Raw genomic sequence first — 112360 nt, forward strand, 5'->3', positions numbered from 1 at the left:
GCCTCCGAGATGAACCGACGACCCCGCAAACGCCACCAGTGGGCCACCCCGGCCGAAGTCCTCGACCGGCTACTCTCCGAGCACGACATCAACGGTGTTGCACCCACCGCCTGAATCCGCCAGGTCGGAAAGTGAGCACTCGACGTGACGGGAGCGCGGCAAAGTGCCCACTCGACGGTGGGGGCGGCCGTCGCGCCTTAGGGTGTCGGCATGAGCTCGTGGGGCGCGCTGTGGCGTCGCGGTCACCTCGGCACCGAGGCCGACCGCGCCACCTACCGCACCCTGCACACCGCCCTGCTCGCGTCGCCGCCGCTGCGGATGGGCCTGACGCCCACGGCAGCCGAGCGCTCGCTCAAGCACCTGCGTTCGCTGCTCGGCGCGCCGGCCGTGGCGATGACCGACACGAACGGACTGCTCGCCTGGGACGGCGGCCGCTCGCACCACTCGCACCAGCCGGCCGTGATCTCCGCGGGCACGCTCGGTCACGGCCGCACGACGGTCGTCGACGGCGCCGACGTGGCCTGCGCCGAACCGTCGTGCGTGGTGCGCCAGGCGATCGTCGCGCCGCTGGACGTCGACGAGAAGGTCGTCGGGACCCTGCAGGTCTTCACGGGCAACGCCTCCGCCGGCCTCGTGCGCGCGACCACCGAGGTGGCGCGCTGGGTCTCGGGTCAGCTCGAGCTGGCCGAGCTCGACGCGTCGCGCACCCGTCTCATGGAGGCAGAGGTGCGGGCCCTGCGCGCGCAGATCAGCCCGCACTTCATCTACAACTCGCTCACCGCGATCGCCTCGTTCACCCGCACCGACCCCGAGCGCGCGCGTGAGCTGCTCGTGGACCTCGCCGAGTTCACCCGCTACTCGTTCCGTCGGCACGGCGAGTTCACGACGCTCGCCGAGGAGCTGCGCTCGATCGAGGCGTACCTCGTCATCGAGAAGGCCCGCTTCGGCGACCGGCTCACGGTGACGGTCCGCGTCGCGCCCGAGGTGCTGCCCGTCGTCGTGCCCTTCCTCTGCCTGCAGCCGCTCGTCGAGAACGCCGTCCAGCACGGCATCGAGGGCCGGGCCGGCGAGGGCCAGATCAGCATCCTCGCGCAGGACGTCGACCACGAGTGCGTCGTGACGATCGAGGACAACGGTGTCGGGGAGGACCCCGAACGCGTACGCCGGGTGCTCGCGGGCGACCCGGGCAGCGACTCCGTGGGGCTGGCGAACGTCGACGAGCGGCTGCGCACGGCCTTCGGCGACGACTACGGGCTCGTCGTCGAGACGGCGCCCGGCGCGGGCACGAAGGTCGTCGTGCGCCTGCCGAAGTTCCGACCGGGGGTGCACGTGTGAGCAGCACAGCCACCTCGTCCGCGCCGAACGGCAACCAGCTGCTGCGGGTGCTCGCCGTCGACGACGAGGCTCCCGCGCTCGACGAGCTCGTCTGGATGCTCGGCCGGCACGAGTGCGTGCGCCAGGTCGTGCCCGCCAGCTCGGGCGAGGCGGCCCTGCGGGTGCTGCACGAGGAGCAGGTCGACGCGATCTTCATGGACGTGCAGATGCCCGGGCTCAGCGGCCTCGACCTCGCTCGCGTGCTCTCACGCTTCACGACGCAGCCGCCTGTCGTCTTCGTCACCGCCCACGAGCAGCACGCGGTCGACGCGTTCGAGCTGAACGTCGTCGACTACGTGCTCAAGCCCGTGCGCGACGAGCGGCTCGACCAGGCGGTGCGGCGCGTCGTGCGCCAGGTGCACGGCCGTGGGACGACGGCCGAGCCCGACGACGACGAGCAGATCGTCGTCGAGCTGGGCGGGGTGAGCCGTCTCGTGCCGCGCTCGGAGGTGCTGTTCGTCGAGGCCCAGGGCGACTACGCGCGCCTGCACACGGCCGGTGAGAGCCACCTCGTGCGCGTGCCGCTGTCGACGCTCGCCGACCAGTGGCGCGAGGCGGGCTTCGTGCGCATCCACCGGTCCTCGCTCGTCGCCCTCGGGCACATCAGCGAGTGGCGCACCGAGGCGGGCCGCACCACCGTCGTCGTCGGTGGCCACGAGCTCGTCGTGAGCCGTCGCCACACGCGTGCCCTGCGCGACCTGCTCGTGCGTCGCGCGCAGCCGCTCGGGCGGGGCGGGTCGTGAGCGCAAGCGACGACACCACCCCCGGCCGTATGCCGCCGGGCGGGGGAGAGCGGCCGGCCGCCGACCCCGCCCCGGCCCCCGCCGGGGCAGCGCGTGCCAGGGTGCGGGTGACGAGCCCGCGCACGTCGGCCGCCCGCACGCGTACGGTCTCGATCGCCTCCGAGATCGACGAGCAGACGCGGCTCGGTGAGGTCTACATCACCTCGCTCATGCGCAGCCAGCTGCGCCTGGCCCTCGGCGTGCTGCTCGTCATCGCCTCGACGCTGGGGCTGCTCCCGCTCGCGTTCCACCTCTTCCCCGAGATCGGGCGGGTCGACGTGCTGGGGGTGCCCCTGCCGTGGCTGCTGCTCACCGTCGTGGCGTTCGCCGAGATCATCACGCTCGGATGGCTCTACGTGCGGCGGGCCGAGCGCAACGAGGCGACCTTCAGCGACCTGCTCGAGGGTCGGTGAGCGGCGTGGCCGCGCCGACACGGGGGAGCGGGCCGTGACCAACACGGCCAGCATCGTCGCCGTCATCCTCGTGTCGATCGCCTCGCTCGCCGTCGGGGCGTTCGGGCTGCGGTTGTCGCGCACCATGAGCGACTTCTACGTCGCCTCGCGTGGCGTCAGCCCGGTGCTCAACGCGTCGGCCATCAGCGGCGAGTACCTCTCCGCCGCATCGTTCCTCGGCGTCGCTGGCCTCATCCTGGCGCGTGGCGTCGACATGCTGTGGCTGCCGATCGGCTGGACCGCCGGCTACCTGCTGCTGCTCGTCTTCGTCGCGGCTCCACTGCGTCGCTCGGGTGCCTACACGCTGCCCGACTTCGCCCAGCTGCGGCTCGAGTCCGTCGTCGCGCGCCGCGTCTCGAGCCTGCTCGTCGTCGCCATCGGGCTGCTCTACCTCATCCCGCAGTTCCAGGGCGCCGGCCTGACCCTGCGCACCCTGACCGGGGCGCCGTCCTGGGCCGGCCAGCTCGTCGTCGCCCTCGTGGTCTGTCTCAACGTGCTGCCCGGTGGCATGCGCAGCGTCACGCTCGTGCAGGCGTTCCACTACTGGCTCAAGCTGTTCGCGCTGCTGACGCCGCTCTTCTTCTTCCTCGGGGCGGTCGGCTCGCGCACCGGCGGCCCCGACGTCGGCACGGTGTTCGTCGCCGACTGGGTCGAGCCCCTCGGGGGACAGAACGCCCTCTACCTCACCTACTCGCTCGTGCTCGCCACCTTCTTCGGCACGATGGGGCTGCCCCACGTCGTCGTGCGCTTCTACACCAACCCCGACGGCCGGGCGTCGCGCCGCACGACGCTCGCGGTGCTGGTGATCCTCTCGGGCTTCTACCTGCTGCCCGTCGCCTACGGCGCCCTCGGGCGCTGGTTCGCCTCCGACCTCGTGGCCGCCGGGCGTGCTGACTCCGTCGTGCTCGAGCTGCCGAGCCGCGTCTTCGACGGACCCCTCGCAGAGGGGCTCACCGCCCTGCTCGCAGCCGGTGCCTTCGCCGCCTTCCTGTCCACGTCGACCGGCCTCGTCGTCTCCGTCGCAGGCGTGCTGAGCCAGGACCTCGTGCGATGGGGAAGCGGGCACCGACAGGGAATTCGCGCGTTCCGCATCTCGACCGTGGTCGTCGTCGCCGTGTCGCTCGGGCTCACCTTCGTCGCGGCCGGGGTGCCCGTGGCCCGGGCCGTGGAGCTGACCTTCGCCGTGGCCGCGTCGACCTTCTGCCCGATGCTCCTGCTCGGCATCTGGTGGCGCGGCCTGACCGCGACCGGCGCGATCGCCGGCCTGCTCGTCGGCGGCGGGCTCTCCATGGGGGCGGTGCTGTCGACGACCTTCGGCCACGGCAGCGACGGGTGGTTCGGCGTCGTCATGACGCAGCCGGCGGCCGTCAGCGTGCCGCTGTCGTTCGCGACGATGGTCCTCGTCTCGCTCGCGACGCGGTCGCGCACCCCCGAGCACGTGTCGCAGACGATGGTCCGGCTCCACGCGCCCGAGCACATCGACCTCAACCGCGGCTCGTTCCACCCGGAACGCTGGAACCGCAGCAGCGCCCGCACCGGCACGACCTCCGCCGAGGTGTCCGGTCCGCACGGTCCGAGCGACGCGCGAGAGCCTGCCGACCCGGGAACTGCGGCGTCGTCCGGGGCGCCGCACACGGCATACGGGAGCGGGGAGCCGACCGCTCGTCGCCGGGGAACGACCGTTCGTCGCGGCTGAGCCCGCGCACGGCGAGTCGTCGCCGCCACTGGGCGATGCCGCCGGTGCTGCGGCTGCCGGTGGGCCTCCTGCGCTCCTACCTTGGGTGTCGCCGGCCGCGTGGCCGTCACGACAAACCGCCCCGGAGGTGGCCAAGTGAGCAAAGAAGCTCCAGAGCGCGTGGTGGACGACGCCAATGTCGCCATGCAGAACTCCGCCGAGTTCGCCCAGCTGCGGACCAAGTTCCGCAAGTTCGTCTTCCCGCTGACCGCGCTGTTCCTCGCGTGGTACTTCCTCTACGTCCTGCTGTCCGTGTTCGCCAGGGACTTCATGGGCACCCGCGTCGTCGGCAACGTCACGTGGGGCCTGATCCTCGGGCTCCTGCAGTTCGTGTCGACGTTCGTGATCACGATGGTCTACGCCCGCTGGGCCGACCGCGTCTTCGACCCCGAGGCCGAGGCCCTCGCCCGCAAGATGGGAGAGCACCAGTGAGCGCGCTCGTCACGTCCGTCCCCTCGATCGCGCCCGCGGCGACGACCGTGGGCAACCCCGCGATCAACATCGGCATCTTCGCGCTGTTCGTCGTCGTCACTCTGGCGATCGTCATCCGGGCGTCGCGCAACAACCGCAGCGCCGCCGAGTACTACGCCGGGGGCCGCGCCTTCACCGGACGGCAGAACGGCATCGCCATCGCAGGCGACTACCTCTCAGCCGCGTCGTTCCTCGGCATCGCGGGGGCCATCGCGCTCAACGGCTACGACGGCTTCCTCTACTCGATCGGCTTCCTCGTCGCCTGGCTCGTCGCGCTCCTGCTCGTCGCCGAGCTGCTGCGCAACGTCGGCAAGTACACGATGGCCGACGTGCTCAGCTTCCGGCTGCGCCAGCGGCCCGTCCGCATCGCCGCCGCCATCTCGACGCTCGTCGTCTCGTTCTTCTACCTGCTCGCCCAGATGGCCGGTGCCGGTGGTCTCGTGGCCCTGCTCCTCGGCATCGACGGTGCGGTCGGCCAGCGCCTCGTCATCGCCGTCGTCGGCGTCATCATGATCTTCTACGTCATCTACGGCGGCATGAAGGGCACGACCTGGGTGCAGATCATCAAGGCCGTGCTGCTCATCATCGGCGCCGGCGTCATGACCGTCTGGGTGCTCGGCAAGTTCGGGCTCAACCTCTCGAGCCTGCTCGGCGACGCGTCGACGGCGTCACAGTCGGCCGGTGGCAAGGACCTGCTCCAGCCCGGGCTGCAGTACAAGAACCCGATCGACTTCATCTCGCTGTCGATGGCGCTCGTCCTCGGCACCGCGGGCCTGCCCCACGTGCTGATGCGCTTCTACACCGTGCCGACCTCCCGCGAGGCGCGCCGCTCGGTGGTCTGGGCGATCTGGCTCATCGGCATCTTCTACCTCTTCACCCTCGTGCTCGGGTTCGGGGCCGCTGACCTCGTCGGTGCCGCCGAGATCAAGAACGCGCCCGGTGCCGTGAACTCCGCAGCCCCGCTGCTCGCCTTCAAGCTCGGTGGCGAGATCCTGCTCGGCATCATCTCCGCGGTGGCGTTCGCGACGATCCTCGCCGTGGTCGCCGGCCTCACCATCACGGCGAGTGCCTCCCTGTCGCACGACATCTACAACACGGTCGTCAAGCAGGGCCGGGCCACCCCGGAGGAGGAGGTCAAGGTCGCCCGCATCGCCGCCCTGGTGCTCGGCGCCATCGCGATCGTCGGCGGCATCTTCGCCCTCGGCCAGAACATCGCGTTCCTCGTCGCCCTCGCCTTCGCCATCGCGGCGAGCGCGAACCTCCCGACGATCCTCTACTCGCTGTTCTGGAAGCGGTTCAACACCCGGGGCGCGCTGTGGTCGATCTACGGCGGCCTGGTCAGCGCGATCACGCTGATCATCTTCAGCCCGGTCGTCTCCGGCAAGGCGATCGACCCGGTCACGAAGAAGAGCCCCTCGATGCTCCAGGGCGTCGACTTCCACTGGTTCCCGCTCGACAACCCGGGAATCATCTCGATCCCGCTCGGCTTCCTGCTCGGCTACATCGGCACCGTGACGAGCAAGGAGTACAACGCGGCGAAGTACGCCGAGATGGAGGTCCGCTCGCTCACCGGCCACGGCGCCGAGGCGGCGACCCACCACTGAGGTCGCGTCGACATTGAGCGACCCACCGTTCGAGTGGCCGTGCACCGTGAGGTGCACGGCCACTCGGCTTCTCGGCGGACAGGCGCGTCAGAGGATGACGAGGTCGTCGCGGTGGATGACCTCGCGCTCGTACTCCGGACCGAGATCCTTCGCAAGCTCGCGGGTGGAGCGGCCGAGCAGCGACGGCAGCTCGTTCGAGTCGTAGTTCACCAGGCCACGGGCGACGGGGGTGCCGTCGGGTGCGCAGACGTCGACGGGGTCACCGTCGTGGAAGCTGCCCTCGACAGCGGTGATGCCGGCGGGGAGCAGCGACTTCTTGCGGTGGACCAAGGCGGTGACGGCGCCGTCGTCGATGACGAGTCGACCGCGGGCCGTGGTGGCGTGCTCGAGCCACAGCCGGCGGGAGCGGCCGCGCACCCCGATGGGCAGGAAGACGGTGCCGACGTCCTCGCCGGCGAGCACCTCGGTGACCCGGTCGGCGGCGGTGACCGAGGTGATGACCCCGGCAGCGGTGGCGATGCGAGCGGCCTCGATCTTCGTCGTCATGCCGCCGGTGCCGACCTTCGAGCCGGTGCCGCCGATCTCGACGTCGACGAGGTCATGGGGGCCGCGGACGACCGGGATGCGCTGTGCCCCGGGCCGGCTCGGCGGTCCGTCGTAGAGCGCGTCGACGTCGGAGAGCAGCACGAGGGCGTCGGCGTCGATGAGGTGGGCGACGAGCGCGGCGAGCCGGTCGTTGTCGCCGAAGCGGATCTCGCTCGTGGCGACCGTGTCGTTCTCGTTGACGATCGGCAGGACGCCGAGGTCGAGGAGCCGCTCGAGGGTGCGGCGGGCGTTCGCGTAGTGGGTGCGCCGGGTGACGTCGTCTGCCGTGAGCAGCACCTGTCCGACCGTGATGTCGTGGCCGGCGAAGGCGAGCGTGTAGGCCGCGAGCAGCGCACCCTGCCCGACCGAGGCCGCCGCCTGCTGCGTCGCGAGGTCGCGCGGCCGGGTGGCGAGGCCGAGCGGGTGGATGCCCGCCGCGATGGCACCCGAGCTGACGAGCACGATCTGCGTGCCGTCGAGGTGCTTGCGGGCCAGGGCGTTGGCCAGGGCGACGAGCCGGGCGTGGTCGAGGCCACCGTCGACACCGGTCAGCGAGCTCGAGCCGACCTTGACGACGAGGCGGCGGGCGCTGCTGATGACCGACCGAGGAGACACGTGGTCAGCCTAGTGACGGCCGGGCGCCGTCAGCCGGGCTGACCACATGTCGTCGTCGGGTCAGGGGGCCACGTAGACGGTCGAGCCGAGCTCGACGAACTCCCGGCTCTTCTCCTCCATGCCGGCCCGTGAGGCCACGTCGTGCGTGAGACCCCGCTCGGCGGCATACCTCCTCACGTCCTGGCTGATCCGCATGGAGCAGAACTTCGGGCCGCACATCGAGCAGAAGTGCGCCGTCTTGGCCGGCTCGGCCGGCAGCGTCTCGTCGTGGAAGGCGCGCGCGGTGTCGGGGTCGAGCGAGAGGTTGAACTGGTCCTCCCAGCGGAACTCGAACCGGGCCCGCGACAGGGCGTCGTCCCAGTCACGCGCGTACGGGTGCCGCTTGGCGACGTCGGCGGCGTGGGCGGCGAGCTTGTAGGTGATGACGCCGGTCTTGACGTCGTCGCGGTTCGGGAGGCCGAGGTGCTCCTTCGGCGTGACGTAGCAGAGCATCGCGGTGCCGTGCCAGGCGATGTGGGTGGCGCCGATCGCCGAGGTGATGTGGTCGTAGCCGGGGGCGACGTCGGTGGCGAGCGGCCCGAGCGTGTAGAAGGGCGCTCCGTGGCACCACTCCTGCTGCAGTGCGACGTTCTCCTTGACGAGGTCGAGCGGCACGTGGCCGGGACCCTCGACCATGACCTGGACGTCGAACTCCCAGGCGCGAGAGGTGAGCTCGGCCAGCGTGCGGAGCTCGGACAGCTGGGCCTCGTCGTTCGCGTCGGCCGTGCAGCCCGGCCGCAGGCCGTCGCCGAGGCTGAACGCGACGTCGTAGCGGGCGAAGATCTCGCAGAGCTCGTCGAAGTGCGTGTAGAGGAAGTTCTCCTCATGGTGGGCGAGGCACCAGCCCGCCATGATCGAGCCTCCGCGGCTGACGATGCCGGTGATCCGCTGCGCGGTCAGCGGCACGTAGCGCAGCAGCACGCCGGCGTGGACGGTCATGTAGTCGACGCCCTGCTCGCACTGCTCGATGACGGTGTCGCGGAAGACCTCCCAGGAGAGGCGGCTCGCGTCGCCGTCGACCTTCTCGAGGGCCTGGTAGATCGGGACGGTGCCGATCGGGACGGGGGAGTTGCGCACGATCCACTCGCGGGTCGTGTGGATGTCGTCGCCGGTCGAGAGGTCCATGACGGTGTCGGCGCCCCAGCGCGTGGCCCAGGTCAGCTTCTCAACCTCCTCCGCGATCGAGCTCGTCACGGCGGAGTTGCCGATGTTGGCGTTGACCTTCACGAGGAAGGCGCGCCCGATGACCATGGGCTCGCTCTCCGGGTGGTTGACGTTGCTCGGGATGATGGCACGCCCGGCTGCGACCTCCGACCGCACGAGCTCGACGTCGCAGCGCTCCCGCGTCGCGACGAACTCCATCTCCTTCGTCACGATGCCTGCGCGGGCGTACGCCATCTGGGTGACGCGTCGGGACCCCTTGGCGCGCAGAGGCTCCCGGCGTTCGCCGCGCCACTCGCGTGACGCCTCACCGCGGCGCACGGCCGACCGTCCGTCGTCGGCGAGCGACCGCTCGCGGCCGGCGTACGCCTCGACGTCGGCCCGCTCGGACACCCAGTCCGCGCGCAGCGGCGGTAGCCCCACCTCCGGCTCGCTGCCGGGACCCGACGTGTCGTAGAGGTGGAAGGGTGCGTGGCCCCCCGAGAGGGTGACCTCGGTCGACGGCACGGGTATGCCGTGTGGCCGGCTCGGCGTGTGGACCTTGCGTCTGGCGGCGGGCCGGGTCTCGGGCTCGGTGTCGGGCTCGGTGTCGGGCTGCCTGTCGGTCATGCGGAGTCTCCTCTGGTGTCGGTGGTGGTCGGTGCGAGGTGGCTGACGGGTCCGCGGCCACGGCCCAGCTGCCAGCCGGCTGCTGCGCTGAGGCAGCTCCGGACGAACGCCCCGGCGTCGCCCACGGCCCTCTCGACAGGGCGTCCGTGTGCCAGTCCGGCGGCGACCGCGGCGGCGAAGGTGCAGCCGGTGCCGTGGTCGTTCGAGGTGACGAGGTCCGGGCCGGTCAGAACGTGGATGCCGGTTCGTGTCGCGAGCACGTCGTGCCGGGTTCCCTCGGTCAGGCCTCCCGTGATGACGGCGGCTGCGCACCCGAGTTCGAGCAGCCGCAGGGCCTGGTCGGTCTGGTCCTCGAGAGAGCCCGCCCGTGAGCAGCCGAGCAGGGCTGCCGCCTCGTCGGTGTTGGGCGTGACGACGTCTGCGTGCGGGATCAGGTCGTCGCACATCACGGCGAGGACGTCGTCCGTGGCGAGGGCGTGGCCGCTCGTCGAGACGAGAACGGGGTCGACGACCAGGCGGGGCAGGCGCCCGTCGGCGGCGAGGGCGGCAACGGCTCGGGCCGTCTCCGCGTCCCCGAACATCCCGCTCTTCGTCGCGTGGGGCGCCAGGTCGCGCAGGAGCACCCGGACCTGGTCGACGACGACGGCGGTCGGAACCCGGTGGACGGCATGGACGCCGGTCGTGTCCTGCACGGTGACGGCGGTGACCGCACTGGTGCCGTGGACGCGGAGGGAGGCGAACGTCGCCAGGTCGGCCTGGATGCCGGCGCCACCCCCGCAGTCGGAGCCGGCGATGGTGAGCACGACGGGGGGCGTGCTCATCTGCGGCGCCGTCCATCGACACCCGCGCCGAGGTGGGCGAGGGGGGCGGGTTCGGGACGGGTCCTGCGCCCGTGCAGCGCGGCCGAGACGGCGCGGACGACGGCCCTCGTCGTGCCGAGCGGGTCGTCGGAGCGCATGACTGAGCCCATGACCGCGACGCCGTCGGCTCCGGCGGTGACCCAGCGCCCGGCGTCGTGTGGGCCGATGCCGCCGAGTGCCAGCAGTCGCGGCAGCGACGTGCGGCTGCGGTGAGCGGCCGTGATGGAGGCCCTCAGTCCGGCGATCCCGAGCGCAGGGCCGTAGCCGGGCTTCGACGCCGTCGCCGACACCGGCGAGAGCGTCACGTAGTCGAGCCCGTCGTCTGCCGCCCGCAGCAGGTCGGCGGCGCCGTGGCACGAACGGCCGACGATCGGCGCCGGCGCCCGTCCCAGGTCGGTGCCGCGCTGGTGCAGCCCGACGGCTGAGGTGAGGCCCGGGGGCGCCGGTGCAGCGACGACGAGGAGCGCAGCGGCGTCCGCGCAGAGGGAAGCCACGTCGCGGACGAACTCCGCGCGTACGTCGTCGGCGAGATCTCGCTCGCGCACGAGCACGGTGTCCGCGCCGCCCTCGAGCGCTGCCTCGACGACGTCGAGCAGCCGACTGCCCGTGCGCACCTGGGCCCGATCCGTCAGCACGAGCACCCGCGGGGCACCGAGAGCCCGGCGCGTCATGGCTCGACCAGGCCTTCGCTGGGGGAGGAAGCGAGAGCGAGCCGGCGCATGGGCACCCGCCCGGCGAGGCGGGCGAGTCGACCGGCGACCACCGCGTGACGCATGGCGGCCGCCATCGCGGCCGGGTCCTCCGCGCGCGTTACCGCGGTGGCGAGGAGCACGGCGTCGCAGCCGAGCTCCATGGCCAGGGCGGCGTCGGAGGCCGTGCCGATGCCGGCGTCCAGCACGACCGGCACGTCCACCGCGTCGCGGACGAGCTCGATGGCGTGCGGGTTGCGGATGCCGAGCCCGCTACCGATCGGCGAACCGAGCGGCATGACCGCCGCGCACCCGGCGTCGACGAGCCGCCGGGCCACGACCGGGTCGTCCGTCGTGTAGGGAAGCACGACGAAGCCGTCGCGCACGAGCTGGTCGGCGGCGTCGACGAGCTCGACGACGTCCGGCAGCAGGGTGCGGTCGTCGGCGACGATCTCGAGCTTGACCCAGTCGGTGCCGAGCGCCTCGCGTGCCAGGCGGGCGGTGAGCAGCGCCTCGCGGGCTGTGCGGCAGCCTGCCGTGTTGGGCAGCAGCGAGACGTCGCAGCGCGCGAGCACGTCGAGCAGCCCGCCGGCGCCACCCCGGGGGACGCGACGCATCGCGACGGTGACGAGCTCGGTCCCGGAGGCGCGAACAGCGGCCTCGAGGGAGGTGTGGCTCGTCGCGCCACCGGTGCCGAGGATGAGCCGCGACCCGAACGAGCGGCCCGCCACCACAAGGGGATCCGGTGATACGGAGGACGCGGGACTCAGCTCCGCCATCGTCAGCCGCCCTGCATCGCGGTCACGACATCGACGCGCGCGCCGACGGTCACGACGGTCGCGGCCCAGGCCGAGCGGGGGACGATGACGTGGTCGAGCGCCACGGCGATGCCTCGCGGGGTGAGCCCCAGGTCGGCGAGAAGGTCGCTCACGGTCGTCCCGGGTCGCACGATGCGTTCGGCGCCGTTGAGGTGGATGGTCATGCATGCTCCTTGTGGCAGAGGCGTCGGGCGGCAAGGGGTTCCATGGCCCGGGGAGGCGGCCGTTCCTCGACGTGGGCGACGACGGCGTCGGCGGTGATGGGTGCGAGCAGCACGCCGTCACGCCCGTGGCCGCTCGCGAGGACGAGTCCTTCGACGCACGTGGGACCGACGAGCGGCAGGTTGTCGGCGGTCGCCGGCCGGAGCCGGGCGGTGGTTTCGAGAAGTCCAGCCTCCGCGAGCTCGGGCACGACCTCGATCGCGTCGTGCAGCAGGTCGTGGACGGCGCCGGCGGTCACGGTCGGGTCTTCGCCGACGTCCTCACTCGTCGCGCCGACGACGACCTCGCCGCCGGGCCTGGGCACGATGTAGACCTCCCGACCGCGAACGGTGGCGCGAACGGTGTGGGTGAGCGCACCGGGCGTGGCGCCGAGCCGCAGGACCTGTCCCTTCAGGGGACGGATCGGCACGGGGTGAGCGAGCGCTGAGGCCAACGGCCCTGACGCCCAGCCCGCGGCCACGACGACGACGTCCGCCTTGTAGGTGCGGCCCTCGTCGGCGAGCCCGGCTGCACCCGTGGGCTGCCCATCGCGTACGCCACCGGTCCCTCGAGCACGTACGCCGGTGGCCCGCCCCGCGCGTACGTCGGGTTCGACGTCGAGCGGGACGACGACGCCCCCACTCGCCACGACGGCATGTGCCAGTGCCCGTGCGACGACCCTCGGGTCGACGGCGGTCTCGTTGAGCCGCAGCGCAGCCCGGACCCTGGGCGACAGCGCCGCCTCCAGCCGCCGGGCCGAGCGGGCGGCGAGCCTCTCGACGGGGCAGTGCCGGCGCTCGACGTGTCGGGCGTGCCGCGCGAGGGCGGCCTCGTCGTCCGCGTCGAGGGCGACGAGCAGGGTCGCGTGGGGGCGCAGCTCGATGTCCTCACTCCCCACTCGCGTCAGGTCGGCAGCGAAGCCTGACCACTCGCGTGCACCAGCCAACCCCGCCGCGAGCAGGGCGTCCTGGCCGAAGACGGCTTCGCTCGCCGGAGCCAGCATCCCGGCAGCCGCGTGCGTCGCTCCGCCCGCGACATCCGGGTCGAAGACGGTGACCGCGTGCCCGCGCTCGGCAAGGCGCCAGGCACAGGCGAGCCCGATGATCCCGCCGCCGATGACGGCGACGCGCTGCCAGCCGGACGGTCGCGCCCCTCGAGGAGCGGTCGCCCGGCTCAACGGCGGATGGTGGTCGCCCCGGACTCGGACCGCGGCGCCGAGGGCGCCGCCGGTGGTGTCGGTGGGCTCCCGAGCGCAGCGGCCAGGGCGGCTGCCGCGACTGGCGGGTGGGCGGCCTCGCTCACGGCTGTGACGACCGCGACGCCGTACGCACCGGCCGCGCGTAGCGCCGGCACGTGGGCCACCCTCACACCACCGACGGCGATGACCGGCAGGTCCGTGGCCGCGGCGACGGCAGCGACTCCGTCGGGCCCGATCGGGTCGGGAAGCCCCGGCTTCGTCCTCGTCGCGTACGCCGGGCCGACGCCGAGATAGCTGGCGCCTGCGGCCTCGGCCGCTCGGGCCGCTGCGGCGTCCCGGGCGGTGGCGCCGATGACGAAGCCCGGCGGGGTGATGGCGCGCACGAGGTCGACCGGGAGGTCGGAGGCGCCGAGGTGCACGCCGTCGGCGTCCGCGGCGATCGCCACGTCGACCCGGTCGTCCACGAGGACGAGGCAGCCGGCCGGGCGGGCCACCGCGACGACGGCGGCGGTGAGGGCGAGGTGGTCGCGGTCGGAGAGGTCCTTGGCCCTGACCTGGATCGCGCACGGCCCGCTCGAGACGACGGCTCGTACGTCGGGCAGCGGATCCCGCCCGCCTCGGGTATCGGTGAGCACGTGCAGGACGGGGACGAGGCCCCCGGTGGTTCGTGGCATGGACGCGACTCCTTGGTCCCTGCGCCGGCATGATCCGGATCAGGTGTGGACGGTCGGGGCCGCGTCAGCCCCCTCTCAGCCCGGTGCGCCGGACTCCCGTGAAGGACGCCGCAACCATAACCACACCGCGATGCCCACCGCATCCGGGGACCACGGTCAGCCCGCTCGCCGGCCAGACCGTCACGAGCGGCACGAGCGTCACGAGCGTCACGAGCGGCACGAGCGCAGCGCCGCAAGCACGGGCGACGTTGTTGGTGGCGGTCCGTCGGTCCACGGCGCGGAAGCCCGGGCCAGTGCCTCGCAGCACGAATTACGCTGGTCGCATGTCCCAGACGATCGACCCCACCGTCGTCGAGCAGGTCAACGCCCTGGCCGACGGTGCGCGGGTGGCCTCGCGCCGCCTCGCCCTGATGTCCCGTGCCGAGAAGGACGCCACGCTGCTGCGCCTGGCCGACGCCGTCGAGGCCGCCACCCCGTCGATCGTCCAGGCCAACGCCGAGGACATCGAGCGCGGCCGTGCCGGCGGCATGAGCGAGAGCCTGCAGGACCGGCTCCGCCTCGACGAGGCCCGCGTCGCGGCGGTGGCCCAGGCCCTGCGCGACGTCGCGGCCCTGCCCGACCCCGTCGGTGAGATCGTCCGGGGCTCGACGCTCGCGAACGGCCTGCAGATCCGTCAGGTGCGCGTACCCATGGGTGTCATCGGGATGATCTACGAGGCCCGCCCGAACGTCACGGTCGACGCCGCCGGCCTCTGCCTGAAGTCGGGAAACGCGGTGCTGCTGCGCGGCGGTTCGGCCGCGGCGTGCAGCAACCACGCGCTCGTTCAGGCGATGCGCGACTCCCTTGCGGCACAAGGGCTTCCGGTCGAGGCCATCACTCTGCTCGAGGAGGGCGGGCGCGACGCCGCCCGTGCCCTGATGACCGCACGCGGCCACGTCGACCTCGTGATCCCGCGGGGGGGCGCCGACCTCATCCAGACCGTGGTGCGCGAGTCAACCGTGCCCGTGATCGAGACCGGCGTCGGCGTCTGCCACGTCTACGTCGACCGCGCCGCCGACCTCGACAAGGCGCAGGCGATCACCCTCAACGCCAAGACCCACCGGCCCAGCGTCTGCAACGCGGCCGAGTCGCTGCTCGTGCACCGCGACGTCGCTGCCGACTTCCTGCCCAAGGCCCTCACCGACCTCGCCGGGGCAGGCGTGCGACTGCACGTGGCGCCCGAGGTCACGCAGTACGCCGAGGCCGCCGGTGCGGCATACGACCTCGCGAGCGAGACCGACTTCGGCACCGAGTGGCACGGCCTCGAGATGAGCGTGGCCGTCGTCGACGACGTCGACGAGGCCATGGACCGCATCCGCCGCTACGGCACGGGGCACACCGAGGCGATCGTCACGGAGGACCGCGCCGCCGCCCGCCGCTTCACGGCCGAGGTCGACGCGGCGGCCGTCATGGTCAACGCAAGTACTCGCTTCACCGACGGCGGAGAGTTCGGTTTCGGCGCCGAGATCGGCATCTCGACGCAGAAGCTCCACGCCCGCGGACCGATGGCGCTGCCCGAGCTGACCACGACGAAATGGGTCGTGGAGGGCGACGGCCACACGCGCTGACGGGCGCCGGAACGCCCGCCCCGGCTGGGTGGCATGATGTCCGTCCATGGAAGGCACCGAGGTCCGCAAGCTCGCCGAGCTGGAGGACGACCACTGGTGGTACCGCGAGCGGCGCCACCTCCTGGCCAAGGCCATCTCGGGGCTGACCCCCGGACGCGCCCTCGACATCGGCGCGGCGGGCGGGGGCAACACCCGCGTCCTGCGTGAGCACGGCTGGGACGCCGTCGCCCTCGAGTACGGCGCCGACGGGGCCGAGGTCGCCAAGGGCCGAGGGCTCCCGACCCTGCGAAGCGACGCCACGAAGCTGCCGCTGGCTGACGCCTCCCTCGACCTCGTCATGGCGTTCGACCTGCTCGAGCACCTCCACGACGACGACGCAGCTGTCGCCGAGGTGCACCGTGTGCTCAAGCCCGGTGGCACCTACCTCGTGGCGGTGCCGGCCGACCCCAAGCTGTGGTCGAGCCACGACGAGGCCGTCGACCACGTGCGTCGCTACACCCGCGACGGACTGCTCTCGCTGCTCGAGCGCGGTGGTTTCGAGATCAAGGACGTGCGCTCGTGGAACGTGCTGCTGCGCCCGGTCGTCGCCATGCGCCGCAAGGTCAGCTCGGGCTCCGACCTCGACGACCTGCACCCGATCGTGAACTTCGGGCTGCGCACGATCATCACCGCGGAGCGCTACCTCCCGGTGAAGCAGCTGCCGGGCGTCAGCCTGCTCGTGCGGGCTCAGCCGCGCAGCTGAGTCCGCTCGGGCTCGGCCACCGTCGCCGACCCGTTGGTCGGGGCACCCGTTGGCCCCGCGACACCCGCCGCACCCGTGGTGCCAGCGGCGCCCGTGGTGCCAGCTGCGGCGGCGCTGCCGGGCGTGTGGCCGGCGACCGGAGCGACCGCGGGCGCTGACGTGGTCGTCCCGTGGATGTGGGCCTCGCTCGGCTGGGCAGGCAGGGGCGTGTCGGTCGGACCGTGCGCACCGGTGTCGGCGGTCAGGGAGTCGTAGGCGATGAAGTACGTGGGCCGACCCTGCATGTGGGAGTACATCCGTCCGATGTACTCGCCGAGGATGCCCACGCAGACCAGCTGCACGGCACCGACGCCGGAGACGATGGCGACGGTCGAGGTCCAGCCCGCGACGGTGTGGCCCTGGGCCCGCGCAACGAGCGTGTAGAGGAAGAGCAGCACCGCGAGGACGGCTCCGGCGAAGCCCGCGAACGTCGCCACCCGCAGCGGCGCCGTCGAGAAGCCGGTGAGCGAGTCGAGCGAGAGCTTGACCATCTTGAGGAGCGGGTACTTCGAGTCGCCGGCCGCGCGCTCCTCGCGCTTGTACTCGACCGTGTCGGAGGGGAAGTTCAGGGCCGGCACGATGAAGCGCAGCACCCGGTTGTGCTCAGGGAGGCTGTTGATGGCGTCCACGGTGGCACGCGACATGAGGCGGTAGTCGCCGGCGTCGGCGTGCGCCGAGGTCTGCGACATGAGGCCGATCAGCCGGTAGAAGGCCTGGGCCGAGACGCGCTTGAACCACGTGTCGGTCGAGCGGTCGTTGCGCACGCCGTAGACGACGTCGACGCCGTCGTCCTTCGCGGCGGAGAGCATCTGCGGGATGATCTCGGGCGGGTCCTGCAGGTCGGCGTCGAGCGTGACGACGTAGTCGCCGAGGGCGCTGACCAGCCCCGCCGAGATGGCGGCCTGGTGCCCGGCGTTGGCGCGCAGTCGCACGACCCGCAGCTGCGGCCACTCCCGGTGGTAGCGCTGGAGCAGCGCGGCAGTGAGGTCCTTGCTGCCGTCGTCGACCGCGACGACCTCGTAGGTCGTGCCCATGCCGTCGAGGAGCGGGCGGAGCCGCTCGACGAGGAGGGGGAGCACCTCCTCCTCGTTGTACATCGGGATGACCACGGACAACTCAGGAACCATGCGAACAAGGGTACGGCCGCTGGTGGGGCGCCGCTGTCACCGTGCTGTGGCCGGGCTGTGTCGGGCGGGTCGACGCCGCTGCGGGTAGCGTGCCGCGCGTGACCGAGCCCGACGACGCCCCTCTCGTGCCACGTGCCACCGACAGCCGAGGTATGCCGCCGGGTGGGCTCGCACCCGGGACCCCGGTCGCGGGGCGGTGCACGAAGTGGGGCGGTGGCCCGCACTGGGAGTGGACGGGCAGCTACCTGGGCGCCGACGAGCACGGCCACTGGTGGTTCTCCCCGGCGGGCACGTGGTGCTCGCGGCCGGGTGCCGCGTTCGTCGAGGAGCACGACTGGGTGTCGTTCGTCCCGCACGAGGGGGCGTATGCCGCCGGTTTCTATCCCGAGTCGAAGCACGTCAGCGTCTACGTCGACATGACCGACGAGCCGGTGTGGCAGCCCCGTGACGACACGGACGGCGGCCCCGCGTGGGAGGTCACGATGGTCGACCTGGACCTCGACGTGGTGCTGACGCGCGAGGGGCACCTCTACGTCGACGACGAGGACGAGTTCGCGCAGCACCAGGTCGAGCTCGGCTACCCCGAGGAGGTGGTGGCCCTGGCCGAGCAGTGGCGCGACCTCGTCTTCGCGGCGGTCGCCGCCGGGGACGAGCCGTTCGCGTCCGTGGGCCACGCCTGGCTGCGGCGGGCCTCGGCAGCCAGGGGGACGGCTGGTGAGTCGGGGCGCGGGTCCGGGCGCTAGGCTGGCCGCATGTCTGATCGTGTCCTCGCACTCGTCACCGAGGGGGAGGAAGCCGCCCGCGAGCTTCCCATGCCGGTGATCGCCTACTTCTTCATCACCTTCGCGCTCTTCCTCGTGGCCCTGGCCGTGACGTGGAGCTTCCGCAACACCGCCTACAAGGTGCAGGCGCCGCGACGCGGCGAGGGCACGCACGGCACGGCGAGCGGACCTGACGGAGCCCACCACTGACCATGCGCCTCGGCGTCATGGGTGGGACGTTCGACCCGATCCACCACGGCCACCTCGTGGCCGCCAGCGAGGTCCAGTCGCTCTTCGACCTCGACGAGGTCGTCTTCGTGCCCACGGGCCAGCCGTGGCAGAAGGCCGACCGGCACGTCTCTCCCGCCGAGCACCGCTATCTCATGACCGTCATCGCGACGGCCTCCAACCCGCGCTTCACGGTCAGCCGGGTCGACATCGACCGGCCCGGCCCGACCTACACGATCGACACGTTGCGCGACATCAAGGCCGAGCGTCCCGACGACGAGCTGTTCTTCATCACCGGCGCCGACGCCCTGGCCGAGATCCTGTCGTGGAAGGACGCCGAGCAGCTCTTCGAGCTGGCCCACTTCGTCGGGGTGACCCGGCCGGGCCACGAGCTGTCCGACAAGGGTCTCCCGGAGCACCGGGTCACCCTCCAGGTCGTGCCCGCCATGGCGATCAGCTCGACAGACTGCCGCGAGCGCGTGGCCGACGCCGAGCCCGTCTGGTACCTCGTGCCCGACGGGGTCGTCCAGTACATCAACAAGTACCGCCTGTATGCCGCCGACCTGGCGAGCGCAGGCACCGTGCCGGCTCCGTCGTCGGCAGCGCCCCTAGGAGATCCGTGACCGCAGCAGACCGTTCGCTCCAGCTCGCCAAGGCCGCAGGCCTAGCCGCCGAGGAGAAGCTCGCCGAGAAGGTGCTCGCGATCGACGTCAGTGAGCAGATGCCGCTGACCGACGTCTTCGTCATCGCGTCGGCACCGTCGGAGCGGCAGGTCGGCGCCATCGTCGACGAGGTCGAGGACCGGCTGCGCGACCTCGGCAGCAAGCCCGTGCGACGCGAGGGCGAGCGCGAGGGCCGCTGGGTGCTCATCGACTTCGGCGACATCATCGTGCACGTGCAGCACGAGGAGGAGCGCGAGTACTACGCCCTCGAGCGGCTCTGGAAGGACTGCCCGGAGATCGACCTGTCGACCGTCGACGCGCCTGCCGGCGCGGGTGTCGGGACCGACGACGAGGTCGAGCAGGCGTGACCACCGGCTCGCCGGGCCCGCGGCGGATCGTCGTCGTGCGGCATGCCGAGACCGTCGACAACGCAGCCCGCATCTGGCAGGGCCACAAGGACACCGCCCTGTCGGACCTCGGCCGTCAGCAGGTCGCTGCCGCGGCCCCGCACCTGGCGGCGTACGCGCCGGCACTCATCGTGTCGAGCGACCTCCAGCGGGCCGCGTCGACGGCCGATGCCATCGCCGGCCTGACCGATGTCGAGGTGCGCCTCGACGCTCGCCTGCGCGAGGTCCACGTGGGGGAGTGGCAGGGCATGCACGCGGACGACGTGCGCGAGCAGTACCCCGACCTCGTCGCCGCGCTCGACCGTGGCGAGGACCCGCCGCGTGGCGTCACGGGTGAGACCCGGGCCGAGGTCGCCGTGCGAGCCGGGGCCGTCCTGCGCGAGGTCGCGCGCGAGCTGCTGCCCGGTGAGACGGCCGTCGTCGTCGCGCACGGGGTCTCCGCGCGCGTGGCCGCGAGCGACCTCGTGGGGCTCGACCAGGACGTCTCCGACGCCGTCTTCCGTGGCCTCGACAACTGTCACTGGATCGAGCTCGTCGAGGTCGGCAAGAGCTTCTCCGCGCTCACCCGTTGGCGCATCAGCGGGTGGAACCTCGGGCCCTGGAACGTCTGAGACCCAGGGGCGCCCCCGATTTTGGCGAAGGGCTGACCATTCGCTATGGTTACGCAGTCGCTTCACGGAGCGGCCACCCGCAAGGGGCTGTGGCGCAGCTGGTAGCGCACCTGCATGGCATGCAGGGGGTCAGGGGTTCGAGTCCCCTCAGCTCCACACATGCGAAGAAGGGCCGGACGATCTCGTCCGGTCCTTCTTCGTTCTCGCGCCCTCTGCACGCACCTTGTCAGCGCGGTCGTTTGGTGACGACGAAGACCGAGTCGGTGCGCCAGTCGGCGACGGCGGCGGCGCGTGCACTGGGGCCGAGGCGCCGGGTCCGCGTCCCCTGGAGCGCTCGCTCGAGGTTGGAGGCCGCCTCCGGGAGGTCGGCACCCCGGTTCGGGCCCGGCCGCGAGGTGGGCGCGGCGCTGACGTCGAGCTCGTCCTGCTCGAGGCTGCGGGGGTCGAACTCGATGGTGCTCGCGACGACCATGAGCTGGTCGCGGAGCGAGACCGTTCCCGCTCGCCAGAGCTCGTCGGCAACCTGTCCGACGAGGTCCACGGCGGTCGACTCGCCCGGGCCCAGGGCGATCGACCCGGCGGGGAAGGCGTCGGTGAAGATGCCGTACGTCTCCGTCAGGTCGATGAGCGCGGCCCACAGGGGGTGTCGGGTGGTGTTGGCGAGACGGACGGTGAAACGGGGAGGCTCGCTGCCGGCATACGCGATGGTGGCGGTGCCGCCCGCCCTGACCGGGCCGGTGCCGGCGTCGACCTCGACCTGCACGGCGTCGTCGGGGAGGCGGGTGGCCGGGTTGCGCAGGGCGCTGAGGCGCAGCCAGCGGGCCACGCGCTCGAGCGCGCCGACGGTGCGTTCCTCGCGGGCCTCGCCCTCGACGACGGGCACGAGCGGTCGCGTCACGCCGGGGCGGGTGATGACGAAGCCACCTGGGTTGGCCCGGACGACGAGGTCGGCGTCGACCACCTCGTTGCCCTCCACGAGGTCGACGAGCGTCTGATCGGCATGGTCGGCGGCCCGCCTGAGGGCGGCCGCCCCCGCGCTGTCGCCGACGACCGCCACCCGGACCGGCTCGAGCGGGATCGAGGTCACGACGGCGCGGTAGACGAAGGCCGGGTCGAGGTCGGGGGTGAGGGTGACGATGCTGCGATCGGTCAGCACGCGGGTCACCGCCGCCGTGGCGAGCGGCGAACCCGACGTCTCGCCGCCGAGCGGGTAGACGGCGAGCTCGGTCGTGTCGTCGCCGATCGGGGATGGCACGCCGTGGACGGCGCCCGCGTCGATGGACCAGCCGTCGGGCAGGTGGCTGAGGGTGAGCGGGCGGGGCGGGGACGGCAGCGCGCCGCCGAGGAAGGGCCGGTCGAGCTCGGTCGCGTCGGCGGTCTCGACCTGCGGGTGCTGGTCGCGGACGCGACTCGCGATGTCGGCGGTCACCATGCGCAGGACGTCGCGGTAGGACGGGCGCCCGTCGGTGTCGAGGACCGCGGCCTCGAGCGCCGCCGACAGGGCTCCCCGCTGGCGCCCCTGCACGGTGACCTCCTTGGCGGTCTCGGAGGAGCGGCAGGCAGCCAGCAGCACGTGACGTCCGGCCGGCGTCCACCGTCCGGAGCGGGTGGCGAGGCCGAGGAAGCTCGCTGCGGGACGTGGCCGCGGGTCGGGTGGGGCCAGGCGCACGACGTCGTCGGCGTCGCGCGTTCCGTCCCCGGCGTGACAGCAGTCGAGGACGACCAGCGTGTGGCAGCCCGTCGCGGCGATGCCCTCCAGCAGCCCGGCGAGCTCCTTGTCGGCGAGGTCCCAGCTGCCCTCGGTGCGGCTGTCGACACAGACGAGGGTCTCGTTGCGGTGGTCCGGCTCACGGTCCCACAGCTCCTCCGGCGCCGCCTGCTGGGACCCGTGGCCGCTGTAGTAGAAGAGCGCCACGTCCTCGGGTCCGGCCCGGCCGAGGTGCCGGGCGCAGCCGTCGGACACGGCAGCCCTCGTTGCCTCGGCGTCGGTGAGGACGACGAGGTCGAGCGCCGTGTCCCCGACCCGCTCGCGCAGCAGCGCCGCGATGCCCGCGACGTCGTTGACGCAGCCCGAGAGCGGCGGGATCGGGGCGGGATAGGCGTCGATCCCGACGAGCAGGGCGTAGAGCCGGCCGGACATCGGTCAACCCGAGTCCCCGAGCGCGACGCTCTGCCAGCGAGCGGGCAGGTTCTGGTTCGGTCCCGTGCGCTGGGGGTTGCTGCTGAGCATCGTCCGGAGCATCCAGTCGGCGCCCGACCCCTTGGCGTCGCTGATGTTGACGTTCATCGCCAGCACGTCGCCGCGCTGGGGGGCGACCGTGCGGCCGACCGCCGACCACGGGACGCGTGCCTCGAGCTCGTAGCCGCCGTCGCGCAGGCGCGCGACGACCGAGATGGCCGGCTGCGCGGCGCCGTTCGCGAAGACGGGCCTGCCCTTCGAGCTGGGTCCGACCGTGTTGACGTCGGCTGCGGCCCGGCGGTCGGTGCCGTCGCGCAGGGCGAGGATGACGTGGAAGTCCTGCCCCTTGCGCACCGGCACGGTGCGGCCGAGCTTGCGCGCGTCGGGCCCGATCTCGAAGGAGACGGCGTCGCCGTTCCACCACTGCGGGGCGGCCCCCTCCGCGGTGGTGACGACCGGGTCGGCCACGATGGCGTGGAGGTAGAGGGCTTCGCCGTCCCACAGCGCCTGCCACGTGCCCGTGAGGCCCGCGCGACGGTTCGCGCCACCGAAGACGGCTGCGTCGACGTCGTGCTCGGGCACGGAGCGCCAGTCGTCGAACGAACCGTCGGCCGTCGGCGCGATGGGGGCACACCCGATGACGAGGTCGGTCGTGCCGGGGGCCGCGGCGCTCGACCCGCACGCCGCCGACACCAGCGGGTCGGCCTTCTGCAGCAGCGTCGGGAGGACCCGCCACGCGAACCAGCCGCCGGCGAGCACGGCGACGAGGACGACGGCCCGGACCCAGGTGCCGACCGGTCGCTTGCGGTGCCGCCGGTCCGGCCCCTCGGGCGTGGGGGAGGGGCGTGGGCTGGTCTCAGGTCTGGGGCCGGTCTCGAGGGGTCGGGGGTCGGTCCGGTGGGGTCGGGGGCCCGTCTCGACGGGTGGGGTCACGGTCTCGGGGTGAACGGGTTCCTGCTGGACGGTCGGTCGCACGCGCTCGAGCAGCTGGGTGACGTCCTGGTAGTCGGGGCGCACACGGGCGATCTGCTCGAGCAGCGGCAGCGCCATCCTCGGGGCGTTGGCCTTGATGGCACCCTGCGCGGCGTCGTAGAGGGACTCGAGCCGGCTCTCCGGACGGTCGGCCGCGTCGGTGGCGCTCGCGGTGAAGCTGAAGGGCTGGTCGACGCCCGACCGCAGCAGCACCGCAGTGCCCCACTCCGACGCCTCGTCCGAGACCGCCATCGCCTTGCGCACCTCGCAGATCGCGGCGTCGATGCCGAGCCCGCGGGTGAGGAACCAGTAGAACTCGTGGCTGAAGACGAGTGCGGCGCGGTCGGAGATCTCGGTCTGCATCGCGACGACCGCGGGCAGCCCCTGTCGGGCGAGCGCCTGCCCGACCCCCGAGAAGGCGTCGCGGCCCGAGGTGCGGGCCCCCTCGCACGCGTTGAGCACCGCCAGCTGCATCGTCCGCGCGTCGTGCAGCAGCGTGCCGAGGCGGGCGCCCGAGACCCGGTGCGCGGTGCCGTCCTCGCGCTCGAGCACGAGCACGCCCTCCTGCGCCTCCTGGTCGAAGCCGCCGTGCCCGATGAAGTGGAGCACGTGGTAGTCGTCGAGCAGGGCACGCTGCAAACCGGTCAGGGTCGCGTCGTCGAGCACCGTGACGGTGAGCCGGCCGCTTGCGACGAGGTCGCCGGTGGTGGCCCTCAGCAGCTGCTCCTCGCGGTCGACGGCGAGCGGAGGCATGTCGCTGGGGCTCGACACCATGACGAGGACGCGCAACGGCGCGTCGACGGTCACGACCGGGGGCCGCTCCAGCGAGTCGATGAGCCGGACCACGGGGGTCTCCTGCGACAGGGTGAGGAAGCGACCGAGCGCGGAGTCGTAGAGGTACTCCCACGGCACCGGGTCGAGGTCGGGCACGGCGTCGAGCCGGAGCCTGAGGCGGAGGTCCCGGCCCTGGGCGCCGGCAGCGGACAGGCTGTCGCGGAACGCCCGCCCGACGTCACCACCGAGCAGGGCGTCACCGAGCCGGCGGCCGTACTCCTTGACGTCGACGACGCGGGCCTCGGCCGGCGCCAGCCGGCGCGAGGAGACCCGGGGTGGCCCGACCGCGAGCATGAACTGGGCGAGGTCGGTCGCCGAGAACGGGAGCGTGAACGGCGCCGACGCCTCGCCGACGGGCGACGCGAGGACGCGAACGGCATACCCCTGGCCCTCACGGGTGACGGCGACGTCGAAGTCGAGGTATTCACGACCCATGGCGGTCCTCTGTCCGCAGGTACGCGCTTGCGAAAGACAGTACGCCGGGCGGGCCGGTCTGATACGTCGTTTCGACCCGAAGGCGACGTCTCGGTAGAATCGTCCGCGAGCGCGCCAGCCGCGCTCGCGGACGAGGGAGCCGTACCCGCCCAGCGACAAGACGGCCAGATCGGAACGCCATGCACTGGCTCGTCCTCATCCTCTCCGGCGCGCTCGAGGCGGTCTGGGCCACGGCGCTCGCCGCCTCCGACGGCTTCCGCCGCCGCCGCCCGACGCTGCTGTTCGCCGTCTCCCTCGTGCTGAGCATGGTCGGGCTCGCGTGGGCCATGACGGGCCTGCCCACCGGCACCGCGTATGCCGTGTGGGTCGGGATCGGTGCCCTCGGCACCGTGCTGCTCGCCGTCGCCCGGCGCGAGGAACGTCTCGGCGCGGCCCGCGCGGTGCTGCTCGTCGTGCTCGTCGGCTGCGTCGCCGGCCTCAAGGCGGTGGCGTGATGCCGTGGCTCGTCCTGCTCGCCAGCGCGGTGCTCGAGGCGGTCTGGGCCTCGGCTCTGGGGGCCTCCGACGGCCTCAGCCGTCCGGTCCCCTCCGTCGTCTTCCTCGTCGCGGGCGCGCTCAGCATGGTCGGGCTCGCGCGCGCCGTGCGCACCATCCCCATCGGCACCGCGTATGCCGTCTGGACCGGTGTGGGTGCCGCCCTCACCGTCACATGGGCCATGGCCACCGGCGGCGAGGAGCCGTCGCTCGTCAGGGTGCTGCTGCTCACCGGCATCGTGGGGGCGGTCATCGGACTCAAGCTCGTCGGTCATGAGGATGGCGCGGGGTCGCAGGCGCCGCCCGGCTGACGAGTCTGCTCGGGTCGTGGTCCGAAGTGCGTTGTTTGGGCCGTTCCGTGGTGCGTGTCGCCGCTGCCGGTGATGATGGTCGCGTCGCCCACGGCAGTCGGCCGGGGCACGACACGAAGGGACTCTCACGTGCGCAGGACCACGACCTGGTCGATCGCTCTCGTCACGTCGCTGGCCATCTCGGGGGCCACCGGAGCAACGGTCGCGTCGGCGGCCACCACCATCGCGCCCACTGCTGCAGCGGCACCGTCGGCGACCGGCGCCACCACCCACGACCCGACGACCGCACGGCTGCTGGCGACCATCGAGGCCAACCGGCCGGCCGACTGGGAGGCGCGCCAGGCTGCCGCCCTCGACCGGTTCGGCGTCGAGCGGTCCGCAGCGCAGGAGGTCGTCGAGCGCGTCATCGACCCGACGCAGCACCAGTGCGCGCCCACCCGGCTCAACGCGTACGTGGGCGGCGTCCTGGCGAAGGTCGACCCGGAGGTCTTCGCGGCGCTCGCCGGCGTGGGTGCGCTCGACTACGCCACCTACGACGCGATCCTGTTCGGGGCGCAGGGTGCCCCCGGCTACGCGCTGCCCAAGGCCTACGCCAACGAGCTGTCCCAGTCGTTCCGGGCCGCCCAGAGGTTCTGGGACACCGATGGGTCCGACATCCAGCTCATGGCGATGCACGGCGACGTCATGACCGACCCTGCCCGCGTCAGCCAGGTCCTCCAGGTCGCCTTCGGCGTGCCCCGCTCCCCGGCGGACGCGATCGCCGGGGCCGTGGTCGAGCTCGTCGCCACCGACCCGGGTCTCGAGGGCGGCCAGAGCCCGATCTTCACGCTCAACGCCTTCGCCTTCACCGCGGCGGGCGAGACCGACCCGGTCCTGCGCCGCCTCCCCGACAAGCTCGTCTTCGGCGACGGCATGCTCGCCGCGCTGCAGGCCATCGGGGTCGGCGACGTCGGCCCGCGAGCAGTGCTCGGCCACGAGTACGCCCACCACGTGCAGTACGACGCCGGCCTCACGGCCTCGCCCCTCACCGGCGCCGAGGCGACCCGCCGCACCGAGCTGATGGCCGACGCGTTCGGCACGTACTTCGTGACGCACAAGCGCGGTCTCGCCCTCAACGCGGCCCGCGTGCTCGAGGCGGAGCAGTCGTTCTTCCAGGTCGGCGACTGCAACTTCGACAAGCCCGGGCACCACGGCACGCCGAACCAGCGCCTCGCGGCGTCCACGTGGGGCTGGTCGGTCGCCAAGGCCGCTCAGAACCAGGGCCACGTCCTGCCGTCGCTGACCCTCGACGCGCAGTTCGAGGCGATGCTGCCCGAGCTCGTCGCGCCCGACGCCTGAGCCGGCTCCACGCCTTCGTGCCGGCGAGTGCCCCGCCGACCTCCGGGTCCGGGGCACTCGCCGCCGTTCTCGCGTCGCACTAGTGTCGCGGCATGGGTTCGTGGTGGCTCGAGGTCATCGGCTGGATCGGGTCTGCGGTGCTCGTCTGGTCGCTGCTGCAGACGCAGCTGCACCGGCTGCGCGTCATCAACCTCGTCGGCTGCATCGTCCTCATCGGCTACAACACGGTCAACCACGTCTGGCCGATGGTGGGGCTCAACGTCGTCCTCGCCGCCATCAACGTCTTCTACCTCGCCCGGATGTCGCGCGAGAAGCACGACGCCGGCGCCTTCGAGGTGCTCCAGGTCGCAGGCGACGACACCTACCTGCGCCACGTCCTGCGGGTCCACGAGGCTGACATCCGCCGCTTCAACCCCGAGTTCGTCTACGACCCCTTCTCCGGCGACGTCAGCTACCTCGTGCTCAAGGGCGACGAGACCGTCGGTGTCGTCATCGGCCGCGACGCGGGCAACGGCACCGCGCAGCTGCTCCTCGACTGGGTGACCCCGCGCTACCGCGACCTGTCGCCGGGTGAGTTCATCCTCGGCAAGGAGGGACTGCTGCGGCAGCGCGGCTACCGGCGCTTCCTGCCGCCCCGGGGGATGGTCGAGCCCTACTACTCCGGCCTCGGCCTGCGACGCGACGGCGACGCGTACGTGCTCTGACGGCCCGCGCCCGGCAGCGGGGTGATCCGCCGCACGACCGGCAGCCGGGCGGGTTCGCCGTGCCTACGCTGGAGGGAGGGAGCCGCGTGGAACGCGCGCGGCGGCCCGAGAAGGACTGGTGACGACCATGACCGCGAACCAGCTTCCGGTCGAACCCACCTCCGGCACGCCCGACCCCACGGTCGACCGCTCCGCCGAGACCCCCGTCGCCGAGGGGGACCTGCGTGGCAGAGCGCTCGACCGGCTCAAGAAGAAGGCCGACTTCCGGGCGCACCTGCTGATCTACTGCCTCGTCAACGCGGTGGTGGTCGTCGTGTGGGCCATGACGACCCACGGTTTCTTCTGGCCGGTCTTCGTGCTCGCCGGATGGGGGATCGGCCTCGTCGCCAACTTCTACGAGGTCTACGTGCGCGAGGAGCCGACCGAGGCGCAGGTGGCGGCGGAGATCGAGCGGCTGCGTCGCCGCTGAGGCCGGCGCGTCAGAGGACGCGCTGGCACTTGCTCATGAAGCGGTCAGGATCGACGACCGCGCGGTGGATTTCGCCCTTGGCGAGCTCCTCGCCCTCCGGGTCAGTGACGGTGACGTGACAGACGAGGCGCCGGCCGTCGTTGATGGGCTCGGCGCAGTGCACCGTCACCTCGGAGCCGACCGGGCTGCCCTTGACGTGCTCGATCTTGACCATCGTGCCGACGGTGGTGTGGTCGGCGTCGATGTTCTGCTTGCAGACCTGGAAGGCCGCGTTCTCGCACCACGTGATGAGGCGAGGGGTGGCGAGGACGTCGAGGTCACCGCTGCCGACCTGGGCAGCAGTGTCGTCGGCCGAGACGGTGTGCTGGAACTTGCGCATGGGCATTGGTCGAGTCTGGCAGAGAACGACTCGTCTGCCGATTCGTCTCGACAGGTGGTGAACCCGCGCCGCGTGTCCGTGAGGCGGGAGCGGCCGAAGGCTGGGAGCGTTGCCCCGTGACGACACACCTCTGGGTCCTCGGCGTGGCGCTAGCCGTGACCGCAGTGACGAACTGGCGCTCGGTGCTGCGCGGCGAGCAGGTCGTCGAGCGGGTGACGAAGCCGCTCGTCGTCGTGCTGCTCATGGCCGTCGCCTGGTCGCTCCACTGGGAGGGACGGGTGCCGGGCTCGCCCGAGCTGCTCCCGGTCGTGGTGGCGCTCGCCCTCTGCCTCGTCGGCGACGTGGCGCTCCTCGACTCGACCGAGACCCGGTTCCTCGTGGGGCTCGGGGCGTTCCTGCTCGCCCACGTCGCCTACATCTGGGCGATCGTCGGGATGGCTCCCGCCGGCGGCTTCCCGTGGCTGCTCCTCGTCGCAGCCCCCGCGGTGGTGCTGCTGCACGCGAAGGTGGGGCGCGACATCGTGCGCCACTCCGGCGAGCAGAAGGTGCCGGTGCTCGTCTACCAGCTCGTCCTCAGTGCTCTGCTGCTCGTCGCCGCGTGGAGCGGGGACTGGCTGCTGCTCCTCGGGTGCGCCGTCTTCGTCACCTCCGACGCCGTCCTGGGACACGACCGATTCGTGCAGGCGCGCGGCTGGGCGCCGGTGACGGTCATCGTCACCTACCACCTGGCCCAGGCCCTCATCGTCGTCGCGCTCTTCCGCTAGACGTAACCGACCGGAGCCCGTGGAGGTTTGCCGTTGCCCCGGCGACCACAAACCTCCACGCGGGCGCGTATACGGCTGCGCTAACCTTGGGCGCATGGCTGGCCTGCTGCTCCTTCCGCAGCCGCGTTGACGAAGGTCGGGACTCCCGACATCAACGCGGCTTCCCCTCCTGTGCGAGGGGTTTTCTTTTGCCCGACGAGCAGCGACGAGAGAGACGACATGAGCGAGCAGACGAACGAGACTCCCTACCGCTACACGGCCGCGATGGCTCAGCAGATCGAGACGGCCTGGCAGGACCGCTGGGAGGAGGAGGGCACGTTCAACGCCCCCAACCCGGCCGGTCCGTGGGCCGAGCCCGAAAAGGTCGCCGCGCGCGGCGAGAAGCTCATCGTGCTCGACATGTTCCCCTACCCGAGCGGCGTCGGCCTGCACGTCGGCCACCCGCTCGGCTACATCGCGACCGACGTCTACAGCCGGTTCCACCGGATGCTCGGCAAGAACGTCCTGCACGCCCTCGGCTACGACGCCTTCGGACTGCCGGCCGAGCAGTACGCCGTCCAGACCGGGCAGCACCCTCGGAAGACCACCGAGGAGAACATGACCAACATGAAGCGCCAGCTGCGCCGCCTCGGGCTGGGCTTCGACAACCGCCGCACCTTCGCGACGATCGACGACGAGTACTACAAGTGGACCCAGTGGATCTTCCTGCAGATCTGGGACGCCTGGTATGACGCCGACGCGGTGCGCGAGGACGGCGGCAAGGGCAGGGCCCGCCCCATCAGCGAGCTGGTCGAGGACTTCGCATCGGGCCGTCGTGCCGTCGATGACGCCGAGGGCCGTGGGTGGGCCGATCTGTCCGCCACCGAGCAGGCGAAGGTGCTCGAGGGGTACCGCCTGGCCTACACGTCCGAGGCGCCGGTCAACTGGTGCCCCGGGCTCGGCACGGTGCTCTCCAACGAGGAGGTCACGAACGAGGGGCGTTCCGAGCGCGGCAACTACCCCGTCTTCCGCCGCAACCTCAGCCAGTGGAAGATGCGGATCACCGCGTACGCCGACCGCCTGGCCGACGACCTCGACGGCGTCGACTGGCCCGAGAAGGTCAAGCTCATGCAGCGCAACTGGATCGGCCGGTCCAAGGGCGCGCGCGTCACCTTCCCCGCCGTGACCACATCGGGCGAGGAGGCGGGCATCGACGTCTTCACGACCCGCCCCGACACGATCTTCGGCGCGACGTTCATGGTCATCGCCCCCGAGCACCCGCTCGTCGACGTCCTGGTGCCACAGGGCTCCTGGCCCGAGGGGACCAAGGAGGCCTGGAAGGGGGCGGACGAGGACGCGAGCGCGACCCCGAAGGAGGCCGTGGCGGCATACCAGCTCGCCGCGTCGCGCAAGGGTGACGTCGAGCGCCAGACCGAGGGCAAGGACAAAACCGGCGTCTTCACCGGCTCGTGGGCCACGAATCCCGTTACCGGAGAGCGCATCCCGGTGTTCGTCGCCGACTACGTCCTCATGGGCTACGGCACCGGCGCGATCATGGCCGTGCCCGGTCAGGACACGCGCGACTGGGAGTACGCCGAGAAGTTCGACCTGCCGATCGTCCGCACCGTGCAGCCGGCCGAGGGTCACCCCGACGACGAACCGTTCCTCGGCGACGGCGTCGCGATCAACTCGAGCAACGAGCTCGTCTCGCTCGACGGCCTGCACGTCGCCGACGCAAAGGCGCGCATCATCGAGGTGCTCGAGGCCAGGGGCATCGGCGAGGGCACCATCAGCTACCGCATCCGCGACTGGCTCTTCAGCCGCCAGCGCTACTGGGGCGAGCCGTTCCCGATCATGTTCGACGAGGACGGGGTCGCGTATGCCGTGCCCGACGACGAGCTGCCGCTGACGCTTCCCGACGTGCCCGACTACAGCCCGAAGACGTTCGAGCCCGACGACGCCCAGAGCAGCCCCGAGCCGCCCCTGTCGCGCGTGCCCGAGTGGGTCGAGGTCGAGAAGGACCTCGGCGACGGACGCGGCCTGCGGAAGTTCCGCCGCGAGACGAACACGATGCCCAACTGGGCCGGCTCGTGCTGGTACTACCTGCGCTACCTCGACCCCGCGAACCACGACGAGTTCGTCGACCCGGCCAACGAGGCGTACTGGCTGGGCCGCCACGACGAGCCGGTCGACGGCGCGCCCACGGGCACGCGTGACCCGGGCGGCGTCGACCTCTACGTCGGCGGTGTCGAGCACGCCGTGCTGCACCTGCTCTACGCCCGCTTCTGGCACAAGGTGCTCTACGACCTCGGCCACGTGCGCAGCGAGGAGCCGTTCCGGAAGTACTTCTCGCAGGGCTACATCCAGGCGTACGCCTACACCGACAGCCGCGGACAGTACGTCCCGGCCGCCGAGGTCGAGGAGACGCCCGGCGAGCACGGTGCGGAGCCGACCTTCACGTGGGAGGGCCAGCAGGTCAACCGCGAGTACGGCAAGATCGGCAAGTCGCTCAAGAACTCCGTGAGCCCCGACGAGATGTACGACGCCTACGGCGCCGACACCTTCCGCGTCTACGAGATGTCGATGGGCCCGCTCGAGCTGAGCAAGCCCTGGGAGATCAGGGCGGTCGTCGGGTCGCAGCGGTTCCTGCAGCGCCTGTGGCGCAACGTCGTCGACGAGGCCACCGGTGACGTGCGCGTCGCCGACGTCGAGGTCGACCAGGCACTGACGACCCAGTTGCACCAGACGATCGCCGGCGTGCGCGAGGACTTCGAGGGGCTGCGGTTCAACACCGCCATCGCCAAGCTCATCGAGCTGAACAACGCAGTGACGAAGCTCGACGTGCCGCCCCGCGAGGTCGTCGAGGCGATGGTGCTCATGCTCGCCCCCGTCGCCCCGCACATCGCGGAGGAGATGTGGCAGCGCCTCGGCCACGAGGGTGGGGTGGCGTATGCCGCCTTCCCCGTGAGCGACCCCGCCAAGATCGTGGAGGAGCAGGTCACCTGCGTCATCCAGATCAAGGGCAAGGTGCGCGACCGCGTCGAGGTGAGCCCCGACATCTCCGAGGACGACCTGCGTGAGCTGGCGCTCGGCCGCGAGAAGGTCAGGGCCGCCACCGGGGCCGGCGTGCGCACGGTCATCGTCCGCGCCCCCAAGCTCGTCAACGTCGTCCCCCTCTGACGTCGTCCCCTTCCCCGATCGAGAGAACGCTCCGTGACGAACGGAGCGTTCTCTCGATCGACGGCTCTCTCGATCGAGGCCCGACGAGGCGCGGGCTGCCGCGTGCGCGGGAGCGGCGCCGCTAGGTTGGGACCAGCCAACGGGCCGACCTGCGGAAGGAGCGCGCCGTGACCACGCGGATCGTCACCGACTCGACGGCATACCTGTCCCCTGACGCCATCGAGCAGCACGACATCGAGGTCGTGCCGCTGCACGTCGTCGTGGGCGGCCGCGACCACGTCGAGGGACGTGACATCACGGCCCAGCAGGTCGCGGCAGCGCTGCGCGACTACACGATCGTCACGACCTCGCGGCCGACCCCACAGGTCTTCGCCGAGACCTACCAGCGGCTTGCCGACGACGGCGCGACCGCCATCGTCTCGGTCCACCTGTCGTCGCAGATGTCGGGCACCGTCGAGGCCGCCCGGCTCGCTGCGGCCGAGGCACCCGTCCCCGTCGAGGTCGTCGACAGCGAGACGATCGGCATGGCGATGGGCTACGCAGTCATCGCGGCGGCAGAGGCTGCAGCCGGGGGAGCCGACGTGCCAACGGTTCTCGAGGTGATCAGCACGCGGCTGAAGCCGTCCGGCGTGCTCTTCTACGTCGACACGCTCGAGCACCTGCGACGGGGCGGGCGCATCGGTGCCGCCTCGGCGCTGCTCGGGTCGGCCCTCTCGATCAAGCCGATCCTCGCCGTGCGCGGTGGCCGCATCGTCCCGGTGGAGAAGGTGCGCACCTCGTCGCGGGCCGTCGCCCGCATCGAGGCCATGGTCGTCGAGCACGTCGAGAAGGGCGGCAGCGTCGCCGACATCGCGGTGCACCACCTCGACGCCGCAGCGCGAGCCGACCAGATCGCCGCGGAGCTGCGCGAGCTGGTGCCGGGCTCACCGGAGGTCGTCGTCGTCGAGCTCGGTGCGGTCGTGGGGGCGCACGTGGGGCCCGGCACGGTGGCCATCGCCGTGTCGCCGCGGCCGGGCGAGGCCCTGCCCGAGCAGAGCGTCACTGCTGACGGGCACGCCGGGTCGTGAGCGCCGGCACCGTGCTCGCCTGGGCCGGGGTGGTCGTCGTGGCCTTCCTCGTCGGCTCGTTCAACCCGGCGACGGTGATCGCGCGGCTCCTCGGCAAGGACCTCGCCTCGTCCGGCTCCGGCAACCCGGGGGCCACGAACGCGGGCCGCGTGCTGGGGCGCAAGTGGGGTGTGGTCGTCGGCGTGCTCGACGTGCTCAAGGGCCTCGTGCCGGCGTTCGTCGCCGGTCACTGGTTCGGTGGGGCGCACGCCGCGTACGCCGCCGGCATCGCCGCCGTGCTCGGCCACATCTGGTCGCCGTACCTCAAGGGACGGGGTGGCAAGGGCGTCGCCACGACGCTCGGCGCCCTGCTGGGCGTGCACCCGTGGGTCGCGCTCGTCGTGGTCGTGGTCTTCGGCCTCGGTGTCGCCCTGACGCGCTGGGTGGCGGCGGGGTCGATCTTCGGGTCGCTAGCGATGCTCGCGGTCGCAGTCGTCATCTGGACCGGGCACGCGCCCGGTGACGTCTGGACCGGGCTGTGGCTCACGGCGATCGGGCTGGTCGTGCTCGCCCGCCACAAGAACAACGTCGTCGGCTGGTGGCGTCAGCGGCACCTCACCGACGAGACCTGAGGAGCGCCTCGAGGGCGGCCCGGGTGCTGGCCGCCCTCGGCTCGCCGAGCTGCTCGCGGATGGCCAGAGACGCGGTGAACGCCTCGACCGCGTCGTCGGTGCGCCCCTCGTCCACGAGGAACCGGCCGAGGTGGTGCAGCGCGTAGTGCTCGAGCTCGCGGTCCGCGCCGTCGCGCGCCAGGGCCAGCGCCTCCTCGAAGTGGGGCTCGGACTCGGCGGCGAGTCCGGCGTAGTGCTCGGCCGTGGCGAGCGCGAGCAGGGCCCAGCCGAGGCTCTCGGCGCGGCCGGCGTCGCGAGCGAGCTGCACGGCGGGTCCGGCCAGGGCGACCGCCTCGCGCTCGTGGCCGGCGACGGTGAGCGCCTCGGCCAGGTCGACCGTGGCGTCCAGCAGGTCGGGAGCCCCGGGCTCCGTGAGGTCGGCGGCGACGGCCGTCGTGAGCGCGTCGCGGGCCTCGGTCAGGGCCTGCGCATTCTCCTCCGGCGTGCGGGTGAAGCGCCCGAAGTGGGGGCGCCCGACGACGAACTGCCTGTCGCTCATGGCCCGCACGCTACCGGTGCGGGCCACGCGCCCCCGCCCGACGGCATACGCCCCCGGTGGGTCAGAAGACGATGGTGCGTCGGCCAGAGAGGAAGACGCGCGACTCGGCGTGGTCGCGCACCGCGCGCGACAGCACCCGCCGCTCGACGTCGCGCCCGAGCGCGACGAGCCGCGAGGGCGTCTCGGCGTGCGTCACGCGCACGACGTCCTGCTCGATGATCGGGCCCTCGTCGAGGTCGGCGGTGACGTAGTGCGCGGAGGCACCGATGAGCTTGACGCCCCGGTCGTGCGCCTGGTGGTAGGGCTTTGCGCCCTTGAAGCCGGGCAGGAACGAGTGGTGGATGTTGATCGCCCGGCCCTCGAGCGCGCGGCACAGCGAGTCGCTGAGGATCTGCATGTAGCGGGCGAGCACGACGAGACCGACGTCGTTCGCGTCGACCATGCGCAGCAGCTCGGCCTCGGCGTCCGCCTTCGTCTCGGGCGTCACGGGGATGACCGTGAACGGCAGGCCGTAGTACTCGACGAGTGCGCGGCAGTCCTCGTGGTTCGAGACGACGCCGACGATGTCGATGGGCAGGTCGCCGGACTTCCAGCGGTAGAGCAGGTCGAGCAGGCAGTGGTCGAACTTGCTGACGAGGATGATGGTGCGGCAGTGCTCGTCCTCGGGCCGCGCGGCGAGGTGCTGGTGGGCGATGGCGGGGCTCTCGCGGATGGCCTCGAGCACCTGCTCGACGTCGGCGGCCGAGGCGTCGAAGACGGTGCGCATGAAGAAGAGGTCGGTGTCCTCGTCGGAGTACTGCTGGTTCTCGACGATGTTCGCCTCGACCTGCAGGAGCGCTCCGGAGACAGCCGCCACGATGCCGGGTCGGTCGTCGCAGGTGAGGGTCATGATGTGGCGGGCCATTCGGAGATTCTGGCCCAGCGGGCGGCGCAGGCGTGAATCGACGCGCGGGGTGTCTCGGGCTGTGGCCGTCCACACCCCCTCGGCCGCTGTCGGCGTTGTCCCCAGCGGCCTGGTGGGTCGGGTCGTGCGGGTGGTGGGCTTCCTACCGTCGACGTATGCCGTTCCGCCCCTCCCAGCGACCGCCTGACCTCGAGCGCGCCGCACGGGTCCTCGGGGCCGGTCGTCACGGCAGGGACGAGGGCGCCGGGTTGCTGGAGCCGGTCGGCGGACTCGACCCGGATGCTCCCGCTGGGCGGGAGCGACCCGACGTCGACACTGGCTGGGTGCCCGGTCCTCCGGGTGGTACCGAAACCACGTCCGTGGCGACGCGCTCCGGCTCCGGGTCGGCGAAGGCGGTGGGGGAGGCCGTCCGCCGCCTCACGGCGCGGGCGACCGACGACGAGGTGTCACGTCTCGACGCCGACCTGCGCCGGGCGCGGAGACCCGGGTTGCTGACGGTTCCGGACGAGCTGCGGTCGGGGCGGCGGGCAGTCAGCAGCGCGGCGCTCGTCTCGCTGCTGGCGCTGGTCGTCGCGGTGGGCTGCGCCTTCGTGGTGCGCGTGCTCTGGGCCGAGCGGTCCGCGGTGCCGGAGGTGGCGCCCGGTCCGTCCCGGTCGGTCCAGGTCGTCGGCGGGACCGCCGCTGCGGCCACGGTCCCGTCCACCGGAGCGGTGACGGGGGCTCCGGGTGCGGGTGCCGGTGCCGGTGCCGGTGCCGGTGCCTCAACCGCGAGCGCCGAGATCGTCGTCCACGTCGTGGGTCAGGTCCTGCGCCCGGGGCTCGTGCGCCTGAGGGCAGGCGCCCGGGTGGCCGACGCGATCAAGCAGGCAGGTGGGGCGCGGGCGGGCGCCGACCTGAGCGCCCTCAACCTGGCTCGCCCGGTCACGGACGGGGAGCAGATCCGGGTGCCTCGCCCCGGTGAGTCGGCGGCCACCGGCACGGGTGCCGGCTCCGGGGGCGGAAGTGCTGGATCCGCGACCGGCGGAGGCGCAGGAGCGTCCTCCGGGGCTCCCGTGAGCCTCAACGCGGCTGACACCGCCGGCCTCGACGCGCTGCCGGGTGTCGGCCCGGTGCTGGCCCAGCGGATCATCGACTGGCGCGCCGAGCACGGTCGCTTCACGTCGGTCGACGAGCTGGGCGAGGTCAGCGGCATCGGCGACAAGCTGCTGGCGCGGCTCCGGCCGCTGGTCACGCTGTGACGGAGGAGCGGAGCCGCCGCGTGGCGAGGGAGCAGCGGCCGCGAGGGCCGTCGCTCGTCGTGCTGACCGGCCGTCCGACCGTGCGCCGGGTGCGACCGCGGTCCGCCCGCGCCCTTGACCTGCGGCTGCTCGTGCCGGTGCTCGTGGCCTGGCCGGTCGTCGCCTTCTGGGGGCTCGTCGCGTCGCCCCGGTTCGTGGCCCTGGCCGCCGTCGGGGCCGGCACCGTCGCGGTCCTCGCCCGGCGCCGCACGACGCTGCGCGGCTGGGCGGTGACGGGCGCCGTGCTGGCACTCCTGCTGGGCGCCGCTGCCGGGCACCGTGCCGTCGCGTCAGCGGGACCCCTCGGCGCGCTGGCAGCCGAACGGGCCGTCGTGACGCTGCACGCGACGGTGGCCGCGGAGCCGCGTCCGGTGCGCACCGACCGTGGAGCGGGAGGGTCGGGCGACGGTCGACCCGTCCTCAGCGTCGTGCGTCTGGACGTCTCCGAGGTCCGCGGCCGTGGGCACGTCACTGCGGTGGCGTCGCCGGTCCTCGTGATCGGCGGCGGCCCGGCCTGGTCGGGCCTGCGTTGGCACGACGAGATCGAGGTCGTCGCGCGACTGCAGGCGGCCGAGCCGGGCGACGACGTCGTGGCCGTGGCGGCTCCCAAGGGGCCGGTGGCGGTGGTCGCGCACGCCGGCGGCGTCTTCGCGGCGGCCGACGTCGTGCGGGAGCGGTTCCGGGCTGCCACCGATTCCCTGTGGGCAGACGCGCGCGGGCTCGTGCCGGCGCTCGTCGTGGGCGACACCTCGCACACCCCACCCGACCTGACGACCGCGATGCTCGACACCGGGCTGTCGCACCTGAGCGCGGTCTCGGGCAGCAACGTCACCTTCGTGCTGGCCGGCGTGATGTGGGTGTGCGGCCTCGTCGGGGTGCGACGGCGCTGGCGTCCGCCGGTCGCGGTCGTGGCGCTGCTCGGGTTCGTCGTGCTCGCACGGCCCGAGCCGAGCGTCGTGCGCGCAGCCGTCATGGGTCTCGTGGGCTTGCTGGCGCTGTCGAGCTCGAGGCGTCGCGCCGGCGTCCCGGCGCTCGCCGGCGCCCTCGTGGTGCTGCTCGTGTGGGACCCGTGGCTCTCCCGCTCGTACGGCTTCGCCCTGTCGAGCCTGGCGACGCTGGGCCTGCTCGTCCTCGCACCGCCCTGGGGGAGCGCGCTCGCGCGCGTGCTGCCCGGCCCGCTCAAACCGCTCGGGCCGGTCCTCGCCATCCCGGTGGCCGCGCAGGCCGTGTGCGCGCCAGTCGTCGTGCCGCTCCAGGGCAGCGTCTCGGTCGTCGCGGTGCTCGCGAACCTGCTCGCGGCACCCTTCGTGGCGCCCACGACGCTCGTCGGCGTGGCCGTGGCCATCGTGTCGGTGGTGTGGACGACCGGAGCCGCCTGGCTGGCGTGGGGCGCGGCCGTGCCCGCGCAGGCCATCGCCGGCGTTGCCCGTTGGTGCTCCGGGCTGCCGTTGGGGAGCATCACGTGGGGCGACTCGGCGGCTGCGGCGGTCCTGCTCGGCGTCATCACCGTAGCGGCCGTCGCACTCGCGCCGTGGACCTGGCACCGTACGCGGCACCGCCCGACCGTCGCGGTCGCCGTGGTGGTCCTGACCGCCGGGATGGCGGCTCCGACGACGTCGATCTCGTGGCCGCCTCCGGGCTGGGTGCTCATCGCCTGTGACGTCGGGCAGGGCGACGGGCTGGTCGCCGACAGCGGCGGCGGACACGTGGTCGTCATCGACGCCGGTCCGGACCCCGAGCCCATGCGCCAGTGCCTCGACCGCATCGGTGCCGAGGTCGTCGACCTCGTCGTGCTCACCCACTACCACGCGGACCACGTGGGCGGCCTCGCCGCGGTTCTCGAGCGTCCGGTCGCCGAGATCCGAGCCTCACCCGTGCTTGACCCGCCGGCAGAGGCACGGCGCGTCGCGCAGCTGGCCGCCGCACACCACACGCCGCTGGGGGAGCTGCGGGCAGGGCAGTCGCTCACCGTCGGCGGTGTGAGAGCCGAGGTCTGGTGGCCGGCTCGTCGCATCGACGCCGGATCGGTGCCCAACAACGGCTCGGTGGTGCTGACGATGCACGTTCGCGGCGTCAGTGTCCTGCTCGCGGGCGACATCGAGCGCGAGGCCGCCGCGCAGGTGTACCGCGAGTCCCTGCTCGATCCGGGGCGCTGGGGGAGCATCGACGTGCTCAAGGTGGCCCACCACGGCTCCAGCAACCGCGACGACCGCCTCCTCGACCAGGTCGCGGGGCGTCTGGCCGTCATCAGCGTCGGCGAGGGCAACGACTACGGCCACCCGGCACCGGCTCTCATGAACGCCCTGCAGCAGAGAGGCTTCGCCGTTCACCGCACCGACACCGAGGGTGACGTCGCCATCGTCACCGACGGCACGGAGGTGTCCGCCGTGTCGGGTTGACCGGGCGGGCTCAGGCAGGGTTCGTGGGTTCCGCGGGGTCGAGGGGCTCATCCTCCGGGCCTGCCGGGGCGCGACGCACACCGGCGTCCTCGACGAGCTCGAAGTCCTCGAAGTCGAAGCCGGGGGAGACGAGGCAGCTGACCAGCGCATCCCCGTCGCCGGGCACGGTGCGCTGCCACACGCCGGCAGGCACGACCGCCTGCGCCACCTCGCCGCCCGCCAGGTCGAGCCCGACGACCGACTGCCCGGTCTTCTCGGGAGCCGCGCCCGCGCCGCCGAGCTCGAGCACCACCGAACCGGTGTGCGCGATCCACACCTCGTCCGAGGCGACCCGGTGCCACGCGGACGACTCGCCCGAAGGCAACAGGAAGTGGATGAGGGTCGCGGTGGCCCGCGTCCGGCCGTCCGGCAGGGTCACCGTCTCGGGGGCGACCCACGTCTGCCGGTACCAGCCGCCCTCGGGGTGTGGCTGCAGGTCGAGGAGGTCGGCAAGGGGCGGGCGCATGCGCCCATCATGGCCGAGACGCGCGCCGGCTCGCGGTGGCGGCCCGCGAAGGGTCCCGGCTGTGACTCAGCGAGCCCGCTTCGGCGGCATCGGGAAGAAGCCGCTCGTTCGGCGCACGTACTCCGCATACTCCGGCCGTCGGTCACCGATGTCCTTCTCCAACAGCTTCTTTCCCGTACCGCCGTAGAGGTTCCAGACCATGACGGCGGGCGACAGGAGGGTCAGCACACCCGGCCACGCGCTCGCCGCGACGAGGAAGAGGCCCGTCCAGACGCACGCGTCACCGAAGTAGTTGGGATGGCGCGTGTAGCGCCACAGGCCGGTGTCGAGCACCTTGCCCTTGTTGGACGGCTCGTCGCGGAAGCGCGTGAGCTGTAGGTCGCCGACAGACTCGAAGAAGAAGCCGACGGCCCACACGACGACGCCGACCCAGAGCACCCACGACAGACCGTCGCTCACCACCATGGCGACCTGCACGGGCAGCGAGACGAACCACATGATGAGGCCCTGCGGCAGGTAGATGTGGAGGAGCGCGTAGGCGTTGGGGCTACCGTCCGCTCGCGCGAGCATCGCCTCGTAGCGCGGGTCCTCGCCCTTGCCGCGCGAGCGCAGGTAGATGTGCGTGGCGAGCCGCAGCCCCCATGCCGCAGTCAGCAGCAGCGCCAGCCACCGGCGCAGCGGGTCGCCCTGGCCGCCCGTGACGAGGAACGCCGTGAGCGCGATCGCGACGAACCCGAGCCCCCACGTCACGTCGATGACCGCCTGCTTGCCGACGCGCAGTGCGACCGCGAACGTGATGCCGAGCACCACGACGACTGTGAGAGCCGTCCAGAGCACCACCCCGAGGAAGCTCACGGCGTCACCAGGTCCGGACGGGCGGCATACCGCTGCGGCCGTCGGCGGTGGGCTTGACCGCGAGGATCTGGTCGACCCCCATCCGGCCCTCCTCGAAGGCGAGAGCGCCCCCGACGAGGTAGAGCCGCCACACGCGGGCGACCTCCTCGCCGACCAGGTCGACGACGCGGTCCCAGTTGGCCTCGAACGTGTCGTACCAGGCGTTCACGGTCCACACGTAGTGCTCGCGCAGCGCGTGCACGTCGCGGACCTCGAGCCCGGCCTGCTCGATGAGGTCGACGGTCTCGCCCACGGGCCGCATGTGCATGTCAGGAGCGATGAAGGCCTCGATGAACGGCCCCCCGCCCGGTCGGGTGGTACGTGACATCTGCTGGATCAGCGCGCGCCCGCCCGGGCGCAGCAGCCGCTCGATCTGCCGGGTGAACGTCGGGTAGTTGCGCTGGCCGACGTGCTCGCCCATCTCGATGGAGCTGACGGTGTCGAACGGGCCGTCGGGCACCTCGCGGTAGTCCTGCAGGCGGATCTCGACGCGGTCCGCGAGCCCGCGCTCGCGGATGCGCTGGTCGATGAAGGCCTTCTGCTCGCTCGAGATCGTGACGCCGACGACCTGTGCGCCGAACTTCTCGGCGGCGTGCAGCGAGAGCGAGCCCCAGCCGCAGCCGATGTCGAGGTGGCGCCCCCCGGGTTCTATGCCCAGCTTGCGGCAGACGAGGTCGAGCTTGTCGCGCTGGGCGTCCTCGACGGTGTAGCCGGGTTCGGTGCTGGTCCAGTACCCGCAGGAGTACGCCATGTGCGGGTCGAGGATGAGCGCGTAGAACTCGTTGGAGAGGTTGTAGTGGTGCTCGATGGCGCTGCGGTCGCGGGACTTGGTGTGCAGCCGTCCTCGCAGCCGCGCCTGCGACGCCGGGGGCTCCGGCGGCAGGCCCACCACGCCCAGGTCGAGCGCCGTCCTGATGCCGGCCCGGGCGACCGATGCGAGCGTTGCGGGGGAGGGGCGTCCGTCGGCCAGCGTGCGGGCCGTGGACCACACCCGGCGGAAGCCGTCGAGCAGGTCACCGTCCACGTCGAGCTCGCCGGTGACGTACGCCTGGGCCAGGCCGAGCTCGCCGGGGTGGCGCACGAGACGCCGCAGGGCGGCGGGGTCGCGCAGCACGACCGTCGGTGCGTCGACGGGCCCCGTCACGCTGCCGTCCCACGCCCTGAGGCGCACCGGCAGCCGTCCCCCGAAGAGGGGGGAGACGACGGCCGCCACCCGGGCGGCGACAGAGTCGGGCCGAGGACGGGTCAGCGCTGCCGACGTGGAGGAGCCGGCGTCGGGGCGGTCGTCGGTCATGGTCATCGAAGAAGGCCTCTCGTAGGGGTCGACGCACAAGGGTTCGGCGCGGGCTGCTCGTCGGATGGGTGGCGTTCGCGAAGAATGCGGGTGCCCGGTGCCGACGGGCGATCCTGCGCGCCGGGCAGGTCCGTCAAGGAGATACCCCCACGGCGGCCTCGCGCCGCGCGTCGCCCGCCGCGACGAGCCCGCCGGCTCCGAGGAGGGCCGCGCCGACGCCGCCGAAGTACATGTGCGGGCCCGGGTAGCGGTGCGCGGGCAGCCCCTGGGCCGTGACAGCGGCGGCGATCTCCTCGGAGGGCTCGTGCTCGACCCGCGGCGAACCGTCCTCGAGGAAGCGCACGTGCAGCCGAGGGGCGTCGATGGCGTGCTGGAGGTCGTCGCCCAGGAGCAGGCTGCGACCCAGCACCTGCATCAGCGCCGTCGTGATGCGGTCGGCGCCGGGGGAGCCGACCGCCAGAGCGGCCCCGACGGCGCTTCGCGCAGTCGTCGGCGCCATGTTCGACGCGAGTCGTGTGCCGGGAGGCACCGCGTGCAGACCCAGCCGGTTGAGCTCGGGCTCGCCCAGTGCGTTGTTGAGCAGGATGCCCGTGCCGGGGATCACCATGCCGGCGCCGTAGCCGGCGGACATGGTGATGGCACAGGCGTTTCCGTGCTCGTCGACCGCGGACACGTGGGCGGTGGACGCCGAGGTCGGCAGACCGGCGAGGCCGTGGCGCTCGACCGACTCGAGCAGGGCGTGACCGTCCGCGTCGAGGTCGCGTGAGCGGTCGTGCACCGAGAGGCGGTAGGCGAGCACGTGGCGCTGGATGTCGATGACCTCGGGCCAGGTCCAGTGCTCGTGCCGGGCGAGCTGCCCGAGCATCGCGGCGAGCATCGGGCCGCCGACCGACGGAGGCGGGTTGAGGGCGACGCTCCACGTGCCCACCGACCGCATCGTCGGGGTGCGCACCACCGCCTCGTATGCCGTCAGGTCGGCCGCCGTGACGAGCCCACCGTTCGCGGCCATGTCGTCCACGAGCACCCGACCGACGGCGCCGGTCGTGAAGAGGGACACCCCCTGCACGGCGAGCAGCTCGAGGATGTCGGCGAGGTCGACGTTGAGGCAGGTCTCGCCGGGCTGCACGGCGCCGCCGTCCGCGCCGGTCACGAGGGCGTGGGCCTCGGCGTCGTCGCCGAAGAGGGTGTCGCGCACGATGCCGAGGTAGAGGGCGGCAGCGGCGCCGATGCGGTAGCCCTCGCGGCAGGCGCGGGCCGACGGCTCGACGAGCCGTCGCCACGGCAGCACGGCGAACCTGTCGCGAGCGAGCGAGAGCGCCTGCAGGGCACCGGAGTTCGCGACCGAGCCGTGTCCGGCGCCGATGGTCACGCCGCCGCCGTAGTCGGTGCGCACCTCGCGGACGCCGTGCCCGAAGGCCGACGCGTCGAGGCCACGGCCCGGCATCTCGACGTTGCCGTCGACGACGACGGGATCGGCGCCGGCGGGCCACACGTTGACGTAGGCGCCGCCCATCAGGCTCACGACACCGGGCTCGGTGCTCATCGCGCTGAGCGCCGCTGCGATGGCGGCGTCGACCGCGTTGCCGCCGTCGGCCGCCGCCTCGAGGCCTGCCTCGAGGGGTGCGGGACCGGTGGCAGCGAGAGCGACCCGTGTCATGACCGCATTCTGCCGGTCACGACGACGTCTGGCGCGGCGTCGTGACCGGCGGGAGTGTCCGGAGGGTCAGGCCTTCGCACCCACGAGCTCGGCGGTGGAGGTCGCGGGGTCGGCGCCGGCGGCCTCGCACAGGGCGTCGAGCGCCGCGGCCACGGCAGGCACGCGCTGCAGGTCGGGGGTCGTCACCGCGAGGATCTGTCGTCGCGAGGCCGGCGACAAAGGCAGGGTCGCGACGTCGTCGTGCTTGGCCGCGTTGAGGATGAGGTCGGGCACGAGGGCCACCCCGAGGCCGGCCGTGACGAGGCCGAGCTGGGCGACGTAGTCCTCGGTCTCGAAGGCGACGTTCGGCCGGAAGCCGGCGGTGTCGGCGAGCGAGAGCAGGTGGCCCCGGCACCGCGGACAGCCGGCGATCCACTCGTCGCCGGAGAAGTCGGTGAGCACCGCGGCCGCGTCGCCCGCGTGGGGGTGCGAGCCGGGCACGACGAGGCGCACCTCGTCGTCCATGAGGCGGCGGGTCACGAGGAGCGAGAGGTCCTCCTCGAGCTCGCCGAGGTCGCCCCCCTCGTAGGCGAAGGCGACGGCGACGTCGCAGTCGCCGTTGCGCAGGGCGGCCAGCGACTCGGGCGGCTCGGCCTCGGTGAAGGTCACCGTGATGTCGGGGTGCTTGGACTTGAGGATCGCGAGGGTTCGCGGCACGAGCGTGGCGGACGAGCTGGGGAACGCCTGGAGGCGCACGCGACCGGCGCGCAGGCCGGCGATCGCGGTGATCTCCTCCTCGGCCGCGTCGAGGGCGGCGAGGACCCCGACGGCGTGACGGGCCAGCACCTGGCCGGCCTCCGTGAGCCGGACCTGCCGGCCGTAGCGCTCGACGAGCACCGTGCCGGTGCGCTGCTCCAGACGTCGCACCATCTGCGAGATGGCCGGCTGGGTGAAGCCGAGGGCGTTGGCGGCGCTCGTGAAGCTTCCCTCGTCGGCGATGGCCTTCATGACCCGTAGGCCCGCAGCATCGATCATGGACCGATCATAACCGGTGATTATGGTTTTCCGTCACTTCTGCACGCTCGGGTGACGCCGGTTCGGAGACGTAGGCTGACCGGGTGCACCAGCCGACCGGCATACCTCCTCGCCCCACCGGCAGCGCCGGCGCGACGACACGCCTCTCGACGTCGCGCACGCTGCCGCTCGAGACGCACGACCTCGGCACGTTGGACGACCTCGTCGACCTCGTGAGCGGCGGGGGTGTCGCGGTGCTGAGCGGGGCGGGCCTCTCCACCGAGTCGGGCATCCCCGACTACCGCGGGCCCGACGGGACCCGACGGGTCGAGCCGATGACCTATGGCGAGTTCGCCGGTAGCAGCGACGCCCGGCGCCGCTACTGGGCCCGCAGCTACATCGGGTGGCAGCGGTTCAACGCCGCGTCGCCCAACGAGGGCCACCGCGTCGTCACCGACCTGCAGCGCGCGGGCTACGTCGGTCCGGTGATCACCCAGAACGTCGACGGTCTGCACCAGGCGGCAGGAGCGACGGACGTCGTCGAGCTGCACGGCTCGCTCGAGCGCGCGGTCTGTCTCACCTGTGGTGAGTACACGTCGCGAATCGGCTTGCACGAGAGGATGACCGAGGCCAACCCCGGCTTCATGGCCCGCTTCGCCGAGGCGGCTGCCTCGGTGGGCTCGCAGTGGGGCGAGCAGGTGCGGCCCGACGGCGACATCGTGCTCGCGGACGCGCTCGTCGAGACCTTCCACGCTCCGCGGTGCCTCGTCTGCGGCAACGACACCGTCAAGCCCGACGTCGTCTTCTTCGGCGAGTCCGTGCCCAAGACCCTGGTGGAGCGGGTCTTCGGCCTCGTCGAGGCGGCCGGGGCCGTGCTGGTCCTCGGGTCGTCGTTGTCGGTGATGAGCGGCTACCGCTTCGTGCGGCGGGCCCACCAGCGCGACGTCCCCGTCGCCATCGTGACCCGGTCGGCCACTCGCGGCGACGCGGAGGCGACGATCCGGCTGCACGCGCCGCTGGGCCAGACGCTGACGGCACTGCGCAAGGCGCTCGGCCACTGACCTGGACCCAGGAGGACCGTCGATGCGGCCGTCACTCCGCCCGGGCGCCGACGTCGCGAGCCTCGTCGGCGGAGACCTCACCGAGGTCCCACAGCTCCTTCGTCTGGACGCCCCAGTACGTCGCGAAGAGCACGATGACGACGACCTCGGCGACGAGGACGAGGTGGGCGAAGCCCGTCACGGTCAGCGCCGCGACGACCGTCGCGGCGAGGGCGGCCGTGAGCGCGACGGCGATGGCGAGGTAGATGCGGCGGTAACCGCGACCGGAGTCGTCACCGACGGCCCGGTGCCGCTCCTCGGTGCGCAGCGCGCTCAGCACCATGACGGCGATGACGCCGGCCACCATCGTGGCCGCCGCGATGCCGTGGCTCAGCGCGATGAAGCGGTCGCGCAGGACGAGGAAGAGGGCCAGCTCGACGAGGAGGACACCGGCGCAGGCCAGGGTCACGACCACCGAGCGCGCAGTGGGGCGCGCGGCGGCGTCGCGCACCATGGCGCCCCGTTTCAGGGCCGCCACGATGACGGCACCGATGGCCGCGACGACGACGAGCGACCAGATGTTGTTGCGCACCGCCGCCGCGATCTCGGCGGGCGTCTGGGTGTAGGCGTTGGGTCCGCAGCCGAAGTCGGGCACCGTCGGGACCATGGCGACGACGAACGCCATGAAGCCCGAGAAGTTGAGCAATACGTCCTCCTCGGACGAGTGCCCCTTGTAGGCGATGAGGCTGGCCCCGAGCGCACAGAGGGAGCCGACGAAGACCGTGCGCGCGGGCGTGTAGTAGTACGCGCTGATCGACCCGAGCCAGCAGCTGTGGTCGGTCTCCCACCACCACTGGTAGCCGACCGAGAGCAGCAGCATGAGCAGGAGTGCGATCATCGCGCCACGCAGGTAGCGGTAGGTGTAGACGACATCGCGGGTGCGCCCGGCGGCCATGGTGGTCTCCTCTGCAGGACTCACGTCTCCAGAGTCTGGCGTGGGCCGGGGCGATGCGCCTGTCGGACGCAGCCCCGGCGGCCCGTCAGATGCGGCGCAGGACGGCGGTGACCTTGCCCAGGATCGTCGCGTGGTCACCGTCGATGGGGGAGAAGTCCTCGTTGTGCGGCATGAGCCAGACATGGCCGTCGACGCGCTTGAAGGTCTTCACCGTGGCCTCGTTGTCGAGCATCGCCGCGACGACGTCGCCGTTCTCGGCGTGCTGCTGCTGGCGCACGACGACCCAGTCGCCGTCGCAGATCGCCGCGTCGACCATGGAGTCGCCGTTGACCTTGAGCAGGAAGAGGTCGCCCTCGCCGACGAGCTGCTTGGGCAGCGGGAAGACGTCCTCGACGACCTCCTCGGCCGTGATCGGGACGCCGGCGGCGATCTGCCCGAGGACGGGGACGTAGGAGGCCTCGGGGCGGGCGTCGCCCGAGTCGGTCTCGGTGTCGTAATGGGTGCCGCTGCGGCTGCCGGCCTCCTCCGCCGTCGCGTCGGGCGAGACGATCTCGAGGGCGCGCGGCCGGTTGGGGTCACGTCGCAGGTAGCCCTTGGTCACGAGGGCGTTGAGCTGGTGGGAGACGCTCGAGGGGCTTGCGAGGCCGACGGCGTCGCCGATCTCGCGCATGCTCGGCGGGTAGCCCCGGCGGTCGACGGAGTTGCGGATCACCTCGAGCACTCGCCGCTGACGCACGGTCAGCCCGTCGCCGGTCTCGCGGTCGGGAAGCTCGGTCACGCCCATGGTGTCCCCTTCGTCGGCTCGTCAGACCGTCTGCTGAACGCGGGTCGCAAGCGGCTCGGGAAACCGCTCGGGACCCAGTGTCAGTGGTGGCTGGTGAGGTGTGTGGTGTGAGGAAAGAGTAACGAGGTTCGAACACAGTTGCCAAACACCTGTTCGATGCGTGTCTCGACTTCCTCGAACATACGTGCTACAAATCGTACAGACGTTCTATCGAACACGTGTTCGCCAGATCAGCAGCAAGGGGAGGTCACCATGAGCGCCATCGTCCTCGAGGCCGTTCGTCAGCAGCAGACCAGCGAGCCGCGGCCCGCCGCACGCCCGCAGCTCGTCCTCGTGCCGACCGGGCGCGACGCAGCCCGTGCAGCCCGTGCCGCCCGTGCAGCCCGTGCAGCCCAGCCGCCGCTGCGCCTGACCCGGTTCGGCCGCCTCGTGGTCGCCCTGCTCGTCGCCGCAGTCGTCTCCCTGCTCGCCGTCGGGCTCGCCGGCCAGCTCGCCTCGGCCTCGGGCGAGCCCCGTACCGTCACCGTCACCGCGGGCCAGACCTTGTCGGGCATCGCGGCCCGCGAGCTCCCGCAGCTGCCCGTCACCGACGGCGTCGTCGAGCTCCAGGTCGCCAACAGCCTCAGCACCACCGAGATCCACGTGGGGCAGCAGCTCGTCATCCCGGGTCACTGACGCCCGGAGTCTCCCGGGTCCGAGGCCCCTTGCGTATGCCGTCCGGCTGGCGGCCGCGTGCCTCGACCCTTCCGATCGGCCGCGTTGGCTCCACCTCCAGCGGCTGGCGGAAGCGGCGCTTCGACCCCGCCGTTCCCGCCCGGACGCCGCACCCCTGAGGAGGGGGTGCGGCGTTCTGCTGTGTCACCGCCCCTTTTGCCGGCCCTTTGCCGGCCCTTTGGTGCCCTTTGCCGGGGCTGTGGATGACGCGCACCGGGCGCGGCGACCGCGACCTAGCGTGGCTGCTCTCGGGAAGGGAGCAGGGGATGAGGTACGAGATCGATATCCGGACGCTGCGCGCCGGCGTCGCCACGATCGAGGAGGTGCTCGCCGAGGTGCGGCGGCTCGGGCTCGCCGACGACCTGCGGCCGGTCGCCGTGGGGCTGCCGGGCGGCCGCTGCGCCTCGGGCAGGTCGCAGGTGGCTGCGGCGTGGCAGGCGCGACTGGCGACGGCGCAGTGGGAGCTGCGCGAGCTCGGCCGGTGCGTGAGTCTGGCGGCCGACGGCTACGACGCCGTGGAGCGCGTGGTCCAGCAGGCACTCGGCACGGGGGACGACCTGCGGCGCGACGACCCCCGGCGCAGCGCCCGATGACGGCGGCTGCGGCGGGCGGCGCCCTGCGGGTGCGCGATGTCCGCGCAGGCCGTCCCCAGCTGCTGCTCGAGGTGAGCCGGCGCCTGGAGGAGCGACGCCGCCGCCTCGTCGTGCTGTCCGAGCTGGTGCTCTGGCGACGCTCGGCCGCGCCCCGGTGGTCGGGGGCCGGTGCGACGGCCGCGGCCGACCGCTACGGCACGGTCGTGGCTGGGCTCGGGCAGCTCGCGAGCAGCGTCGCGGCCGCGGGCCACGCCGTGGGAGAGGCGTCGCACCGGCTGCAGAGTGCGCTCGACCTCGTCGATCGTGCCGACCGTCGGGCGGCCGACGAGGGCGCCTGGGTCGACGAGGACGGTCGGCTCTTCCTCCCCGTTCGCGCCTCCCTGGGGGACCCGGTCGGCGAGGCGCACCGGGCCCGGCTCGACGAGCTGCTGAGGAGCGAGGTCGTCGCTTGCCTCCGACAGGCCACCCAGACAGCCACCAGGACCGACGAGGAGCTCCAGCACTCACTCCTCGTCGCGGCGCGAGGAGCGAGCTCGACAGGGGCGGTCGGCCCGGGGCTCGCGGCGTCCCACCTGGCCCCGAGCGACGTCCTGGCGCCGCCGCCACAGACGGCCGGCGTGTTCGCCTCGGCAGCCTGGTGGCGTTCGCTCACCGACGAGGAGCAGCGTCAGGCCATCCGCGGGCGACCCGAGTGGGTCGGTCCACGAGACGGCGTGCCGGCCGCCGCCCGTCACGAGGCGAACCTGCTGCTCCTCGACCGCGCCGAGCGAGCGGCCGTCGCCCGCGAGTCGGACGCGCGGCGCGACGGCTCGCCCTGGAACGCCCGGGAGCGCTCGCGGGCGCACGAGCAGGTGGACGGCATACGCGCGGTGCGTGACGTGCTCGCCCGTCGAGACGGAGGGCCTCGGCGGCTGCTGCTCGTCGACACGCGCCAGCGCGACCTCAGGGCTGTCGTCGCCGTCGGCGACGTCGACCGGGCGGAGCACGTCGTCACCTTCGTCGGCGGACTGTCGACGATGGTCGGCGCCGATCTGCGCCGCTACGACGACACGTTCGTGCGCATGCGGTCGGAGGCGCGCGCCATCGCTCGCGGGCAGGACGTCGCTGTCATCACGTGGATGGGTTACGACGCCCCGCAGGTGGACGAGATCGTGTCGTCGATCGACCGTAACGTCCTCAACGCCAAGGTCGCTCGCGAGAACGCGGGAGCACTCGCCGACTTCGTCACCGGCGTCGACGCCGCCCGTCAGCGCCCGGCCCACCAGACCGTGTGGGCGCACTCCTACGGCGGCACGCTCGCCGGGTTCGCCAGCCTGCGCACCAGCCGGATCGACGACATCGCCGTGTTCGGTGCTCCGGGGATGCCCTTCACCGACCTCGCGCGAACCGCCCTCCGACCGGGAGCCCTCAACGTCCTCGGCGCGATCGGCGACGACGTCTTCGGCTACGGCTGGATGGTGCACGGCACACGGCCGCAGGAGGTCGGGGGCGCCCTGCGGCTCTCGACGTTCGCACCCAAGCAGCCGGGCACGGGGTGCAACCACTGGATGCGACCGCGGTCCAGCTTCGTCGACGTCGGCCGTACGTCGGCCGGGCACTCCGACTACCTGAGAGCGGGCACCGACAGCGCGCACAACCTCGTCGCCGTCGCCGCCGGACGTCCCGACTTGCGCATCCTGCAGGGCGCCGACGAGCGAGCCTGCACCACCACGGGGCCGAGCCTGGGCTCAGACCCGCTGCGTTGGCCGAGGCTGGTCCCGTGATCGAGTCGGCGGCGCCCCCGCGCGGGGACGCCATGGTCGTGAGGGCATGCCTCACGGCAGTGCTGGTGCAAGCCGTGGCTCCGGTGTTCGTCGCCTGGGCCGGTTACGGCGCCGGAGCAGCGGCAGACGCGGCGGTCGTCGCGGTGTCGTCCCCGCTGCTGCTGGGCGTCGTGGCGTTCGGGGTGGTCATCGCCGTCGCGCTCGACCGACAGCGACCACCGCCGGCGCTCCTCGGGCCGGTGCAGCCCGGCGCACCGCCGCGGACCACCCGCGCGCGGCTGCGCTGGGCCGGCCTGGCCGCCGTGGCCCAGCTCGCCGTGACGGCAGCGGGGGTGGTCATCGACAGTGGCGCGCGGGGTGGCGCCGTGGCGCTGGCGGCCGCGATCGACGACGGGTCCGCCGCCTGGACGTTCGTGCTGCTGGTCGTCCAGGGCGGCTTCATCGAGCTGCGTGCACCCGTCGCGTTCGGGATCGCGTGGTCGGTGCTGGCCAGAGCGGCACAGCCGGTCAGGCCTTCTGGACGGTCTCGGTCTCGTCGGTGGCCGGCAGCTCGAACCAGACCAGGGTCCCGGGACGGTCGGAGTGGCTGATGCCGATGGAGCCGCCGTGCGCCTCGATGATCCGCTTGACGGTGGCCAGCCCGATGCCGCTGCCGTCGCCTGCTGTGCCCACGCGGCTGAAGAGCTCGAACACGCGCTCACGATCGCCGGGCGCGATGCCGACGCCGTTGTCTCGCACCGAGATCCGCCACATCCGTCCGTGGCGCTCCGCCGTGACGCCGACGATCGGCGAGACGTCGGGACGGGCGTACTTCACGGCGTTGGAGACGAGGTTGAGCAGCACGGAGTAGAGCTGCTGGGCGTCGGCCGGGAGGGTCGGGAGCTCGCCGACCTCGACGGTGGCGGCCTTCGCCGTCAGCGTGGGCGCCAGGTCCTCGAGCACCGAGCCGATCACGACGCGCAGGTCGCTCGGTTCCTTGTGCAGCTCGGCACCGACCCGTGCGTGCGCCAGGATCTGCTCAATCATCCCGGCCATGCGGGTGGCGGACCGGAACGCAGTCGCGACCAGCCGCTCGGACCACTGGTCGGCCATGACGGCCGGCTGCTGGCCGAGCATCTCGGTGCTCGCCATGATCGCCGTGAGGGGAGTGCGCAGGTCATGGCTCACCTGGCCGGCGAAGACCGACAGCGCCTCGTTCGAGCGGTGCAGCTCGTCGCGGGTCTGGGTGAGGGCGGCCAGCGAGTCCTCGAGCTCACGGGTGCGCAGCCGCAGCTCGAGCACGTCGACGACGCGCTCGGCGATGGCGACCAGGGCCTGCTCCTGGGCCTCGTCGAGCTCTCGGGGGGTGGAGTCGAAGACGCACAGCCGGCCGATGATGACGCCTTGGGGGGTGGTCAGCGGTGCCGAGGCGTAGAACCGGACGTCGCCCAGGATCCCTGTGACGAAAGGGTTCTCGCGGAACCGTTCGTCGACGCTCGCGTTCGGCACCACGACCCGGTCGGTGTGCTCGAGCACGGCGGCACACATCGAGTCCTCGCGGGCGCAGATGGACGGCTCGAAGCCGGTGGTGGCGATCTGCTGCTGCTCCGTCGAGGTGATGAGGTTGATCGCGGCCGTGGGCACGGCGCAGAGCTGGGCGGCGATGTCGACGAGGGCCTGCAGCTCCCGAGCCGGTGCCCGACCGAGCACGTCGTAGCGCCACAGGGCGTCGTCGCGCCGCTGCGCTCGGTCCAGGTCGTCCTCGAGGGTGGTCCGGTTTGTCACGATACGAAGACTGCATCGAGTTCGAGAGCGCGGCAAGCGGTTCTCGCCCCGTGTCGTCGGTTGCGCGACGGCCAGTTATACAAGAGCCCTTGTCAAAGTCTCGCCCGCCGTCAAGGGTGGCACTCGTGCCTCGACTCACCGCCGCCGAACGTCACCTCGCCACCAGCCCGGCCGGCGCCGCCGTGAAGGGCGGCGAGTCGGGGTCTGCGCTGCTCGACGCGCTCACCGCCTTCCACCACCCGACACGCCGCTGGATCTGCGAGCTCCTCTCTGCCGACGGCCCGGCGAGCGTCGGCCGCCTCAGCGGGGCCACCGGGCTCGCGGCCGGGTCCGTCAGCCACCACCTCGGTGTGCTGCACCGCTACGGCTTCGTCGAGCCGGCGCCCGAGCTCGCCCGCGACTCGCGCGAGAGCTGGTGGCGCATCCGGGCCCGCGACCTGACCTGGGACGCGGTCGACTTCGCCGACGGCACCGTTGCGCGACGCGTGGCGGCGACCGCCGAGGCCGAGAACTTCCGCCACCACGTGCGGGCCGTGCAGGAGTGGCTCGTCGAAGGCCAGCACGTGGACGAGGAGGTGCGCCGGGCCGCCGCCGCCACCGACACCTTCGTGCCGGCGACCCTCGACCAGATGCGCGAGCTGTCGCAGCGGCTGACCGACGTGATCGTCGAGTGGAGCGCTGCGTGCCGGGCCGATGCGCTGCAGCGCCCGCACCTCGACCGAGTGCCGGTGCGCGCCTCGGCTCGCGTCTTCCCGAGCCGGCCAGTCGGGTGATGAGCCGGGCCGAGGCACCCACGTCAGCTCGGGCGGTGCCGACCCCGCCCGAGCTGGCGGAGGCGCCCGAGCTCATCGGCGAGGCGCCACCTGACGTGACCCGGGACCGGATGGTCCAGGGCTGGGTCGCCGCTGTCACCCTGTCGTGGTTCGGCGACGCCATGTGGGTCGTGGCGCTCGCGTGGACTGCTGCCCAGACGCTGTCGCCGGGTCTCGCCGGGGTCGTCCTCGGGGCTGAGACCCTGCCCCAGGCGGTGCTCGTCCTCGCCGGAGGGGTCATCGCGGACCGCTTCGACACCCGGCGCGTACTGGTGACGGGTCGGGTGCTGCAAGCGGTCGTCCTCCTCACGGGCGCGATCGCCTGGGTCGCCGGGGCGCGGGGAGCCGCACTGCTCATCACGCTGGGTGTGCTGCTCGGCGTGGCCATGGGACTGACGATCCCCGCCGGCGCCACCCTCGCTCGCCAGCTCGTCCGCACCCAGGACCTCGCCACCGTCAGCGGGTGGAACCAGATCTGCAACCGCGTCGCCAGGCTGCTCGGCGCGCCGGCCGGCGGTGTGGTCGTCGCGTGGCTGGGAGCGCCCGGAGCCATGGTGCTGGACGCCGTGACCTTCCTCGTCGTCGCGGGGGTCCTCTGGTTCGGGGTGCGACCGCGCTACCGGCTGCCGCGGGCGCCGCGCGTCTCGTGGTCGGCGAGCCTGCGCGACGGCGCGTGCTACCTGCGTGCTGACGAGTCCGCCCGGCTGCTGGTGCTGGGCCTCAGCTCCCTCAACGTCTTCGTCAGTCCCGTCATCGCACTCGGCATCGCGCTGCGCGTCTCGGCCTCGGGCTGGGGCTCGACGTGGCTCGGTCTCGCGGAGGGCGCTTTCGCGACGGGCGCGATCGTCGGGAGCCTCGCCGCGATCCGTTGGAAGGTCGCCCGCCCGGCTCGTGCTGGTTTCCTCGGGCTCGTCGTCCAGGGGCTGGCCCTCGCCGCGACCGGTCTCGACTCGCGGGCGGCGCTGCTCGGCGCCATGGCGACCGTCGGCGTCCTCGCCGGCACGGCGTCCGTGTGGCTGTCGGGGGTCTTCCAGCGGACGGTGGCGCCGAGCCACCTCGGGCGCGTGTCGGCCGTCTCGAGCCTCGGCGACATGGCCCTCGTGCCCGTGGCCCTCCCGGCCTTCGGGGCGCTCGCGGCCGTGACCTCGGTGCTCACGGCGGCTGCCGCCTTCGGTGGTGCCATGGCGCTGCTCTGCCTCTGGTTCGCGACGCGGCCCGCGATCGGCCGCCTGACCTGATCGTCGCGACGACCGGGGCGGCCCGCCGCCACGGAGGCGGCCGGCACACGCTGGCAGGCCCTGCAGGGGGCTCTGCCGGATGTGAAGATGGGGGACTCGCACCGCTGCCCCACCCCAAGATGTTGGGGTGGGGCCGCCCGGGCGCGAGGCCCGACACGCCGGGACGTGTGGGGCTCCTGTGACGTTTGTGCAGGTCAGCGACGCGGCGCGCCGGAGGTTCTCGATTCGCTTGCGATCGGGGTCACAGCATGCCTACAGTTACCCCTACATCTAGTAGTTACACAGATGTAAGACGTCCACATGTAGTCCCCAGTCAGACGGGGGTTACCCACAGGTCATCCCCACGTCGTCCCCAGCCCCGTCCCCAGCCTCGCCCGGTCCCACGAACACCGGGCGGCTCTCGGGACCGTCGCGGACGGCATACGGGATGGCCGCCACGCTGAACGACCGGGTCTCGGGGAAGGGAAGGTGACCAGACGTGCACTGCCCGTTCTGCCGCCACACCGACTCGCGGGTCATCGACTCGCGCACCACCGACGACGGCGCCTGCATCCGACGCCGGCGTCAGTGCCCCCAGTGCAACCGCCGCTTCACGACGCTCGAGACCTCGAGCCTCAACGTGATCAAGCGGTCGGGGGCCTCCGAGCCGTTCAGCCGGGCCAAGGTGCTCTCCGGCGTGCGCAAGTCGTGCCAGGGCCGGCCCGTCAGTGAGGACGACCTGGCCCTCCTCGCCCAGAAGGTCGAGGAGGCGATCCGGTCGCAGGGAAACGCCGAGATCGAGGCGCACGAGGTCGGCATGGCCGTCCTCGAGCCGCTCCGCGAGCTCGACGAGGTCGCATACCTCAGGTTCGCCAGCGTCTACCAGGCGTGGGAGAGCCTCGAGGACTTCGAGGGAGCCATCGCGCTCCTTCGGGCCGAGCGCGACGCGCTGGGGGAGGAGCCCGGTGCTCCCTCACAGCTCGACGCCCAGCGGTAACCACCCTCCACGAACACCTGGCGCCGGCCACTGTCGGTGCCACCAGCAAGACTCAAACCAGAAGTACATCGGTCAGGGAGGCCGCACGAAATGACGGAGATCGGTAACCGCAGCTCACGCTCCAAGGCAAGCGCCAAGGGCGTCAAGATCGAGCGCATCTACACCACGCCCGGCGTGCACCCGTACGACGAGGTGACGTGGGAGAAGCGTGACGTCGTCCAGCAGAACTGGAAGACCGGCGAGACGATCTTCGAGCAGCGCGGGGTCGAGTTCCCCGACTTCTGGTCGGTCAACGCGAGCACCATCGTCACGACGAAGTACTTCCGCGGTGCCGTCGGCACGGCCGCGCGCGAGGTCTCGCTCAAGCAGCTCATCGACCGCGTCGTGCTGACCTACGTCGCGGCGGGCAAGAGCAACGGCTACTTCTCCTCGGCGGCCGACGCCGAGATCTTCGAGCACGAGCTCACGTACGCGCTGCTGCACCAGGTGTTCTCGTTCAACTCGCCGGTCTGGTTCAACGTCGGTACGAAGAGCCCGCAGCAGGTCTCCGCCTGCTTCATCCTGGCCGTCGACGACTCGATGGACTCGATCCTCAACTGGTACAAGGAGGAGGGCAAGATCTTCCAGGGCGGCTCCGGTGCCGGCCTGAACCTCTCGCGCATCCGCTCCTCCAAGGAGCTGCTCTCCTCCGGCGGCACGGCCTCCGGTCCGGTCTCGTTCATGCGCGGTGCCGATGCGTCCGCCGGCACCATCAAGTCGGGTGGCGCCACGCGTCGCGCGGCCAAGATGGTCGTGCTCGACGTCGACCACCCCGACATCGAGGAGTTCGTCGAGACGAAGGCGCGCGAGGAGGACAAGATCCGCGCGCTGCGTGACGCCGGCTTCGACATGGACCTCGGCGGCAAGGACATCGTCTCCGTCCAGTACCAGAACGCCAACAACTCGGTCCGCGTCAACGACGAGTTCATGAAGGCCGTCGAGGACGGCACCAACTTCGGCCTGCGCTCCCGGCTCGACGGCTCGGTCATCGAGGAGGTCGACGCGCGCGAACTCTTCGGCAAGATCGCCAAGGCGGCGTGGGAGTGCGCCGACCCCGGCATCCAGTACGACGACACGATCAACGCGTGGCACACCAACCCCGAGACGGGTCGCATCACGGCCTCCAACCCGTGCTCGGAGTACATGTCGCTCGACAACAGCTCGTGCAACCTCGCCTCGCTCAACCTGCTGAAGTTCCTCCGTGACGACGACACGTTCGACGGTGTGACCTTCCAGAAGGTCGCCGAGCTCGTCATCACCGCGATGGACATCTCGATCTGCTTCGCGGACTTCCCGACCGAGCCGATCGGCGAGACGACGCGCAACTACCGCCAGCTCGGCATCGGCTACGCCAACCTCGGCGCGCTGCTCATGGCCACCGGCCACGGCTACGACTCCGAGGGTGGGCGATCGCTCGCCGCTGCGATCACCTCACTGCTCACGGGTGCCGCCTACAAGCGCTCCGCCGAGATGGCCTCCGTCGTCGGCGCCTACGCCGGCTACGCCCGCAACGCCGACGCGCACAAGCGGGTCATGCGCAAGCACCAGGCTGCCAACGACAACATCAAGACGCTCGACGCGATGGACTCCGACGTCCACAAGCTCGCGACGAAGGCGTGGGACGACGTCGTCAAGCTCGGTGAGAAGCACGGCTACCGCAACGCCCAGGCGTCGGTGCTCGCACCCACCGGCACCATCGGCTTCATGATGGACTGCGACACGACCGGTATCGAGCCCGACTTCTCGCTCGTGAAGTTCAAGAAGCTCGTCGGTGGCGGCTCGATGCAGATCGTCAACCTGACGATCCCGCGGGCCCTCAAGAAGCTCGGCTACCAGCAGGAGTCGATCGAGGCCATCGTCGAGTACATCGCCGACAAGGGTCACGTCGTCGACGCCCCCGGCCTCAAGCCGGAGCACTACGAGGTCTTCGACACCGCGATGGGCCAGCGCGCCATCTCCCCGATGGGCCACGTGCGCATGATGGCCGCGACGCAGCCGTTCCTCTCCGGCGCCATCTCGAAGACGGTCAACCTGCCCGAGACCGCCACGGTCGAGGAGATCCAGGACGTCTACATGCAGGGCTGGAAGCTCGGCATCAAGGCGCTCGCCGTCTACCGCGACAACTGCAAGGTCGGCCAGCCGCTCTCCGACGGTGGTTCCACCGCCAAGGACGCGGCCGCCGACAAGGCTGCTGCCGCCAGCGAGGTCAAGGTCGAGAAGGTCATCGAGTACCGCCCCGTGCGTCGTCGCCTGCCGAAGCGTCGCTCGTCGCGGACGACGTCGTTCGCCGTGGGTGGCGCCGAGGGCTACCTCACCGCCGGCACCTACGAGAACAACGAGCTCGGCGAGATCTTCCTCAAGTTCGGCAAGCAGGGCTCGACGCTCGCCGGCGTCATGGACGCCTTCTCGATCGCCGTCTCGGTGGGCCTGCAGTACGGCGTCCCGCTCGAGACGTACGTCGAGAAGTTCACCAACCTGCGCTTCGAGCCTGCCGGCATGACCGACGACCCCGACGTGCGCATGGCCCAGTCGCTCATGGACTACGTCTTCCGTCGTCTGGCGCTCGACTACCTCGACTTCGACACTCGCTCGTTCATGGGCATCCACACCGCCGAGGAGCGGGCTCGCCAGGTCGAGACCGGTTCGTACGAGGCCATCGAGGCGAGCGACGACGAGGACGACGACGAGCTGGCCGAGGAGCTCGAGACGCTCCAGCAGTCGACGCCGGTCGCCCGGAAGGAGTCCCCGGCCGCGAAGCCGGAGCCCAAGGTCGAGAAGGCCGCGCCCGTCGAGGTGAAGTTCGGTGCCGGCGCTGCCTCTGCCCGCGAGGCCTCGGGTGACGTCCACTCCTCGGCGGAGCTGCTCGAGAAGTTCGGCGGCATCACGGCCGACGCGCCGATCTGCATGACCTGCGGCACCAAGATGCGTCCCGCCGGCTCCTGCTACGTCTGCGAGGGCTGCGGAAGCACCAGCGGCTGCAGCTGATCGGACTGGAAACGGCCCGACCCCTCTGGGGGTCGGGCCGTTTCGGCGTCCGGGATGTTCGCGGTTCGTGGCTCGGTTTCCACTCACTGGCCGTCGGCGAGCGTGGGCATCCGGGCCGTCGCGCCAGGTTGTGGGTGCCCAGCACTGTGCGAGCTCACCCGGGGCCCGGTGGGCCTGGGCGAGGCGCGGGCGCGTGTGCGTTGGGGCTAGGGCGCTGGGCCGATCACGGTGGAGAGAGCGACGAACGAGTATCCGCGAGACCTCAGCTCGGCGATGACCTGTGGGAGGGCGTCGGCATCGAGCGTGGAGTGGTCCGTGGGGTGTGCTCCGAGGTGCATGAGGACGATCTCGCCGGGCCGGGCGGCACGTGTCACTCGTGCGATGACCGAGGACCGGGTCTGTCCGCCCGACGTGCCCTTCCACCCGAGCGTGTCGACCGTCCACCGGAACGGGACGTAGCACTCCTCGTTGACGACCGAGATGGTGCGCGCGTCCACGGCGCCGAAGGGGAAGCGGAACCATGGATGGGGGTCGCGACCCGTCACGCCCTTGATGCGGGCCGCTGCCGTGCGGATCTCGGCGCGAATCGCCGACGACGTCAACGTGGTCAGGTCAGGGTGCCGGTCGGTGTGGTTCCCGACCTGGTGACGAGCCGCGATGGCTCTGGCGCTCGCCGGGAAGGCAGTCACGAACTCGCCGGTGAGGAAGAAGCTCGCGGGGACGTGCTCCGCGTCCAGCGTGCGCAGGATCGACGCGACGGCCTCGTTGCCGCTGCCGCCGTCGAAGGTCAGCGCCACCTCCTTGCGTGGGGTTCCGAGAGTCGTGAGGTCGCGACCGAGCAGCCGTGCGGGGATGCGGGTCGGGCAGCTGCCCGCGGTGTCGGTGGGCGTGGGCCGGGGGGCGCTCGACGTCGGGCGTCGAGTTGGGCTGGTCGGGCCGGTGGATGGCGGGACAGTGCTCGTGGGCGGCGTGCTCGTGGTCGCCGTGGCCTGCGGAGGGGAGGTCGACGTCGCCCCGGGGAGCTCCGGCGAGCGCCCGCCCTGGCACGCCCCGAGCACCAGCACGACGGCGGCGCATGCCCCCAGGAGCCCTCGCTCGACTCGTCTGCCCATGGCTCCTCCCGACTCCATCTGACACCCTGCCGGGCCGCCTGCCACCGCACTGTGCTCGACGAGACTCGCTCAGGGAGCCTGCGGTTCGACGAGGCCGCTCTCGTACGCCAGCACCACGAGCTGGGTCCGGTCGCGGGCCCCCAGCTTCATCAGGAGCCGGCTGACGTGGGTCTTGGCCGTCGCCGGGGTGACGAACAGCTCCGCGCCGATCTCGTGGTTCGAGAGCCCCCGCGCGACCAGCACCAGCACCTCCCTCTCGCGATCTGTGAGCACGTCGAGCGACGCCGGCGGCTCCGGACGGCCACCCGCACCGGCCGGCTCCCGCCGCACGAACTCCTCGATCAGCTGGCGCGTGACGCTCGGGCCCAGCAGCGAGTCCCCGCCGGCGACGACGCGGATGCCGTCGAGCAGCTGGACCGGGGGAGTGTCCTTGAGCAGGAAGCCGCTCGCGCCGGCGCGCAGTGCCCCGAAGACGTACTCGTCGAGGTCGAAGGTGGTCAGCACGAGCACGCGCGTGCCGACTCCGAGCCGGGCGATCGCGCCGGTCGCCTCGAGCCCGTCCATGACCGGCATCCGGATGTCCATGAGTACGACGTCCGGCTCGAGGTCGCGCACCAGGGCCACCGCCTCCGCGCCGTTCTCGCCCTCGCCGACGACCTCGAGGTCGGGCGCCGAGTCGACGAGTACGCGGAACGCCCCTCGGACGAGCGCCTGGTCGTCCACCACGACGACGCGCACCGGCGCGCTCACGGCGACCCCGCGGCATACGGCAGGGTGGCGTGCACGCGGAAGCCGCCGCCTGGTCGTGGTGCGGCCTCGAAGGTGCCCCCGTAGAGCTCGACCCGTTCCCGCATCCCGACGAGTCCCTGCCCCGTCCCGGGTTCGATACCGATGGGGCGCACCACAGCCGTGGTCCTGCGTTCCTCCGGCCGGCCGTCGTCGGCGACCTCGATGTCGACCTGATGCCGCGAGCAGGCGACCCGCAGGTGCGCCACCGGGCCGCCGTGCTTGAGGACGTTCGTCAGCGATTCCTGCACGACCCGGTATGCCGCCAGGTCGAGGCCCGCGGGCAGGTCGGCCACGCTGCCCGTCGAGTCCACCATCACCCCGAGCCCCGCTCGGCGGGTCTCCGCCACCAGCGCGGGGATGTCGGCGAGGCCGGGCATCGGCTGCGTCGCCGCGGCCTCGGACCCGTCGCGCAGCACCCCGAGCATCCGTCGCATCTCGGTCAGGGTGTCCCGGCTCGTCGACTCGATGACGCCGAGGGCATCGCGAGCCGCCTGCGCGTCGGTCTCGATGACGTGCCGCCCGACCCCGGCCTGGACGGCGATCACCGACATCGAGTGGGCCACGACGTCATGCAGCTCACGGGCGATCCGGAGCCGCTCGGCGGCCACCGCGGCACGGTCGCGGTCCTCGCGTTCGCGCTCGAGCAGCCGCGCCCTGTCCTCCATGGCCGCCCACCGGAGCCGTCGCTGGCGCAGGTTGTCACCGGCCAGCCAGGCCACCGCGGTGGCGAGCATCGTCGAGATGACGTCGTTGACGGCGACGACACCGGCCGGCTGGGCCACGAGCGCCACCGAGAACGCGCCGGCGGTCGAGCCCAGGGCCAGGAGCGAGTCACGGCGCCGGCCGTGCAGGGCGAGCCCGAAGAGGAGCGCGAAGGCACTCAGCCCCGGGTAGGGCGCGTAGTGCAGCAGCGAGAAGGCCAGCAGAGCGCCCAGGGTCACCGCGAGGGCCAGCCACGGCGCCCGCCGGTGAACGGCGTACGGCGCCGTCAGGAGCACCCCGAGCACCCACGCGCCCACGTCGACGGGGCGCTGCCCGGCGCGGACGGCGGCGCCGAACGACAGGACCAGCAGGACGAAGAAGGCGAGCGCGACGAGCGCGTCGGTGACCCGGGGGTCGATCCGCCACGCACGTCGCCGCGTCGACGTGTCCATACCTGAACAGTAGGGAGCGCGGGCACGTCGGTGATCGGCTTTCGGGCGTACGCCCGGAGGCGTATGCCGTCCCGCCGAGGACGCCCCGGGTGCACCCCCGGGCGCACGCCGAGGTTCGGCCGCCAGGGCGACGACCCGACCCGCCCTGCCGCCGGATCGTTGGTGTCAGCCGAAAACCGGCACCCGACACAGGAGCACAGCACCATGCCAAACCTTTCGTTCCACCAGCTCTCCAAGCACTACGGCCCGGTCACCGTCCTCGACGGCTTCACCGCCACTGCGCTGCCCGGCCGCGTCACCGCGTTCCTCGGCGTCAACGGCGCGGGGAAGACCACGAGCATGCGGATCCTGCTCGGCCTGGCCGATCCGACCAGCGGGACGGCCACCGTCGACGGGACCCGCTACGCCGACCTGCCGCACCCGACCCGCGTCGTCGGCGCGGTGCTCGACCAGGGCTTCCACCCGAACCGGTCGGCCCGCAACCACATCCGGCTCACCGCGATGCAGGCCGGCGTCCCGGCCACCATGGCCGACCAGCTCCTCGAGCGCTTCGGGCTCGGCCCCGCGGCGGGCCGGCGCGTGGGCGGCTTCTCGCTCGGCATGCGCCAGCGCCTCGCGCTCGCCTCCGCCCTCGTGGGGGACCCGTCCGTGCTCGTCCTCGACGAGCCGCTCAACGGCCTCGACCCGGACGGCATCCGCGAGATGCGCCGCTTCCTGCGCACCTTCGCCGATGCGGGGGGCACCGTCTTCCTCTCGAGCCACCTGCTCTCCGAGGTTACTGCCGTTGCCGACGACCTCGTCGTCATCCACCGAGGCTCGCTCGCCGCGGCTGGCCCGGTCCACGACATCGTCACCGACGACACCGATCTCGAGTCGGTCTTCCACAACCTCATCCACTCCAACGACACCGAAGAAGCCTGGTCATGAAAACCCTTGTCTCCCTTGAGCTCTACAAGCTCCGCACCACGCCCGCCGCCTGGGTCAGCCTGGCCGTCACCCTCGTCCTTGGTGCCGCGTCCGTCGCGTCCAACGCCCTCGTGCCAAGTCCGGGCGGTCCCGCCTTCGGCTCGACCGACCACGTCAACCACGCGCTGTCTGTCTCGGCGCTCACCTCGATGGTGATGCTGGCGATCGGCGTGCTCGTCGTCGCCGGCGAGTACCGCCACCGCACGATCATGCAGACCTTCCTCGGCGAGCCCCGCCGCGCCAGGGTGCTCGCGGCCAAGGCCGTCACCGTCCTCGGCCTCGGGGCGATCCTCGGCGCCGTCACCTTCGGCATCGCCTACGCGGAGGCCATCATCATCTACGGTGCGCGCGGAGTCCACTCCCTGCCCGTCGACGTCGTGCAGCTCTGGGTCGGCGCGACCGTCGCGTCCGCCCTCTACGGCCTGGTCGGCGTCGCCCTCGGTGCCCTGACCCGCAACACGGTCGCGGCCATCGTCGGCGCGATCGCCTGGGTCATGGTCATCGAGGTCGGGATCCTCGCCAGTGCCCTCCCGGACGTGGCCCAGTGGCTGCCTGCCGGGGCCGCCGTCGCCCTGACCAGCGTCGGCTCGGCAGCGCACGGCATGCTCAGCCCGACCACTGCGGCGCTGGTCCTCACCGGCTGGGCTCTGCTGATCTCGGGTGTCGCCGCTCGCTTCAGCCTCAACCGAGAGGCGCACTGACCCGATCTCCCGGACCACGCGTCGGGTCGACGAGACCCGGCGCGTGGTCCGTCCGGGCGTCCGGCAGGGCCAGGGTGGGCCCGGGACGCAGGAACAGGGCGGTAAGACGCGGTAAGTCGCGGTAAGACGCGGGTCGGCTGGTTCGGCTAACACCCGTCAGGGTCCGCACCGCGCCGACGACCCCGTGAGACCGGGTCGGGCGCCGTCACCGTCCGGGAGGGCACATGGTCGTCACCGACAGCCACCACACCGCGTTCGTGCTCACCGGTGGCGGAAGTCTCGGCGCCGTCCAGGTGGGCATGCTGACGGCCCTGCACGAGCACGGCATCACACCGGACCTGCTCGTCGGCACCTCGGTCGGGGCCGTCAACGCCGCCTACCTCGGCGGCCCAGGACCTCACGAGGAGCGGCTCCGCGCGCTCGCCCTGCTGTGGCACCGGATGCGTCGCCAGGACGTCTTCGCCGTCGACCTGCGCCGCTGGTTCGGGGCGGCCCGGGGCACGCGTACGTCCCTCTTCTCCGGCGAGGGCCTCGACCTCGTCCTGCGCCGCAACCTCGGCTACGGCAACCTCGAGGATGCCCGGGTCACCGTCGAGGTCACGGCCAGCGACCTCGTGACGGGTCGGGGCCTGGTGCTCACCACCGGGCCGGTCGTCAGCGCCGTCCGTGCCAGTGCCGCCGTCCCGGGGGTGCTGCCTGCGGTGAGCAGGGACGGCAGGACTCTCGTGGACGGCGCGATCGGCGAGCTCGACGTGCTCGACCACGTGTCGACACACCGGGTCAGCGACATCTACCTGCTGCCGTCCGGCTACCCGTGCGCGGGCAGCCGCCCCACGTCGGCGCTGGGCGCCGCCCTCACGGCGCTGAGTCTGCTGCTGCATCGGCAGCTCATGGCGCAGGTGAACGGCTACTCGGGGCCGGCCACCTTGCACGTCGTGCCGCCGTTGTGCCCGTTGGCGGTCTCCCCGGCGGACTTCACCCACACCTCTGCCCTGGTGGCCCGGGCGCGGGAGAGCACCGCCCGCTGGCTGGCAGGCCGCCACGACGACGGCGTGGACGTGCTCGCCCTCCACACGCACACGCGTACGCACCGGGACCTCGAGGGCCCCGACGCGCACGACCGCCCTCCGCGCCCCGAAGGGGGCGCTGCTGTCCGTCTCCCGAAAGGACTGGTGACATGAACCCCGCCTCCTGGTCCCCGGCTGCCGAGTCGCAGCCGCCTCGCCGTGCCCGCCCACCGTGGCGGGGCACCGGCGCGGTGACCGAGCCCGACCTCGAACGGGCGACCACCGGAGCCCGCATGCTCCTGGAGGCCCTCGGCCTCGACCTGGACGACGAGTCGATGGCACGCACCCCTGAACGCATGGCGGCGTCGCTCGTCGAGCTCATCACCCCGCGCCCGTTCCAGCTGACGACGTTCCCGAACGACGGCGGCTACGACGAGCTCATCGTCGCCCGCAGCATCCCGGTGCGGTCGCTGTGCGAGCACCACATGCTGCCGTTCGTCGGCACGGCCCACATCGGCTACCTCCCGGGCGAACGGATCCTCGGGCTGTCGAAGCTGGCCCGTGTGCTCGAGCACTTCTCGTCGCGGCCGCAGGTGCAGGAGCGGCTCACCGTCCAGGTGGCGAACTGGCTGGAGGCACAGCTCGGGCCGGTCGGGGTCGGGGTGGTCATCGAGGCCGAGCACCTCTGCATGACGCTCCGGGGCGTGCAGGCCCCGGGCACCACGACCATCACCTCGAGCCTGCTGGGGGTGCTGCGCGACGACTCCCGCACGAGGGCCGAGTTCCTGGCTCTGACGCATCACCCGCGCTGAGGCTCGCGCGGGTGGAGGATGGGCTGGTCGGGATCGCACGCGCGAGAGGGACGGTCATGGCCACACCGAGTCCTGGGTACTCCATCACCATCCGGGTCGAGGTCCCGGCCGGGTCCAACGCCACGGCCGCCCTGACCACGGCAGTGGCCTCGGCGGGTGGCGCCCTGACGGCGCTGGACGTCGCCGAGAGCCGCACCGACCGGCTCGTCGTCGACGTCACGTGCGACACGACGGACGAGGCCCACGGCCGGATGATCACCGACGCCATCGCCGCGATCCCCGGCGCCGAGGTGCGCAAGGTCAGCGACCAGACCTTCCTGCTGCACCTGGGCGGCAAGATCGAGGTGGTCCCCAAGGTTCCGCTGAAGCACCGCGACGACCTCTCCCGCGCCTACACCCCCGGGGTGGCGCGCATCTGCCGGGCGATCGCCGAGCACCCCGAGGACGCCCGCCGCCTCACCATCAAGCGCAACACCGTCGCGGTCGTCACCGACGGTACGGCGGTGCTGGGCCTGGGCAACATCGGACCGCTCGCGGCCCTTCCTGTGATGGAGGGCAAGGCGGCGCTGTTCAAGCAGTTCGGGGGAGTTGACGCCTGGCCGGTGTGCCTCGACACCCAGGACCCCGACCAGATCGTCGAGATCGTGCGCGCCATCGCGCCCGTCTACGGCGGCATCAACCTCGAGGACATCTCGGCGCCGCGCTGCTTCGAGATCGAGCGGCGGCTGCGCGACCTGCTCGACATCCCCGTCTTCCACGACGACCAGCACGGCACGGCGATCGTCGTGCTGGCCGCCCTGACGAACGCGCTGCGCGTCGTCGGGAAGTCCATCGAGGACGTCCGCATCGTCGTCTCGGGGGTGGGTGCGGCCGGCCACGCCATCATCCGGCTCCTGCTCAGCCAGGGCGCCGTCGACATCGTCGCGGCGGGCCGCGACGGCGCGGTGCACGCGGGTGACGAGAACATGGAGCCGTTCCGTCGGTGGATCGCCGACCACACCAACTCCCGGCACGAGACGGGCTCGCTCCGCCAGATCCTGGTCGGCGCCGACGTGTTCATCGGGGTGTCCGCGCCCGACCTGCTGACCGGCGACGACATCGCGACCATGGCCCCCGACGCCGTCGTCTTCGCCCTCGCCAACCCGGTTCCGGAGGTCGACCCGATCGCCGCCGGCGAGCACGCCGCCGTCGTCGCCACGGGCCGCTCCGACCACCCGAACCAGATCAACAACGTGCTGGTCTTCCCCGGCTTCTTCCGCGGGCTGCTCGATGCCGGGGTCACCGACATCACCGACGAGATGATGGTGGCCGCGGCCACGGCCATCGCCGACACCGTCGAGCCGGGCGAGCTCAACCCGAGCTTCATCATCCCGAGCGTCTTCGACGCCACGGTCGCCCCCGCCGTCGCCGCCGCCGTATGCCGTGTGGCCGGGTCCGTGCCGCGGCAGGGCCCGGCGCGCTGAGAGGGGGAGGGCCATGATCGCGATCGTCGGCGGCACCGGCCGCCTCGGCCGGCTCGTTGCAGCACGTCTGGTGGAGGGTGGGCACGACGTGAGGGTCGTGGCCCGCTCGGCGCCGAGCACGCCCGTTCCCGGTGCACAGTTCGTCGCAGCCGACCTGCGCGAGCCGGACAGTCTCATGGCGGTCCTCGACGGCGTCGACACCGTCGTCGCGGCGGCCCACGGGCCTGGACCCGACCAAGGGGGAGTCGCCGGCTGAGATCGACCGGGACGGCAACATCGCCCTCATCGACGCGGCCCGGGCTGCCGGGGGCGTCGACGTCGTGCTCGTGTCAACCGTGGACGCGTCGCCCGACCACCCGCTGGAGCTGCACCGGATGAAGTGGCAGGCCGAGCAGCACCTGCGCGGCAGCGGGATCGGCTGGACGATCGTGCGAGCGAGTGCCTTCGCCGAGATGTGGATCGAGCTGATGCAGACCTCGGCGCGCAACGGGAAGGGGCCGCAGATCTTCGGGCTGGGCGAGAACCCGCTGAACCTCGTCAGCGTCAGGGACGTCGCGGTCGCGGTCGCGCGAGCCGCCACGGACCCGAGCCTTCGGGGCCACGTGGTGGACGTCGGCGGGCCCGAGGACCTGACGTTCAACGAGCTCGCCCGGCTCGTGCGGCCGGGCGTGGCTCCCCGTCACGTCCCGCGCGTCGCCCTGCACGTCATGGGCCAGGCCGCTCGGCCGTTCCGGCCCGCTCTGGCACGCATGGCCCGGATGGGGCTGGCAATGGACCGCGCGGACCTGCGGTTCGACCCGTCGGCCAGCCGGGCGGCATACCCGTGGCTGCCGTGCACCTCGGTGCGCGACCTTGTTGGCAGCGCCCGGCCGTGACAGGGCCCGTCCGCGAGCGGGCGGGCCCTGTCACGGCCGGTCAGGCCGCCCGACGGCTCCGTGAACCGGCATGCACGACGGCGCCCTCGCGCACGACGTCGTCGCTCTCGACCCTCGCGCCGTCCCAGATGTGGGCGTGCGCGCCGATCTTGACGCGCGCCCCGATCCTCGCGTCGCGTCCGACGACGGCTCCGGCGCCGACGTGCACCGTCGAGCCGATGACGGCGTGCGGGTGGACCGCGGCCTCACGGTCGACCCACGCGCCCTTGCCGATACGGGCTCCGGCTCCGACGACCGCACCGCGGTCGACGTACGCAGATGGCCCGATGTAGGCGGTCGGGTCGACGTGGGCGTGCGACTCCACGAATCCGCCGCCGTTCTCGTGACGGACGTAGCGCAGCATCATGCCGTTGTCCTCTTCGAACTCCTCGTACTTCCTCTGCCGCATCGGGTGCACCCCCTTCGTGTCCAGACGAGGGCACTCTGCCCACGCGTCACTCATGCGGATCAACGTTCAAGTGAACTTCAAGATTCCGCGGAGGCCGGCAGCAGGACCGCCGGTCTCACCGCAACGTCTGTACCCGTCCGGACAGTTCCTCCGACACCTGTCTCACGACGCGACTTCACCGTTCCGTGACCCCCGGCCACCCGGCATACGGTGTGGGGATGAACTTCCGATACCTGGGTAACAGTGGACTCAAGATCTCCGAGATCACCTACGGCAACTGGCTGACCCACGGCTCACAGGTCGAGAACGACGTCGCGACGCAGTGCGTGCGAGCCGCGCTCGAGGCGGGCATCAGCACGTTCGACACCGCCGACGTCTACGCCAACACGAAGGCCGAGACGGTCCTCGGCGAGGCCCTCAAGGGCGAACGGCGCGAGAGCCTCGAGATCTTCACGAAGGTCTACTGGCCCACCGGACCGGGCGGCAAGAACGACACCGGCCTCTCTCGCAAGCACATCATGGAGTCGGTCAACGGCTCGCTGAAGCGGCTGCAGACCGACTACGTCGACCTCTACCAGGCGCACCGCTACGACACCGAGACGCCGCTCGAGGAGACGATGCAGGCGTTCGCCGACGTCGTGCGCCAGGGCAAGGCGCTCTACATCGGCGTCAGCGAGTGGACCGCCGAGCAGATCCGTGAAGGCGTCTCTCTCGCAAAGGAACTCGGCTTCCAGCTCATCTCGAGCCAGCCGCAGTACTCCATGCTCTGGCGGGTCATCGAGGGCGAGGTCGTGCCGACATGCGAGGAGCTCGGCGTCAGCCAGATCGTGTGGAGCCCCATCGCCCAGGGCGTGCTCACCGGCAAGTACCAGCCGGGCCAGCAGCCTCCGGAGGGCTCCCGGGCCGCCGACGAGAAGGGCGGCGCCGACATGATCAAGCGCTTCATGAACGACGACGTGCTCACCCGCGTGCAGGGGCTCAAGCCGATCGCCGACGAGGCCGGCCTGACCATGGCCCAGCTCGCGGTGGCCTGGGTGCTCCAGAACCCCAACGTCGCCGCAGCGCTCGTGGGCGCGTCCCGCCCCGAGCAGGTCGCCGAGAACGTCAAGGCGGCCGGCGTGAAGCTCGAGCCCGAGCTGATGAAGCGGATCGACGAGGTGCTCGGCGACATCGTCGAGCGCGACCCGGGCAAGACGAAGGAGACGGCGCCGCAGCAGCGCGTCGCCTGACGTCGACGTCAGCGTGCGTATGCCGCCCAGCCGGATTCGCGAGGCTGGGCGGCATGCGCTTCTAGCCGTGTGTCAGGCGGACACTACGGCGTGATCTTCGTCAGGCGGGTGGACCAGTTGCCGAGCGAGGTGCGCGTGCCGCCGCAACTGCCGATCGGGGCCGTCAGGTACTGGCTGAGCGTGCACGTCTGGGCGATGTACTCGGACGCCATCCAGATCGAGCTGCCGTCGGTGACGGCGGCGCCGTAGTCACCCCAGCGCGTGCGCGGCGGGTCACCCACGAATGCCTTGTAGCTGGTGAACCCGTCATCCGGGCCGAGACCCTTGCCGACGATGTGGATCTGTCCGACCGCGCCCGTGGACGAGATGGGGACGTAGCCCGCGCTCGGGTAGTGGTTCGAGCCCGTCACGGTGAAGGCCATGGCCCCCTGGCCGCTGGGCAGCATGGTGATCGCCGGGTAGGTCAGGTCGCTGTCGGCGAGGGCCAGGTAGCCCTGCTTCTTGATCGATCCGCCGACCTTGCCGGCGCCGTTGATCGACGGCTGCAGCGAGAACCATGCGATTCCCGCTCGCAGCTGTCCGTTGACGCGCACCGCGGTGTCGAGGGCACCCCACAGCACGCCGTTGGTGTACCAGGTCTGCTGCATGCGGGTGTCGTTGGCGTCGGGGCTGGAGAGCACCTCGTCGTGTGCCGGCTCGTCGACGAAGAAGAGGTTCCAGCATCCCGTGAGGCCACCGACGACCGTCGTCGTGTCGTTGATGCACTCGCCGAGCGGGATGTCACCGGACTTCTGTTGCATCGTGGGTGGGAAGACGTAGGTCTGGCTCGTGACCAGACGGCTCGTCACCCGGAGATCCGGGGTCGACGCGTCGAGCGACGCGGTGTTCGTCAATGCCCAGAGACCGATGCGCTTGGCCGTGCCGGTCGGGTTGCCGGTCTCGGAGCCGTCACCGGCCACCGAGCTGAGCATGAACTCCGTGCCGTTCGCGCCGGTGGCGTACTGGTTGGCGGGTGACGTCGCGGGCCAGACCGTGAAGCCCGGCGTGCCGGAGAGCTGAAGGTTCTGCACCAGGGTCACGTCGAGAGACGCCGGGTGCTCGGAGAGCTGCCGCTTCGAGAACGCGAAGACCTGGGCGGCGTTGAAGTTCGGGCCGAAGAGGTCGTACTCGTTCGTCGTGACGTAGATGCCGTTCGCGTCTCCACCGATGTGCGGGTAGTCCTGGAAGCACGGACCGGGCGTGGTGCCGTCGAGCGTGCAGTGGTGGTTCGGCGTCCCGTCAGTTCCGTCGTTCTGCGCGGGCACGGAGTAGACCGTCCACGCCCCGGTCGGGTCCCCGGTGTTCGAGACGGCGACGTCGATCGTGTTCTTGCCGTTGAAGCTGCCCTGGTCATCGACGAACAGCGTCGTGATCGCGACGACGAAACGGTTGAAGTCCGGGTCGTAGTGACAGACCGGGTCGATCACGTTGGGTCCGACCGCGCCCGTCGCCCGGTCGATCGCCGCCGGGTAGCGGAAGAACGTGTTGAGGTCCTGGACGGCGGTCACGGGCACGGCGTTCGCGTTGTAGACCCGCAGCACGCTGTTGACCGACTCGACCGTGAAGCCGTTGCCGACGCAGAGCGCCTGGTCAGGTGGCTCGAGCGAGAACTGGTTGCCGCCGTTGGCGAGGCGCTGGTCGCGGTGGTTGAGGCCCTGGATGCTGGCCTGGACGTCCGGGTTGGAGGCCGCGACCGCGCTGGACGCCACCACCGGGGCGTCGAGCGGGTGCTTCGGGAAGATTCCGTGCTTGAAGTTCGGGTCGGGTCGTGTGGACGGGACCGCAGGGCCCTCGTCGTCGGGTCCGGCTCGCAGCTCGGGCTGTTGCAGCCCGTCTGCGCCAGCAGAGAAGGAGCGGATCGATGTCGTGCCAGTGGACGGGACCTGGCGGGTGTCAGAAGGGGCGGCGTTCGCGGCTCCTGGCAGACTCAGCAGGGCTGCAGCGATGGCTGCGGCTCCGCCGGTGGCGATGATCTTTCGCATGAGCACCTCCGAGGGGTTTCTGCACCAGCGCGTCGCGTGGGCCTCCTCCGGGTCGTTCATGCGGAGCTCGGCCCACACGACTTTCGAATCTACGCTCGGCGTTGTGCTGCCGGACGGCTTTGGGTTTTTTGCCCTCCGGGTGCGCAATGCCTGCAGGTGTCCGGTCGGCGCGCTCGACGGCATACGTCCGATGTGCCGCACTCGGCGCCCCCGGGTGGCTAGCCTGCGGCCATGGCACAGGGGGAGGCTGCGCGCTTCGCGCACGAGTCGGAGCGGGTCGTGTGGGAGCGACTGCGGGGCACGGTGGCCGACGGCACGGTCCTGCTGGCCAACGTACGCCTCACGTCGCAGCGCAAGGACCACGAGCTCGACATTGTGGTGCTCATGCCCGACGTCGGCATCGTGGTCGTGGAGGTCAAGGGCGGCAGTGTGTCGGTGGACGCGCAGGGTCACTGGTGGTCCGGCGGCGGCACCCGCAAGAGCCGCGTGCGCCCTGTCGAGCAGTGCCGCGACGGGAAGTACGCGCTGCGTGAGTTCATCGAGGCCGACCCTCGGTGGAGGAACCGCCGCAGCAGGGTGCGGTTCGGCCACGCGGTAGTCGTGCCCTTCACCGACCTCGCCGACGACTTCGCCACGACGGACTGCCCCCGCTGGATGATCAGCGGCAGCCGCGACCTCGACGACCTGGCCGGGCGCATCCACGACGTCGCCGCCATGCAGGAGAACGAGCAGCGCGTCCCGAGCGACGGCGACATAGCCCTCGTCGTCGAGATCCTCACGGGCCGGGGTCGTCCCGTGCCGGACGTCGCGGCCGACGCCGACGAACGCGCGGCGACGGCCGACCGCCTCACGCAGGAGCAGGCCGCGCTGCTCAAGGCCACGCGGCTCATCCCGCGCATGGAGATCCGCGGTGGGGCCGGCAGCGGCAAGACGATCCTGGCGCTGACCCAGGCGAAGGACCTGACGCGGGGACAGGGCGACCGGCCGGCGCAACGCGTGGCGCTCGTCTGCTACTCGATCGGGCTGTCGCAGTACTTCATGCGCCAGCTGGCCGGGGTGCCGCGGCGCCACCACCCGGCGTTCGTGGGCTCGTTCGAGGACCTCGCCAACGAGTGGGGCATCGACACCGCGTCGCACGACCGCAACGACGCGGACTTCTGGGAGCGTGACCTCGCGGCCCGGATGACCGAGATCGCGAGCGGGCTGCCCGACGGCAAGAAGTTCGACGCCGTCATCGTCGACGAGGCGCAGGACTTCGCGGACCACTGGTGGTTCCCGCTCATGAAGGCGTTGCGCGACGAGGACGAGGGTGGGCTCTACGTCTACTCGGACGAGAACCAGCGCATCTTCGCCCGCTTCGGTCAGCCGCCGGTGCCACTCGTGCCGCTCGTGCTCGACCACAACCTGCGCAACACGCAGCAGATCGCACGCGCGTTCGGCCCGCTGGCGCCCATGCGCATGCACCTGCGCGGCGGTGACGGCGCCGAGGTCACCTTCGTGCCGTGCGCCCGCGACGACGCGGTGGGCGTCGCCGACGACCAGGTCGACGTGCTGCTCGCCACGGGCTGGGAGCCGCAGCACGTCGCGCTGCTGACGATGGGGTCACGACACCCGGCACAGGTCGAGCGACAGGAGGCCCAGGGGCACGTCGGCTACTGGAGGTCGTTCTGGGACAACGACGACGTGTTCTACGGGCACGTCCTGGGCTGCAAGGGGCTCGAGCGGCGCGCGGTCGTGCTCTGCGTCAACGCCAAGAACACCGAGCGTGCGCGGGAGATGCTCTACGTGGGCATGTCACGCGCGACCGACCAGCTCGTCGTCGTCGGCGACCCCGACTTCGTCCGCGAGATCGGAGGCAGCCAGGTCGCCGCGCGGCTCGGTCTCGAACCTCGCTGACAGAGGCAACGTGGGTGCGCATGGAAACCGAATTCTCCGTCCGCGCAGGATGATTCGGACGCAAGCGCACTCTGGCCCCACCACACCGAGCGCTTCAGCCGATTCACCGGCAGGCAGTCGTTGAAGCGCGTAGCGTGCGGGGTTGCGATACGTGCGGGCCCTCCCCTCGAGAGCACTCTGCCCCCGACGCCCGCCCCGCAGTGGAGAAGACATGTGGCACAGGAAGATCAGCATCGCCTTGTCAGCCGGTTCTCTCGCAGCACTCAGCGCCCTCGCCCTCGCCGGACCGACCGAGGCCTCGCACCAAGGGGGTGAGCGCGTCAGGATGCACGACGACTGCGACCCTGCGACCTTCAACGCAGTCCTGGGCCCCGGCGCGTGCGTCGGCGACGGGGAGACCACCGTCGACCAGCTCTTCGCTGAGCTGACCGCCACGCAGACCGCCAGGGCATGGAACTTCGACCCGTCCATGCTCACGATCCGAGAGGGCCGTCCGGTCCTCGTCGAGAACAGGGGCGGCGAGACGCACACCTTCACGATGGTCGAGCACTTCGGCGGCGGCTTCGTGGCGCCCCTCAACCAGCTGTCAGGCAACCCGGTCCCGGCCGAGGAGTGCGCCACCACGCTGCCGAACGGCGACCTCGCGCCGAAGCCGCCCTCGAAGGTGAACGTCTTCGTGACCGCCGGGGCGAAGGAGGCCTTCAGCACGGCCCACCTCATGCCGGGCACCTACCTGTTCGAGTGCTGCATCCACCCGTGGATGCGGGTCGTGCTCACGGTCAGGTAGCTGGGGACAACTCCGACGGGGCAGGCCCCAGCCCGGCCACGATGGCGGACATGACCTTCCAGGACCTGCCCCCACGGGCCAGCGAGATCCCGCTCACCGACGTCCGCATGGCCGGCGACGTCATCGACCTCATCATCGGTGAGGCCGACCGCGACAACGGCTGCGTCGGGCTGATGATCTGCGACGAGCAGCACCGCGGCGTCCAACCCGTCGTGCTGCACGACCTGGGCGACGAGACCGGCCCCGATGGGCTGGTCGGCCTGCTCGAGCTCGTGCTGCCACTCGTTGCCGAGAGTCGGGGCTCTTTGCTGGTGTCGCGGGGCCGACCACGCGGGACCGCCGCCGACGACGTCGACCGTGCCTGGCACCAGACCGCCATCGACCTCTGCGCCGGGCACGGTGTCCGTCTGCTCGGCTTCCACGTCGCCACCGGTGACGGTGTCTTCCGGCTGCCCGACCCGCTCACGGCTGCCTCCTGACCTCGCAGCGAGCGGCACCCGCGGCCCGTCCGGCTCAGAGGCCTTGCGCGTGGGGCATCAGGGCGAGGAGCGTGCCGCACATGGAGCCTGATCTCGAGCATCTCTTCACCCGCGCCGCAGCCGAGGGGGCACGCCACCGGATGACCGTCGCCGACCGGCCCGTCCACCCGTACCCCGACCCGGCAGCTCTGGCGCAGGCGTTCGGCGGGCCGCTCCAAGAGGGGCCGACCGCCCCCGCCGAGGTCGTCGACGAGCTCGTCGCGGCCGCCACGCCGGGTCTGGTTGGCACCGTCGGCCCGCGCTACTTCGGCTTCGTCATCGGGGGCGCCTCGCCGGCGGCGACGGCTGCCGACCTGCTCGCGTCCGGGTGGGACCAGTGCGCCTACAGCGCGGCCCTGTCGCCCGCGGCGGCTGCCGCCGAGCGCGCGGCGGCCGCGTGGCTGACGCACCTGCTGGGACTGCCCGCGACCGCGTCGGTGGGCTTCGTCACCGGCGCGCAGGCGGCGAACACGGTCGGGCTCGCGGTCGGGCGTCAGCGCGTGCTGGCCGACGTCGGATGGGATGTCGCGCGCGACGGGCTCTTCGGCGCACCGCCCGTCGCCATCGTCGCCGGCGTCGAGCGCCACGCCACGATCGACAGGGCCGCGCGGCTGCTGGGGTTCGGCACGGCGAGCATCGTCCCGGTCGCGACCGGTGCCCAGGGTGCCGTGGACGTGCCGAGGCTGGCTGAGGCGCTGGAGGCGCTGGGGGGCCGTCCCACCATCGTGTGCCTTCAGGCGGGCAACGTGAACACCGGCGCCTGCGACGACCTGCGCGCCGCCATCCCGTTGGCCCGCGAGCACGGTGCCTGGGTGCACGTCGACGGCGCGTTCGGGCTGTGGGCAGCAGCCTCACCGCGGACCGCCCACCTCGTCGTCGGGCTGGAGCTGGCCGACTCCTGGGGCGTCGATGCGCACAAGTGGCTCAACGTCCCCTACGACTGCGGGCTCGCCATCTGTGCCGACGCGGGGCTGCACGCCTCCACGATGTCGTATGCCGCCGCGTACCTCACTGGTTCGGGCGCCGTCTCCGACTTCGTCCTCGGCGACCTCACCCCTGAGTCATCCAGGCGTGCACGGGGATTCGCGGTGTGGGCAGCGCTACGGGAGCTCGGAAGCGCTGGGGTGGCCGACCTCGTCGACCGGTCGTGTGCGCTGGCGCAGCGCATGGCCCAGCGGCTGACAGCGGGGGGCGCGACGATCCACAACGACGTCGTGCTCAACCAGGTGCTCGTCAGCATCGGGGACCCGGCTCGGACCGACGCCATCATCGAGCGAGTGCAGCGCCAGGGCGTCTGCTGGGTCGGCGGCACCACCTGGCGAGGGCTCCGGCTGATCCGCGTCTCCGTCTCCAACTCGACGACGACCGAGGCCGACATCGACCTCTCGGCAGACGCGATCCTCGCCGCGGCTGCGGAGTGAAATGCGCTCTTGCGCAGGGCCGCCCGCGACACTGATCAGCGCAGCAGCAGGTCCACCTCGTCCCGCAGGTGAGCCATCAGGGGTTCCCGGTCCGCCACGACGTCGGGGTCGGTGACGACGCAGACGGAGAGGGTGCCGGCATACGAGAGCACGTCGAAGGTCACCGCGACGTTGCCGGGCGTGACGGCGATCGGCAGCAGTCGCGTCACCTCGCGACCGCAGAAGGTGAGCCGGTCGGACGGGCCGCGGACGTTGGTGACGAAGGAGTTGACCAGCCGCTGGTGGTCGACGAACCACTGCAGCAGCCCCGCTCGGGCGAGTCCGCGGAAGACGACGCCGAGCGGGGCGGCCGAGGCGGCCCGCGGTCGCCCTCGCTGCTGACGCGTCAGCTCCGTGACGCGCTCCAGCCGGCCGAGGGCATCGGTGCCGACGGGGATCCGGAACGGCACGACCCCGGTCTCGTTCCCGAGCCTGCCGGGCGTCGTCGACGTCCGCGACGAGTAGGGCACGGAGAGAACCACCGAGTCGACCGGCTCGCCACGGTCGGCCAGCGCGCGGCCCATCGCGCCCGCCACGGCAGACAGCAGGAGGTCGTTGAGCGTTGCGCCGTGCCGGTGGGCAGCCGCGATCGCGTCACCGAGCGGGGCGTCGAGGACGGCCACCCGTCGGCGCGGGCCGGTCGGCCGGTTGAACGCCGTGCGCGGGCACAGGCGAGGTCGTTCCCGCCGTGCCCCGAGGTCGTGCAGGCCGGACCGGACGAGACGCAGCCGCGGGCCGACGGACCTGACTCCTGCGAGCCGGTCATGCCACGCCTCCGTCGCCAGGGCGCGGCGGGTCGGCGCGCTCGCGCCCACGTGCGCGACCGGGATCGCCGGCGTGCCGTCGGAGAGGGCGGCCAGGACGGCCAGCCCGCCGATCCCGTCGGTCAGGACGTGGTGTGTCACGAACACGAGCGCGGCCTCGCCCCCGGGGAGGCCCGCGACCCAGTGCGCCGCCCAGAGGGGGCGGTCACGGGGTAGCGCGTGGCAGGCGAGCTCGGCGGCACGGTCGAGGAGAGCCTCGTCGCTCTCCACCTGCTTGAAGGTGAGGTGCCTGGCGACGTCGAACCGGTCGTCGTCGCGCCAGTACGGGCGGCCGCAGCCGAAGGGCGCGGCGCGCAGACGTTGCCGCAGTCGAGGAACCTGTTGCGCCCCATCGCGAACCGCCGACACCACGACCGACGGGTCGAGCCGGGAGCCGCCGTCGACGACGAGGACCGCCGCGATGTTCATGGGGGCCGGGCCCCGGTCGCTCAGCAGCGTGGTGAGGTCGTTCGGCGTGAGGCGCCGGACGGCCCCGTCCCGGCGGGGGTCATCGGTGTCGCCTCCCGGGTGTGGGCGCCTGCCCGAGGCCATGCATCGACGCTAGGCCCGTCACGCAGCCGATCGGTCGGCTCTCGCGAATTTGTCGTGTGTCTGCTGCGTCACGGGGCCTTCTCCCAGCCATCGTCCAGTCTTGCCCCAGCGGAGACCCAGCAGTTCCTGACCACCTCTTGACCAAGCAGTCCGTAGCCGGGCCCGACCCGAACTCGTTGTCCCGGTCGAGCGAGCGCGCGTGTAGTCGCGTCGCCGGTCACCGGACCGAACGCCTCGGGGGTGTTCTTCACACCAGCGGACCCAGGAGCTGCCCCGCATGCCGACATCATCCAGAAACCACCGTTCACGCGCGCTGCCGCTCGTCGCGGCGGCCGGGCTCGTCGCAGCCTTCGGCGTGGCCGCTCCGGCGCTCGCCGCAACGCCGGACTCGGGGTCGCTGTCCGACACGAGCACGAGCGTCCAGTGGAGCGCAGGTCCGTTCGCCGCCCCCAACGTCACGGGGACAGCGGGTGACGTCACGTGCGGACCGGAGCTGTGCGACGACTTCGCGCTGCACGTGTCCACGCCGAGCGGCTACGGCGACACGCACCAGCTCACGATCAAGGTCGGCTGGCCCACTTCCGCCGCCGACTTCGACATCTACCTGCTCGACACGAACGGGGCCGTCCTCGCGTCGGCCGCGTCGTCCTCCGACCCGGAGGTGATCATCGCGCCGCCGACGAGCGGCGACTACACGGTACGCGTGGTGCCGTTCGCGCCGCTCGGTGACACCGTCACGGCGACGGCGACGCTCACCGACCTTCCCGCCAACCCACCGCCCGGCACGGCGACGCCGCCGACGTTCTCCCAGTACGGCGCCCCGGAGTCGTTCGCCCAGGCGCACGATGCCGGTGAGCCGTCGATCGGCAGCAGCCACAAGACCGGCGCGACCTTCTACCAAGCGCTCTTCGGCACCTTCAAGGCGACGTGGGACGACACCGTCTCGCCGTCGCGGGTCTCGTGGGCCGACGTGTCCGCGACGCCCGCCAACGGCTGTGCCACCGGCGGCTCGACCTCGCTCGACCCGATCGGCTTCACCGACCCGGCGACCGGCCGCGTCTTCGAAAGCCAGCTCGCGGGCAAGACCTCACTCATGTGCTACTCCGACGACGACGGCACGACGTGGTCGCCCAGCCAGGGCGGCGGCCTCAACTCCGGCGTCGACCACCAGACTGTCGGCGGAGGCCCGTTCTCTCCCAACGGTGTCGGCCCGCTGCCCACCTCCACCTACCCGAACGCCGTCTACTACTGCAGCCAGGACATCGCCGACGCCAACTGTGCGTCGAGCCACGACGGCGGCGTGACGTTCGGGCCGGCGGTGCCCATGTACTCGCTCCTCGACTGCGGAGGCCTCCACGGCCACGTCAAGGTCGCCCCGAACGACGGCACGGTCTACGTGCCCAACAAGTCGTGCGGTGGCAACCAGGCCGTCGCGGTCTCCGAGGACGGCGGCACCACGTGGTCGGTGCGCAAGGACCCCGCGAGCACGGCCGGGGACTCCGACCCGAGCGTCGGCATCGGGGCCAAGGGCACCGTCTACATGGGCTACCAGGCTGCTGACGGGACGCCGCGGGTCGCAGTCAGCCGCGACAAGGGCCGCACCTGGACCGACGACCAGAACGTCGGGGCCGCGCTCGGCATCCACAACACCGTCTTCCCGGCCGTCGTGGCGGGTGACGACGACCGGGCCTCGTTCGCCTTCATCGGCACGACGACGCCCGGCAACTACCAGGACGCAGCGACCTTCACGGGCGTGTGGCACCTCTACGTCTCGACCACCTACGACGGGGGCAAGAGCTGGGTCACGGTCGACACGACGCCGACCGACCCCGTGCAGCGCGGCTCGATCTGCACGGCCGGAACGACGTGCGGCAACGACCGCAACCTGCTCGACTTCATGGACGCGACGGCCGACAGGACCGGTCGGGTCGAGGTCGGCTACGCAGACGGCTGCACGGGCGCGTGCGCCCAGCCCGGCGGCGCGCAGAACTTCGACGCGTACGCCACGATCGCGCGGCAGCAGAGCGGCAACACCCTCTACGCCGCGTACGACGCCCTGCCCAACCTGACGCCGAGCGCGATGTCGGTGGCGAAGTCCGGCGGGCTCTACGCCACGACCGCGACGGTGGCCAACACCGGCAAGGCAGCGGCCTCGGGCGTCACGACGCGCCTGTTCGTCGACGGGGTCAACGTCGCGACCTCGGTGCCCACCGACATCGCGGCCGGACGCTCGGCAACGGTGGGCTTCCCGGGCGTGCGCCTGGGCAAGGGCACCCACACGGTCGCGGTCGTCGCCGACCCCGACGGGCACGTGCGCGAGTCCGACGAGGCCGACAACCGCCGCCAGACCCAGGTGAGCCGGTGAGAGCGGGCCGCGCGCTGGTCGCGCTCGTCACCGTCGGCGCCGTGACCCTGCTGGCCGGCTGTGCCGACGAGATGGAGGACGCGATGGCCCAGACCGGGTCGGGCTCCACGCCTGCCGCGCTGGTCTGCGCGGCCGACGCGAAGGCCGTCGACCTGCCAGAGGGCTATCCCGCGCAGGCGGTCCTGCCCGACGGGATCGTCGTGACCGGCGTGCAGTCGCGCACCCAGGGACGCACGGTCGTCACCGGTGTCTCCGCGAAGCCGTTCGCCCAGACCCTGGCGGACATGCAGCGGGCCTACTCGACGCGAGGCTGGACCGCCTCCGAGGGGGAGGTCGAGGACCGTGACGCCGAGTCGAACTTCGACGGCAACGGGCTGCGGGGGAGATGGGCCATCCGCGAGATCCCCGACTGCACCGGCAACACCTCGGTGAGCGTCCTGATCGGGAAGTGATCCCTCGGCGGCGGGCGCAGTCCAGCGCTCGCCGCCGGTCCTGTCGCCCAGCGCTTGCATGTCTACGTGGTCACAGGGTGCTGCCGTCGCGCCCGCGAAGCGGGACGATGGAGGTGGCCGGAGCACACGGCCCCGACCGGCATGGAAGGGGAGAGCGATGGGCGCCGAAGCCAGCCCCACGAACACCACCACGAGCCATGGCATCGTCGTCGGATACGACGGGTCCCCCGGAGCACGCCTCGCCCTGGACTGGGCGATCGAGACCGCCAAGCGCGACGACCGTCCGCTGACCCTGATGCACTGCGTGGGCCTGACGATGACCCCGACCTTCCGCGCGTACGACCCCGGGGTCCACGCCCACACCTACGAGGAGCTGTCCCGGGGCGTTCTCGCCGAAGCCATCGACATCGCGTCGGAACAGCTGAGCCGCAAGGACGTCCGGCCGCTCAGCGCGGTCGGCAACGCCTCCGCGGAGCTCGTCGGCGTGTCGCCGCAGGCGGATCTCCTCGTCACCGGATCGCGCGGCCACGGCACCATCTCGTCGGGCCTGCTCGGCTCGACCTCGTATGCCGTCACCGCGCACGCACACTGTCCTGCCGTCGTCGTGCGTGGTCCGGCGGCCGTCCATGCCGGTCCGTCGCACCCCGTCGTCGTCGCCTTCGACGACTCGAAGCCGGCCCAGACCGCCCTGCAGACGGCCATCCAGGTCGCTGCCGCGGCGGAGGCGCAGCTGCACCTCGTGTCGGTCGACAACGTCGGGGGACTGGAGGCGTGGCCCGAGACCGACACCATGCTCGGCCGCGAGGAGGTCGTCGAGTCAATGCACCGGCAGGTCGAGAAGACGGTCCGTGACGTCGCCGACGAGGCCCGACGCGACCACCCTGGACTCGACGTGCGCACGAACGTCGTCGGCGGGCCCGCCGGCCAGGCGATCGCCGGCTACGCGGCAGACGTCTCAGCGGGCCTCATCGTCATGGGCTCGCGAGGCCACGGCGGCTTCACCGGCATGCTGCTCGGCTCGGTCAGCCACCGCGTGATCCACGATGCCCCGTGCCCCGTCATGGTCGTGCGCTGAGACACCCGAGCCGTGCTAGCCCGTGGACCCACGGCGAGCCAGGGCGATGGCGGTCTGCTCGGCCAGCCGCGTCACCGTGCGCTCCGCCGCGGCCTCGGTGGCCAGGGCTTTTCCCTGACTGGCGCCCTCGGGGTAGCTGAACCGGAACGAGACCGAGAATGGCTGCTCCGCCTTGTTGCTCGGTTTCCAGCCGGCGAGCGCCGTGCCTTCGGGCAACCAGGCGGTCACCTCTCCGGGAAGCATGTCGATCCTCGGCTCTTGTGACGCTGTCGAGCTGAGGGAGATCCTGATCCCCAGCCCCGTGCTGACCGTCACGTCGGCGCGCTGACTCGCAAAGCGTGGCTTGCTGAGCCACCACGCGCAGGCGTCGTCGTGACGTGCCTGTTCGACCACGACTTTGGCTCCGGTCGTCCTGGCGATCACAGACCTCGTGAGGGCCTGGCAGTCCTTTCGCGGCGACGCTGGGGTGCTCGCCGACGAGCCCCCGGAGGGTGAAGCCAAGAGCGGCAGCCCTTCCTGGAAGAGCTGTGGAGCGCGCAGCGCCACCTGACTGAGAACCACGAGCAGGCCGAAGCCGGCCAAGGCCCTTGTTGCGGACGGGCGGCGTCGTCCACGCCGCGTCCCGCGATCGGAACCCCGGCTGCCACGACTGCGGCTGGTCGAGTGACGCGCCTCCAGGACGGCTGGCACCGTGAGGGTGGTCGTTGAGACGGGCCCGTCGGGCACCCCTGCTGACGCTGGTGGGTAGCAGTGGTCGATCCTGCGTGCCAGGAGCTCCGCGGAGATCGGGTCTGTCGTCAAGGGCTGGCGACGCAGCCACCTCGCTAGACGGGCGTGAGGCACGATCTCGACGCCGCGAACCCGTTGCGGGCGGAACCTCGCACCGTGGCCCCCGGCGAGAGCGACGACGGGCACCACCGGCGCTCCGAGCGTCTTCTCCATCTCACCCGCGAAGCCGGCGAGTTTGTCGAGCTCGGCGCCCTTGGCCGAGCTGCGGCCGGCGTGCTGCCAGAGGTTGTCGTCGTGCACGCTGAGACCGCCGGCCCAGTTCTTGGCATCGACGAGGAACACCCCACCGGGGCCGACGACGACGTGGTCGATGTTGGTCAGGCTCGTGCCCGGTCGCAGCAGCCGGTCGTGCAGCACGACCCAGCCTCTGGGCAGGTCTCGGAGGGCACGCGTGACGCGCCGTTCGCCTTCGGCACCCGCGGCCCAGGCACCGGCCTGCGTCTCCAACGCCTCTGCCCTGAGTCGGGCCTCGTGTTCACGCTCTCGCTCAGCGGCCGCGCGTGCCCACAGCTCCTCCGCTCGCGCCCGTGCCGATCCACCGTCCGCCATTCCCTCTTCCCCCTGTGCCTGTGCCGCGTCGCGACCTTAGGCGGGGACAGGCAGGCCTCGGGCCCGAATCGGCACAATTCATGTCGATCCGGGCCAGAAGGCAGGTCATGCCTGGGCGTGCGCAGGCCGCCCCTCAGCGCCCCGGTGGGCGCTGGAAGCCGGGGCGTCCCGCGGTGCCGGCGGCACGCTCGACGGAGCGCCCGAGCTTGCCGACCGCCTGGCCGAACGCGCCCGTGCCGCGGCCGCCGAGACCCGGCGGCACGACCACGACGGGGCAGTGCGAGGCGCGAGCGATCCGGCTGCCGAGCCAGCGCGCGCCCACCTCCGTCGAGCGTCCGGCATCGATGACGACGAGGTCGGCCGACCGGCTCTCCTCGAGCATCACCGCTCGCCGCTTGCCGCCGACGACCCGGGTCTCGACCACGTGGTCGTGCCCGAGCACCCGCGCGACGTCCTCGGCCAGCCGCGACTCCTCGTCGGCCAGGGCCCTGTCGTCGGAGACGACCGACGGCACGCGACCCCCGGTCGCGGTCTCGGGGGCGTGCGGGCGCCAGGCCCGCACGGCCACGACCCGCCCGCCGCGGACGGACGCCTCCTCGACGGCCCACCTCAGCGCACCGGGCGACCCGCTCGTGGGGCTCACCCCGACGACGATCGTGTAGGTGCGCCCCAGCGCGGCGAGGTTCATGCCGCGGCTCCCGACTCCTCCGACACCTTGCTCAACGGGTCGGCGATGTCCTCGAGCGACTTGCGCTCGGCGTCGATGCCGATCGCGAGGGCCACGACGCCACCGATGATCATGATCACGGCACCGGCGACGTAGCCCCACGTCAGCGGCATACGGTCCTTGCCCTCGCCGATGAGCGTGCCGTAGAGCACCGGTGCGATCGCGCCGGCGCACTGGGCGATGACGAAGAAGTACGAGATCGCCTGGCCGCGCACCTCGAGCGGGAAGATCTCGCTGACCGTGAGGTAGGCCGCCGACGCACCGGCAGAGGCGAAGAAGAACGAGACGCACCAGAAGATCGTGTGCGTCGTCGCGCTGAGCGCCTGGGCCTGGAAGAGCCACGCCGACACGAGCAGGACGATGCCGGCCACCGTGTAGGTGAAGAAGATCATCTTGCGCCGGCCGATGGTGTCGAAGAGGTGGCCGAGCAGCAGCGGGCCGAGTAGGTTTCCGGCCGCGAAGGGCAGGAAGTAGAGCGAGGTGCCCGCCTTGTCGATCTGGTAGAAGTTGGTCAGCACGAGCGCATACGTGAAGAAGATGGCGTTGTAGAGGAAGCTCTGCGTGACCATCATCGTGAGGCCGAGCACGGTGCGCCTGCCGTAGCGGCGCACGAAGACGTCCCACAGGACCTTCGGGCCCATCGCGTCCTCGGGCTTGACGAGGATCGCCCTGCTGTCGTCGACCTCGGACAGCTCGCCGCCTTCTCGCCGCACGCGTTCCTCGATCTCGTCGACGGTGCGTTCGGCCTCGTCGGAGCGTCCGTGTGTGAGCAGCCAGCGGGGGCTCTCCGGGATGTGTCGGCGCAGGTAGATGATCGACAGGCCGAGGACCGGGCCGATGAAGAACGCGAGACGCCAGCCGAGGTTCTCGGCGACGTTGTCGGGGTTGAGCAGGTAGAGGTTCGCGAGGGCGCCGAAGAAGGCGCCGAACCAGTACGTGCCGTTGATCGCGATGTCGACGCGCCCGCGGTAGTGCGACGGGATCAGCTCGTCGATGGCGGAGTTGATCGCGGTGTACTCGCCGCCGATGCCGAGGCCGGCGATGAAGCGGCAGACCCACAGGAAGCCCATGTTCGGCGCGAAACCGGCCAGGCCGGACCCGACGAGGTAGATCACCAGCGTGATGATGAAGAGCTTGCGGCGGCCCCACCGGTCGGTGAGCCGACCGAAGGTCAGCGCCCCGACGACCTGGCCGATGAGATAGATCGTGCCCGTGAGCCCGACCTGGGCGGCCGACATCCCGAGCGACTTCTGGAAGCCCGACTCCGACACGATCTGGATCTCGAGACCGTCGAGGATCCACGAGATGCCGAGCCCGATGACGACGGACCAGTGGAACTTCGTCCACGGCAGCCGGTCCATTCGCGCCGGCACCAGACTCCTGATCGCACCGTCCGTGCGCTGTTGTGCGACAGCCTCGCTCATCACATCTCCTTTGATCGATCGCTCCAACCGTCGGGCGGGGGCCGTGCGGCGCCACGTCCTCGCCGTCGTGATGCGTACCCCCTGCCGAGTCGCGAGCAACGCACCGTCGGAATGCGCCCATCGCGTATGCCGCCGCGCCCGCCCTCGCGGGTACGTGACTGTCGGGCGACGGCACAGGGAGCCCGTCGGTGACACCAGGAGGAGCGACATGCCCGCCAGGAAGCGAGCCAGCAGCAGGGGCACCGACCTGCCCTCGACCCTCGAGCGGTCGTCGAAGAAGGCGCAGGACACGTGGCTGGCGACGCACGACGCCGCCGTGGAGCAGTACGGCGAGGGGGAGCGCGCCCACCGCACGGCCTTCGCGTCGCTGAAGCACTCGTTCGAGAAGGTCGGCGACCACTGGGAGGAGAAGGCCGAGAAGGGCCCGAGCGACCCGCAGGCCGCCCGCCGCGGCGCCGAGGCGCGGGCCCACCTCGACGACGGTGACACGGCCGGCGGCGTCGACACCAACGCCTCGAAGTCGCACCTCTACGACATCGCCAAGCGCCTCGGCGTGCAGGGCCGCTCGCGGATGAACAAGGCCGAGCTCGTGGAGGCGATCCAGCGCGCGAACGACCGCGCCACCGCGGCCGCCCGGGACTGACGATAGGGCGCCCCGAGTCGTCCTGCCCTGTCTGAGTGGTCACACTCGCCTGCCACTGCCCACCCTGGGGCGGGACGATGGAGGTGGCCGGAGCGAGCGGCCCCGGCGACAGCGAACGTCCAGCCCAGGAAGAGGCGCACCATGAACGGCCAGGCTCGCACCACGTACGGCATCGTCGTCGGCTACGACGGGTCCCCGAGCTCCCGGCTCGCGCTGACCTGGGCGGCGGAAGAGGCCCGCCTGCGGGGCAAGCACCTCACCATCGTGCACAGCGTGAACGTCGCGGCCGTGCCGGCCTACCCGGCCATGGACCTCAGCCAGCTCGAGCCCTCCCTGGCGCATGCGGCCAAGACGCTCGTGGACGACGGCGCGGTGCGCGCTGCCGAGACGCTCGACGCCGCGCAGGTGGAGACGCAGTACTGGCTCGGCAGCCCTGCCGCCCAGCTCGTCGACGCCTCGAAGGAGGCTGAACTGGTCGTCGTCGGCAGCCGCGGCCGTGGTCGGGTCCTCGCCGGAATCCTCGGGTCCACGTCGTACGCGGTGGCGGCGCACGCCAGGTGCCCGGTCGTCGTCGTGCGCGGACCGGTCGACTCGTCGTCCGACGAGCCGAAGATGCCACCGCGGCCCGGGAGGGGACACGACGTCGTCGTGGGCGTCGACGACTCCGACAGCGCCGCCCGCGCGGTGGACGTGGCGGCGGAGGTGGCCGAACGCGAGGGTGCCGTGCTCCACGTCGTCCGCGTCGCGCACTCCGCCTCGATGGAGGCCTGGACCTACGCCGAGGTGGCCAAAGGCGGCACCGAGGAGACGCACGCACTGCGCGACCACGCCGAGCAGTCGGTCACCCGGGCGGCTAACCGCGCACGGGCCCGGCACCCCAAGGTGCTGGTGACCACCGAGGTGCTCTACGGCGACCCGGGTCAGTCCCTCGCCGACCTCGGCTCGACCGCCGGCCTGGTGGTCGTCGGCTCACGCGGGCACGGCGGATTCACGGGCATGCTCCTCGGGTCGGTCAGCCACCGGGTCATCCACGACGCGGCCTGCCCGGTCATGGTCGTGCGCTGAGACTCGTCGAGCTCGTCGCCTACGAGTCGAGTGCCTGCGCGAAGCGCCCGAGCGCCTCGTCCCAGCGCGACTTGTCGCCGGCGCCGTCCTCGGCGATGCCCTGGCCCTCGTGGTAGAGGTCGACGCGCGTGCCGTCGCCGTCGGGCTTGAGCTGGAGGTCGACGATGCTGAGGGGCCCGTCCTCGTGCGGGTGCCACGAGACGCGGATCTGTTCCATCGGGTGGTAGCTGCGCACGACGCCGTGGGGGCCGTCGGCGCTGTGCCAGGACTCGCCCTTGCTGCCGAGCGTGACACCCGGACCGAGGAGCGCCTCGGTGCCGCGGGAGCTGATGAGGTGGCGCCACACCTCGTCGACGGGCGCACCGACCGTCAGCGTCGAGTGCACGCCCGCGGGAGATCCCTCGAAATCGGCGTCCTCTGCGTTCTCGGGGATCGACTGCGTTGAACTGCTCATGGGCACCTCCGGGTCGCGTGGACCGGCCCCTGATGGGCCGGACCCACCACAGACAGTCGACCAAAGACTGGGCGCGAAGACAATGGTTAGCCTGCCCCCATGATCGATCACTTCGGCATCAACTGCTCCGACCTGGCCGCCAGCGCCCACTTCTACGACGAGGTGCTGGCGGTGCTCGGCTACAGCAGGCAGATGGACGTCGGCGTCGCCATCGGCTACGGCTCCGAGGGCCATCCTGACTTCTGGATCAGCGCGTGGCAGGGCAGCGAGCCCAACCGCGAGATGCACTGCGCGTTCCACGCCGACTCCGTCGATGCGGTGCGGGCGTTCCACGCCAAGGCCGTCGAGCTGGGCGCCGAGTCGCTGCACGAGCCGCGCCTGTGGCCGGAGTACCACCCCGGCTACTTCGGCGGTTTCGTGCGCGACCCCGACGGCAACAACGTCGAGGCCGTCTTCCACGGCGCCGGCCCGAACGGGTGACGGCGCCGGGCGGGCAGGCGTGACGCCGCGTCAGCCGGTGTAGCCGGCCCGGCGCAACGCGTCGGCCATGGCGCTGCTGGCCGGCGGCTCGTCACGCCGCGGGCGGTTGCCCTGGCCGCCGCGGTCGCTGCGGTTGCCCTGACGCTGGCCCCCACCGCGGTGGGGCTGGCCGCCCTGGCGCTGACCGCTCGGGCCCCCCGGGCGGGCACCGCCGCGGTTGCCGCGGTCGTCCTTCGAGCCGTCGGTCGGCACCTCGTCGTCGAGCCGCAGCGTGAGCGAGATCCGCTTCCGGGCCACGTCGACGTCGAGCACCTTGACCATGACGACGTCGCCCGACTTCACGACGTCGTGCGGGTCGCGGACGAAGCTCTTCGACAGCGCCGACACGTGCGCGAGGCCGTCCTGGTGGACGCCGACGTCGATGAACGCCCCGAAGGCCGCGACGTTGGTGACCACGCCCTCGAGGGTCATGCCCGGCTCGAGGTGCTTGATCTCCTCGACGCCCTCCTTGAAGGTGGCCGTCTTGAAGGTGGGCCGCGGGTCGCGGCCCGGCTTGTCGAGCTCACGGATGATGTCGGTGACCGTGGGGAGTCCGAACGTGTCGTCGACGAAGTCGGCGGGCCGGATCGCCTGCAGCGCTGTGGTGTTGCCGATCAGCGAGGTGAGCTTCTGCCCGGTCGACTCGAGCATGCGGCGCACCACGGGGTAGGCCTCGGGGTGCACGGCGGACGCGTCGAGCGGGTCGTCGCTGCCGGAGATCCGGAGGAACCCGGCCGCCTGCTCGAACGCCTTGGGCCCGAGGCGCGGCACGTCCTTGAGCGCCTTTCGGCTGCGGAACGGTCCGGTCGCGTCACGGTGCGCGACGATGCTGTCGGCGAGCCCGGGGGTGATGCCGGACACGCGCGTGAGCAGGGGAGCGGAGGCGGTGTTGACGTCGACCCCGACCGCGTTGACGCAGTCCTCGACGACGGCGTCGAGCGAGCGCGAGAGCGCCGTCTGGGAGATGTCGTGCTGGTACTGGCCGACCCCGATCGACTTGGGGTCGATCTTGACGAGCTCGGCGAGGGGGTCCTGCAGGCGCCGGGCGATGGACACGGCGCCGCGGAGCGAGACGTCCATGCCGGGCAGCTCCTGCGAGGCGAACGCCGAGGCCGAGTAGACCGAGGCGCCCGCCTCCGACACGACGGCCGTGGTCAGCTTCAGCTCGGGGTGGCGCTTCACCAGGTCGGCGGCGAGGCGGTCTGTCTCGCGCGAGGCGGTGCCGTTGCCGATGGCGACGAGCTCGACGTCGTGCTCCTTCGCGAGCCGCGCGAGCGTCGCGATGGACCGGTCCCAGTGGTTCTGCGGCACGTGCGGGTGGATGACGTCGGTCGCAACGACGCGTCCGGTGCCGTCGACGACGGCGACCTTGACGCCGGTGCGGAAACCCGGGTCGAGACCCATGGTGGCTCGGGCCCCTGCCGGCGCCGCGAGCAGCAGGTCGCGCAGGTTGGCGGCGAACACGCGTACGGCCTCCTCCTCGGCGGCCCGGCGCAGCTGCATACGGGCGTCGATGCCGAGATGGACGAGGATCTTCGTGCGCCAGGCCCAGCGCACCGTGTCGGCGAGCCACTGGTCGGCCGGCCGGCCGGCGTTCTCGATGCCGAAACGTCGCGCGATCGCCCGCTCGTATGCCGTCGGGCCGGGCTGCTGCTCGGCGGCAGGGTCGTCGGGGTTGATCTCGATCGAGAGGACGTCCTCCTTCTCGCCGCGGAAGAGCGCGAGGATGCGGTGCGAGGGGAGCTTGGCGAGCGGCTCCGAGAAGTCGAAGTAGTCGGAGAACTTGGCGCCGACCTCCTCCTTGCCCGAGCGCACGCTCGAGCCGACGTGGCCCTGCCTCCACACCCGCTCGCGCAGGTCGCCGATGAGGTCGGCGTCCTCGGCGAAGCGCTCGACGAGGATCGCCCGGGCGCCGTCGAGCGCGGCGGCCGCGTCAGTGACCTCGCGGTCGGGGTCGACGAATCCTGCTGCGGCCGTGGACGGCTCGGTGTCGGGCGACCGGAGCAGCAGGTCGGCGAGCGGCTCGAGGCCGGCCTCGCGGGCGATCTGTGCCTTGGTGCGGCGCTTCGGCTTGAAGGGGAGGTAGATGTCCTCGAGACGCGCCTTCGTCTCGGCGCCCATGATCTGCGCCCGCAGGGTGTCGTCGAGCTTGCCCTGCTCCTCGACCGAGGCGAGCACGGCAGCGCGTCGCTCCTCGAGCTCGCGCAGGTAGCCGAGCCGCTCCTCGAGCGTGCGCAGCTGCGCGTCGTCGAGCCCGCCGGTGACCTCCTTGCGGTAGCGCGCGACGAAGGGGACCGTCGAGCCACCGTCGAGCAGGGCCACGGCCGCGGTCACCTGCCCGTCGCGGACGCCGAGCTCCTCCGCGATGCGACGCTCGATCGACGCGACCTTCACCTGCACGCTCACGGGCTGTTCTCCTAGTCGTCGACGACGTGACCGAGCCACGCATTCTGCCGTGCGGTCCCTGTCGGCCGTCGGGCAGGGTCACTCGTCGAGCAGGGCCTCGAGGGCGGCGCGCTCGGCCTTGGGGACGTAGCTCGCGTAGTAGTCGTAGAGGCTGTGCAGGGACGCCCGTCCGGCCTCGGGGCCGTCGCCGGCACGGATCGCCGCCAGCACCTGCTCGTGGTGGCCGAGGGACCGCTTCATCAGCGCCTGCGCGTTGCGGGCGTGGGCGATCTTGTCGGAGATGAGCGAGAGCACCGTGTCACGGACGACCCCGTTGCACACCTGGATGAGCGTGTTGCCGCTCGCCCGGGCGATGGCCTCGTGGAAGGCGAAGTCGGCCTCGCTGAACGAGCCGTAGCCGCCGTCGACGGCGGTGCGCATCTGCTCGATGGCGGCGTCCATCTCGGCGAGCTGGGCCTCGGTGCGCAGCACGGCGGCGAGACGGTTGGCCGTCGAGTCGAGCATCATCCTCGACACGAGGAGCTGCGAGAGGGAGAGCCCGTCGGCGCGCGCCAGCCGGCGCATCTGCTTCGTCAGCCCGCCGGTCGTGAACGGCAGGATCTCCGGGCCGTTCGGGTCGCCGGGGCGTGATCGCACGACGCCGTTGCTCTCGAGGACCCGCAGCGCCTCGCGCACCGTGGCCCGGCTGGTGCCGAACTGGACGACGAGCTCGCGCTCGCTGGGTAGGCGCTGTCCCGGGCGCAGCTCGCCGCGCGCGATCGCCTCCTCGACCTGCTCGACGATGCGCTCGTAGAGGCGGACCGAGCGCACCGGCTCGAAGCCGCGGCCGGTCGGGGTGGGCGCGGCGGACGGGTTGTCAGCCACGCTGGTCTCCTGCCGCGGGGATCGGCCACACAGGCGTCGCAGCCGCGCCTCGATGCTCCTCGAACCAGTCGACGGCGCGCAGCACGCCGACGTCGTCGAAGCGGCGGCCGGACACCTGCAGCCCGATGGTGCGCCCATCTGCCGTGAAGCCGCAGTTGACCGACGCGGCGGGCTGGCCCGACATGTTGTAGGGCGCGGTGAAGCCGATGTGGGCCATTCCCTCGTCGTCCTCGCCCCACGGCATCGGCCACTCGGCGGGAAAGGCGAGGACCGGCGCGACGGGGGAGAGCACGAGGTCGAAGGCCTCGGTCGCCGCGACCGTCGCCTGCTGCAGCGCCATGATGCTGGCGTAGTCGCGCAGCACCGAGCGGCCGTCGACGTCGCTCACGGCGAGCACCCACCGCTGGATGAACGGCAGCACCCTCTCGCGGGCCTCGGGGGCGAGGGCGTCGAAGTCGGCCAGCGACCGCACCCTCCAGAACTCGTCGAGGTCGTGGAGCATGCGTGGGGTCATGAACGGATCGAGCGGGGCGACGTCGGCACCCGCGTCGGCGAACACCTGGGCGGCGGCCTCCACCGCCGAGCGCACCTCGGGGTCGAGCGGCAGGCCGCACCCGGCGTCGAGGTGCAGGCCGATGTGCAGGCCGCGGACGTCGAGGGGCTCGGGCGGCAGCACCGTGCCGAGGTCGGTCGGGGGCAGGCTGGTCCAGTCGCGGGCGTCGGGTCGGCTGATGACCGACAGCAGCAGGGCGGCGTCGCGCGCCGAGCGGGTCATCGGTCCGGCCGCCCGGCCGAGGTAGGGGGTGTCGAGGGGTACGCGGCCCGCGCTCGGCTTGAGCGTGGTCAGCCCGAGCCACGTGCCGGGCAGGCGGATCGAGCCGCCGATGTCGGTGCCGACGTGCAGGGGCCCGTAGCCGCCTGCTGCGGCTGCGCCGGCTCCCGAGCTCGAGCCTCCGGTCGTCAGGGCCGGGTTCCACGGTGACCGGGTGATGCCGTGCAGGCTGGAGACGCCGGAGCTGAGCATCCCCCAGTCGGGCATGACCGTGGAGCCGAGCACGACGCCGCCGGACTCGTCGATGCGCTCCGCGACAGGGCTGCTGCGCGTGGGCACGACCGGCTCGACGCCGGCGTTGCCGGCCGGCATGGGCACGCCGGCCCGGCCCAGGTTCTCTTTGATGGTGACCGGCACACCGTCGATGGGTCCCGCGGGCTCGCTTCTGCGCCAGCGTTCCTCGCTGGCTCGAGCCGACGTCTCGGCGCCCTGGAGGTCGAGCTGCCAGAACGCGTTGAGCTCCGGCTCGCGAGTGGCGATGACGTCTGCGACGTCACGCAGCACCTCGACGGGCGAGAGGTCACCCACGGCGTACGCCCGCACGAGCTCGGTGGCGGTGAGGCTGGCCGGCCGGCCAGAGGGGTGCGGCATGGGCGTCCTTCCGCGTCGGACGGCTCTCGGCCGCCTGGGCCGCCGGACGAGGTCTTGACATCCGGCCTGATGAGAGAAACGGTACCTCTCACGGCGAAAAAGTCTACTGGTCAGACCAGTGCAGATCCGAGGGTCGACGACGACCAGCACGGACAGGAGAGCGATGACGGTTCGGCTCGCAGCGATCCCCGGCGACGGCGTCGGGCCCGAGGTGGTGGCCGCCACCCTGCCCGTCCTCGCCGCCGCGCTCGAGAGCCACGGCGAGCACCTCGAGGTCACCGAGCTGGACTGGGGCGCGGACCGATTCGTTCGCGAGGGCGCCGCCATGCCCGGCGACGGCGCCGAGACCGTACGCCGTCACGACGCCGTCCTGTTCGGCGCGGTCGGTCGACCCGACGTCCCCGACCACGAGCTCGTCTGGGGCCTGATCATCGGTCTGCGCCAGCAGCTCGACCTCGCCGTCAACGTCCGCCCGGTGCGCGCCTTCGAGGGCGTCCCGAGCCGCGTCCGTGACGTGGAGGGAGTGGACCTCGTGATCGTCCGCGAGAACACCGAGGGCGAGTACGTCGGAGCCGGCGGACTGGCTCACGCTGGCACCGGCCACGACATCGGCATCGAGGTGGCCGTCCACTCCCGGCGGGTCATCGAACGGGCGGCCGAGTACGCGTTCGGGCTGGCCGCGCAGCGGCGCGGGAAGCTGGCGCTCGTGACGAAGTCGAACGCCATGCGCCACGGCTACCCGCTCTGGGACTCCGTGGTGCGCGAGGTCGCGCAGCACCACCCGGAGGTCGAGCTCGAGGTCGTCCTCGTCGACGCGATGGCCGCCCGCCTCGTGCAGTCCCCGCACTCGCTCGACGTCCTACTGGCCGGCAACCTCTTCGGCGACATCCTCAGCGACCTCGCGGCCGTGCTGGCCGGCGGCATGGGCATGGCGCCCAGTGCGAACGTGCAGCCCGGTGGCGCCGTGCCGGGTATCTACGAACCGGTGCACGGCTCGGCGCCGGACATCGCCGGCCGAGGCATCGCCAACCCGACGGCCTGCCTGCTCTCCGGGGCCATGCTCCTCGACGACCTCGGGCACTCCGGACCCGCCGACGCGATCCGGACCGCACTCACCACGACCCTCCGATCCCCACAGCACCACACCCCCGACCTCGGCGGCACCGCGAGCACCTCGCAGCTGGCCGCAGCGGTCCTGCACGAGATGGAGTCACGATGAAGCCCACCCGCATCGGCACGGCGGCGTCCGCGGCGCTGCTCCTCGCCCTCACCGCGGCCTGCTCGGCAGGCTCCGGCTCGTCCAGCTCGGGAGGCACCGGCGGTGCCGGCGGCTCCCAGGGCGGCGGCGACACCTCCCTGACGGTCGGCCTCGTGGCCGAGCCGGCGAGCCTCGACTTCACCACCAAGGACGGCGCCGCCATCCCGCAGGCCCTGCTCGACAACGTCTACGAGACCCTCGTGACCGTCGACCAGGACGGCAAGATCACGCCCTCGCTCGCCACGTCGTGGACCGTGTCGCCCGACGGCAAGACCTACACCTTCGAGCTCGTCGACAACGCGAAGTTCACCGACGGGCAGGCCTTCACGGCGAAGGACGCCGTCTACTCGATCAACCGGGTCAAGAAGGACTGGACGATCTCCCTCAAGGCCGCCATGGACGTCGTGGCCGACGCGAAGGCGCTCAGCGACACCAAGCTGCAGGTGACCCTGAGCAAGCCGAGCAACGACTGGCTCTACCGGATGTCGACGCGCATCGGCGCCATGATGACCGAGAAGGCGGTGGCCGACCTCGCGACCAAGCCGGTCGGCACGGGCCCGTTCGTCTTCGACCAGTGGCGACGCGGCGACTCGATCAGCCTCAAGGCCAACCCGGGCTACTGGGGCAAGAAGCCCTTCTTCCAGCAGGTCACCCTGAAGTACTTCAAGGACCCGACGGCGCTCAACAACGCGCTGCTGACGAAGACGATCGACGTCATCGGCACGGTGCAGGCACCCGAGTCGCTCGCGCAGTTCCAGGGCAACGACGCGTACGAGATCGTCGAGGGCACCACCAACGGCGAGGTGCTCCTGTCGTTCAACAACGGCAGGGCGCCGTTCAACGACCTCAAGGTGCGCCAGGCCGCGCGCTACGCCATCGACCACAAGGCCCTCATGGACACCTGCTGGGCCGGCCGCGGCACCCTCGCCGGCAGCATGGTCCCGCCGACCGACCCGTGGTACGAGGACCTGACGGGTCTCTACCCGCACGACGTCAACAAGGCGAAGTCGCTTCTCGCGCAGACGAGTGCGGCCACGACCCCGGTCCGGCTGCGCATCCCGTCCCTGCCGTATGCCGTCTCGTGCGGTCAGGTGGTCAAGAGCCAGCTCGAGCAGGCCGGCTTCAAGGTCACCCTCGACCAGCTCGAGTTCCCGGCCGTCTGGCTCTCGACGGTCTTCACCGACGCCGACTACGACATGTCGATCGTCGCGCACGTCGAGCCGCGCGACCTGCCTGCGGTCTTCGGCGACCCGAAGTACTACACGCGCTACGACAACAAGCAGCTCCAGGCAGACCTCAAGGCGGCAGACTCAGGCTCGCCCGAGCAGCAGGTGACGCTGATGAAGAAGGCGGCCCGCGAGCTGTCGGAGGACGCCGCCGGTGACGTGCTCTTCATCCTGCCGAACCTCATGGTCGCCGAGAAGGGCATCACGGGCCTGCCGAAGAACGCGATCACTGAGTCCTTCGACCTCGCCGGGCTCGCCCGCTCCTGACGGATGCTGCTCCAGGTCCTCAGACGCACCGCGACCCTCGTCGCGAGCCTCGTCGTCAGCTCGGTGCTCGTGTTCGTCTTCATGGCCCTGCTGCCGGGTGACCCGGCGCGGGTCGCCTTGGGGGTCAACGCGTCCGAGGCGTCCGTGGCGCAGCTGCGTCGGGAGTTCGGGCTCGACGAGCCGCTCGTGAGCCAGTACCTGTCGTGGATGGGCGGGTTCCTCCGCTTCGACCTCGGCAACAGCTACGTCTCCCGGGTGCCGATCGCGCCGCAGATCGTCGACCGCCTCCAGGTCACCCTGTGGCTCGTCGTGTGCGCCATGGTGCTCGCGCTCGTCATCGCGGTGCCGTTCGGCACCGTGATGGCGCTGCGGCACCGCAAACCGAGCGGGCTCGTCCTGTCGGCGATCTCGCAGGTCGGCGTCGCCGTTCCTGCCTTCCTCGCAGGCATCCTGCTCGTGACGATCTTCGCGGTGAAGCTGCAGTGGCTGCCGGCCAACGGCTGGACCCCGCCGAACGAGGACCCCGCCCAGTTCCTGCGCCAGCTCGTGCTACCGGTGCTGTCGCTCGGCCTCGTGCAAGGGGCCGTCCTCACGAGGTACGTCCGCAGCGCCATCCTCGACGTGCAGCGCGAGGACTACATCCGCACGGCCCGCGCCAAGGGCTTGGGGGCGCTGCAAGCATTGCGCCGGCACGGTTTCCGCAACGCGGCGATCCCGGTCGTCACCGTGCTCGCCCTGCAGCTGGCGACCCTGCTCATCGGGGCGGTCGTCGTCGAGCGCGTCTTCGTCATCCCCGGCCTCGGCAGCCTGCTGCTCGACCAGGTGGCCAACCGCGACCTCATCTTCGTGCAGGACATCGTCATGCTGCTCGTGCTCGCCGTCCTGCTCGTCAACTTCGTCGTCGACCTGCTCTACCTCGTCATCGACCCGAGACTGAAGGTGGCCACGCGATGAGCACCAACGCCACGCCCCGCCCTGCCGGGTCCCTCGACGGGCCGAGCGCCCCGACCGTGGCCACCGACCCGATCGTGGTGGGCTCGGGTCCGCGTCGGCGTCCCGGCGCGAGCTTCTTCGTCGGCGCCGTCATCGTCGGCGTGGTGGTGCTGATGGCGCTCGTGTCGTTCGTCTGGACCCCGCACGACCCGACTTTCGTCGACGCCGCCGCGCGGCTGCGTCCCATCGGCGACCCCGACTACCTCCTGGGCACCGACAAGCTCGGCCGCGACGTGCTGAGCCAGGTCCTCGTCGGCGCGCGAACCACCCTCTTCGTCGGGCTCGTCGCCGTCGGCGTGGCCGGCCTCGTCGGAGTGCCGCTGGGCATCATCGCCGCCATGGCGCCCCGGGTGCTGGGCGAGCCCCTCATGCGCGGCATCGACCTGCTGCTCGCGTTCCCGGCACTGCTCCTCGCCATCATGTTCAGCGCTGTCTACGGCGGTAGCACCCTCGTCGCGATGGTCGCCATCGGCATCGCGTCGGTGCCGAGCTTCGTGCGCCTCGTCCGCAGCGGGGCGCTGCAGGTGCTCTCCACCGAGTACGTCATGGCGGCCCGGGCGGCGGGCCGTGGACCGTGGGCGATCGGCCTGCGCCACGTCCTGCCCAACGTCAGCGGCCTCGTCATCGTCCAGGCCTCGGTCTCCTTCGCCATCGCGGTGCTCGCCGAGGCAGCGCTCTCGTTCCTCGGCTTCGGCACGCCACCACCGACGCCGAGCTGGGGACGCATGCTGCAGGAGAGCCAGGAGCTGCTCTTCGCCGCGCCGAGGCTGGCAGTCGTGCCCGGCATCGCCATTGCACTGGCAGTGCTCGGCTTCAACCTCCTCGGGGACGGGCTCCGGGACCACTACGACCCGCGGATGGAGGACCGGCGATGAGTGCCGTTGCAGCGCAGCCGAGCTCACGGAGCGACGGTGCCCAACGGGTGCTCGACGTGGTCGGTCTCGACGTGCGCATCGGCCGGCACCACCTGCTCCACGACGTCAGCTTCAGCATCGACCGGGGTGAGCGCGTCGGCCTCATCGGCGAGTCCGGCTCCGGCAAGTCGCTGACCAGCCTCGCGCTGCTCGGCCTGCTCCCCGACGACGCCGACGCGAGTGGCTCGATCCGGCTGGCCGGTGTCGGCTGCGACCTCGTCGGTGCCCGCGAACGCGACCTCGCCGGCGTCCGGGGCCGCGACGTGGCCATGGTCTTCCAGGAGCCGATGACTGCGCTCAACCCGACCATGCGGGTCGGCGACCAGGTGGCTGAGACCATCACGGTGCACGCCGGTCGCCGGGGTCGCGACGGCCGCGACGGTCGCGGCGGGCGCGACGGCCGCGGCGGCACTGATCGGCGTACGGCTCGCCGGCGGGCCGTGGAGCTGCTCGACCAGGTGGGGCTGCCCGATCCCGACGACGCGGCGAAGGCGTACCCCCACCAGCTCTCCGGCGGACAGCGCCAGCGCGTCGTCCTCGCGATCGCGCTGGCCAACGACCCGGCGCTGCTCGTGTGCGACGAGCCGACGACGGCCCTCGACGTCACGGTCCAGGCCCGCGTGCTCGACCTCATCGTCAGGGGAGTCGAGGCCCGTGACGCCGCCCTGCTCTTCATCACCCACGACCTGTCGGTCGTGGCCACGGTGTGCGAACGGGTGCTGGTGATGTACGGCGGTCGGGTCGTCGAGGCCGGCGCCGTCGACGAGGTGTTCCGCCGGCCCCGACACCGTTACACGCAGGGCCTGCTCGCCGCCTCGGACCTCGACGACGCCCCACCCGGTGGGCGCCTGCCGACCATCCGCGGCACCGTCCCCGCGGCCGGCGCCTTCCCCGAGGGCTGCGTGTTCCGCAGCCGCTGCGACCACGCCACCGAGGTGTGCGCGACGACGCCGGCCTGGACCGGTCCTGACCCTGGCGAGGGGTTCGCCTGCCACCATCCCGCTCACGAGGAGCGCGCCTCATGACCACGCCGGCGATCACCGTCCGCGACCTGCGCCGCGACTACCGGCGACCGCGCACCTCGCTCCGGCGTCCCGGGCCTGTCGTCGAGGCGCTCAAGGGGGTGTCGTTCGACGTGGAGCGGGGCGAGCGCTTCGGCATCGTCGGCGAGTCCGGCTGCGGCAAGTCGACCCTGATGCGGCTGCTCGCCGGCCTCGACCAGCCGACGAGTGGCGAGGTGCAGGTCGAGGGACAGACGGTCTCGGGGCTCCCGGAGCGGCGCCTCGGCTTCCTCCGCTCGAGCCTGCAGCTCGTCTTCCAGGACCCCATGGGCTCGCTCGACCCGAGGATGCGCGTGCGCGACATCATCGCCGAGCCGCTCGTCGCTCAGGGCCTGCCCGGCCGCCAAGGCCGCGTCAGCGAGCTGCTCGAGGCGGTCGGTCTGAGTCGCGAAGCGGGGGAGCGGTTTCCGCACCAGTTCTCGGGTGGGCAGCGTCAGCGCATCTCGATCGCGAGGGCGCTCGCGCCGAAGCCGTCGATCCTGCTCGCCGACGAGCCCGTGAGCGCCCTCGACGTCTCGGTGCGTGCGCAGGTGCTCAACCTCATCACCGACCTCGTCGGCGACCTCGGCCTCACGCTCGTGTTCGTCTCGCACGACCTGTCGGTGGTGCGCCACGTGTGTGAGCGCGTGGCGGTCATGTGCGCCGGCGAGATCGTCGAGACCGGTCCCACCCAGCAGATCTTCGACGACCCCCAGCACCCGTACACCCAGCGCCTCCTGCGGGCGGCCCCCAGCATGCGACGAGCCCTCGCCGGGGCCGGCGCGGCCGACCTCCTCGGAGACCCCTCATGACCAGCACCTACACCCCGGAGCACCCCGCAGGGCTTCCCGTCGGAGACGGCTGGGTCGACGTCCAGGAGACCGCTCCCGTGACCTTCCCCTTCACCGGAGAGGCGGTCGCGCAGGCGCCGATCGGCACCAGCGAAACTGCCGCACAAGCGCTTTCGTATGCCGCCGCCGTCCGTGAGCGCATGGGCTCGCTCCCGTCGCACGTCCGTCGCGCAGCACTCGTCGAGACGCACCGGCAGCTCTCTGAGCGCCGAGCGGACATCGAGCAGCTCCTCGTGCTGGAGACCGGCAAGCCGCTCGTCGACTGCCGGGTCGAGGTCGACCGAACGCTGCTGACGCTCGTCACGGCCGCCGAGGAGGTGGCGCGCCTGCACGGGGAGACGGTGCCGCTCGACCTGCTGCCGAGCGGGGAGGGGCTGATCGGGTTCTGGGTGCGCAAGCCGGTCGGTGTCGTCGTCGGGATCGCCGGGTTCAACTACCCGCTCCTCCTCGCAGTGCACAAGCTCGCGCCGGCCCTGGCGGCGGGCTGCCCGGTGGTCGTCAAGCCGGCGCCGCAGACGCCGCTCGCCACGCTGTGGCTCGTTCACGTGCTGCGCGAGGCGCTCGCAGCCGCTGGTGGTCCACGGGCGGGCATCCAGCTCGTCACGGGCGGCGTCGAGGTCGGGGTCACCCTGACCACCGACCCGCGGGTGGCTGCCGTCTCGTTCACCGGCTCGGCCTCCGTCGGTCACCAGATCGCTCGTGACGCGGCGCCCACCAAGGTGCTGCTCGAGCTGGGCTCGAACGCCGCCCTCGTCGTCGCTGCCGACGCGGACGTCGACGCCGCGGCCGACGCCGTCGTCCGTGGTGGCTACTACGCCTCGGGGCAGGCGTGCATCAGCGTGCAGCGCGTCGTCGTCGTCGAGTCGGCGCGCGCCCGCTTCCTCGACGCGCTGTCGTCCCGGATCGACCAGGTCGTGGTGGGCGACCCCCGCGACGAGTCGACCCGCGTATCGGCGCTCATCGACGCGCGCTCGACGGAACGGGTGTCGCAGTGGGTCCGCGCCGCCTGCGACGCCGGGGGCACCCTCGTGCACGGCGGCGGCATACGCGACGGGGTCATCGAGCCCACGGTGCTGCTCGACGTGCCCGACGGGGAGCTCGCGTGGGACGAGGAGATCTTCGGACCGGTCGTCGTCGTGCGGTCGGTGCCCGACCTCGACGCCGCCATCGAGGTGGTGAACCGCTCGCGATACGGCCTGCACGCGAGCGTCTTCACGGAGGGGCTCGGCTCGGCCTTCGCGGCGATCGACCGCATCGAGGCAGGAGGCGTCGTCGTCAACGAGGTGCCCGGCTTCCGGTCCGACGTCATGCCCTACGGCGGCGTCAAGGACAGCGGCGTCGGGCGAGAGGGACCGCGGTTCGCCATCGAGGAGCTGACCGTGACCCGGATGGCCATCATCCGGCCGTCGGCGAGCCGCGTGAAGACGTCGACGACAACCGACCCGGCCACGGAGCCGGAGAAGCAGGGGAGCGTCCGTGACTGAGCACGACCGACCCGACTACACGCAGCTGTTCCGCCTCGACGGGCGCCGGGCCGTCGTCGTGGGAGCCGGGAGCGGCATCGGGCGCGAGAGCGCCCTCGCCCTCGCGGCCCACGGCGCGGAGGTGGTCTGCGCCGACCGGGACCTTGCGGCGGCGCAGGAGACGACGTCGCTGGGAGCCGGCGAGGCGGCATACGCGCTGGACGTCACCGACGGCCAGGCAGTTGCGCGTGCCGCGGACGACCTCGGAGACGTCGACGTGCTCGTCTTCACCGCGGCGACCAATGTGCGCAAGCGCCTGTTGGACTACTCGGCGGAGGAGTTCGAGCGGGTGGTTGCCCTGAACCTGCGGGCCTCGTTCGACCTCGTGCGGGCCTTCGGGGCCGGCATGGCCGAGCGTGGTCGCGGGAGCATCATCGGTTTCAGCTCCATCCGGGCGGTCACCGTGGAGCCCGGGCAGGGTGTCTATGCGGCCACCAAGGCCGGTCTCGTGCAGCTGCTGCGCACGGCGGCGGTGGAGCTCGGGCCACGCGGCGTGCGTGTCAACGCCGTCGCACCGGGCATCGTCGACACGCCCCTGACGGCTCAGATCCACGCTGTGCCCGCGTGGTCGGAGGCGTACGCGAGCAAGAGCGCGCTGGGCCGGTGGTCGCGCCCGGACGAGCTCGCCGGCGCAGTCGTCTACCTGGCCTCCGATGCGTCGTCGTTCGTCACCGGCAGCCAGCTCTTCGTCGACGGCGGGTGGACCGCTATCGACGGGAGGTACACGCCGCCGACATGAGCCCGTCCCGGGCCGGCGTGCCCACGGGTGTGTGGACAACGCCGACCCACTGTCACCGGTCACCGTCATGCTCGTCTCATGCGCTTCGAGGATCTGCCGAGGGACTGGGCCCAACGACCGATCACCGACCCTGCGGTGCTCGAGGGTGTGGTCGACCTGATCGCGACCGACCAGTCGCGGGACGACGGCGCCACCTACCTGTTGTTGTGCCATGCCAACCGGCGGCTGCTGCAACCCGTGTGCCTGCCCGACGAGCCACGACTCGTCGACCCGTCCGAGGTGGGCGAGCGCGTCTCCCTGGCGTTGACCGAGGCCGCAAGACACGGCGTGCACGACGTCGTGATGGTCATCGCCCGGCCAGGCCGTTCCTCGGCCACGCCGCGCGACCACGACCTCCGGGCCGCCTTCGAGCGTGCCTGCCGCAGTGCGGGCGTGACGCTTCACGCGGTCGCCGTCGCGGCTCCCGAGGCGGTCACCGTGCTGCGGGGCGCAGGGGACAGCGCAGCCGCCTGAGAGACGCTCCCGCGCAGGGGAGCCGACGGGCGGCGACACCCCGCTTTCCTCCGTGTCTCGTCGTCACGGCCGGGTGTCATCGGGGTACCGTCCAAACGTGGCTGCTGTTGCGGCCGTGCCCCGATCTTGGAGGACCGATGACCCAGGCCCATCCCGCGCCGAGAGCTGGTGCGCGGTCTCGTCCTCTTGGCTGGCCGTGGTGGGCCGCGCTCGTCGTCGTGACCGTGGTGCTCGGCTTCGCGGGACGCAGCGACGGCGGGTTCTGGGGCGTGTTCCTGTGGAGCGTGGTCGGCTTCGTCGTCGGGTCGCTGGTCGCCATCGCCGTCACGGGCCGAGGAACGGGCGCCCCGGCGGCCGCTGCGCCGGTCCACGGAGAGATCACGCCCGGAGGTCAGCGATGAAGTGGTGGCTCGTGCTCGTGGCCTTCGTGCTCGGTGTCCTCGTCACCTGGCTGATGACCAGGCGGGGCGACGAGGAGCCCCTCTCGAGGAGTGAGCGCCCGGTCTCAGCCAGCGACGACGCCGACGCCGACGCCGGCGAGAGGCTCGATGGGGCCCCGGCCACGGCGGTGCCTGACGAGTCTCCGGGCGAGGTCGACGACGCGTCAGCCTTTGCGGGCTCACCGTCGGAGTTCTCGTCCGACCCCGGGGCGGCCGAGAGCTGGCACCGCGACGCCCAGGACGAGGATGCGCTGCTCTCGCACGAGTCAGAGCCGGAGGCCACCCGAGCCGACGTCGAGGCGAGCGTGCCTCCCGTGGCCGAAGCGACGCCCAACGGCGACGTGGCCGGAGTGGGCGAGCCCGAGACCGTCAAGGCAGTGGACGCGGTCGAGGTGGAGCCTGGCTCGGTGGGCGACGACGAACCTGACGGCGGGCCCGGCCAGCGGGTCTGAGCTGCGTCTGAGGCGAGGGGTCGCCCTCTGCGTTTGGTTCACTCCATGGGCTCAGGGCTTCCTCCGGTACAGCGAGGCCTCCGTGGCACGACCGAGTCACCAGGCGACCCGATGCAGAGCGGTCCGGCAAGGGGTGCGCGCTCAGTGGTTGACCAGCACGCCTTTGGCCTCTCGCACCGTCACGACGGTGCTGGGACCAGGAACGGTGACCCTCGAGGGGATCTCGTCCCACGTGGTGCCGTCGAGGCTGAAGTCGGCGCCGAACGTCGTGTCGACACGGACGGGGAACTGGCCCCTGACGCTGTAGACGTGGGTGATGTCCCCATCCGGGTAGACGCCGCCGGTCGACGTCGTCGGCCCCACTGATGAACCATCGCCGAAGACGTAGGTGAAGCCGACGAGCTTGGGACGGATCTGCACGGGGATCCCGCGCAGCACAGACCGGTCGACCTCCCCGGGCTGAAAGCCGTTCGGAGTCCAGTTGACCTTGTAGAACGTGCGCAGGTTGACCAGGGTCGTGTTGCCTGCCGGCTGGCTCGAGATCTGCGGCTTCGACCAAGGCGTCCGCATGAACTGCTTCTTCAAGTCAGCCATCGATAGAGTCGGTCGGGCGCCGGGTGCTACATCAGAGGCGCACGTCAGTCCGCGGGTCGTCCATGGCTCGGTTACTTTTCCGCCCTCAAGGGTCCGCCGCCAAATCCGGAGAAGGGGGCCAAGTTCTGTGGGTGGACAGTCGCGAAGCGCATGAGAACAGGTCACCTGTTCTGTGACGGTTTCTGGCCGTGCAGCGGCACAGTCGTTGAGCGAAACGTACTCATAGCGAGGCGCGGTGGCCGGGCGATCGACCACTACGCTGCCGGAGTCGCCCGGAAACTTCTCGAGTGCCAGGACCTCGGCTCTTGGCATTAACTCAACGTAGGCGTGGTCTTGTGTCGTGCCACAGCCGACCCAAGTCTTCGAGCAGTCATCCTCTGCCCAGGCCGGGTTTTGAGTTACCAGGACACACGACAGGGCGCCTCCCAAGGCGAGCCTGAACCTCCAGCACTTCATGATGGTGACGCCACGGTCTGCAAGCGTGAAACGACCCAATGACCGTCAGTGAAGTCCAGGGATGCTGCGAACGTCCCACGGGCCGCCAAAGTACGGTCCACCTTCTTGCCACTGCTATTGAGTACATCGACCGCGCGCTGATCTACTCCGATCAGGATGACGCGCTTCTCATCTACAAACGAAGACGTAGAAACACTGAGGATTCTGATCGTCGGGCCAGCGTGATGTCTGCCTTGAGTTCGGAGGTCGGCGACCGAATCTCGCATGGCGACGCAGGTTTTGCAGTTGGGCGAGAATAGGTCCTCGAGAAGGGAGGGATCCGCTGTCACTGCAGAGCGGTTAAGGGAGTCGAAGAAGTGCCGCGAAAAGGCTTGCGCACCCTGCTCTGTCTCAGGTCGCGCTGCCGCCGGGATCTTGGCGATGACGGGGTCGACCGTCGCTGTTGGGGTGGGCGTCATCGTCGGGGGCTGCGCCGTCGTGGTGGTTGCCGCCGTCGACGTCACCGGGGGCGTCGTCGTGGCCGGGCCGGGGTCGCCGCCCGAGCAGGAACCGAGCGTCGCGGCCGCGACGAGCGCGGCGGCATACGGCAGAAGTCTTCGGTGTCGGTGAACCCTGGCAGCGGCGGTCATCGGCGTCCCCTGTCGATCGTCGATCATCGTGCGTGGTGTCGGCGGTTGCGTCGTCTGAAGGCCGTCGCGCCCGCTCGGCTCCTCCTCGGAACCTAGAGCCATCCTGCCCGAGCCGCACCCCGAGCGACGCCCGTCGTCCACAGCCCCCCGAGTTCGCTTCCGCCGGCCCAACGGGTGACAATGGTGACGATTCGCTGCCGTCAGGGGCCGTTCGACGCTGCGATTCCTGGGTCTCACCGGTGACACACCCACGAGTTTCGGAGCACGGGCGACTGGCAGGTAACCTTTCCGCGGTCCTGTGCGCACCTCCACGCGCGCAGTAGCTATTTCGCCCTAGAAGTGGGCGTGCAAGGGAGCCCCATGTCTCGCACCGACAGCGTCGACGTCAAGCGTTGGCGCGCGAAGTACGCGTTGATCGAACGTGCCGCCGAGGCCGACAAGGACGCCCAGGCACTGTTCGCCGAGCTCGACTCCGAGCGCGCGGCACGCAACGGGGAGCTGCGGGAGATCCTCGCCGACCTCGTGGCCTCCAGCGACCTCCTCGCCTTCAAGGAGGCGATGAACCAGTGGACCCGCAAGGACGGGCCCTACGTCGGCTTCGGGCCGATCGGTGGCCCGTGGCTGGCCGCGCTGGTCCGGCGTGCCGAGGAGGAGTATGCCGAGGTCGTCGACCTCCTCAAGCTGACCCTGCAGACCCCGGCCTCGCCGCAGGACGCGGCCGACAAGCTCCAGTCGATGGAGGCGTTCCTCGCGCGCGGGGGCGCCCGTGGTCAGCGCGCCCCCGGGCCCGGCCACACGGCATACGTCCTCTCGCTCTTCTGGTCGACCGACGACGGCGGCGAGTGGCCGCTCATGTGGGAGAACGCCCCGCACATGCTCCAGCGGCTCGGCTGGCTCGAGCGCGGCCTGAGCCACGCCGAGCGCTACGTCGCGTTCGCCGACCTCTGCGGGGCCCTTCGCCCTGAGGACCCCAAGTACGCAGCCCGCATCCTCTGGTACCTCAAGGAGACCGAGGCGTTCGTGGGCATCGCCCCCAGCGCTCTCGACGTCTGCGTCGAGGCCGCCGAGATCGCCGCTGACTTCCGCCCCTCGTCGGGCTACAGCAACGGCAAGCGCGAGGAGCGCGCCGCCGACCTGGCGCGCCAGCTGCGCGGCGAGGCCGACCACATCTCCGACAGCCTCATCGAACGGCTCTCGGCCGAGACCGGCCTCTACCTCGAGGCCCCCACCCTGGCCCTGCAGCAGCACGCGGGCGAGGACGCCGCCTACCGCTCCGACCTGTATGCCGCGTGGATCCTCGTCGGCGGCGCCGGCGCCCCTGGCTTCCGCCTGTGGGTCACCCCGTCCGGCGTCGCGTTCGGCCTGCACGGTGGCTGGGAGGGCGAGAGCGACGAGCAGCACCGCGAGGTGGGCACGATCGTGCAGGAGCACCTGCCGCGTGGCCTGACCTTCTTCAAGGTCCACGAGGACGGCCGCGCCGACCGGCTCGAGCCGGCCGGCCGCGAGTACCCGTCCGGCGAGGCGTTCGTCGGGCGCTGGTGGAAGGGCGACGAGGCGCTGGGTCGTGCCGACTTCGTCGACGAGATCATCGCCACCGCCCGTACGCTGACGCCGCTGCTGCGCTTCATGACCTCCAGCCAGCGTGGTCCCCTCGACGACCCCAGCCTCGAGCTCGCCGCGATGGTCGACCTCGAGAGCGAGGTCGAGATCTTCCGCACCGAGCGGCCCTACCCGAGCGAGCGCGACGCCTGGCACCAGGAGCAGCGGCGCGTCTTCGCCGCCTGTGTCTCCCGCGAGGGCCTCGAGGACTTCGACCTGGCGACCTTCAAGCGCATCGTCTCGACGCGCGGCTACGGCGACATCGGCGCCCAGTCCGTGCTGATCAGCAGCATCAACGCCCTCGACGCCACCGGCATCGACGAGCTCCGGCTCATGGTGCGCGAGCTGCTGTGGGGCGAGGGGCGCGACGAGGAGCGGATCAACCGCGTCCTCGGCTCCGACGACGTGCCCGTGCAGGGATTCGGCGAGAGCGTCGTGCTCAAGCTCTTCGCGATCGCCCACCCGGAGCACTGGCTGCCGCTCTTCGCCCTGGGCGGTGACTCGGGCAAGATCGCCATGCTCACGCGGCTCGGCGGCCCCGCCCGCTGGACCGACGGCAAGTCGCGCGGTCGCACCCACGTCGAGACCAACGCCCTGCTCAAGCAGACGCTCGACCCGCTGCTGCCGGATGATCCGTGGGGGCAGGCGCAGCTCGCGTACTGGCTCATGCGCCGCTCCGACAAGGCGCTCATGCCCGACCACGACGCGCTCGGCGAGGCGGCCCAGGAGCTGCTCATCGAGGAGGACTTCCTCCGCGAGATCCGCGCGCTGCTGGAGGAGAAGAAGCAGGTCATCTTCTACGGCCCTCCCGGCACCGGCAAGACCTACCTCGCGCAGCGGTTCGCCCAGGCCCTCCAGCCCGACCCGGCGAAGCGCGACATCGTCCAGTTCCACCCGAGCAGCAGCTACGAGGACTTCTTCGAGGGTTTCCGGCCGCAGATCGACCACCAGGGCCAGATGGTCTACGAGCTGCGCAAGGGTCCGCTCGCGCTGCTCGCCGAGGCGGCCGAGGCCGACCCGCTGACGCCGCACATCATGATCATCGACGAGATCAACCGTGCGAACCTGCCGCGGGTCTTCGGTGAGCTGCTCTTCCTGCTCGAGTACCGCTCGCACTCGGTCAAGACGAGCTACCGCCCCGACGAGGGCTTCGAGCTGCCGCCGAACCTCTACTTCATCGGCACCATGAACACCGCCGACCGGTCGATCGCGCTCGTCGACGCGGCCCTGCGCCGCCGCTTCGACTTCGTGCCGTTCATGCCGCACGACGGACCCATGGAGGGTCTGCTCCGCCGCTGGCTCGAGGCCCACGACGGTCCGGTGTGGGTCGCCAACCTCGTCGACCGCGTCAACGAGGACCTGCGGCGCGCGCTGCGGGGCCCGCACCTGCAGATCGGCCACTCGTACTTCATGCGTCCCGGGCTCGACGGCGACGAGGCGACGCTGCGGCGCATCTGGGACTACAACGTCTACCCCTTCATCGAGGACCAGCTCTACGGACGCGAGCACGAGCTGGCCCAGTTCCGCTGGGAGAACGTGTTGGCCCGCTACGGCCAGCAGCTCGACCTGACGCGACCGTGACGAGCCGATGACCATCGAGCTGCCCCCGATCCCCGAGCACGGACGCTCGGGGCCGGTCCGGCTGTCCCGCGACACCCGCGCCGCCCTCGTGGCGGCGGCGGGGGAGCGGCTCGTCATCCACGCGACGGCCGACCCCGACGTCGTCACGATCGGGGCGACGAGCTGGGTGGGCGCCCTCGCCGTGCCGGGCCTCGTCGTCCGCGTCATGCCGAAGGTGTCGGTCACCAACTTCTTCGCGATGCTCGGGGCGGGGGTCTCACCCGACGCCTTCGACCACGAGCACGTGACCTGGAGCGACACCGACGAGCTGATCGACGGCGTGGCCTACTTCGCGATCCGGCTCATCGACTCGGCGACGATGCGCGGCCTCGTGCACGGCTACGTCCCTCGCGAGGAGCGGATGCGGACCATTCGCGGCCGGCTGCTCGTCGAGGAGTTCGCCCGCCGCCCGTGGAGCGCTGCCGAGCCGCAGTGCCGGTTCGACGACTTCACGGCCGACATCGTCGAGAACCAGCTCTTCCGCTGCACCCTTCAAGCGATGCTCGCGTGGCCCCAGCTCGCGCCGCACGTGAGGCGCGAGGCCCTGCGCGTCCTCGGTCGTTTCGACGGCGTCGCCGACACGCCTGCCACGAAGCACACGGCCCCGCTGCCGATCACGCGCCTCAACGAGCACTACGAGGACGCGATGCGCCTGAGCCGCCTTGTGCTGCAGGCGATGTCGCTCAGCCACGAGGCCGGCGACCAGCAGGCCAACAGCCTCATGGTCGACATGGACGACCTCTTCCAGCGCTGGATCGCCCAGGAGCTGGACCTGCGTCTCGCGCCCGACCTGCGCATCGAGAGCGACGAGGACGTGTGGCTCGACGAGGGACGCGCGGTCACGATGGCGCCCGACCTCGTCGTACGCCGGGGCAGCGAGGTCGTCCTCGTCGGCGACGCGAAGTACTCGATGGGTGCCGACGGCTACATGGCCTCGCGCGACTACCTCGAGCTCATCGCGTACACGACCGCCCTCGGGCTGCCGACGGGTGTGCTCGTGCACTGCAACAGCGACCGGGCTCCCGAATCCGAGATCGTCATCCGCAACGCGGGCACGCGCATCCTGTGCCGTCCGATCCGGCTCGACGGGTCGTATGCCGCCGTGTGCAAGTCGCTCGACGCGCTCGCCAACCTGGTGCGCGAGCTCGCGGACGCACCGGGTGAGCTCGAGGTGCCCACGCTGATCCGTTCCCGTCGCTGAACTACCTATCTCACAGATCACACTCCTACTCCTTGTAGTAGCCGAACGTCATTACTACGCTTTGTAGTACCGACAGAGAAGCTGCCGGAACACACCGAGTTCTGGAGTTGAGTTCCATGCGCACCATCCACCGCGACACACGCGTTCACGACACAGCCAAGGGTGCGGCCAGCGTCATCGACCACACGCCGACCCACGGTGTCGTGACCTTCCAGGAGGAGGTGGTTCGTTCGGTCGTGGCCCGTCGTCTGCTCGCCGGTCTGCGCATCGTGCTCGGCTTCACCTTCCTCTGGCCCTTCTTCGACAAGATGTTCGGACTGGGCTACATGACCCCCGCCGCCAGGGCCTGGGTCAACGGCGGCACCCCGGCACAGGGCTTCATGAAGAACGCTGAAGGCCCGTTCGCCAGCTTCTTCAAGAGCATCGCCGGCCCGTGGGCCGACTGGCTGTTCATGGCCGGCCTCCTCGGCATCGGTGTCGCACTCCTCGCCGGCGCAGGCCTCAAGATCGCGGCCTGGACCGGTGCACTCCTCCTGGCGCTGATGTACCTCGCCGAGTTCCCTCTCGGCACCACCGGCGCCTACACCAACCCGCTCATCGACAGCCACTGGATCGAGGCCCTCGGCATCGCGGTGCTCGCTGCGACTCTCGCAGGCGACACATGGGGCCTGGGCAAGTGGTGGGGCCGCCACGTCGGTAACGGCCTCCTGCGGTGAGGAGGCGGTGGCCGCGGCCCCGCGCCGCGGCCACCGGCAAGGGCCCGGATCCGGCCCGAGCACGCAAGGCGGCCCTCTTCGGAGGGCCGCCTTCCTGCTGTGCCAAAAGGGTGGCTGAGGAGCCGGGTCGGCGTCTGCCTGTCGGTGGCGGACGGCATACTCGGCGGCATGCAGCGCATCGACGGCCACCTGGTCCTGAGCCCGACGGACCTCACCAAGCACGTGGCCTGCGCGCACATCACCACCCTCGACCTCGCCGCGCTCGACGCCTCCGAGACGCGCGGCGCCCGGCCCTCTGGCGCCGACGACTCGCTCAACCTCGTCTTCACCAAGGGACTCGAGCACGAGCGCGCCTACCTCGACCGGCTCGTCGCAGAGGGTCGCGTCGTCGAGGACATCGCGGCGCTCGGCCTGCGCGGCATCGCCGCCGAGGCGGCCACCGTCGACGCCATGCGTCGCGGCGTCGACGTGATCTACCAGGCCACCTTCTACGACGGTCACTGGGTCGGCCTCGCCGACTTCCTCCTGCGCGTCGACCTCCCCGAGGGTGAACGCAGCGACCTGGGCCCGTGGCGCTACGACATCGCCGACACCAAGCTCGCCCGCCGGCTCAAGGTGCCGGCGCTGCTGCAGATGGCGACGTATGCCGCCCGCCTCGAGACGTTGCAGGGTGTGCCTCCGCAGTGGCTGACGGTCGTCACCGGCGACACCGAGGCGCACCCGTGGCGTCTCGTCGACGTGGCCCCCTATGCGCGCCGCCGCCGGGCCGAGCTGCTCGACGCCATCGCCAACCCGCGCGAGACCGAGTCGTCCCGTGTCCAGCACTGCGGCCAGTGCCGCTGGAAGGAGCGGTGCGCGCAGGAGTGGCTCGACCGTGACGACCTCATCCAGGTCGCGGGCATGCGCGCCGACCACCGGGGCGCCCTCATCGACCTGGGCATCCCGACGCTGCGCGCCCTGGCCGCCTCGACCGACGAGCAGCTCGCGCCCCGCCTCTCGACGGGCACCCGCCGCCGCCTGCTCCAGCAGGCCCGGCTCCAGCTCGCCGAGCGCGAGACGGGGCGGGCGCAGTACGAGCTGCTCGACCCCGAGCCGGCGCGCGGCCTGCAGATGCTGCCCGAGCCCGACGACGGCGACGTCTACCTCGACTTCGAGGGAGACCCGTGGGCCGACGGTGGCGCCGGCCGCGAGTACCTCGCCGGCATCTGGACACGGCAGGGGGAGTTCGTCGAGTTCTGGGCCCATGACTTCGACGAGGAGGGGCGCCTCACGTCCAACCTGCTCGACTGGCTCACCGAGCGCTGGCGGCTGCATCCCGGAATGCACGTCTACCACTACGCGCCCTACGAGACGACCGCCCTCAAACGGCTCGTCGGACAGCACGCCACCCGCGAGGCCGAGCTGGACCAGCTGCTACGCCACGAGGTCTTCGTCGACCTCTACGCCGTCGTCCGGCAGGGCGTGCGCATCAGCAAGGGCTCCTACTCCATCAAGAAGCTCGAGGAGTTCTACTGGGGCCACACGCGCAAGGCCGAGGGTGACGGCGTCGCCGACGGCCTGTCGTCCGTGGTCGAGTACGAACGCTGGCTCGCCGGCCGTGACGACGGCGATCCCGACCAGACGATCCTCGACGACATCCGCCGCTACAACGAGGAGGACGTCCGCTCCACCCTCGCCCTCCACGACTGGCTCGAGGCGCGGCGGGCCGAGCTGGCCGCGTCCGGGCACGATCTGGCCCGGCCGGTGCCCGAGGAGCTGCGCGAGATCGGCGACGAGGAGCGGGCCGAGATCCAGCTCGCCGAGTCCCTCGTCGACGCCGGGCACCACCTGATTGCCGGGCTCGTCGGCTGGCACCGGCGTGAGAAGCGCCCCGAGTGGTGGGACTTCTTCCGCTACAAGGAGCTCGAGACGGCCGAGCTCGTCGAGGACGGCACTGCCATCGGCGACCTCGGCGAGCCAGAGGAGATGCGGATCGTCAAGCGCAGCAAGGTCTGGCGCTACCCGTTCCCGCCGCAGGACTGCAAGGTGGCCGTCGGCAAGTACGTGCCGGACGTCGACACGCACGCCCCCGTCGGCAAGGTCGTCGGCCTCGACCCCGTCGACGGCTGGGTCGAGCTGTCGATGAAGAAGTCGCTCGAGCCACCGCGGCCACGGGGCCTGGGCGGCCCGGGCCCGGTCATGGACAAGGAGCTGCGGGCCAGCATCGCCCGCACCGGCGCGCTGGTCCTCGGCGGACGCAGCAACCTCGCCACGCGCCTCCTGGACCGCGTCGTGCCGCCCGCCGACGTGCTGCGGCCTCGCGAGGGTGAAGCGCCCAAGGACGTCGTCGTGCGCGTCGGCCTCGGCCTGGACGGCGAGGTGCTGGCGGTCCAAGGCCCTCCCGGCACGGGCAAGACCTACGCCGGATCTGCGCTCATCCGCGAGCTGCTCGACGCGGGCCTGCGGGTGGGCGTCACGGCGCAGTCCCACGCCGTCGTGCTGAACCTCCTCGACGAGGTGCAGCGTCCTGCGTGGCACAAGGACGGCACCAACGCCGAGGAGGGTGCCGAGCCCGACGACCCCAACGCGCTGATCCGACACACCACCGACAACGCGCAGATCGCGGCGGCTCTCGCGAGCGGCGAGGCCAACCTCGTCGGCGGCACCGCCTGGCTCTGGTCGCGCGAAGACATGGTCGACTCCGTCGACGTGCTCGTCATCGACGAGGCGGGCCAGTTCTCGCTCGCGAACGCGGTCGCGGTCGCTCCGGCAGCCAGATCTCTTGTCCTGCTGGGCGATCCGCAGCAGCTGACCCAGCCGACAAAGGCTGTCCACCCCTACGGCTCGGGTGTCTCGGCGCTCGACCACGTGCGCACCGACGACGACGGGGGAGTGCATGACGTCATCCCGCCTCACCGCGGGGTGTTCCTCGACCGCACGCACCGCATGCACCCCTCGCTCACCGCGTTCGTGTCGGAGCTCGCCTACGAGGGTCGGCTCGAGTCCGCACCCGGCCGCGACCTGCTCGCAGTCGACGCGCCGGGAGCCCTCTCCGGGGACGGGCTCAGGTGGGTCCCCGTCGAGCACGACGAGCCCTGCGAGCAGTCGAGCCGGCAGGAGGCTGCTGTCGTGAGCGAGCTCGTGGCCGACCTGCTCAGCGGCACGTGGACCGACGCCGCTGGGGTGACCAGGCCCATCGGCATCGACGACATCCTGGTCGTGGCGCCGTACAACGCCCACGTCGCCACGCTCGCGTCCGCGCTGCCCGCGGGGGCCAGGGTCGGGACCGTGGACAAGTTCCAGGGTCAGCAGGGAGCGGTGGTCATCTACTCGATGGCCAGCACGACCGCGGCGCTCGCGCCACGCGGAGTCTCGTTCCTGTACGACCTGCACCGGCTCAACGTCGCGATCTCCCGCGCGAAGGCCATGGCCGTGCTCGTCGGCAGCCCGCTGCTCACCGACGCCGAGGTGCACACGCCGGACGAGCTGCGCGCGGTCAACGCGCTGTGCCGCTACGTCGATGAGGCCAAGGCGGTCTGAGCTCGGCCTCGAGCGGGCCCTGCCAGGGTGGGTCTGCCGCCAGTCGCACTGTGGCGCAGTCGAACTCGTTGTCCACAGATGTGTCGCACCCCTTGCCATGTTGTCGAACATTTGTTCTACTGGAGGTAGGGCAACGAGCAGACAGGGGAGGTGGCCGTATGCCGTACATCGCGTCGTCGCGAGCCTCCGCCGGCCTGCTCGGTGGCGGTTCACCCCGGGTGCTCGACGTGACCTGGGTGCCTGACTCCAGGCGAGTGGGCGGTTCGCTGCAGCCGGTCGTCTCGGTCCTGTCGGCCGCCTTCGCCGGGGAGGTCGAGTACGAGAGCTCGAGCAGCCACGGGGAGGCGCATCGCGCCTCCCGGTCTCCGGCCCGCGACGTGGCCGGCCTCGCGGTTCGCTGTGCACTCGACGCGGGTGTGGCGGAGAGGTCGATCGATCGGCCCGAAGGAGCGGGCGGAGCGGCGCGTGATGAGCGGGCCCGGTCGGTCAAGGTGACCGAGACGCTGCTGCGGGCGAGTGAGCGGGTGATGGC

Annotated in this window: 104 protein-coding genes, 1 tRNA gene and 2 riboswitches (1 of these 107 cut by a window edge); of the genes, 68 read left to right on the forward strand and 37 right to left on the reverse strand. The window is 71.7% G+C overall.

The window, feature by feature from the left end:
• Window positions 1–210 precede the first annotated feature (210 nt).
• The 6 genes from ACXR8F_RS12335 to ACXR8F_RS12360 all read left to right on the forward strand — a co-directional run bounded on the left by ACXR8F_RS12335 (window position 211) and on the right by ACXR8F_RS12360 (window position 6418).
• The gene (locus ACXR8F_RS12335; RefSeq protein WP_458800824.1) at window positions 211–1335 is read left to right on the forward strand and encodes a sensor histidine kinase; all 1125 of its coding nucleotides are present in this window, start codon (window positions 211–213) and stop codon (window positions 1333–1335) included.
• Window positions 1332–2117 carry a LytR/AlgR family response regulator transcription factor gene (locus tag ACXR8F_RS12340; RefSeq protein WP_458800826.1) on the forward strand — a complete coding sequence of 262 codons (786 nt, stop codon included), beginning with the start codon at window positions 1332–1334 and terminating at the stop codon, window positions 2115–2117. The genes ACXR8F_RS12335 and ACXR8F_RS12340 overlap by 4 nt, the downstream gene beginning before the upstream one ends.
• The gene (locus tag ACXR8F_RS12345; protein WP_458800827.1) at window positions 2114–2569 is read left to right on the forward strand and encodes a hypothetical protein; all 456 of its coding nucleotides are present in this window, start codon (window positions 2114–2116) and stop codon (window positions 2567–2569) included. The genes ACXR8F_RS12340 and ACXR8F_RS12345 overlap by 4 nt, the downstream gene beginning before the upstream one ends.
• Before the next feature lie 34 nt (window positions 2570–2603).
• Complete coding sequence (locus ACXR8F_RS12350) at window positions 2604–4304, forward strand: sodium/solute symporter (RefSeq protein ID WP_458800829.1); 1701 nt, start codon at window positions 2604–2606, stop codon at window positions 4302–4304.
• A gap of 183 nt (window positions 4305–4487) precedes the next feature.
• Window positions 4488–4775, forward strand: a complete 288-nt coding sequence (locus tag ACXR8F_RS12355; RefSeq protein WP_458801088.1) for a DUF485 domain-containing protein — start codon at window positions 4488–4490, stop codon at window positions 4773–4775.
• Window positions 4772–6418, forward strand: a complete 1647-nt coding sequence (locus ACXR8F_RS12360) for a solute symporter family protein (protein ID WP_045190327.1) — start codon at window positions 4772–4774, stop codon at window positions 6416–6418. The genes ACXR8F_RS12355 and ACXR8F_RS12360 overlap by 4 nt, the downstream gene beginning before the upstream one ends.
• Before the next feature lie 87 nt (window positions 6419–6505).
• On the opposite strand, the gene proB is transcribed toward ACXR8F_RS12360, so the two are convergent.
• The 8 genes from proB to thiE form a co-directional block, all read right to left on the reverse strand.
• On the reverse strand, window positions 6506–7618 hold the full coding sequence (proB, locus tag ACXR8F_RS12365) for a glutamate 5-kinase (RefSeq protein WP_458800831.1): 1113 nt from the start codon (window positions 7616–7618) through the stop codon (window positions 6506–6508).
• Between the two features lie 60 nt (window positions 7619–7678).
• Window positions 7679–9427, reverse strand: coding sequence for a phosphomethylpyrimidine synthase ThiC (thiC, locus tag ACXR8F_RS12370; protein WP_458800833.1), 1749 nt, complete (start codon window positions 9425–9427; stop codon window positions 7679–7681).
• Window positions 9424–10248: a bifunctional hydroxymethylpyrimidine kinase/phosphomethylpyrimidine kinase gene (thiD, locus tag ACXR8F_RS12375; RefSeq protein ID WP_458800835.1), complete on the reverse strand. Its 825-nt coding sequence runs from the start codon at window positions 10246–10248 to the stop codon at window positions 9424–9426. The genes thiC and thiD overlap by 4 nt, the downstream gene beginning before the upstream one ends.
• A complete protein-coding gene (locus ACXR8F_RS12380; protein ID WP_458800837.1) occupies window positions 10245–10958 on the reverse strand; it encodes a thiamine phosphate synthase in 714 nt (237 codons plus the stop codon). The genes thiD and ACXR8F_RS12380 overlap by 4 nt, the downstream gene beginning before the upstream one ends.
• Window positions 10955–11755: a thiazole synthase gene (locus ACXR8F_RS12385; RefSeq protein ID WP_458800839.1), complete on the reverse strand. Its 801-nt coding sequence runs from the start codon at window positions 11753–11755 to the stop codon at window positions 10955–10957. The genes ACXR8F_RS12380 and ACXR8F_RS12385 overlap by 4 nt, the downstream gene beginning before the upstream one ends.
• 2 nt (window positions 11756–11757) lie before the next feature.
• Window positions 11758–11958 carry a sulfur carrier protein ThiS gene (gene thiS, locus ACXR8F_RS12390; protein ID WP_045190085.1) on the reverse strand — a complete coding sequence of 67 codons (201 nt, stop codon included), beginning with the start codon at window positions 11956–11958 and terminating at the stop codon, window positions 11758–11760.
• Window positions 11955–13172, reverse strand: coding sequence for a glycine oxidase ThiO (gene thiO, locus ACXR8F_RS12395; RefSeq protein ID WP_458800841.1), 1218 nt, complete (start codon window positions 13170–13172; stop codon window positions 11955–11957). Before thiO ends, thiS begins: the two co-directional genes overlap by 4 nt.
• The gene (gene thiE, locus ACXR8F_RS12400; protein ID WP_458800843.1) at window positions 13169–13867 is read right to left on the reverse strand and encodes a thiamine phosphate synthase; all 699 of its coding nucleotides are present in this window, start codon (window positions 13865–13867) and stop codon (window positions 13169–13171) included. The genes thiO and thiE overlap by 4 nt, the downstream gene beginning before the upstream one ends.
• Window positions 13866–13977: riboswitch (TPP riboswitch) on the reverse strand. It overlaps the preceding gene by 2 nt.
• A 213-nt stretch (window positions 13978–14190) precedes the next feature.
• On the opposite strand from thiE, the gene ACXR8F_RS12405 reads away from it, so the two are divergent.
• On the forward strand, window positions 14191–15474 hold the full coding sequence (locus ACXR8F_RS12405; protein WP_458800845.1) for a glutamate-5-semialdehyde dehydrogenase: 1284 nt from the start codon (window positions 14191–14193) through the stop codon (window positions 15472–15474).
• 46 nt (window positions 15475–15520) lie between these two features.
• Entirely contained in the window at window positions 15521–16216 is a 696-nt protein-coding gene (locus ACXR8F_RS12410; protein WP_458800847.1) for a class I SAM-dependent methyltransferase, read from the forward strand.
• Here the strand turns inward: ACXR8F_RS12410 and ACXR8F_RS12415 are convergent.
• Window positions 16201–17382, reverse strand: a complete 1182-nt coding sequence (locus ACXR8F_RS12415) for a glycosyltransferase family 2 protein (RefSeq protein WP_458800848.1) — start codon at window positions 17380–17382, stop codon at window positions 16201–16203. The genes ACXR8F_RS12410 and ACXR8F_RS12415 overlap by 16 nt on opposite strands.
• A gap of 98 nt (window positions 17383–17480) precedes the next feature.
• Here ACXR8F_RS12415 and ACXR8F_RS12420 point away from each other — a divergent pair, with 98 nt between their 5' ends.
• The 6 genes from ACXR8F_RS12420 (at window position 17481) to ACXR8F_RS12445 (ending at window position 20207) form a co-directional block, all read left to right on the forward strand.
• Window positions 17481–18125: a DUF402 domain-containing protein gene (locus tag ACXR8F_RS12420; protein ID WP_458800850.1), complete on the forward strand. Its 645-nt coding sequence runs from the start codon at window positions 17481–17483 to the stop codon at window positions 18123–18125.
• A gap of 9 nt (window positions 18126–18134) precedes the next feature.
• Window positions 18135–18353 (forward strand): hypothetical protein, encoded by a 219-nt coding sequence (locus ACXR8F_RS12425; protein ID WP_045190076.1) that lies wholly within the window; start codon window positions 18135–18137, stop codon window positions 18351–18353.
• A 17-nt stretch (window positions 18354–18370) separates the two neighbouring features.
• A complete protein-coding gene (gene nadD, locus ACXR8F_RS12430) occupies window positions 18371–18994 on the forward strand; it encodes a nicotinate-nucleotide adenylyltransferase (protein WP_045190318.1) in 624 nt (207 codons plus the stop codon).
• Window positions 18991–19401, forward strand: a complete 411-nt coding sequence (gene rsfS / locus ACXR8F_RS12435) for a ribosome silencing factor (RefSeq protein WP_045190073.1) — start codon at window positions 18991–18993, stop codon at window positions 19399–19401. Before nadD ends, rsfS begins: the two co-directional genes overlap by 4 nt.
• Entirely contained in the window at window positions 19398–20051 is a 654-nt protein-coding gene (locus tag ACXR8F_RS12440) for a histidine phosphatase family protein (RefSeq protein WP_458800853.1), read from the forward strand. The genes rsfS and ACXR8F_RS12440 overlap by 4 nt, the downstream gene beginning before the upstream one ends.
• 83 nt (window positions 20052–20134) lie before the next feature.
• A tRNA-Ala gene (locus tag ACXR8F_RS12445) sits at window positions 20135–20207 on the forward strand.
• A gap of 70 nt (window positions 20208–20277) precedes the next feature.
• On the opposite strand, the gene ACXR8F_RS12450 is transcribed toward ACXR8F_RS12445, so the two are convergent.
• The gene (locus ACXR8F_RS12450; RefSeq protein WP_458800855.1) at window positions 20278–22191 is read right to left on the reverse strand and encodes a caspase family protein; all 1914 of its coding nucleotides are present in this window, start codon (window positions 22189–22191) and stop codon (window positions 20278–20280) included.
• 3 nt (window positions 22192–22194) lie between these two features.
• A complete protein-coding gene (locus ACXR8F_RS12455) occupies window positions 22195–24471 on the reverse strand; it encodes a CHAT domain-containing protein (RefSeq protein WP_458800857.1) in 2277 nt (758 codons plus the stop codon).
• 104 nt (window positions 24472–24575) lie between these two features.
• Window positions 24576–24641, forward strand: a riboswitch (guanidine-III (ykkC-III) riboswitch).
• 9 nt (window positions 24642–24650) lie between these two features.
• Here ACXR8F_RS12455 and ACXR8F_RS12460 point away from each other — a divergent pair.
• The 5 genes from ACXR8F_RS12460 (at window position 24651) to ACXR8F_RS12480 (ending at window position 27826) form a co-directional block, all read left to right on the forward strand.
• Window positions 24651–24965, forward strand: a complete 315-nt coding sequence (locus ACXR8F_RS12460; protein WP_045190066.1) for a DMT family transporter — start codon at window positions 24651–24653, stop codon at window positions 24963–24965.
• Complete coding sequence (locus ACXR8F_RS12465) at window positions 24965–25315, forward strand: DMT family transporter (protein ID WP_458800859.1); 351 nt, start codon at window positions 24965–24967, stop codon at window positions 25313–25315. Before ACXR8F_RS12460 ends, ACXR8F_RS12465 begins: the two co-directional genes overlap by 1 nt.
• A gap of 129 nt (window positions 25316–25444) precedes the next feature.
• Window positions 25445–26653 carry a hypothetical protein gene (locus ACXR8F_RS12470; protein ID WP_458800860.1) on the forward strand — a complete coding sequence of 403 codons (1209 nt, stop codon included), beginning with the start codon at window positions 25445–25447 and terminating at the stop codon, window positions 26651–26653.
• Between the two features lie 92 nt (window positions 26654–26745).
• On the forward strand, window positions 26746–27357 hold the full coding sequence (locus tag ACXR8F_RS12475) for a hypothetical protein (protein ID WP_458800861.1): 612 nt from the start codon (window positions 26746–26748) through the stop codon (window positions 27355–27357).
• Window positions 27358–27484: 127 nt separating this feature from the next.
• Window positions 27485–27826, forward strand: a complete 342-nt coding sequence (locus ACXR8F_RS12480; RefSeq protein ID WP_458801091.1) for a 2TM domain-containing protein — start codon at window positions 27485–27487, stop codon at window positions 27824–27826.
• Between the two features lie 10 nt (window positions 27827–27836).
• Here ACXR8F_RS12480 and ACXR8F_RS12485 read toward each other — a convergent pair whose 3' ends face one another.
• A complete protein-coding gene (locus ACXR8F_RS12485) occupies window positions 27837–28211 on the reverse strand; it encodes a thioesterase, FlK family (protein ID WP_052677197.1) in 375 nt (124 codons plus the stop codon).
• 110 nt (window positions 28212–28321) lie between these two features.
• On the opposite strand from ACXR8F_RS12485, the gene ACXR8F_RS12490 reads away from it, so the two are divergent.
• From ACXR8F_RS12490 to ACXR8F_RS12505, 4 genes are all read left to right on the forward strand, one after another.
• Window positions 28322–28969 (forward strand): lysoplasmalogenase, encoded by a 648-nt coding sequence (locus ACXR8F_RS12490; protein ID WP_458800863.1) that lies wholly within the window; start codon window positions 28322–28324, stop codon window positions 28967–28969.
• A 219-nt stretch (window positions 28970–29188) separates the two neighbouring features.
• On the forward strand, window positions 29189–32128 hold the full coding sequence (gene leuS / locus ACXR8F_RS12495; RefSeq protein ID WP_458800865.1) for a leucine--tRNA ligase: 2940 nt from the start codon (window positions 29189–29191) through the stop codon (window positions 32126–32128).
• Between the two features lie 167 nt (window positions 32129–32295).
• On the forward strand, window positions 32296–33195 hold the full coding sequence (locus ACXR8F_RS12500; protein ID WP_458800867.1) for a DegV family protein: 900 nt from the start codon (window positions 32296–32298) through the stop codon (window positions 33193–33195).
• Window positions 33192–33806 carry a glycerol-3-phosphate acyltransferase gene (locus ACXR8F_RS12505; protein ID WP_458800869.1) on the forward strand — a complete coding sequence of 205 codons (615 nt, stop codon included), beginning with the start codon at window positions 33192–33194 and terminating at the stop codon, window positions 33804–33806. The genes ACXR8F_RS12500 and ACXR8F_RS12505 overlap by 4 nt, the downstream gene beginning before the upstream one ends.
• On the opposite strand, the gene ACXR8F_RS12510 is transcribed toward ACXR8F_RS12505, so the two are convergent.
• Together ACXR8F_RS12510 and purU are read right to left on the reverse strand one after the other, a co-directional pair.
• Window positions 33790–34344 (reverse strand): hypothetical protein, encoded by a 555-nt coding sequence (locus ACXR8F_RS12510; protein WP_458800871.1) that lies wholly within the window; start codon window positions 34342–34344, stop codon window positions 33790–33792. The genes ACXR8F_RS12505 and ACXR8F_RS12510 overlap by 17 nt on opposite strands.
• 61 nt (window positions 34345–34405) lie before the next feature.
• Complete coding sequence (purU, locus tag ACXR8F_RS12515) at window positions 34406–35248, reverse strand: formyltetrahydrofolate deformylase (protein WP_458800872.1); 843 nt, start codon at window positions 35246–35248, stop codon at window positions 34406–34408.
• Between the two features lie 359 nt (window positions 35249–35607).
• Here purU and ACXR8F_RS12520 point away from each other — a divergent pair, with 359 nt between their 5' ends.
• Window positions 35608–36486 (forward strand): helix-hairpin-helix domain-containing protein, encoded by an 879-nt coding sequence (locus tag ACXR8F_RS12520; RefSeq protein WP_458800874.1) that lies wholly within the window; start codon window positions 35608–35610, stop codon window positions 36484–36486.
• Between the two features lie 20 nt (window positions 36487–36506).
• Window positions 36507–38924, forward strand: coding sequence for a ComEC/Rec2 family competence protein (locus ACXR8F_RS12525; RefSeq protein WP_458800876.1), 2418 nt, complete (start codon window positions 36507–36509; stop codon window positions 38922–38924).
• A gap of 10 nt (window positions 38925–38934) precedes the next feature.
• Here the strand turns inward: ACXR8F_RS12525 and ACXR8F_RS12530 are convergent, their stop codons facing one another.
• From ACXR8F_RS12530 to ACXR8F_RS12550, 5 genes are all read right to left on the reverse strand, one after another.
• Window positions 38935–39429 carry a cupin domain-containing protein gene (locus ACXR8F_RS12530; RefSeq protein WP_458800878.1) on the reverse strand — a complete coding sequence of 165 codons (495 nt, stop codon included), beginning with the start codon at window positions 39427–39429 and terminating at the stop codon, window positions 38935–38937.
• A gap of 66 nt (window positions 39430–39495) precedes the next feature.
• Window positions 39496–40284, reverse strand: coding sequence for a DUF1295 domain-containing protein (locus ACXR8F_RS12535; RefSeq protein WP_045190041.1), 789 nt, complete (start codon window positions 40282–40284; stop codon window positions 39496–39498).
• A 4-nt stretch (window positions 40285–40288) separates the two neighbouring features.
• Window positions 40289–41623, reverse strand: coding sequence for a class I SAM-dependent methyltransferase (locus ACXR8F_RS12540; protein WP_458800880.1), 1335 nt, complete (start codon window positions 41621–41623; stop codon window positions 40289–40291).
• 127 nt (window positions 41624–41750) lie between these two features.
• Window positions 41751–43274 (reverse strand): gamma-glutamyltransferase, encoded by a 1524-nt coding sequence (locus tag ACXR8F_RS12545; RefSeq protein WP_458800881.1) that lies wholly within the window; start codon window positions 43272–43274, stop codon window positions 41751–41753.
• A gap of 66 nt (window positions 43275–43340) precedes the next feature.
• Window positions 43341–44288 (reverse strand): LysR family transcriptional regulator, encoded by a 948-nt coding sequence (locus ACXR8F_RS12550; protein WP_045190038.1) that lies wholly within the window; start codon window positions 44286–44288, stop codon window positions 43341–43343.
• Between the two features lie 83 nt (window positions 44289–44371).
• Between ACXR8F_RS12550 and ACXR8F_RS12555 the strand changes: the two genes are divergently transcribed.
• Complete coding sequence (locus ACXR8F_RS12555) at window positions 44372–45328, forward strand: Sir2 family NAD-dependent protein deacetylase (RefSeq protein ID WP_082080826.1); 957 nt, start codon at window positions 44372–44374, stop codon at window positions 45326–45328.
• Between the two features lie 31 nt (window positions 45329–45359).
• Here ACXR8F_RS12555 and ACXR8F_RS12560 read toward each other — a convergent pair whose 3' ends face one another.
• Together ACXR8F_RS12560 and lexA are read right to left on the reverse strand one after the other, a co-directional pair.
• Window positions 45360–46286 (reverse strand): hypothetical protein, encoded by a 927-nt coding sequence (locus ACXR8F_RS12560; RefSeq protein WP_458800884.1) that lies wholly within the window; start codon window positions 46284–46286, stop codon window positions 45360–45362.
• 61 nt (window positions 46287–46347) lie between these two features.
• Entirely contained in the window at window positions 46348–47046 is a 699-nt protein-coding gene (gene lexA / locus ACXR8F_RS12565; protein ID WP_458800886.1) for a transcriptional repressor LexA, read from the reverse strand.
• A gap of 252 nt (window positions 47047–47298) precedes the next feature.
• Between lexA and ACXR8F_RS12570 the strand changes: the two genes are divergently transcribed.
• From ACXR8F_RS12570 to ACXR8F_RS12585, 4 genes are all read left to right on the forward strand, one after another.
• Window positions 47299–47721, forward strand: a complete 423-nt coding sequence (locus ACXR8F_RS12570) for a LysM peptidoglycan-binding domain-containing protein (protein WP_458800887.1) — start codon at window positions 47299–47301, stop codon at window positions 47719–47721.
• 305 nt (window positions 47722–48026) lie between these two features.
• The gene (locus tag ACXR8F_RS12575; RefSeq protein ID WP_458800889.1) at window positions 48027–48353 is read left to right on the forward strand and encodes a hypothetical protein; all 327 of its coding nucleotides are present in this window, start codon (window positions 48027–48029) and stop codon (window positions 48351–48353) included.
• Window positions 48350–50116 carry an alpha/beta hydrolase gene (locus tag ACXR8F_RS12580; RefSeq protein ID WP_458800891.1) on the forward strand — a complete coding sequence of 589 codons (1767 nt, stop codon included), beginning with the start codon at window positions 48350–48352 and terminating at the stop codon, window positions 50114–50116. The genes ACXR8F_RS12575 and ACXR8F_RS12580 overlap by 4 nt, the downstream gene beginning before the upstream one ends.
• Before the next feature lie 74 nt (window positions 50117–50190).
• Window positions 50191–50706: a hypothetical protein gene (locus ACXR8F_RS12585; RefSeq protein WP_458800893.1), complete on the forward strand. Its 516-nt coding sequence runs from the start codon at window positions 50191–50193 to the stop codon at window positions 50704–50706.
• On the opposite strand, the gene ACXR8F_RS12590 is transcribed toward ACXR8F_RS12585, so the two are convergent.
• Window positions 50624–51880: a sensor histidine kinase gene (locus tag ACXR8F_RS12590; RefSeq protein ID WP_458800894.1), complete on the reverse strand. Its 1257-nt coding sequence runs from the start codon at window positions 51878–51880 to the stop codon at window positions 50624–50626. The two genes, ACXR8F_RS12585 and ACXR8F_RS12590, sit on opposite strands and share 83 nt — an antisense overlap.
• 125 nt (window positions 51881–52005) lie before the next feature.
• Here ACXR8F_RS12590 and ACXR8F_RS12595 point away from each other — a divergent pair, with 125 nt between their 5' ends.
• The 4 genes from ACXR8F_RS12595 (at window position 52006) to ACXR8F_RS12610 (ending at window position 57930) form a co-directional block, all read left to right on the forward strand.
• Window positions 52006–52653, forward strand: a complete 648-nt coding sequence (locus ACXR8F_RS12595) for an ArsR/SmtB family transcription factor (RefSeq protein WP_458800896.1) — start codon at window positions 52006–52008, stop codon at window positions 52651–52653.
• A 35-nt stretch (window positions 52654–52688) separates the two neighbouring features.
• Window positions 52689–53930 (forward strand): MFS transporter, encoded by a 1242-nt coding sequence (locus ACXR8F_RS12600; protein WP_458800898.1) that lies wholly within the window; start codon window positions 52689–52691, stop codon window positions 53928–53930.
• 478 nt (window positions 53931–54408) lie between these two features.
• On the forward strand, window positions 54409–54906 hold the full coding sequence (gene nrdR / locus ACXR8F_RS12605) for a transcriptional regulator NrdR (protein ID WP_045190025.1): 498 nt from the start codon (window positions 54409–54411) through the stop codon (window positions 54904–54906).
• Between the two features lie 90 nt (window positions 54907–54996).
• Window positions 54997–57930 carry a vitamin B12-dependent ribonucleotide reductase gene (locus ACXR8F_RS12610; RefSeq protein ID WP_458800900.1) on the forward strand — a complete coding sequence of 978 codons (2934 nt, stop codon included), beginning with the start codon at window positions 54997–54999 and terminating at the stop codon, window positions 57928–57930.
• 206 nt (window positions 57931–58136) lie between these two features.
• Here the strand turns inward: ACXR8F_RS12610 and ACXR8F_RS12615 are convergent, their stop codons facing one another.
• The 3 genes from ACXR8F_RS12615 to ACXR8F_RS12625 form a co-directional block, all read right to left on the reverse strand.
• Complete coding sequence (locus ACXR8F_RS12615; protein ID WP_458800902.1) at window positions 58137–59042, reverse strand: polysaccharide deacetylase family protein; 906 nt, start codon at window positions 59040–59042, stop codon at window positions 58137–58139.
• Window positions 59043–59111: 69 nt separating this feature from the next.
• Window positions 59112–59792, reverse strand: coding sequence for a response regulator transcription factor (locus tag ACXR8F_RS12620; protein ID WP_082080823.1), 681 nt, complete (start codon window positions 59790–59792; stop codon window positions 59112–59114).
• Window positions 59789–60985 (reverse strand): sensor histidine kinase, encoded by a 1197-nt coding sequence (locus ACXR8F_RS12625; protein ID WP_458800905.1) that lies wholly within the window; start codon window positions 60983–60985, stop codon window positions 59789–59791. Before ACXR8F_RS12625 ends, ACXR8F_RS12620 begins: the two co-directional genes overlap by 4 nt.
• Before the next feature lie 204 nt (window positions 60986–61189).
• On the opposite strand from ACXR8F_RS12625, the gene ACXR8F_RS12630 reads away from it, so the two are divergent.
• The 7 genes from ACXR8F_RS12630 to ACXR8F_RS12660 all read left to right on the forward strand — a co-directional run bounded on the left by ACXR8F_RS12630 (window position 61190) and on the right by ACXR8F_RS12660 (window position 66809).
• Window positions 61190–61912: an ABC transporter ATP-binding protein gene (locus ACXR8F_RS12630; protein WP_458800906.1), complete on the forward strand. Its 723-nt coding sequence runs from the start codon at window positions 61190–61192 to the stop codon at window positions 61910–61912.
• Window positions 61909–62652, forward strand: a complete 744-nt coding sequence (locus ACXR8F_RS12635; RefSeq protein WP_458800907.1) for an ABC transporter permease — start codon at window positions 61909–61911, stop codon at window positions 62650–62652. The genes ACXR8F_RS12630 and ACXR8F_RS12635 overlap by 4 nt, the downstream gene beginning before the upstream one ends.
• A 224-nt stretch (window positions 62653–62876) precedes the next feature.
• On the forward strand, window positions 62877–63833 hold the full coding sequence (locus ACXR8F_RS12640) for a patatin-like phospholipase family protein (RefSeq protein ID WP_458800909.1): 957 nt from the start codon (window positions 62877–62879) through the stop codon (window positions 63831–63833).
• Window positions 63830–64471 carry a GTP cyclohydrolase I FolE gene (gene folE / locus ACXR8F_RS12645; RefSeq protein ID WP_458800911.1) on the forward strand — a complete coding sequence of 214 codons (642 nt, stop codon included), beginning with the start codon at window positions 63830–63832 and terminating at the stop codon, window positions 64469–64471. The genes ACXR8F_RS12640 and folE overlap by 4 nt, the downstream gene beginning before the upstream one ends.
• A 56-nt stretch (window positions 64472–64527) precedes the next feature.
• Window positions 64528–65934, forward strand: a complete 1407-nt coding sequence (locus tag ACXR8F_RS12650) for a malic enzyme-like NAD(P)-binding protein (RefSeq protein WP_458800913.1) — start codon at window positions 64528–64530, stop codon at window positions 65932–65934.
• 13 nt (window positions 65935–65947) lie between these two features.
• A complete protein-coding gene (locus ACXR8F_RS12655; RefSeq protein ID WP_458800915.1) occupies window positions 65948–66190 on the forward strand; it encodes an SDR family oxidoreductase in 243 nt (80 codons plus the stop codon).
• A 28-nt stretch (window positions 66191–66218) separates the two neighbouring features.
• Entirely contained in the window at window positions 66219–66809 is a 591-nt protein-coding gene (locus ACXR8F_RS12660) for an SDR family oxidoreductase (protein WP_458801093.1), read from the forward strand.
• A 40-nt stretch (window positions 66810–66849) separates the two neighbouring features.
• On the opposite strand, the gene ACXR8F_RS12665 is transcribed toward ACXR8F_RS12660, so the two are convergent.
• Window positions 66850–67257 carry a hypothetical protein gene (locus ACXR8F_RS12665; protein ID WP_045190302.1) on the reverse strand — a complete coding sequence of 136 codons (408 nt, stop codon included), beginning with the start codon at window positions 67255–67257 and terminating at the stop codon, window positions 66850–66852.
• A 218-nt stretch (window positions 67258–67475) separates the two neighbouring features.
• On the opposite strand from ACXR8F_RS12665, the gene ACXR8F_RS12670 reads away from it, so the two are divergent.
• Window positions 67476–68486: an aldo/keto reductase family protein gene (locus ACXR8F_RS12670; protein WP_458800917.1), complete on the forward strand. Its 1011-nt coding sequence runs from the start codon at window positions 67476–67478 to the stop codon at window positions 68484–68486.
• Between the two features lie 83 nt (window positions 68487–68569).
• Here the strand turns inward: ACXR8F_RS12670 and ACXR8F_RS12675 are convergent, their stop codons facing one another.
• On the reverse strand, window positions 68570–70567 hold the full coding sequence (locus ACXR8F_RS12675; protein ID WP_458800919.1) for a hypothetical protein: 1998 nt from the start codon (window positions 70565–70567) through the stop codon (window positions 68570–68572).
• Between the two features lie 171 nt (window positions 70568–70738).
• Here ACXR8F_RS12675 and ACXR8F_RS12680 point away from each other — a divergent pair, with 171 nt between their 5' ends.
• From ACXR8F_RS12680 to ACXR8F_RS12695, 4 genes are all read left to right on the forward strand, one after another.
• Complete coding sequence (locus tag ACXR8F_RS12680) at window positions 70739–72403, forward strand: nuclease-related domain-containing DEAD/DEAH box helicase (protein ID WP_458800921.1); 1665 nt, start codon at window positions 70739–70741, stop codon at window positions 72401–72403.
• Window positions 72404–72614: 211 nt separating this feature from the next.
• A complete protein-coding gene (locus ACXR8F_RS12685) occupies window positions 72615–73190 on the forward strand; it encodes a cupredoxin domain-containing protein (protein ID WP_045190008.1) in 576 nt (191 codons plus the stop codon).
• Window positions 73191–73240: 50 nt separating this feature from the next.
• Complete coding sequence (locus ACXR8F_RS12690) at window positions 73241–73669, forward strand: hypothetical protein (protein WP_458800923.1); 429 nt, start codon at window positions 73241–73243, stop codon at window positions 73667–73669.
• Between the two features lie 80 nt (window positions 73670–73749).
• Window positions 73750–75129: a pyridoxal phosphate-dependent decarboxylase family protein gene (locus tag ACXR8F_RS12695; protein ID WP_458800925.1), complete on the forward strand. Its 1380-nt coding sequence runs from the start codon at window positions 73750–73752 to the stop codon at window positions 75127–75129.
• Between the two features lie 35 nt (window positions 75130–75164).
• Here ACXR8F_RS12695 and ACXR8F_RS12700 read toward each other — a convergent pair whose 3' ends face one another.
• Window positions 75165–76523 carry a wax ester/triacylglycerol synthase domain-containing protein gene (locus ACXR8F_RS12700; protein WP_458800927.1) on the reverse strand — a complete coding sequence of 453 codons (1359 nt, stop codon included), beginning with the start codon at window positions 76521–76523 and terminating at the stop codon, window positions 75165–75167.
• A 277-nt stretch (window positions 76524–76800) separates the two neighbouring features.
• Here ACXR8F_RS12700 and ACXR8F_RS12705 point away from each other — a divergent pair, with 277 nt between their 5' ends.
• The 3 genes from ACXR8F_RS12705 (at window position 76801) to ACXR8F_RS12715 (ending at window position 80415) form a co-directional block, all read left to right on the forward strand.
• Entirely contained in the window at window positions 76801–78888 is a 2088-nt protein-coding gene (locus ACXR8F_RS12705; protein ID WP_458800928.1) for a CARDB domain-containing protein, read from the forward strand.
• Window positions 78885–79340: a hypothetical protein gene (locus ACXR8F_RS12710; protein ID WP_458800930.1), complete on the forward strand. Its 456-nt coding sequence runs from the start codon at window positions 78885–78887 to the stop codon at window positions 79338–79340. Before ACXR8F_RS12705 ends, ACXR8F_RS12710 begins: the two co-directional genes overlap by 4 nt.
• A 157-nt stretch (window positions 79341–79497) precedes the next feature.
• Window positions 79498–80415, forward strand: a complete 918-nt coding sequence (locus tag ACXR8F_RS12715) for a universal stress protein (protein ID WP_458800932.1) — start codon at window positions 79498–79500, stop codon at window positions 80413–80415.
• Window positions 80416–80430: 15 nt separating this feature from the next.
• On the opposite strand, the gene ACXR8F_RS12720 is transcribed toward ACXR8F_RS12715, so the two are convergent.
• The 3 genes from ACXR8F_RS12720 to ACXR8F_RS12730 all read right to left on the reverse strand — a co-directional run bounded on the left by ACXR8F_RS12720 (window position 80431) and on the right by ACXR8F_RS12730 (window position 83841).
• A complete protein-coding gene (locus ACXR8F_RS12720; protein WP_458800934.1) occupies window positions 80431–81753 on the reverse strand; it encodes a nuclease-related domain-containing protein in 1323 nt (440 codons plus the stop codon).
• Between the two features lie 133 nt (window positions 81754–81886).
• The gene (locus ACXR8F_RS12725) at window positions 81887–82441 is read right to left on the reverse strand and encodes a universal stress protein (RefSeq protein ID WP_052677190.1); all 555 of its coding nucleotides are present in this window, start codon (window positions 82439–82441) and stop codon (window positions 81887–81889) included.
• Window positions 82438–83841 (reverse strand): MFS transporter, encoded by a 1404-nt coding sequence (locus ACXR8F_RS12730; RefSeq protein ID WP_458801095.1) that lies wholly within the window; start codon window positions 83839–83841, stop codon window positions 82438–82440. Before ACXR8F_RS12730 ends, ACXR8F_RS12725 begins: the two co-directional genes overlap by 4 nt.
• A gap of 271 nt (window positions 83842–84112) precedes the next feature.
• Between ACXR8F_RS12730 and ACXR8F_RS12735 the strand changes: the two genes are divergently transcribed.
• Together ACXR8F_RS12735 and ACXR8F_RS12740 are read left to right on the forward strand one after the other, a co-directional pair.
• Entirely contained in the window at window positions 84113–84547 is a 435-nt protein-coding gene (locus tag ACXR8F_RS12735) for a ChaB family protein (RefSeq protein ID WP_458800936.1), read from the forward strand.
• A gap of 141 nt (window positions 84548–84688) precedes the next feature.
• Complete coding sequence (locus ACXR8F_RS12740) at window positions 84689–85612, forward strand: universal stress protein (RefSeq protein ID WP_458800938.1); 924 nt, start codon at window positions 84689–84691, stop codon at window positions 85610–85612.
• 19 nt (window positions 85613–85631) lie between these two features.
• On the opposite strand, the gene ACXR8F_RS12745 is transcribed toward ACXR8F_RS12740, so the two are convergent.
• Complete coding sequence (locus ACXR8F_RS12745) at window positions 85632–86066, reverse strand: SRPBCC family protein (RefSeq protein ID WP_458800940.1); 435 nt, start codon at window positions 86064–86066, stop codon at window positions 85632–85634.
• Between the two features lie 99 nt (window positions 86067–86165).
• Between ACXR8F_RS12745 and ACXR8F_RS12750 the strand changes: the two genes are divergently transcribed.
• Window positions 86166–86546, forward strand: a complete 381-nt coding sequence (locus tag ACXR8F_RS12750; protein WP_045189989.1) for a VOC family protein — start codon at window positions 86166–86168, stop codon at window positions 86544–86546.
• A gap of 30 nt (window positions 86547–86576) precedes the next feature.
• Here ACXR8F_RS12750 and ACXR8F_RS12755 read toward each other — a convergent pair whose 3' ends face one another.
• From ACXR8F_RS12755 to ACXR8F_RS12765, 3 genes are all read right to left on the reverse strand, one after another.
• A complete protein-coding gene (locus tag ACXR8F_RS12755; protein ID WP_458800942.1) occupies window positions 86577–88991 on the reverse strand; it encodes a Tex family protein in 2415 nt (804 codons plus the stop codon).
• Between the two features lie 78 nt (window positions 88992–89069).
• On the reverse strand, window positions 89070–89855 hold the full coding sequence (locus ACXR8F_RS12760; RefSeq protein ID WP_458800944.1) for a FadR/GntR family transcriptional regulator: 786 nt from the start codon (window positions 89853–89855) through the stop codon (window positions 89070–89072).
• The gene (locus tag ACXR8F_RS12765) at window positions 89848–91278 is read right to left on the reverse strand and encodes an amidase (protein ID WP_458800946.1); all 1431 of its coding nucleotides are present in this window, start codon (window positions 91276–91278) and stop codon (window positions 89848–89850) included. The genes ACXR8F_RS12760 and ACXR8F_RS12765 overlap by 8 nt, the downstream gene beginning before the upstream one ends.
• Before the next feature lie 163 nt (window positions 91279–91441).
• On the opposite strand from ACXR8F_RS12765, the gene ACXR8F_RS12770 reads away from it, so the two are divergent.
• The 11 genes from ACXR8F_RS12770 to arfC all read left to right on the forward strand — a co-directional run bounded on the left by ACXR8F_RS12770 (window position 91442) and on the right by arfC (window position 101494).
• Complete coding sequence (locus ACXR8F_RS12770) at window positions 91442–92497, forward strand: isocitrate/isopropylmalate dehydrogenase family protein (protein ID WP_458800948.1); 1056 nt, start codon at window positions 91442–91444, stop codon at window positions 92495–92497.
• On the forward strand, window positions 92494–94029 hold the full coding sequence (locus tag ACXR8F_RS12775; protein WP_458800950.1) for an ABC transporter substrate-binding protein: 1536 nt from the start codon (window positions 92494–92496) through the stop codon (window positions 94027–94029). The genes ACXR8F_RS12770 and ACXR8F_RS12775 overlap by 4 nt, the downstream gene beginning before the upstream one ends.
• Before the next feature lie 3 nt (window positions 94030–94032).
• Window positions 94033–94983, forward strand: a complete 951-nt coding sequence (locus tag ACXR8F_RS12780; RefSeq protein ID WP_458800952.1) for an ABC transporter permease — start codon at window positions 94033–94035, stop codon at window positions 94981–94983.
• On the forward strand, window positions 94980–95897 hold the full coding sequence (locus ACXR8F_RS12785) for an ABC transporter permease (RefSeq protein WP_458800954.1): 918 nt from the start codon (window positions 94980–94982) through the stop codon (window positions 95895–95897). Before ACXR8F_RS12780 ends, ACXR8F_RS12785 begins: the two co-directional genes overlap by 4 nt.
• Window positions 95894–96961, forward strand: a complete 1068-nt coding sequence (locus ACXR8F_RS12790; protein ID WP_458800956.1) for an ABC transporter ATP-binding protein — start codon at window positions 95894–95896, stop codon at window positions 96959–96961. The genes ACXR8F_RS12785 and ACXR8F_RS12790 overlap by 4 nt, the downstream gene beginning before the upstream one ends.
• The gene (locus ACXR8F_RS12795) at window positions 96958–97788 is read left to right on the forward strand and encodes an ATP-binding cassette domain-containing protein (protein ID WP_045189975.1); all 831 of its coding nucleotides are present in this window, start codon (window positions 96958–96960) and stop codon (window positions 97786–97788) included. The genes ACXR8F_RS12790 and ACXR8F_RS12795 overlap by 4 nt, the downstream gene beginning before the upstream one ends.
• On the forward strand, window positions 97785–99311 hold the full coding sequence (locus tag ACXR8F_RS12800; RefSeq protein WP_458800958.1) for an aldehyde dehydrogenase family protein: 1527 nt from the start codon (window positions 97785–97787) through the stop codon (window positions 99309–99311). Before ACXR8F_RS12795 ends, ACXR8F_RS12800 begins: the two co-directional genes overlap by 4 nt.
• Entirely contained in the window at window positions 99304–100089 is a 786-nt protein-coding gene (locus ACXR8F_RS12805) for an SDR family NAD(P)-dependent oxidoreductase (RefSeq protein WP_458800960.1), read from the forward strand. Before ACXR8F_RS12800 ends, ACXR8F_RS12805 begins: the two co-directional genes overlap by 8 nt.
• Before the next feature lie 78 nt (window positions 100090–100167).
• Complete coding sequence (locus ACXR8F_RS12810; protein ID WP_045189971.1) at window positions 100168–100602, forward strand: hypothetical protein; 435 nt, start codon at window positions 100168–100170, stop codon at window positions 100600–100602.
• A 137-nt stretch (window positions 100603–100739) separates the two neighbouring features.
• Complete coding sequence (locus ACXR8F_RS12815; protein WP_458800963.1) at window positions 100740–101003, forward strand: hypothetical protein; 264 nt, start codon at window positions 100740–100742, stop codon at window positions 101001–101003.
• The gene (gene arfC, locus ACXR8F_RS12820) at window positions 101000–101494 is read left to right on the forward strand and encodes a channel accessory protein ArfC (RefSeq protein WP_458800965.1); all 495 of its coding nucleotides are present in this window, start codon (window positions 101000–101002) and stop codon (window positions 101492–101494) included. The genes ACXR8F_RS12815 and arfC overlap by 4 nt, the downstream gene beginning before the upstream one ends.
• 141 nt (window positions 101495–101635) lie before the next feature.
• Here arfC and ACXR8F_RS12825 read toward each other — a convergent pair whose 3' ends face one another.
• The gene (locus ACXR8F_RS12825) at window positions 101636–102088 is read right to left on the reverse strand and encodes a hypothetical protein (protein WP_458800967.1); all 453 of its coding nucleotides are present in this window, start codon (window positions 102086–102088) and stop codon (window positions 101636–101638) included.
• A gap of 452 nt (window positions 102089–102540) precedes the next feature.
• On the reverse strand, window positions 102541–103173 hold the full coding sequence (locus ACXR8F_RS12830) for a DUF6318 family protein (RefSeq protein WP_458800969.1): 633 nt from the start codon (window positions 103171–103173) through the stop codon (window positions 102541–102543).
• 360 nt (window positions 103174–103533) lie between these two features.
• Here ACXR8F_RS12830 and ACXR8F_RS12835 point away from each other — a divergent pair, with 360 nt between their 5' ends.
• From ACXR8F_RS12835 to ACXR8F_RS12855, 5 genes are all read left to right on the forward strand, one after another.
• Window positions 103534–106353, forward strand: coding sequence for an AAA family ATPase (locus tag ACXR8F_RS12835; protein WP_052677186.1), 2820 nt, complete (start codon window positions 103534–103536; stop codon window positions 106351–106353).
• Window positions 106354–106360: 7 nt separating this feature from the next.
• Entirely contained in the window at window positions 106361–107593 is a 1233-nt protein-coding gene (locus ACXR8F_RS12840) for an McrC family protein (RefSeq protein ID WP_458800971.1), read from the forward strand.
• Window positions 107594–107709: 116 nt separating this feature from the next.
• Window positions 107710–108309 carry a DoxX family protein gene (locus ACXR8F_RS12845; protein WP_082080816.1) on the forward strand — a complete coding sequence of 200 codons (600 nt, stop codon included), beginning with the start codon at window positions 107710–107712 and terminating at the stop codon, window positions 108307–108309.
• Between the two features lie 168 nt (window positions 108310–108477).
• On the forward strand, window positions 108478–111828 hold the full coding sequence (locus ACXR8F_RS12850) for a TM0106 family RecB-like putative nuclease (protein ID WP_458800973.1): 3351 nt from the start codon (window positions 108478–108480) through the stop codon (window positions 111826–111828).
• Window positions 111829–111986: 158 nt separating this feature from the next.
• A protein-coding gene (locus ACXR8F_RS12855; protein WP_458800975.1) for a 13E12 repeat family protein crosses the window boundary here: on the forward strand, window positions 111987–112360 show its 5' end (the start). Its footprint extends 1420 nt past the window's final position; 374 of the gene's 1794 nt are visible here — the first part of the coding sequence; the start codon lies at window positions 111987–111989; its stop codon lies beyond the right edge, outside the window.

The sequence above is a fragment of the Terrabacter sp. AAH1 genome (assembly GCF_054456855.1).

What these genes read in the sequence shown, in the direction of transcription:
- ACXR8F_RS12335 (WP_458800824.1), top strand. Translation starts at nt 211, where the DNA reads ATGAGCTCGTGGGGCGCGCTGTGGCGTCGCGGTCACCTCGGCACCGAG.
- ACXR8F_RS12355 (WP_458801088.1), top strand. Translation starts at nt 4,488, where the DNA reads ATGCAGAACTCCGCCGAGTTCGCCCAGCTGCGGACCAAGTTCCGCAAG.
- thiC (WP_458800833.1), bottom strand. Translation starts at nt 9,427, where the DNA reads ATGACCGACAGGCAGCCCGACACCGAGCCCGACACCGAGCCCGAGACC.
- thiD (WP_458800835.1), bottom strand. Translation starts at nt 10,248, where the DNA reads ATGAGCACGCCCCCCGTCGTGCTCACCATCGCCGGCTCCGACTGCGGG.
- ACXR8F_RS12380 (WP_458800837.1), bottom strand. Translation starts at nt 10,958, where the DNA reads ATGACGCGCCGGGCTCTCGGTGCCCCGCGGGTGCTCGTGCTGACGGAT.
- ACXR8F_RS12385 (WP_458800839.1), bottom strand. Translation starts at nt 11,755, where the DNA reads ATGGCGGAGCTGAGTCCCGCGTCCTCCGTATCACCGGATCCCCTTGTG.
- thiS (WP_045190085.1), bottom strand. Translation starts at nt 11,958, where the DNA reads ATGACCATCCACCTCAACGGCGCCGAACGCATCGTGCGACCCGGGACG.
- thiE (WP_458800843.1), bottom strand. Translation starts at nt 13,867, where the DNA reads ATGCCACGAACCACCGGGGGCCTCGTCCCCGTCCTGCACGTGCTCACC.
- ACXR8F_RS12405 (WP_458800845.1), top strand. Translation starts at nt 14,191, where the DNA reads ATGTCCCAGACGATCGACCCCACCGTCGTCGAGCAGGTCAACGCCCTG.
- ACXR8F_RS12410 (WP_458800847.1), top strand. Translation starts at nt 15,521, where the DNA reads ATGGAAGGCACCGAGGTCCGCAAGCTCGCCGAGCTGGAGGACGACCAC.
- ACXR8F_RS12415 (WP_458800848.1), bottom strand. Translation starts at nt 17,382, where the DNA reads ATGGTTCCTGAGTTGTCCGTGGTCATCCCGATGTACAACGAGGAGGAG.
- ACXR8F_RS12425 (WP_045190076.1), top strand. Translation starts at nt 18,135, where the DNA reads ATGTCTGATCGTGTCCTCGCACTCGTCACCGAGGGGGAGGAAGCCGCC.
- nadD (WP_045190318.1), top strand. Translation starts at nt 18,371, where the DNA reads ATGGGTGGGACGTTCGACCCGATCCACCACGGCCACCTCGTGGCCGCC.
- ACXR8F_RS12450 (WP_458800855.1), bottom strand. Translation starts at nt 22,191, where the DNA reads ATGTCCGGCCGGCTCTACGCCCTGCTCGTCGGGATCGACGCCTATCCC.
- ACXR8F_RS12455 (WP_458800857.1), bottom strand. Translation starts at nt 24,471, where the DNA reads ATGGGTCGTGAATACCTCGACTTCGACGTCGCCGTCACCCGTGAGGGC.
- ACXR8F_RS12460 (WP_045190066.1), top strand. Translation starts at nt 24,651, where the DNA reads ATGCACTGGCTCGTCCTCATCCTCTCCGGCGCGCTCGAGGCGGTCTGG.
- ACXR8F_RS12465 (WP_458800859.1), top strand. Translation starts at nt 24,965, where the DNA reads ATGCCGTGGCTCGTCCTGCTCGCCAGCGCGGTGCTCGAGGCGGTCTGG.
- ACXR8F_RS12475 (WP_458800861.1), top strand. Translation starts at nt 26,746, where the DNA reads ATGGGTTCGTGGTGGCTCGAGGTCATCGGCTGGATCGGGTCTGCGGTG.
- ACXR8F_RS12480 (WP_458801091.1), top strand. Translation starts at nt 27,485, where the DNA reads ATGACCGCGAACCAGCTTCCGGTCGAACCCACCTCCGGCACGCCCGAC.
- ACXR8F_RS12485 (WP_052677197.1), bottom strand. Translation starts at nt 28,211, where the DNA reads ATGCCCATGCGCAAGTTCCAGCACACCGTCTCGGCCGACGACACTGCT.
- leuS (WP_458800865.1), top strand. Translation starts at nt 29,189, where the DNA reads ATGAGCGAGCAGACGAACGAGACTCCCTACCGCTACACGGCCGCGATG.
- ACXR8F_RS12510 (WP_458800871.1), bottom strand. Translation starts at nt 34,344, where the DNA reads ATGAGCGACAGGCAGTTCGTCGTCGGGCGCCCCCACTTCGGGCGCTTC.
- purU (WP_458800872.1), bottom strand. Translation starts at nt 35,248, where the DNA reads ATGGCCCGCCACATCATGACCCTCACCTGCGACGACCGACCCGGCATC.
- ACXR8F_RS12530 (WP_458800878.1), bottom strand. Translation starts at nt 39,429, where the DNA reads ATGCGCCCGCCCCTTGCCGACCTCCTCGACCTGCAGCCACACCCCGAG.
- ACXR8F_RS12540 (WP_458800880.1), bottom strand. Translation starts at nt 41,623, where the DNA reads ATGACCATGACCGACGACCGCCCCGACGCCGGCTCCTCCACGTCGGCA.
- ACXR8F_RS12545 (WP_458800881.1), bottom strand. Translation starts at nt 43,274, where the DNA reads ATGACACGGGTCGCTCTCGCTGCCACCGGTCCCGCACCCCTCGAGGCA.
- ACXR8F_RS12550 (WP_045190038.1), bottom strand. Translation starts at nt 44,288, where the DNA reads ATGATCGATGCTGCGGGCCTACGGGTCATGAAGGCCATCGCCGACGAG.
- lexA (WP_458800886.1), bottom strand. Translation starts at nt 47,046, where the DNA reads ATGGGCGTGACCGAGCTTCCCGACCGCGAGACCGGCGACGGGCTGACC.
- ACXR8F_RS12570 (WP_458800887.1), top strand. Translation starts at nt 47,299, where the DNA reads ATGAGCGCCATCGTCCTCGAGGCCGTTCGTCAGCAGCAGACCAGCGAG.
- ACXR8F_RS12575 (WP_458800889.1), top strand. Translation starts at nt 48,027, where the DNA reads ATGAGGTACGAGATCGATATCCGGACGCTGCGCGCCGGCGTCGCCACG.
- ACXR8F_RS12580 (WP_458800891.1), top strand. Translation starts at nt 48,350, where the DNA reads ATGACGGCGGCTGCGGCGGGCGGCGCCCTGCGGGTGCGCGATGTCCGC.
- ACXR8F_RS12610 (WP_458800900.1), top strand. Translation starts at nt 54,997, where the DNA reads ATGACGGAGATCGGTAACCGCAGCTCACGCTCCAAGGCAAGCGCCAAG.
- ACXR8F_RS12615 (WP_458800902.1), bottom strand. Translation starts at nt 59,042, where the DNA reads ATGGGCAGACGAGTCGAGCGAGGGCTCCTGGGGGCATGCGCCGCCGTC.
- ACXR8F_RS12625 (WP_458800905.1), bottom strand. Translation starts at nt 60,985, where the DNA reads ATGGACACGTCGACGCGGCGACGTGCGTGGCGGATCGACCCCCGGGTC.
- ACXR8F_RS12630 (WP_458800906.1), top strand. Translation starts at nt 61,190, where the DNA reads ATGCCAAACCTTTCGTTCCACCAGCTCTCCAAGCACTACGGCCCGGTC.
- ACXR8F_RS12635 (WP_458800907.1), top strand. Translation starts at nt 61,909, where the DNA reads ATGAAAACCCTTGTCTCCCTTGAGCTCTACAAGCTCCGCACCACGCCC.
- ACXR8F_RS12640 (WP_458800909.1), top strand. Translation starts at nt 62,877, where the DNA reads ATGGTCGTCACCGACAGCCACCACACCGCGTTCGTGCTCACCGGTGGC.
- folE (WP_458800911.1), top strand. Translation starts at nt 63,830, where the DNA reads ATGAACCCCGCCTCCTGGTCCCCGGCTGCCGAGTCGCAGCCGCCTCGC.
- ACXR8F_RS12650 (WP_458800913.1), top strand. Translation starts at nt 64,528, where the DNA reads ATGGCCACACCGAGTCCTGGGTACTCCATCACCATCCGGGTCGAGGTC.
- ACXR8F_RS12655 (WP_458800915.1), top strand. Translation starts at nt 65,948, where the DNA reads ATGATCGCGATCGTCGGCGGCACCGGCCGCCTCGGCCGGCTCGTTGCA.
- ACXR8F_RS12665 (WP_045190302.1), bottom strand. Translation starts at nt 67,257, where the DNA reads ATGCGGCAGAGGAAGTACGAGGAGTTCGAAGAGGACAACGGCATGATG.
- ACXR8F_RS12670 (WP_458800917.1), top strand. Translation starts at nt 67,476, where the DNA reads ATGAACTTCCGATACCTGGGTAACAGTGGACTCAAGATCTCCGAGATC.
- ACXR8F_RS12675 (WP_458800919.1), bottom strand. Translation starts at nt 70,567, where the DNA reads ATGAACGACCCGGAGGAGGCCCACGCGACGCGCTGGTGCAGAAACCCC.
- ACXR8F_RS12680 (WP_458800921.1), top strand. Translation starts at nt 70,739, where the DNA reads ATGGCACAGGGGGAGGCTGCGCGCTTCGCGCACGAGTCGGAGCGGGTC.
- ACXR8F_RS12685 (WP_045190008.1), top strand. Translation starts at nt 72,615, where the DNA reads ATGTGGCACAGGAAGATCAGCATCGCCTTGTCAGCCGGTTCTCTCGCA.
- ACXR8F_RS12690 (WP_458800923.1), top strand. Translation starts at nt 73,241, where the DNA reads ATGACCTTCCAGGACCTGCCCCCACGGGCCAGCGAGATCCCGCTCACC.
- ACXR8F_RS12695 (WP_458800925.1), top strand. Translation starts at nt 73,750, where the DNA reads ATGGAGCCTGATCTCGAGCATCTCTTCACCCGCGCCGCAGCCGAGGGG.
- ACXR8F_RS12700 (WP_458800927.1), bottom strand. Translation starts at nt 76,523, where the DNA reads ATGGCCTCGGGCAGGCGCCCACACCCGGGAGGCGACACCGATGACCCC.
- ACXR8F_RS12705 (WP_458800928.1), top strand. Translation starts at nt 76,801, where the DNA reads ATGCCGACATCATCCAGAAACCACCGTTCACGCGCGCTGCCGCTCGTC.
- ACXR8F_RS12715 (WP_458800932.1), top strand. Translation starts at nt 79,498, where the DNA reads ATGGGCGCCGAAGCCAGCCCCACGAACACCACCACGAGCCATGGCATC.
- ACXR8F_RS12720 (WP_458800934.1), bottom strand. Translation starts at nt 81,753, where the DNA reads ATGGCGGACGGTGGATCGGCACGGGCGCGAGCGGAGGAGCTGTGGGCA.
- ACXR8F_RS12725 (WP_052677190.1), bottom strand. Translation starts at nt 82,441, where the DNA reads ATGAACCTCGCCGCGCTGGGGCGCACCTACACGATCGTCGTCGGGGTG.
- ACXR8F_RS12730 (WP_458801095.1), bottom strand. Translation starts at nt 83,841, where the DNA reads ATGGACCGGCTGCCGTGGACGAAGTTCCACTGGTCCGTCGTCATCGGG.
- ACXR8F_RS12735 (WP_458800936.1), top strand. Translation starts at nt 84,113, where the DNA reads ATGCCCGCCAGGAAGCGAGCCAGCAGCAGGGGCACCGACCTGCCCTCG.
- ACXR8F_RS12740 (WP_458800938.1), top strand. Translation starts at nt 84,689, where the DNA reads ATGAACGGCCAGGCTCGCACCACGTACGGCATCGTCGTCGGCTACGAC.
- ACXR8F_RS12745 (WP_458800940.1), bottom strand. Translation starts at nt 86,066, where the DNA reads ATGAGCAGTTCAACGCAGTCGATCCCCGAGAACGCAGAGGACGCCGAT.
- ACXR8F_RS12750 (WP_045189989.1), top strand. Translation starts at nt 86,166, where the DNA reads ATGATCGATCACTTCGGCATCAACTGCTCCGACCTGGCCGCCAGCGCC.
- ACXR8F_RS12765 (WP_458800946.1), bottom strand. Translation starts at nt 91,278, where the DNA reads ATGCCGCACCCCTCTGGCCGGCCGGCCAGCCTCACCGCCACCGAGCTC.
- ACXR8F_RS12770 (WP_458800948.1), top strand. Translation starts at nt 91,442, where the DNA reads ATGACGGTTCGGCTCGCAGCGATCCCCGGCGACGGCGTCGGGCCCGAG.
- ACXR8F_RS12775 (WP_458800950.1), top strand. Translation starts at nt 92,494, where the DNA reads ATGAAGCCCACCCGCATCGGCACGGCGGCGTCCGCGGCGCTGCTCCTC.
- ACXR8F_RS12780 (WP_458800952.1), top strand. Translation starts at nt 94,033, where the DNA reads ATGCTGCTCCAGGTCCTCAGACGCACCGCGACCCTCGTCGCGAGCCTC.
- ACXR8F_RS12785 (WP_458800954.1), top strand. Translation starts at nt 94,980, where the DNA reads ATGAGCACCAACGCCACGCCCCGCCCTGCCGGGTCCCTCGACGGGCCG.
- ACXR8F_RS12790 (WP_458800956.1), top strand. Translation starts at nt 95,894, where the DNA reads ATGAGTGCCGTTGCAGCGCAGCCGAGCTCACGGAGCGACGGTGCCCAA.
- ACXR8F_RS12795 (WP_045189975.1), top strand. Translation starts at nt 96,958, where the DNA reads ATGACCACGCCGGCGATCACCGTCCGCGACCTGCGCCGCGACTACCGG.
- ACXR8F_RS12800 (WP_458800958.1), top strand. Translation starts at nt 97,785, where the DNA reads ATGACCAGCACCTACACCCCGGAGCACCCCGCAGGGCTTCCCGTCGGA.
- ACXR8F_RS12810 (WP_045189971.1), top strand. Translation starts at nt 100,168, where the DNA reads ATGCGCTTCGAGGATCTGCCGAGGGACTGGGCCCAACGACCGATCACC.
- ACXR8F_RS12815 (WP_458800963.1), top strand. Translation starts at nt 100,740, where the DNA reads ATGACCCAGGCCCATCCCGCGCCGAGAGCTGGTGCGCGGTCTCGTCCT.
- arfC (WP_458800965.1), top strand. Translation starts at nt 101,000, where the DNA reads ATGAAGTGGTGGCTCGTGCTCGTGGCCTTCGTGCTCGGTGTCCTCGTC.
- ACXR8F_RS12825 (WP_458800967.1), bottom strand. Translation starts at nt 102,088, where the DNA reads ATGGCTGACTTGAAGAAGCAGTTCATGCGGACGCCTTGGTCGAAGCCG.
- ACXR8F_RS12830 (WP_458800969.1), bottom strand. Translation starts at nt 103,173, where the DNA reads ATGACCGCCGCTGCCAGGGTTCACCGACACCGAAGACTTCTGCCGTAT.
- ACXR8F_RS12835 (WP_052677186.1), top strand. Translation starts at nt 103,534, where the DNA reads ATGTCTCGCACCGACAGCGTCGACGTCAAGCGTTGGCGCGCGAAGTAC.
- ACXR8F_RS12840 (WP_458800971.1), top strand. Translation starts at nt 106,361, where the DNA reads ATGACCATCGAGCTGCCCCCGATCCCCGAGCACGGACGCTCGGGGCCG.
- ACXR8F_RS12845 (WP_082080816.1), top strand. Translation starts at nt 107,710, where the DNA reads ATGCGCACCATCCACCGCGACACACGCGTTCACGACACAGCCAAGGGT.
- ACXR8F_RS12850 (WP_458800973.1), top strand. Translation starts at nt 108,478, where the DNA reads ATGCAGCGCATCGACGGCCACCTGGTCCTGAGCCCGACGGACCTCACC.